The sequence below is a fragment of the Ruegeria atlantica genome, assembly GCF_013032455.1.
GTDB classification, from domain to species: Bacteria; Pseudomonadota; Alphaproteobacteria; order Rhodobacterales; family Rhodobacteraceae; genus Ruegeria; species Ruegeria atlantica_B.
Genome location: NZ_WQCF01000008.1, coordinates 111,838 through 224,700, shown reverse-complemented (window position 1 = coordinate 224,700; position 112,863 = coordinate 111,838). Strand labels below are relative to the sequence as shown.

The window sequence follows — 112,863 nt, the reverse complement described above, 5'->3', positions numbered from 1 at the left end:
AAGGACTATGACCAGCGGCAGGTGATAGCCGATCTGGTGGCCCAGCAATACCGCCGCAACGATCAGGCGTTTCAGCGGGGATCCTTCCGGGTGCGCGGCGATTCGCTGGAAATCTGGCCCGCCCACCTTGAGGATCGCGCGTGGAAGCTGTCATTCTTCGGGGAAGAACTGGAACAGATCACCGAATTCGACCCGCTGACCGGCGAAAAGACCGACACGATGGAGCAGATCCGGGTCTACGCGAATTCTCACTACGTGACGCCGAAACCGACCATGCAGCAGGCGATCATTGGCATCAAAAAGGAACTCCGCATGCGGCTGGACCAACTGGTCGGCGAAGGCAAGCTGCTGGAAGCGCAACGTCTCGAACAGCGCACCAATTTCGATCTGGAAATGCTTGAGGCTACCGGCGTCTGCAATGGGATCGAGAACTATTCGCGCTACCTCACGGGCCGCGCACCGGGCGAACCGCCCCCAACCCTGTTCGAATTCATCCCCGACAATGCCATCGTCTTTGCCGACGAATCCCACGTCAGCGTGCCTCAGATCGGTGGCATGTACCGGGGCGACTATCGGCGCAAGTTCACGCTGGCCGAGCACGGGTTCCGCCTGCCGTCGTGCATGGATAACCGCCCCCTCAAGTTCGAGGAATGGGACGCCATGCGCCCGCAATCGGTCTTCGTCTCGGCCACGCCTGCGAAGTGGGAGATCGAACAGACCGGCGGCGTCTTTACCGAACAGGTCATCCGCCCCACCGGGCTACTGGACCCCGAAGTTGAAATCCGCCCCGTATCCATGCAGGTGGACGACCTGCTGGACGAGGTGCGCAAGGTGGCCGCCAACGGATTCCGCACGCTGGTGACAACGCTGACCAAACGCATGGCCGAGGACCTGACCGAATACCTGCACGAACAGGGCATCAAAGTCCGCTACATGCACTCGGATATCGACACGCTGGAACGCATCGAAATCCTGCGCGACCTGCGGCTGGGGGCCTTCGACGTGCTGGTGGGGATCAACCTGCTGCGCGAAGGGCTCGACATCCCGGAATGCGGGCTGGTCGCCATTCTGGACGCCGACAAAGAGGGGTTCCTGCGCTCGGAAACCTCGCTGATCCAGACCATCGGCCGTGCCGCGCGTAATGCTGATGGGCGGGTGATCATGTATGCCGACAAGATCACCGGTTCCATGGAACGCGCTTTGGAGGAAACCAACCGCCGCCGCGCCAAACAGCTCGCCTATAACGAGGAACATGGCATCACGCCTGAGACGGTGAAAAAGAATGTCGAGGACGTTCTGGCCGGTCTCTACGAAGGCGACGTCGACATGAACCGCGTCACCGCCACCATCGACAAACCGATGCACGGTGCGAATTTGGAAGCCCATCTGGACGGTCTGCGCGAACAAATGCGCAAGGCCGCCGAGAACCTGGAATTCGAAGAGGCCGCCAACATCCGGGATGAGATCAAGCGCCTCGAAGCGGTCGATCTGGCCGTCGCCGACGACCCCATGGCTCGTCAATGGGCGGTCGAGAAAGCCTCGGAAGACGCGGTGAAATCGCGTGGACGGTCAACGGCTGGACGGCCGGGGCAAAGGGGTGGGAATGTGAAGCGGCGGAAGCGGTAAATATGCCAGGATTGTCTTTAGGGTTAGGCTTGGGGCTTACTAATAACTCCGCGCCTGCGGTGACAAGAGAAACATTGGAAGGACTTTCCCATGATCTTGTTCTGCCAATGGAGCTTTTAGACGTTGTGGCAACTGTTGAGGATGGACGCATTGTCAAAGCTCTGATCAACCCTTGGCAGTCTATTTTCGATCAACTTAGAAAAAACCCGGAATTGCTCTACGAGTTCTCACAAAACCATCGCGTTTTCGAAGAGTTCATTGCAGGAGCCTACGAGAAAGCAGGTTTTGACAAAGTCGTGTTAACGCCTCCTAGCGGGGACCTTGGGCGCGATATCATTGCCGAAAAACACGGTCTCTTGACAGTTAGAGTTCTTGATCAGTGCAAAGCGTTTAGTAAGGGGAAACTTGTATCTGCAAACGATGTTAGAGCGATGATGGGAACACTCTTTAGAGAAAAAGATGCTTCCAAGGCTGTGGTTACTACAACGTCAGATTTTGCGCCTCGGGTGCGAAACGAATGGAAAGAATTCCTTGGGAATAAGCTCGAACTTAGAAATGGGTTAGACTTGATTGAATGGATGAAAGAAATCCAGAAGAAATCGTAGCGTGTGTAGGATGGGTGCTCGCACCCATCTTTTTGATGGTGCACAATGATGGGTGAAATCACCCATCCTACACCCTACACCCCAGCCACACTCCACCCTTGCACCTTGCCCAGCACGCATGAGGTCCAAAGCGCCATTCACCGGGTGCGCGGCGCGCGCGTGGTACTGGCCGAGGACTTGGCGCAGCTCTACTGAAAATCCGTCAGCGCTTTCAAACTGGCCGTGAACGACTAAACCCCAAGCTCCGCCCGCAGCTTCTTGGTCAGCTTGGCCACGACCAGATCATAAGACGTAACAATGTGATCCCGCAGTGAGGCGTCGGACATGCCGCGTTCCTCATAGACCTGCAGCCATTTCATTCCCCGCGAGGCCAGATAGGGCGCGGGGCGGATGCCGGGCTCATCGCTCAGGACCTCAAAGGCCAGATCGGTGGCTTTGAAGGTGAAGGCATCGCGCCCGTCGTTCCATCCACAGATTGCAAAGACCTTACCACCCACCTTCCACACATCCGCATTACCCCATTGCACCACGTTACACGTGGCCTTGAGGCTGGCGCAGAACGTGTTGAATTCATCGCGGGTCATGGCCCGATCTTGGCTTTCAATCCTAGCCAGGGCAACCTGTTAAGGTTGCCCAAATCTCAAAACCTTATCCCGTGTGCCAATGCGCCACCACGTCATACCCGACGGGCGATGGCGGGCCTTCCAGATACTCTGCAAATTGTCCCCAAATCTCTGCCACTTTGGGCGCGTTTGCGTTCGAGGTTTCTTCACTTTCCACCACCGAGACTACAAAGCCACTGCCATCCTCGTTCATCACATTGGTAAAGCAATGCATGCCCGGCATGCCCATAATTTCGGCTTTCAGGTCATTCAGCTTTGCCGTGGCCTCGTCGCGCGTGCCAGGCTTCATTTTATATTGGGTAACGCGTGCAAACATGATTTTCCTCGCTATCTGGGCGATGTCCCCCCTATGACGGCCAAAACGGCGCGTCGGGCGCAGTGTATCACAGTCATGTGGATTCTCTTAGAAACGGGTCAGGGGCGCACGAACTTGGCGCCACCCACCGTTCGGGGCCGCGAGGTTTCCGGCTGTTGTTCTGTCGTATTTGATTGAAGCGGCGCAGCGACCGTACCACAGGCTACCCCATCACCATCTGGATCATTGCGCGGGTGATAGCCGGGCTCTCCGACCAAAAATGGGCCTGGGGCGATGGGGGCAATGGCCTCGCACCCTGCCAGCGCAATCAGATGAATCACGGCCTCTTCCCGCTCAAACTCAGAAGTTCGAATGAACACGCCCATGGCAATGACCGCAGTTGTTACCGGCAGCATCATGATCATCAAAAAAATACGCAGCGGTGACAGGGCGCGTTTGCGCGCGACCTCGGCCCGTTTATGGCGGTCTGAAGCGCTAAAGTCTTTGAAAAGAGGATTTAGCGAAGGCTTCCGGGATGACATTCAGCCATATTACCCCAAATTTTTGGCGAACACGAGGCTACGCGACAACACAGCTTGTTCGAAGCGCGGGATAGGGCTTTCTCTATGACAGCCAATTTACCCGGTTCCACACATATCAATGCCATTCCCGGTCGCTTCCGTCCGCGCAATGGCTTGCGAGCTGATCAGCGTACCACATGAACCGCGCAGGCCGCGTGACGGACCACATGGTTCGTAGTCGATCCCAGCAGAAGATCCTGCATACCGGGGCGGTGCGACGCCATGATGATCAGATCAGGTTTGTGGGCTTCAGCCCAATCCAGAATTGTACGCCCGGAATGCCCTTCGATTACCACACCGGTGGCATTTGGCAGCTTGGACGCCAGATCATCCAACTCGGCCTGAAGCGCCTTGCGGGCTTCGGTCAGGTATTCGGGTGGCATATAGGAAATCGCATAGTTCGGAATATGCTCAACCACATGCAACAGGGTCACCTGAGCGTCAGGTGTCGCCAGAATCTCGGCCAGTTTCAGCGGGCCAGAAATATCCCGTTCAGCATCAAAAGAAATTGGAACAAGTATGTTGTGATACATGACACGCACCTCTGTTTAGCCGGTCAATCATCGGCGGATCCGCGCAGCGTGGCCTTGATCCAGGTCAGGAACTGCCGAAAGTTTCTGCAACGTCATACATCACCGGCTCAAAGCTCTTGCACAGTTCGTTGATCTTGCGGTTACGGTCGCGCATCTCAGGGGTGCGCAGCATGGCCAAAAAATCCTCGCGACGCTCCCATTGCGAGTAGTTGGCAATCCGCGTCTGCGCGTCATTCACATGCAGCCCGGCTGAAATGAAGCCAGGTTGTTTTGAGATAAACTCGGCATAGGCATCGGTCAGCGCCTCTAAAAGATCGTGGCAAGTGCCCGGGGTCATTTCGAATGTGGTGATGACAGTCTGGACACTCGCATTCTTGGAAATTTTCGGCATCTGGATTCTCCCTTATTTTCTGCAAGCCTAACACAGGATTTGGAAAGGTCTCGCGTTTCCTTTCCGCATTCGGGATCTTTTATTGGGCTTTAAATAGTGAGCAGAAAACTAACCATTGGTTAACCATGCTGGTTGATGCTGCGCGCATGAGCCGGGTCATCTGTTTTATTTTACTGCTGCTCGCCGCGTCCCCGGTTTGGCCGGGCGCTTGGCTGCGCGAGAAGGATCAGGCATTCACTGCGGCCTCGGTAACCGCGTTTGAAGACCCCAATGGCATGTATGACTACAAAACTGCCGTCTATGCGGAATTTGGGTACAGGCCCGGTCTGACAATCGGACTGGATATCGAGGAGAACCGAGACCTCTATGGCCATGCGCTTTTGTTTGCCCGCCTCCCTGTTGCCGATTTCGGCAACAGGGGGCGTTTTGCCGTTGAGTTTGGGGCCGGTGCTCATCACAGGTATCGAAACGCCTGGGCGTTGTACAAGGTGACCCTGTCTTATGGCAAAGGGTTCCAGACCGGCTGGGGAAATGGCTGGGTGGCAGTAGATACTGCCGTTGAAAACCGCACACATGATGCGGTGTTTCGCAAGCTGGACTTCACGGCGGGTTTGTCTGCAGATCGGCTGCTGAATCCTCTGATTCAAGTCGAAACAGCTTATACTCCTGACAGACCGCTATTTTGGAAAGCACGCCCTTCAATCATGATCCGCCCACAAGACAGTAGGATCACATGGGTTCTGGGCCTTGAACGCAATCAGGCCCGCACTGATACGGGCCTGAAACTTGCGCTGTGGAGTGAATTCTGAACAAAGCGAACCAATTACGTCAAGTACGGCTCGCCAACATTTGGTTAGCGCTCCATTCGGATTATTGCTGAGACTTCGCCGCTTACAGACTCGGGCCAGCGCAGGTTGATGGCATCCTTTTCCGCACCCTTTTCCAACTCTGCGTAAGGGGTGCCAAATGTGGTCGAACCAAAGACCGTTTTCAAAGGTCCTAAAACGGAGACCGCATCGCAACTGCGCGCAAAGCCGTTGAAGGGTAATCCACCAGCAGTCTGAACCGCCCAAACACTGGAGGCCGAGCTTTGCGTGTGCCGAACGCGCAGTGGGTTGGCAACCTTCGTTGTGACCCCGTGGAAGGTGTTGTTCTCAAACGTCACGTCCCGGTGTGCAAGTTGGTTCAGATCGGCAAAGGTGGTGTCCACCCGTTCCGCACGATCAATATTTCCGCTCGTTGAACGGAACTTGTTCCCGGTCACCACGACACCGTTCAGGAAATGCCCAGCCCCGTGCGGACGGATGACGAGACAGCTAAACCAAGGGGCAACTTCGCTCGAGTAGAAGATATTGTCGGTGATAGCCATTGAGCTGAACGAGAATCCAGCAGTGTAAACTGGGTCAGCATCCCGTTCATTGGTCCATTCCACAAAACAGTTATCGACGTAATTCTCAGAGATGGTCGAGCTGTTGTACGTCCCGATCATGATCAGGCCAGCGCTGCGAACACCTTGCGGGATGCTGTCACCTTGGAAAAAGTGATTGCCCAGGATCATATTGTTCGTCCCGCCCAGAACAGCAAAGTGCAGGAACCGGACCGCTCGATTGTGGCGCAGCTTTACGTCATTGGCCGTGGTGTTCAGTGCAATGGACTTACGATCCGAAACGTTGAAACTTTCTTCTGTCGACAGGAATTGGCAATTGTCGATCAACATGCCCTGACAGCCTGTCCCGATCGAGGTGATCCCGCGGTCTTTGGGGCGACTGATGAAGCAGTTCGAAATCGCAAAGGTGCTGCCTGACGGGGCCAACCGGATACCGCTGCTTCGGCCATTGCACTGAAACTCGATCTCTTCCATCCCGAATTTTCGCAGCGTGCTGAAACCGCTGAAATCCAGCAGGTATTTGAAGGACTGAAAAGTGAAGGTCTGCGTACCAGAGGCATCATAGATCGGCGCATTCAGCGTGATCTCGCCCGCGCCTTCGTTTTTGGAGAGGACATAGATCTCGCGTCCAACCCCGCTACCCTGCACCAGCGCACCAACCGGAATGTTGGCTACGTTGGCTACGTTGGTCAAACGGGTTGGATCGGACGGGTTATAGGTTGCGACCGAAGTGAATGTCTCGGTATCCCAGGCTGGGCTACTTTTGACGTCGAACTGTCCATTGCGGATCACGCGCCGAGTGGAAAAGCCGCTTTGTCGGTTTGGGGCGGCCGCGGCCATGTCGATAGGCTCTGAGACCGACACTTTGCGTCCGCCCATGTCCAACGACTCGTGGTCCGAGTTATTCAGCAGCGCCTGAAACGCCTTTTTGAACGCCAGCATTTCATCACCGAAGGCGTTGATATAGGTTGGTAGGTCAAAATTCTTGGTCAGCAGCAACATCTTGTCGTGGGGCATTGTAACGGTGCCCTCGAAATCCATCTCGGATGTCATCGACGTGTTTTCCGCCAGAAAATATGTGCCATACGGCACAAAGACGCGTCGCCCATTCGCGGCCTGATCCGCTGCCTCAAACGCGGTCGAGTCATCTGTGACGCCGTCGCCAACGGCACCAAAATCACGTACGTCGACCAAACTGATCAAGTTGCGCAGGAATACTCCGGTGACGTCTGTGATCTCGATATCGTCGACCCGGATCACCGCCCCGTTCGCGCCGTCGACATCCAGACCAAAATGCCCATACAGCGCCTCGACCCCCCATGGCATGTCCACGCCGGGGCGCAGACCAGTACCCACAATGGCCGTGATCTCATGCACCGTGCCATAACCGGAAAGTTGCGTTGCAGGGCCCTGTTCGACCACACCCACGACCTGCGCGTCTCCGGCGCCGCCAGCCCAACCGGCAATGCGCACTTCGGGCAACGGACCGCTGATGGCTTTCACCCGCGCCTTGATCTGCAAATAGCACCCAGGCAACAGCGGCGTCTGACCCATATAGCGCAGACGTTGGGGGGCTTCGACCTTCAGGATTTCAAGGCAACCACCGAAATCGGCATCGGCCGGAACGAACGCGCCAGTGCCTGACCCATCATAAGTAGGCGAGCCCGGTGTCCCGTCGCCGCTGGACCACACATTCAGGCCATTTGCAAAAGCAGGCGGCATGAACACGATGCCGTCGGTGATTGCCTTGTTCATGTAAAATCCCTTTCCCAATCGCGCCGCATCAGCGCGTATAAACCCAGTGCCCAGAGACGCCGCCCCGAACGCAAAAGCTAAGTACCTAACAGGGATTAACCGCCACTCATGTCACCGTGACGGTGGTGTTGCGTCAGGTGGCCGGATCAGAGTTACCCAGCAGCTGCACTCCGTTGATTTTCCATCCGTTTTCCAGCGCCACCATCTGATAGTCGAGAATATGCACCCTACCCGCGCCGTCGGTGATCATGACCTTTTGCCACAACGCCCCGGCTACTTCACGCAATTCCAGAAACCGTATATCCGCAGGCCGCCAGACCATCGGATAGCCTCGCTTGACCATCACCCCAAAATTCTCGGGCGTCTGAAATAGGCGTTGGATGTTGGGACTTGCAAAGGTGAAAGCGGTGTCAAAGTCATCCGCCTTGAAAGCCTGTATCTGCGCCGAAATATTAGCCTCAATCTCGGCGCTTTGGGCAAACGCGTCCGAGGCCAAACCGACGCTCAGGGATAAAGCAAGCAACAGACGATTCATGGGGCCACCTCCTGATCGGACGGTAGCCTCATGCGCCTTCAGGTCAAATCAGACCAATTCTCCGACCAGTGCCTTGTCGATCAATGCGATGGTTTCCGGCACGCCATAGAGCGCGATGAAACCACCGAACCGCGGGCCTTGCGATGCGCCCAACAGCACCTCGTAAAGCGCCGTGAACCAGCCGCGCATCGGGTCGAACCGCTCGCGTCCGATGGAGTAGACCACCGATTGCAACGCCTCGTCCTCGACCGGACCGTCATAGGTCTCAAGCGCGGCTTTCAGCGCCTCCAGTGCTTCACGCTCTTGGTCGGTCGGAGCGCGGTGCTGACGGGTCGGTTTGACGAAATCATTGAAGTATCGCACGGCAAAACCCGCCGCCTGATCCAGATCTGGATGTGTCTCAGCCGTAGCCTCCGGGGCATAACGGCGGATAAAGCCCCACAGCGCCTCTTTGTCCTCGGCCCCCGAAACCGAGGCCAGGTTCAACAGCATCGCAAACGGCACCATCAGCGTGGACTCGGGTACATTACCGCCATGGATGTGCCAGACCGGATTGTTCAACTGCGCTTTCAGGTCCTGCCCCGGATAGGCCCGTAACTGCTGATGATATTCATCATAGGCTTTGGGGATCACATCGAAATGCATCCGCTTGGCCGTCTTGGGTTTTTGATACATGAAATAGGACAGGCTCTCGGTCGGAGCATAGGTCAGCCATTCGTCGATCGAGACGCCATTGCCCGACGACTTTGAGATCTTTTGCCCGTTCTCATCCAGAAACAATTCGTACGAGAAATGCTCGGGCGCTCGGCCACCCAAGGCCCGGCAGATCGCATCATAGATCTTTTCGTTGGTGGCGTGTTCCTTGCCATACATCTCGAAATCAACGCCCAGCGCCGCCCAGCGCGCGCCGAAATCCGGCTTCCACTGCAGCTTTACGTTGCCGCCGGTCACGGGAACGGTCCACTCCTTGCCCGTCTCATCGTCAAAGGTCACGGTGTAGGTCTCGGCGCAGACCTTTTTCATCGGCACATACATCACCCGCCCGCTTTCGGGGTGTAGTGGCAGGAAGATCGAATAGGTCTGCTGGCGCTCTTCCCGCAGGCTTTTCAGCATGATCGCCATGATCTCGTCATAGCGCTCAACCGCGCGTTTGAGCACCTCGTCAAACTGACCGGATTCATAGAATTCCTTGGCCGAGTAGAACTCATACTCGAACCCGAACGTATCCAGGAACCGCCGCAGCATCGCGTTGTTATGCTCACCAAAGCTGTCATATTCACCAAACGGATCAGGCACCGAGGTCAGCGGGCGCTGCAAATGCTGCTCCAGAATTTCGGGGTTTGGCACGTTGGTCGGTACCTTCCGCATTCCGTCCAGATCGTCCGAGAAACAGATCAGCTTGGTCGGGATATCTGACAGCGCCTCAAACGCGCGCTTGACCATCGTGGTGCGCGCAACCTCGCCAAAGGTGCCGATATGCGGCAGACCCGAGGGGCCATAGCCGGTTTCGAACAGCACATAGCCTTTCTCTGGAGCACCCTTTTGATAGCGTTTGAGCAACCGGCGCGCCTCTTCAAAAGGCCAGGCCTTGGACGACATCGCGGTTTCACGCAGTTCAGACATCAGATTTGCTCCATCGGGAAAAACAGTGCCGATCGCCCCATGCAACCGACCGGCCCCTCCTATTGTGCCGGTGCAGCATGAGTCAATAAACTGCGGGGTTTTTCCTGATGTGAAGGCTGATTTACGCGGTCAACTGGTCCAGTTTGGCGGCCCAGATGAAGTCATTCTCGCTGAGGCCGCCGATTTCATGGGTGGTCAGTTTGACGTCCACATAACCCCAGCCGAACGACACATCCGGGTGATGCCCCTGCTGATCAGCGAGCCAAGCGCAGAGGTTGGCCAGATAGGTCGCCTTGGCGAACCCTTTGAACTTGTAGTGACGGCTGAGTTCTTTTGCTTCCGAGTCCAGCTTCCAATCGGACGAAAGTTCCGCCATATGCGTGTTTGCCTCATCCCTGGTCAAGGCCGGGACACCGCCGGAACAGGGCACACAGGTACGGTCCGAAAGGCTGCAGGTTTCTCCTGATGTGGTCATGATCCGTTCACTCCGCTGCGGTTGCTTTTTCCGGGAACTTGTTTGGCAGCAACCCAAGGGACTGCGCCTGACGCACGTCCGCCAGCAGATCACGATCTGCGGCTGCAAACAGTTCCTCGGGCGAGTTTAGCACGAAATAGCCCATCTGGTGCATGTCGATCCGATAGGGCGTGCGCAGGATCGTCAAGATATCGAACGGATCACGGTCAGGAATGTCGCTTTCCACGGAATAGACCAGCTCGGTTGGCGAGGACGCAAGCCCGGACCCCAGCGCCTTTATCTCTCCGTCCTGCCGACGCAGGCCGAACTCGATCGAGAACCAATAGAGGCGGATCAGCCAAGAATAGTCCTTGTCGCCCGCCTGCACCCCGGCCTTGCCGATGGCATGGCTGAAGGCCGCAAAACGCGGATCGCTCAGCAAGGGCGTGTGGCCGAAGATTTCATGAAAGATGTCCGGCTCTTCAATATAATCGAAATCCTCGCGCGAGCGGATGAAGGATGCGGCGGGAAATACCCGGTCTGCCAACATGCCTAAGAAGGTTTTGAACCCGATCAACGCGGGCACCGGCTGGACCCGCCACCCGGTCATGTCCATCAGCCGCTCCGAGATATCTACGCAGGACGGCACGCGGGTTTTCGGCAGCTCAAGCCGTTCCAGCCCCGCCAGGTAATCGCGGGCCATGTAGCGCTGCACATTCTTCTCTTGCGCGGCATAAAGATCGGCCCAAACCGCGTCTTCCTTGACCGTATAGGCGATATGGCCGCGCGCATCAGCTACCTTGGCGACGTATTTGGTCGATTTTGGCATCACTTTTTCCTCCCTGAAGAAAGTATAGCCGTATGCCTTGATGATTTTGGTTTGTTGCAACGTAGTTTTACCGATACTTTGGCAAATACACATCGCTGGATCACCTTTTATGAAACAAACGCTTCAACCAGCTGACATTGCCATTCTGCAAGAGCTGCAGACCGATGGCCGCCTGTCGATGCAGGACCTTGCCGACCGCACCGGCCTGTCCGCCTCGCAATGCTGGCGGCGTGTGCGCGATCTTGAGGCGTCCGGCGTGGTGTCGGGTTATATCGCGCAGGTAAGGGCCAAATCCGTGGGGTTGGACGCCATCGCCTATGTCCACGTCGCCCTACGGGACCATCAAGAGGACAGCATCACCTCATTCCTGCGCTTGGTTGAGACCGAACCAAAAATCGTCGAATGTGCCTCGATCACCGGGGATCACGATTTCATCCTGAAGGTCTACGCCAAAACGCCCGAAGACCTTGAGCATTTCATTATGCAGCGGTTGCTCAAGTCGGGGCTTGTTCGCGACACGCGCAGCAATTTTGTGCTGCGTCAGACCAAAACGCGCGGGCCGTTGCCTATTCTATGACCATGCATCTGGAAAATCCGTTGAACCTGCCCGCCAGCCCTCCTATCGTGCCGGTGCAGAAAAGCCCAATCAGGACAAAACCATGACCGAACAAGTACCACACCCGATGTCCCCACAGGATTGCCTTGTCGCGATCATGGTTGCGGTTTCTGCGTCGGATGAAACCATCCGCACGGCCGAACTGGTCAAGATCGAAGGCGCGGTCAACATGCTGCCGGTCTTTGCCGAATACGACATCGACCGCACACGCCGAGTATCGCAGACCGTCTTTGACCTGTTCGAGCAAGAGGACGGGCTGGACGCCCTGTTCGGCCTGATCCGTGATAACCTGCCCGAACGGTTGAACGAGACCGCCTACGCATTGGCTTGCGACGTGGCCGCCGCAGACGGTTCCCTAGCAGAAACTGAACTGCGTCTGCTGGAAGAGATCCGCTATGAACTGAACATCGACCGCCTGCACGCCGCAGCTATTGAACGCGGCGCTCGGGCACGTCACACGACCTAATCCTAGCTACCCTGTAACGTTCCCCAGCGTTCGATCAACGCGCGTTGCAGCTTGCGCGACCTACTGTTCCAACTGCGCGCGCCCTCCGGACGTTCGCGCAGTGCGCGGGGGATGGTCGCGCGATGATCCACATCGGCGGTAAAGATGGCAAAGGCCAATTCCGAGCCATCAGGCGCGGTTAGGAAGCCGCCTAGCCCCGACACGAAATTCAGCGTCCCGGTTTTGGCGTCCACCTTTATAGGATGATCTTTGACCGGGCGGCCCTGACTATCAACCAGAGTGAATTTTTTCAGCAGCGGCCGCAATGCCCCATCCTTCCGCGCTGCCACCAGCACCGTCACAAAACCCTCCGGAGCCACACGCGAAGCATCCCCGAGCCCCGAGTGGTCCACCATCGCAATTCCAGTCACCCCATAGATCTCAGTCGTCCAACGGTTCATTTCCGCTGCGGACTCTGAAAGGTTCTGAATGTCTGCGGCGCGCACTTTCGACGCCATCATTCCGACCATTTCGGCCGTCACATTCGTCGAGTATTTCAGCATTCCGCGGAGGATACTCTCAAGTGGGTCGCTTTGGTGCACCACCAGAACAGTCCCCTGCGGCGCTTCCCGCGTGATCTGCACGCGGCCCAGTACGATACCGTTAGACCGGGCCAAAGTCCGGAAAACATCACCCGCATAAAGCGCGGGCTTGCGCACTGGCAACCATCGTGCGCCGCCCTTGCCCAACGCACCCCTTGCCACTGTCCAACGATCCTGCCGCGCGCTCCGCTGATATGTGTAGATCGGCAAACTGCGTTTTTCGACCCGCATAGATGCCATATCGACCGACGGTGTGTATCGCGCAGTACGGGCATCCATAGTCACGTTGTAATCGGTTCCCGCACGTTTCCATTCGAAATGCACGCGATTGAAATTCAATGCGATGCCGCTGAGGGCCGGGCTGTAACCCAGATGATCCGGTTGCCCCGGATCAATGCTGAACACATATGGCAACGCCCCGTCATAAACCTTGAACGACCCGCGCACCTCGGTAATGCCCGCCTCGCGCAAGTTGGCGGCCATCGTCGCCAGATCATCGGTGTCCAGTAGAGGGTCTCCGCCCCCCACAAGGATCAGGTCACCATCCAGAATACCGTTCACAATCGGACCATCCGCCATCAACGCGGTTTCGAACCGATAATCCGCCCCAAGAACATCAAGCGCATAAAGCGCGGTCAGCGCCTTTGCCACACTTGCAGGCGGCAGGCCTTGATCACCGCCAAATGCCTCAAGCTGAGCACCGGACTTCACATCTGCGACCGCAAAGGCAACCTCGCCTCGTAATCCTGCTGCCTGGATTAAGCGCTCGGCCCCGCTTGGAATATCCCCACGCAGCTGCGGGCGCAACGATTGCAACGGGGCATCTGCCAAGGCCGCGCGTGACACAACCGAAGCCCCAAGACCTGCAAGAAACAAACGACGCGAAACAAGATCAACCATGGGTCAATTAAAATCCCAGAGATCACAGGCAAACAACCATCGAATGGGATTATGCGCCCATGGGGGCTATTCAGGCAACACCTCATCGCCCCATCCGCCGCGCGTCCTGATCTCGGTCGAGCTGACATCAACCATCGGTACATTCACAAAACACCAGGCCGGAGCATGCGCCCGCCCCAGAAGATGCCGTGCGTGCCCATCGATGCGGTATTTGCCGTATAACCGCGCCGCAGGCGACATCCGCGCCGAAATCCGGTCCCCCGGCCGCGCCACCACGCCTACCGGCACACTGTCCATGATCAACCGCCAGTCTTTCCACTTGTGAAATTGTGCCAGATTGTCGGCCCCCATCAACCAGACAAACCGCACCTGCGGGTACAACCGCTGTATGATTGCCAATGTATCCGCTGTTGCGCGCGTTCCCGTCTGCCTCTCGATATCCGTGATCTCGACCCGAGGATGACGCATCACTTCACCTGCCGCACGCAGACGTTTCGCCAACGGAGCAGGCCCCGTCAGCTTGAGCGGGTTACCCGGTGACACCAGCCACCAAACCTGATCCAGCCCAAATGCCTTCATCGCTTCCAACGTGACATGCACGTGCCCCTGATGCGGTGGGTCAAATGACCCGCCGAACAAACCAATGACTTGCCCAGGCCTTGCGTAGGGGATCGCGCTTCGAAACATCCTTTGCTGATGTTCAAAGAAATTAACGCTTGTCAATCACATAGGAACGGTAATCACGCCACAGCAGGTAACATGTTTAACTGATCAGACACTTCTCACAGTACATCCCACCTAGTTCAATCGGTTCCGTTTGGAGCCCTCAAGGCCAACCTCAACCCCGAGGTCAACGAATAGGCCAAAAGGCAGCAAAAACCGAACAGTTTCAGCCCATCCTCGATAACTACGCGATACTCACCAAAATGGTGCTCAAAAACTGTATCAATCACGATGGAGCCGACAAAGAACAGAGCCGTTGCCGCCAAGAAACTGTTTTCGAACCATTTCTGCCAATACCAACTAAGACATGCTATCGCGCCCAAACTGGTCGCATAAAAGGCGACAAACTTCCTTTGATGGGTCTCATGCAGTCGGAACAGATCGTCCAACGTTATGACAGTTGCAAAGCAGAATCCAAGCAAACACAAAAGCACGCCGCCATCCAGTTTCCCAACGGTCAAAGCACGTTGAATGGCTGCAAAACCAAAGATTGCAGCGGCGGCCATAGTTATCAAATTACCCAATAACGACACTGCGCCGACTTCAGAACCGCAACAATCGGCGATACTACCAGTCCTGTTTATCCTCCGAGTCACGATATTGAGCGGGTCGCGCAAAAGATCACCCGGCTCCCACCATGGCTGCGCGACGGTTGCAATCATTACGACAAGAGGGAGCCCAAACGCGATTGTGGCGAGGCACGCAATCAACCATCGTGGATGTGCATTTCTGCTAGGCTCTACGATTTCATTTGGAACGAAATCCCGTTCGACCAGACGCCAGAAAAAGACGACGCACACAGCCGAAATCGACACATACAGCCAAGTCCTTGGGGAGAAATTTAGTAAAGGCAAGCCCTGTTTCGACAGGATCGCTGCCAACATTAATAACACAGGAATTCCAATTAACGACGATTGTAGGATACGCTTCACTCATTACTCCTTGAACAAAACCGAATTCCAAAAGCCTCAAAATACCAGGCAGACTTTGGCCAAGTATATCACCAAGAGTTAAAAGCACTACTTTGTTTGTCTGCGGCTTGCCACAACCCTGGCGCCTTCATATTCTCAAGCATCTCAGACACATGCCCTGATGTACCTGATCAGAAGACCAGCGTGACAGCCCGATGGTTTAACCAGGCAAAGCTCATGGGGTGTTGCAACTCTCTGTCCAATTCTGACTTGCGGAACCGAGCTTCATTATCAACCAATAGGACGGACCGCATCGCGCAATCGAACGCGCCCCGGCCTGACGACTTCAGCGCACCACCCCCCATGGCCGCGTACTGCGGAATACCCTCCTTTGCCCAATGCCTCCTCCATCCGGCTGCAGGGCGCGCAGATCACGGTAAATCGCAGGATGGCCTCTCCCACCTGCACCTCGCGTCCTTTGAGCGCTGCCAGATTGATCCCCGAAACCACCAGATTGCGCCGCAGGATTTCGGGGGCAACTGGCCCCTGCCCAAGATAGCTGCCAATCGCGGCCAAATGCTCCTGCTGAATCAAAGTCACCGCCCGCTTGCCTGCGCGACTACGGTCGCCGTCAAGGCCATCGGCAGAGATCATGGTCTCCTCTGTAACCTCCATCCTGGCCCGCCGGTCCGGCCGCAAGCCGATCCACGCTACTCGTCCGGGCTGCGCCCAGCCCGCAATCAACTCTGACAATGTGGGCAAACCGTCCCCCTTATCCGACACATACAATTTACCCCGTGCGGGCCGCCTGTAAAAATCACAAAACCACCAGCTTGCCCCGCCCGCTCGCCTCGGATATCCAGCGTTTCAACCCAATTTCCCGACCCAGAGGACGCGACATGGCCGCCTATCAATATGTCTACCACATGCAGGGTGTCTCAAAGACCTATCCCGGTGGCAAGAAGTGCTTTGAAAACATCCACCTGAGCTTTCTGCCAGGCGTGAAAATCGGTGTTGTCGGCGTCAACGGCGCGGGTAAATCGACGTTGATGAAGATCATGGCTGGCCTCGATACCGATTTCACCGGTGAGGCATGGGCCGCCGAGGGCGCCAAGGTCGGCTATCTGCCGCAGGAACCGCAGTTGGATGAATCGCTCACCGTCCGTGAAAACGTCATGCTGGGCGTGGCCGCGAAAAAGGCCAAGGTCGACCGGTTCAACGAGATCGCTATGGAGATCGCCGAGAACTACTCGGACGAGCTGATGGAGGAAATGACCACCCTGCAGGACGCGATTGACGCCGAAAACCTGTGGGACCTCGACAGCCAGATTGACGTCTCGATGGAAGCGCTGCGTTGCCCGCCGGACGATGCCAACATCGCCAACCTCTCGGGGGGTGAGAAACGCCGCGTGGCGCTCTGCAAACTGCTGCTGGAAGCGCCCGACATGCTGCTGCTCGACGAACCGACCAACCACCTGGACGCCGAGACCATCGCCTGGCTGCAACAGCACCTGATCGACTACAAGGGCACCATCCTGATCGTCACCCACGACCGCTATTTCCTGGATGACATCACCGGCTGGATCCTCGAACTCGACCGCGGCCGTGGCATTCCGTACGAGGGCAACTATTCCGCATGGCTGGAGCAAAAAGCCAAACGGCTTGAGCAGGAAGCGCGCGAGGACAAGTCCAAGCAGAAGACCCTGCAGCGCGAGTTGGAATGGATGCGTCAGGGCCAGAAGGCCCGTCAGGCCAAATCCAAGGCCCGTATCAACGCCTATAACGAGCTGGCTGAACAGTCTGAGCGCGAAAAGTTGACCCGCGCCCAGATCGTCATCCCCAACGGCCAACGCCTTGGCGGCAAGGTGATCGAGGTCGAGGGCCTGTCGAAACACATGGGCGACAAGCAACTGATCGAAGGGCTGGATTTCGCCCTGCCCCCCGGCGGCATTGTCGGTGTCATCGGCCCCAACGGCGCCGGTAAATCGACGCTGTTCAAGATGCTGACAGGGCAGGAACAGCCTGACAGCGGCACCATCACGCTGGGCGACACGGTCGAGCTGTCTTATGTCGACCAGTCCCGCGATGACCTGAAAGACAACGACACCGTCTGGGAGGCGATCACTGGCGGCGCCGAGATCATCCAACTGGGCGATGCGCAGGTCAATTCCCGCGCCTATTGCTCGTCCTTCAACTTCAAGGGCGGCGACCAGCAGAAAAAGGTCTCACTGCTATCGGGTGGTGAGCGCAACCGCGTCCACATGGCACGCCTGTTGAAAGAGGGTGGCAACGTCCTGCTGCTCGACGAACCGACCAACGACCTCGACGTCGAAACCTTGCGCGCGCTGGAAGACGCGCTGGTCGATTTCGCTGGCTGCGCCGTGGTCATTTCTCACGACCGCTTTTTCCTTGACCGGATCTGCACGCATATTCTGGCGTTCGAAGGCGATGCCCATGTGGAATGGTTCGAGGGCAACTTCGAGGATTACGAAGAGGACAAAAAGCGCCGTTTGGGACCAGACGCGCTGGAGCCCAAGCGGTTGAAGCATAAGAAGTTTGCGCGGTAAATTGTTGTGTCAAACCTCTTTTTAGACGCAAACATCCTGCTAGACTTCTATCGGTACGGTGCTGATGACCTTACCGAGATCGAGAAATTAGTGGCGTTGATAGAAGATGACGAAGTCATCTTATACTCTAACTCGCATCTCAAAAATGAAACGCAAAGAATGAGGGAACGTGTTCTATCTGACTCATTCTCAGAACTCAAGGCAACGAAACACCAAGTCAAAGCACCTAACTACACTAAGAAACTGCCTGAATTAGCGGTTCTTCAACAAGCACTCAAAAAAGCTAACGATGCGCACTCCAAACTGGTTGAAGCTGTTGGCAAAAAGATCGCTAAAGGAAACCTTGACGCAGATGTTCTCATCGCCGGCATGTTTGACAAATGCAAAGACCTCGAAATCACTGAAAATATCGTAAAGGCCGCACGCTTGCGCCAAGATCTCGGAAATCCACCGGGAAAACAAGGCGCAATCGGAGATAGCATTCACTGGGAGACACTCCTCCAAGAAGAAAAACTTAAAAGCATAGATATTGTTTCAAGAGACGGCGACTTCGAATCTGAATTGGAAGTTGGAGCCTTGAAGTCGTTTCTTTCTGAGGAGTGGTCAGATCGAAAACCAGCGTATTCACGAGTGACCCTCTTCAAATCCCTCAGCGGTTATTTCAAGAAGAGATACCCGAAGATTGAGCTCTCGAAAGAGACGCAAAAAATTGAACTAATTGAAGAGCTTAGAAGTTCACCCAACTTTGCATCAACACATAGCATTGTCGCTCAGCTAGAACCATTTGAGTACTTCACCAGAAGTCAGATTCATCGAATGATAGAGATACTGTGTGACAATCCTCAAATTGGAAGAATTGGAACAGATGCTGATATCAGGGCCTTCTATAGCCGGTTTGAGACAGATGCATACGACTTACCCGAAGAAGTCCTTGCTGAAGCTGCTAACTTGATTGGGGAGAAAGAAGAGTTCTTCTATTTTCCATTTTAGCACACATACCATGTGTTAGAAGGATGAATTCACTCATCCTACGGTTCCCAAAACGGCCACGCAGTTGATTGGTTATTTTTCGGCGGAATTGCGTCCAAAAAGCTCTTTTGAACTGTGAAAGCATACAATAATCCTAACAATCCACCCTTGCCACACCTCTACCCCAATGCCATATCTACAGCGCTAACGTTTTTCTATTTCGACCTACTGTCTCCTTCTACGGCGCTCAGTCTATCGATCCAGACAACGACGCCGGGCTGCCGCATCTACGTGGGCAGCACTAAACAGGAGACAACGGATATGCCCGCAGGCACCGTAAAATGGTTCAACACCACCAAAGGCTACGGCTTTATCGCACCCGAAGATGGCGGCAAAGACATCTTCGTTCATATCTCGGCTGTCGAGCGTTCGGGCCTGACCGGTCTGGCCGACAACCAGAAAGTCACGTACGAGCTGCGCTCGGGTCGTGACGGCCGCGAAAGCGCCGACAATATCGAGCTGGCCTAAGCTTTTGAAAGGGCCAAGCATTCCTTGGCCCTTTCCTTTCCCGCGCCTCAGAACCGCGCCCATATCCGGCCCGCTAGTGTGGCCCGGCGATGACATCAAACTTTCGTTATTTCTGCCCGGCGATTGACCAAATCGGCTATCATTCCGACATTAGAGTTAAGTTTTTACTGTTTTGTTGAAGAGAGCTGCCATGTTCACGCGCCGTACATTCCTGACAGCAACTGCCGCCGCTGGCCTAGCGCCTGGTGTTGCAATGGCTAAGAAAAAAGCTGTTGAATACGATCCCACGCCGCAATTCGTTCGGATCAAGAAACAGTTCCGACCCGGTCAACTGCTGGTCGCGCCTCGGTCCTTCTACCTGTACTACGTGACCGAGCCACGTAAGGCGATCCGCTATGGTGTCGGGGTCGGCAAAGCTGGGCTGGAGTTCACCGGCACCGCCACCATCGACGTCAAAAAAGAGTGGCCGACCTGGCGCCCGACCGACGAGATGATCGAGCGCGAGCCCATCACTTACGCCCGGTTCAAGGACAATGACTATGTCCAACCCGGCGGCGGCGACAATCCGCTGGGTGCGCGGGCGCTTTACTTGTTTCAGAACGGCGTCGATACCTATTTCCGCATTCACGGCACCACGCAGCCGCAGACCATTGGTCACGCGGTTTCAAACGGGTGCATCCGCATGCTGAACGAGCATGTGATCGACCTGTATGAGCGTGTGCCAATCGGTACCGTCGTCACCGTCGTCTAATCACTTCTGGGTGGCGTTAACCAACTCCAGTACATACGGGCCGAGGCTTTCAACGATCAAAGTTACGCCCTCGGCATTCGGATGAATGCCGTCCGGTTGCATATATCGGCGGGCGGCATCCGGGTCGCCTTCGGCGGTCAGACCGGTGAAGAAACTTGGGGCATATGCCGTGCCATACGCCGCAGCCAAATCAGGGTAGATCGCGTCGAAGGCTACTTTATATTCGGCCCCGTAATTCCCCGGCACCTGCATCCCGACCAACAGCACGTCGACACCCGAGGCCTCTGCCGCCTGAACAATCGCCTCAAGATTGGTGCGCGACACAGCCGGGTCGATCCCCCGCAACAAGTCGTTTCCGCCCAGCGCCACGATCATCGCGTCCACATCCGGCGTCAGCGTCCAATCCACCCGCGCAGCGCCACCTGCCGTGGTATCACCGGACACACCCGCATTGATCAGGCGCACCTCAGCACCTTGTGCCTGCAGCCACCGATCCAGCTGAGGTACGAAACCATCCTGCTCGGGCAGCCCGTAACCTTGGGTCAGAGAATCCCCCAATGCGGCAATCACCACCTGCTCAGCTGTGGCCGCAAAGCCGCAGCAGACAAACACCACCGGCATCAAAACCTTGCGCAACATCCGAACTGCTCCATATCCGAATAGACTGATCCCACTTGGAAAGACCTATGACGACACCTGTCCTTGCGCTCCAAAATGCCGCTTTGTCGCTGGATGGCAATGCCGGACGGGTGAATATCTTGCGTGATATCACTCTGTCCGTCGCGCGGGGGGAAACGTTGGGGCTGATTGGACCTTCCGGATCTGGCAAATCCTCACTGTTGATGCTTATGGGCGGTCTGGAGCAGGCAACGGCTGGCAAGATCACCGCCCTTGGCCACGATCTGACCGACATGGGCGAAGATGCATTGGCCCGCTTCCGGCGCGATACAATGGGGGTAGTGTTCCAAAATTTTCACCTGATCCCGACCATGACCGCACTGGAGAACGTGGCGACACCGCTGGAATTGGCCGGGCACCGCGATGCGTTTGACCGGGCCGAGGCGGAACTGCATGCGGTCGGTCTCTCGCATCGTCGCGATCACTATCCGGCACAGTTGTCGGGCGGCGAGCAACAGCGGGTAGCGCTGGCGCGGGCTTCTGCTCCGCGACCACAGATCTTGTTGGCGGACGAACCTACCGGCAATCTGGACGAAACAAATGGCGCGGCCATTGTCGACCTGCTGTTCGGCCTGCGCGACAGGCACGGTGCAACGCTGGTTCTGGTGACCCATAGCCACAGCTTGGCCCGAAAATGCGATCGGGTGGTGCGCCTGAGGGACGGAACCATCGCCGAAGACGTTCAACAAGAGGCCGCGGAATGAGCTTGCGGCTGGCCGCTCGTCTGGCGCGTCGAGAACTGCGCGGCGGGGTGCGTGGATTTCGCGTGTTCATCGCCTGTCTGGCGTTAGGTGTTGCCGCCATTGCAGCCGTCGGGTCTGTACGATCCGCGATTGAGGCCGGGCTGGCGCGGGAAGGCGCGACGATGTTAGGCGGCGATGCGCAGATGGAATTCACCTATCGCTTTGCCAGTGAGGGCGAAAGACAATGGATGGAACAAGCCGCGACAGACGTATCCGAAGTGGTCGATTTCCGATCTATGGCCGTTGTTCGGCAGGGGGAGGAAACGCAACGCGCGCTAACGCAGGTAAAGTCTGTTGACGCGGCCTACCCGTTGCTGGGCACCCCCGTTTTGGAGCCGGACCAACCCCTGTCGACGGCTCTGGGTGGCAAACAAGGCCTGCCCGGTGCGGTCATGGACCCTGTATTGATTGACCGGCTGGGCCTGTCTGTCGGAGATCGGTTCGCCCTCGGCACCCAGGAATTTATCCTGACCGCAGCCCTCGTCCACGAACCGGACGGGGCCGCTGATGGGTTTGGGCTGGGGCCGCGTACCCTGGTCCGCACCGAAGACCTGCGGGCTTCGGGCCTGCTGGCGGCGGGCACGTTGTTTGCAACCAAGTACCGGCTGAATCTACCGCCCGAAACCGACCTCTCTACCCTGTCGGCCTTAGCCCGGCAGAGTTTCGACGGCACAGGAATGCGCTGGACTGATGCCCGTAACGGTGCGCCGAGTATTGCCGAATTCGTCGCTCGCCTCAGCGCCTTTCTGGTTCTGGTCGGGCTGTCAGGGCTGGCCGTTGGCGGCATTGGCGTATCGGCTGCTGTTCGCGCTTATCTGGCGCAGAAAACCGAAACAATCGCCACTCTGCGCACGTTGGGCGCGGATCGCGCGACGATCTTTCAGACATATATGATCCAGATTGGCGTTCTGTCCGGCATCGGCATCATTCTGGGCCTTGCACTGGGCGGAGTGTTGCCCCTTTTACTCGCCCCAGTGATCGAGGCTCGCATACCCGTTCCGGCGGTTTTCACGCTGTACCTTCGCCCACTGGCCGAGGCCATGCTGTATGGCCTGCTCACAGCCTTTCTGTTCACGCTCTGGCCCCTAGCCCAGACCGAGGAAGTCCGTGCAGCGACCCTTTTCCGCGACGCGCTATCTTCGACACGCGCCCTGCCCCGTCCGGTGTTCATCGTGGCGACAGCTATCGGGCTGGTATTGTTGATTGCATCGGCGGCTTGGTTCAGCGGTTCAAGCCGCCTGACGCTGTGGACCAGCGGCGGGTTGGTGGGCGCACTGTTCCTTTTATCCCTATCCGCGCTGGCAATCCGAAAACTGGCCCGTGTCGGCACCACTATGGCTCGTGGCCGCCCGACCTTGCGATGGGCGTTATCGGCCATCTCTGACCCTCGTGAAGGAGCGGCTTCGGTGGTGCTGTCATTAGGGCTGGGCCTGTCCGTCCTGGCCGCCGTCGGCCAGATCGACGGTACCTTGCGTAATGCGATCTCGGGGAATTTGCCGGACGTGGCCCCATCCTATTTCTTTGTCGATATCCAAAAAGATCAAATGGCCGGGTTCACCGACCGGCTGGACTCCGACCCTGCCGTCACCCGCGTCGAAAGCGCACCGATGCTGCGCGGGATCATCACCCAGATCAACGGCCAGCCCGCGCGCGAAGTGGCCGGTGACCACTGGGTGCTGGACGGCGATCGAGGTGTCACCTATTCCATCATCCCCCCAAAGAACGCTCGTATCACCGCGGGGGAATGGTGGGCCAAAGATTACGCGGGCACACCACAAGTCAGCTTTGCCGCAGAAGAGGCAGAGGAAATGGGACTTACCTTAGGCGACCATCTGACAGTGAATATCCTGGGCCGCGATATCACTGCCGAGATCACGTCACTGCGCGAAGTCGACTTTTCGACCGCTGGTATGGGCTTTGTCATGTCGATGAACCCTTCTGCTCTGGCCGGAGCCCCACATAGCTTTATCGCCACGGTCTATGCCGAGGAACAGGCCGAGGCCGCCATTTTGCGCGATCTTGCAGGCCAGTTTCCCAACATCACCGCAATCCGAGTGCGCGATGCAATCGACCGAGTCTCCGGTCTGCTGGCCGGGCTGGCAGCAGCAACGTCCTATGGCGCAGGCGTGTCCCTGCTGACCGGATTTCTGGTTTTGATAGGGGCAGCCGCAGCAGGGGAAGCCTCACGCCGCTATGAAACCGCGATCCTCAAGACCTTGGGTGCGGACCGCCAACGGATATTGCTCAGCTTCGCGCTGCGCTCGGTCTTTTTGGGCGCGGCAGCAAGTAGCGTTGCCTTGCTGGCTGGCATGTTAGGAGGTTGGGCCGTAGCCACTTACATATTCGATATCGGGTTCACGGTCATCTGGACCTCGGCCCTGGGCATCATTCTGGCCGGAATCCTTGTGACGCTGGGCGCGGGCCTTGTTTTTGCCCTGCGTGCACTGGCCGCCCGTCCGGCCCTCATCCTGCGCGCCGCCGACTAGCGGACGCAGGCCACGGGTTGCAGGATTTGCAAAAGCCGATCATTGTCGCAAACCAGCGCGTCTAGCGTAATCTCGTCCAGCGAGGCATAGAACACCTCAGCCGCGTCCTGAAGGGCCAGCCGCAACCGGCAAGCATCCGTCAGGGGGCAAGTGTTGTCAGCATCAGCAAAACATTCAGCAATTGGCAGGTTGCCCTCGACATGGCGGAATACCGATCCGATACGGATCTGATCCGCCGTGCGTGCCAAAGTCATGCCGCCGTTACGGCCCCGCTGAGTGCTCAGATAGTTCAACTGGCTCAACTGGTTGATCACCTGCGCCAGATGGTTTTCCGAAATATTGCATACATCCGCAATCTCGGCTTTTGTCACCAACCGATCCTGATGGGCGGCGCAGTACATCAACAGGCGCACCGCTATGTTTGTCCGTTTGGTAATCCGCATAGTGACCTCCCTAACTTGAACACGCGACCTTATTGCATGTCCGGCAAAAAAGCGGTTTGACATACATCAATCGCTCTCAAAGGATTTGGACCCCATGGCTGACCCCTATTTCTTTGGCTATGGCAGCCTCGTGAACCTCGCGACCCACGATTTTCCTGATCCTCATCCTGCCCGGCTGAAAGGTTGGCGCCGCGCCTGGCGACATACCGACCTACGCCCGGTGGCTTTTCTGACCGCGGTGCCGGACCCGGATTGCGAGATCGAAGGGATGATCGCCCACGTTCCCAAAAACGACTGGGCGGCGCTGGATGAACGGGAATGGGCCTATGACCGGGTTCCTACCACGCAGTCGGTCACACATCCCCTGACCCATGATGTCGAAATTGCCGTCTATGCTGTGCCGCGCGACCGCCAGAACGACCCGACCAACCGCCATCCCCTGCTACTCAGCTATATCGACGTGGTTGTGCAGGGCTATCTGCGCGCCTTCGGAGAGGGCGGTGCGGATCGCTTTTTTGCCACAACCGACGGATGGGATGCGCCGATCCTGAACGACCGGGCCGAGCCACGTTACCCCCGGCACCAACAGCTGAAACCGACCGAGACCCATTTCGTGGATGACCGCCTGAAGCGCCTGTCCGCTCCAATCGTTCAGACCGCATGAAAAAGGCGGGGCCACCTGACCCCGCCTCAATGAATTGGTATTCCTGCGATCAGCCGCGCGCGCGGATCACCTGAAGCAGCGGCAGCAGGGTCGCCATTTCCGGACCACGCTCCATACCAGTCAGCGCCTTACGCAGTGGCATGAATAGACCCTTGCCCTTACGCCCCGTGGCTTCCTTTACGGCTTTGGTCCAGGTGCCCCAGGTTTCACCATCAAACGGGCCTTCGGGCAGCAGAGCAACCGCCTCTGCGATAAACTCACGATCCTCATCAGCGATTAGTGGCTCTGCCCCATCACGGCACAGCTCCCACCAACCTTTGAGATCACCCAAAGTGGTGATGTTCTCGCGTGCCATCTCCCAGAAGGATTCTGCCAGCTCTGCCGGAACGCCCGCATCAGCCACCGCATCAGCGACATCGGCAAGCGGCAGCGACTGGAGGTGCTTCGCAGTCAGGGGGAACAGATCCTGCACGTCGAACTTGGTCGGCGCCGCGCCAAAACGGTTCACATCGAAGCCTTCGATCAGTTCCGCCATATCCGAACGCAGTTCAACCGGATCGGAGGAGCCCAGACGTGCCATCAGGCTCAGCAGCGCCATCGGCTGAACGCCTTGTTCACGCAAATCGCGTAGGGCCAATGTGCCCAGACGCTTCGACAAAGCCTCACCCTGCGGGCCGGTCAGCAGCGAATGGTGCGCAAAGCGCGGGCAGGCGCCGCCCAGCGCCTCAATGATCTGAATCTGCGTCGCGGTATTGGTCACGTGGTCCGAGCCCCGCACCACGTCGGTCACACCCATCTCGGTATCGTCGACAACTGACGCAATCGTATAGAGAACCTGGCCGTCACCACGGATCAGAACCGGATCGGAAACCGAGGCCGCATCGATTGAGATGTCGCCCAGAATTCCGTCAGTCCATTCGATCCGCTCATGATCCAGCTTAAAGCGCCAGACGCCATTGCCACGCTCGGCCCGCAGCGCCTCTTTCTCGGCATCCGAAAGGTTCAGAGCGGCACGATCATAGACCGGCGGCTTACCCATGTTCAGCTGCTTCTTGCGCTTCAGATCCAGCTCGGTGGGCGTTTCGAACGCCTCATAGAACCGGCCCATTTCACGCAGCTTATCGGCAGCATCGGCATAGCGATCCAGACGCTCCGACTGCCGCTCGATCCGATCCCAATGCAGCCCCAGCCATTCCATGTCCTGCTTGATGGCATCGACATATTCTTCTTTCGACCGCTCAGGATCGGTATCATCAATACGCAGGATGAACGTACCGCCGGCCTTGCGGGCGATCAGATAATTCATCAAGGCGGTGCGCAGGTTGCCCACATGGATATAACCGGTGGGCGACGGAGCAAAACGGGTCGTGGTCATGGAGTTCTCCTGTTGGCGCGGCTCATGTCATATGAGCGCGTTTTTGTCCAGCAGGGGTTTCTGACCGAAACGCAAACCCAAACTGCTCTGCCCTATGCCATAAGATTGTGAACTTAACAAAAACTCACACGCAATGTTCATCCACGCAGACCATATCCCCAGGGTATACACTTGCAGGAGACTCGCACCGGGCTATTTCATCCAATGGTGTTCTGACAGGGAGAACCAAAATGACCATTAAACTCACACGCCGCGCGGCACTGGGATCAGCGGCAGCCTTGCCCTTTGCCGCCGCCACGACCCCGGTTTTGGCTGCAGGGGCTGAGACCAAAACCAACTCGACCATCGCCAAGTCCTTTACGCTGGGCGATTTTACCGTCACCACATTGCTGGACGGCAGCCTGCCCCGTGACGGTGCCAAGGAAATCTTCGGCGGCGGCACCTCGGACGAGGAATTTGCCAAAGTATCTGCCGACAACTTCATCTCGCCCGAGGTGGCGCAGTTCTTCTTCACCCCCACACTAGTCAATACTGGAACCGAGCTGGTTCTGTTCGACACGGGCCTCGGCCAGGGTGGCATTCAGGCCGCGCTCGCGGATGCTGGTGTTACGCCAGACCAGATCGACGTTGTTGTCATCACCCACATGCACCCCGATCATATCGGCGGCATGACTACGAATGACGCGCCGACCTTCTCCAATGCGCGCTATGTCACCGCGTCGCCCGAGTATGATTTCTGGTCAGCACAAGACGCAGGCAATCGCGTTGGCGACCTGGTCGCAGCCAAGGTGACGCCCTTGGCCGAAATGATGTCTTTCCTTGAGGATGGTGGTGAGGTCACGTCGGGCATCACCGCAGTGGCTGCTTACGGTCATACGCCCGGCCACACGGTGTACCATCTGGAAAGCAACGGCCAGCGGCTGGTGCTAACGGCGGACTTGGCCAATCACTATGTCTGGTCCTTTGCCCATCCGGAATGGGAGGTTCGCTTTGACATGGACAAAGCAGCAGCCACAGCATCGCGCCGGAACGTTCTGGGAATGCTGGCGGCAGATAAGGTGCCGATGATCGGCTATCACATGCCGTTCCCCGCAGCAGGATTTGTTGAATCCCGTGGTGACGGGTTCCGCTTTGTGCCCGTCAGCTATCAGATGATGGGATAGTTCAAAATCCTGGGTCCGGTCGAACTGATAAGCCACCTGCGAAACGGGAGAGACGCAAGGCAACCGGATCGACGCAAGGTTGGTGCCTGTGGCCAAGGCCAAAGCGTAAAAGCAGCGCGACCAACTCGCGCTGCTTCGATTGAAAAATCCTGAATGTTAAGCCGCGCCGCGCAGCTCTGCCCATTTCTGAAGCAAAACAGCCGTCAGGCCTGCCTCCTGTGACGAGGCTTGCATATCTATTTGCGACTGATCGGGCAGTTCAGGAAAGGTGGCCTGGACCTCAACTGGCTTCAAAGCTTCACTGTCGTCTTCCTGAAGAAGATCGGCAATCGCAGTATCCAGCGTAGTTTCGTCCAGAACCCGCGCCTCTGACTCCATTGATTTGTATTTCAGCGGAGGGTGGAGAGACTTGTCATATTCCTCGTACATAGCAACACCAAATCATTAACTCAGACATTCAACACCATTTGCGCCACAAGTTGGTATTCGGCACCAAACCACCTGCCAATGACCCAACTGAAATGTGTCGCAGCGCCCCATGTGAGGCACCAATTAAGCAAAAATGTGACGAAAAAATGTCACAATTTCAAGGCGCCAGTCGCCTGGCGCTCTTAATAGTTAATATAGTGTTCATTATTGGGAAACTATCGAACATCTTGCGCAGCAACTGAACCTTAGTCGGAAACAGGGAATGTGAACCAAGGCGCCGTCGACAAGTCAGCTACGGTCCCGCCAGCGATTCACGATCGGATATCTGCGATCTAACCAGAACGCCCGGCTGGTCAGCCGAGTTCCGGGAGCGGACTGAAAGCGTTTGTATTCGCTGATATAGATAAGGTGCTCAACCCGGCGCGCATCAGCTTCTTCGAATCCGGCTGCCACGCAATCGGCGATCGAGCCATCCTGATCGACCAGAATATCCAGCAACGCGTCCAGAACCGGATAGTCCGGCAGGCTGTCGCTGTCCTTCTGATCTTCGCGCAGCTCCGCGCTGGGGGGCTTGTCGATGACAGACGGGCGGATCACCTCGCCTTCGGGGCCCATCATCCATTCGCGGTGATTGGCATTCCGCCAGCGGCAAGTCTCGAACACCCGCGTCTTATAGAGATCCTTGATCGGGTTATAGCCGCCATTCATATCGCCATAGATGGTGGCATAGCCCACCGCGACCTCAGATTTATTACCGGTGGTCAACAACATCTCGCCAAACTTGTTCGAGATCGCCATCAGCAACAGACCGCGCAGGCGGGATTGAATGTTCTCTTCGGTCAAATCGGCTTCGCGTCCGGCAAACAGCGGCGCCAAAGTATCCGTCACCGCTGCCCGACTGTCCGAAATCGGCACAAAGTCGTAGTGAACGCCCAACGCTTTGGCGACCGCCTCGGCATCATCCAGTGATGCCTGACTGGTGTATTCGGACGGCAGCATCACGCAGCGCACATTTTCTGCCCCGATGGCGTCTACGGCAATCGCCGCAACCAGCGCGGAATCAACCCCGCCCGACAGACCCAACAATGCCTTTTTGAAGCCAGTCTTTCCCATGTAATCACGCAGGGATTGCACCATTGCGCGATAATCCTGCTCCCACTCATCGGGTTGAGGCACGATCTCGGCCGGTGTGATACGCCAACCTTCATCGCTACGCTCAAGATCTACATGGGCCACGGTCTCATCAAAAACGGGCATTCGGAACGCCAGTTCACCGCCGGGGTTCAAGCCGAACGTGGCTCCGTCAAACACCTGATCGTCCTGACCGCCCACCATGTTCAGATAGATCAGCGGCAGCCCCGTCTCGACAACACGTGCCACCATGTGGTTCAGGCGCACATCGTATTTGTTGCGGAAGTAAGGCGAGCCGTTGGGGATCAGCAGGAACTCGGCCCCAGTCTCCTCAAGTGTTTCGGCCACATCCGGGTGCCAGCTGTCTTCGCAAATAGGGCTGCCGATACGCGTATTGCCAACCGAGTAAGGCCCGCCCAAAGGTCCGGCATCATAAAGCCGCACCTCGTCAAATACGGTCTCATTGGGCAAGTGGTGTTTCAATGCCTTGCTGCTGATCCGGCCGCCTTTGAGGATCAGATAGGCGTTGAACAGGCTATCGCCTTCGACCCAAGGCCCGCCGATCGCAATCGCTGGACCGTCGGCGCATTGCACAGCCAGTTCTTCGACCTTAGCCATCGCAGCCTGATGAAAGGCGGGCTTCATCACAAGATCCTGCGTGTTGTAGCCGGTCACGAACATCTCGGGGAACGCCACCAGATCAGACCCGGCCGCGCGCCCCTGCTCCCATACGGCCAAAGCCTTGGAAGCATTACCTTCGATATCCCCCACAGTGGGGTTGAGTTGCGCAAGCGTGATACGGAAACGGTCGGCCATTGTGCCCTCATGCCCTCGTCAGTTCTATTGCCATTTAGCAGATCATTGCGCGAGTGAAAGGCAAATGCGGCAAAACCCGTTGCTCTGCCCCTAAGGGTACCTTAGTTTTGCGCGGAAAGATGAATTCCGGGCAGACAGGACCGAACATGAACGCTTTCCGCATTTCCCTAGCCGCTTCAGCGATGGCACTGATCGCCGCAGGCGTCACCGCACAAAGCGGTGATGTGATCGTCGCTGATGACGATGTCGGTGGCGTCTACGAGGGTACGTTCGAAAACGGACTTCGCCACGGAACCGGCACCTACCGCCTGCCCGACGGGTTTGAGTACCAAGGCGAATGGGTAGAGGGCGAAATTCAGGGCAAGGGCACTGCACGTTATGCCAACGGCTCGGTCTACGAAGGCGATTTCGTCAAAGGCCAGCCCGAAGGGCGTGGCAAAATCATCTATCCCGATGGCGGCACCTATGACGGTGAATGGTCCAACGGCACCATAAACGGCGAAGGCATGGTCAGCTATGCCAACGGTGCGCGCTATGAAGGTGGCTTTCGGAACGCACTCCATCACGGCAAAGGTGTACTAACTGATCCCAGCGGGTACAGCTATGACGGAGATTGGGTGGATGGTGTCAAGCAGGGCATAGGCAAGATCACTTATGCCAAGGGCGGTGTTTACGAAGGTGAGATCCAGGATGGCCAACGCCACGGTCAGGGAACCCATACATCACCGGACGGCCAAGTATATACAGGCGCATGGGTCAATGATCAGGCCACCGGGAAAGGCCGGTTGCTGCAGGCAAACGGGGATTTGTACGAAGGCTACCTGGTAAACTGGCGCCGCCAAGGGCAAGGCAAGGCAACCTACGCTAATGGCGCGACATATGAAGGGGATTATTCTGACGACCGCCGCCACGGCAAAGGCCGCTTTCTGGGAACAGACGGGTTTGACTACACCGGCGAATGGGCCGACGGCCAGATCGAGGGATTCGGCGAACTGACATATCCCGACGGGTCCACCTATATCGGCGATTTCAGCGCTGACTTGCCGCATGGCAAGGGTATGCACACTTTTTCGGGTGGTATCATCTACGATGGGGAATGGATTGCCGGAGTATTCGAAGGCACCGGCAAGGCAACATACCCGAATGGAGTCGTCTATACCGGGCAGTTTCAAAACGGCCTGAGTCATGGCACAGGCGTTCTGACATTTGCCAATGGATATCGCTATGAAGGTGAATGGTCGGAAGGCGTCAGGCAGGGCAAGGGCAAAGCCACTTTTCCAGACGGCACCGTCTATGACGGGGACTTTGTGAACGGACAGCGTCACGGGCAGGGAACCATCACCATGCCAAGCGGATACACTTACACCGGCGATTGGGCCGAAGGTAAGATCAGCGGAAACGGCATTGCAACCTTTGCGACCGGTGACGTCTACGAAGGCGGTTTCCTTGACAACAAACGCCACGGTGACGGCACGATGCGCTATGCCAATGGCGAAGAAGAATCCGGCGTCTGGGAAAACGACGCACTCGCGACCCCTAGCGAGGCAGAGACCGACCCAGCGCCCGAAACCGCCCCGGCAGAGAGCGGCATTTCCGACGGCTGAACCCGGTTTGCTACCACGGCACGGGTTTTCCCGCCCAATCATAAAAGCCACCATTATCCTCTGGGGTCAGCCGCTGTATCACGGACATTAGGTTCGCAGCGGCGGTGTCCGGCGAAACTGCTGGGTGACGGCCAAGATATTTCCGGGTGAACTGCGTTTTGACTGTGCCTGGATGCAAAGCGACGCAGATCGCTTGCTTGTGCGTTCGTGCAAGTTCGATTGCACCTGTGTGGACAATCTGGTTCACAGCCGCCTTGGACGCGCGATAACTGACCCAGCCGCCCAGACGATTGTCTCCGATCGATCCGACCCGAGCCGACAGCACCGCAAAAACAGCGCGCCTATCACGGGGCAACAGGCGCGAAGCGTGACTCAGGATCAACGCGGGGCCAACAGCGTTTAACGCAAATTGGTCCATCATCGCCTGTGCCGCGAGGGTTCGGAGGGTCTTTTCAGGCTCCGCCCCGTTGATCTCAAGCGCACCAGAAGCAACGAAGATCAGATTGAAAGGCCCTGAGATCTTATCCAGCGTGCGGTGAACGCCGTCAGGGTCGGTAAGATCAAACCCGTCGGCTGAGCGCGACAAGGTGGTTACATCCGCCCCCTGTCCTTTTAAGTACTTACAAACCGCCTGCCCGATTCCCCCCGACGCGCCAATGATCAATGCTTTTTCCATGGCGTTTCACCTAGCTGTTGGCGCACACGCATCAATGCCTCACCGAAAAGAAAACACCTCTACTGTGGTTACATCGCAAATGGGTCTTTTCATTCCGCGCGAGCGATGTATAAATTCCGCCATGATCAACCGCGCAGATATCCTTGTTGCCGACACCGCCATTCGCGGTGCGACTCTGCGTGGCCTACTGATCCTAATCCGCCTCTGAGCGTGCCATCCGGCGCGCCCGCTCAGAGGAGGACGCCCGCGCGCCAAAGGCTTTAGGACAGAAGAAGAAAGAGAATCCCATGACCAACGTGACCGACCAAGACCGCGTCTTGATCTTCGATACCACTTTGCGCGACGGCGAGCAGAGCCCCGGCGCAACCATGACCCATAACGAAAAGCTCGAGATTGCCGAGCTTCTGGACGAGATGGGTGTAGACATCATCGAAGCTGGCTTTCCGATTGCATCGGAGGGTGACTTCAAGGCAGTCTCAGAGATTGCCCAACGGTCCAAGAACAGCCGCATCTGTGGGCTGGCCCGTGCCAATTTTGCGGATATCGACCGCTGCTGGGAAGCAGTGAAACACGCCGAGCAAAACCGGATTCACACGTTCATCGGCACCTCTCCGTTGCACCGTGCCATTCCGAACCTGACCATGGATGAGATGGCCGACAAAATCCACGAAACGGTCAGCCATGCGCGCAATCTTTGTGAAAACGTGCAGTGGTCACCAATGGACGCAACCCGGACCGAGTGGGACTACCTGTGCCGCGTGATCGAAATCGCGATCAAGGCGGGTGCGACGACCATCAACATCCCAGATACGGTGGGCTATACGGCACCGGTGGAAAGCGCTGACCTGATCAAGCGCCTGATTGAAACCGTGCCTGGCGCCGATGAGGTCGTGTTCGCCACGCACTGCCACAACGACCTGGGCATGGCGACCGCGAACTCTCTGGCCGCTGTCGCAGGGGGCGCGCGTCAGATTGAATGCACCATCAACGGCTTGGGCGAACGCGCAGGCAACACGGCTTTGGAAGAAGTCGTAATGGCCCTGCGCACCCGCAACGATATCATGCCGTGGCACACGGGCATCGACACCACCAAGATCATGCATATCTCGCGCCGCGTTGCGACGGTGTCGGGCTTCAACGTTCAGTTCAACAAGGCCATCGTCGGCAAGAACGCCTTCGCGCATGAAAGCGGCATCCATCAGGACGGCATGCTGAAGAACCGCGAAAACTTTGAGATCATGCGCCCCGAAGACATTGGCCTGTCCGGCACATCGTTGCCGCTGGGCAAGCACTCGGGCCGAGCAGCCTTGCGCGATAAGCTCGAAACGCTGGGTTATGAGGTCGGAGACAATCAGCTCAAGGATATCTTTGTGCGGTTCAAGGATTTGGCCGACCGCAAGAAAGAAGTATTCGACGACGATCTGATAGCGCTGATGACGTTGGACGACAGCGATGATTACTTGCAACTGGTGTCAATGAAGGTGACCTGCGGCACCGGCGGTCAGGCCGAATCCACGGTCGAGCTTGAAATGGATGGCAAGGACATCATAGCGACCGAGCACGGCGACGGCCCGGTGGATGCAACCTTCAAGGCCATCCGGGCAATCTATCCGAACCAGGCGCACCTGCAGCTCTATCAGGTGCATGCGGTGACCGAGGGCACGGATGCACAGGCCACAGTCTCGGTACGCTTGGAAGAGGACGGCATGATCGCAACTGGCCAATCCGCCAATACAGATACAGTCGTGGCGTCGGCGAAGGCATATATTCATGCGCTGAACCGCCTGATCATGCGACGCGAGAAAACCGGCCCTGGTGCCGATGCGCGTGAGATCAGCTACAAAGACCTGACCTGACAAAAGTGGCGGCCTGCGATTGCAGGCCGCCATTTTTACTCAATGGGTCAGGACAAACCGGCCTTTTCCACACCCTGCATGAAATGCTTCAGGTCTTCGTCCCGCGCGTAATGCAGCGTGGCGACCAAGTCATTGATCCCGATATCCGCCTGCTCTGCGCGAATAGCATCCACGTGCGACTGGGCGCGGGCCTCATTCCCCAGCCAAGCGTGGCTTGCGGCGACAAAAGCGTTTTGTACAAGATCCAGCGTTGGCAAGCGGGCGAAGTCGTCAATCGCCTGCTCATAATGTTTGCCACCAAACCGCGCTTTTCCCAGATGGCTCCAGAACCGAGCGGGATGATGCGGATTCAGGCGCATGGCTTTCTGTATCCACTCCGCCCCTTCGTCGGGACGGCCGGACCAAGTCAGCAATTCCCCCATCTGGACAACAACCAGATCGTAGTTCGGATTTAGCGACAGCGCCCGTTCCTGATGGTAACGCGCGCGCGCCAAATTGTTTCGCAATATCTCGACCGCTCCCATCAAACGATGCACATCGGCATCATTGTCATCCAGCGAGGCTGCTTTCAGGATCGCCTCTTCGCAGGAAGCCAGCATGGCTTCTCGGTCGTCGCACCAGCAATAGCCCCATGCTTGCCCACGGATACAGCCACTCCAAGCGTGGGCATGGGCATAGTCAGGATCAAGTTCTATGGCCCGATCAATGAGTTTCGTCGCCTCGGCATTATCTTCGCGCGTACTGCGATGATGCAGAACCTTTGCGGCCAGAACGCACTCATAGGCGGCAAAACTCGAAGGCTTCTTGCGTGTCAGCCCTTCTTGCTGCGACGCTTCGATCCGGCCGGGCAGAGTGGCAACCACTGCTGATATCACCTCGTCCTGAATTGTGAATATATCGTCCAGATCGCGGTCATATTTCTCGGCCCAGATATGTCCGTCGCTTTCGCTGTCGATCAACTGAACGGTCACGCGCACTCGGTTTCCCGCCTTGCGCACGCTGCCTTCCACAATGTACCGCGCGCCCAGTTTTTCACCCACGTCACGAACATTTACAGCCTGCCCCTTGTAGACAAAGCAAGAGTTGCGGGAAATCACGAACAGCTCATGCCTGCGGCTGAGCTCTGTCAGAAGGTCTTCGGTCAGTCCATCGGCAAAGAACTCCTGCTCCGTGTCCCCACTCATGTTTTCAAAAGGCAGAACAGCGATCGAAGGTTTCACAACCCTCGTCGCCTCCTGCCCGGTTGCGTTCTGTTCAAGCTCACCGGCTGGCCGGTCCAACTCGACCCGGTAGGTATGAACGGGTTGCGACAGATTCTTGAGTTTCAAATCCCCCAGATCATGAAACTGCAATTCCAACCGGCTGGAAACCTGTTCGTGGACAGCTCCGGAAATCAGCACGTCGCCTGCCTCGGCCGATTGTTCCAGTCGGGCTGCGATGTTCACACCGCTGCCAAAAATGTCCCCGTCTTCAAATATGATTTCGTCCAGATTTATACCCATGCGGAACTGAATGCGCTGTTCGTGCGGAACGTCCGCATTCCTGCGCAGCATTCGGTTCTGAACTTCGACCGCACACGTCACGGCGTCGCTGGCGCTGGGAAATTCGACCAGCATCCCGTCGCCAGTTGTCTTGATAATCGTGCCACGGTTTTTTTCGATCGAAGGGTCGATCAACTCGATCCGGTGCGTGCGCAACCGCGCCAGCGTGCCTTGCTCGTCAATTTCCATCAAGCGGCTGTAGCCCACCATGTCGGCGGCCAGAACCGTTGCAAGTCGGCGATTCATGGCGCCCCTCCTTGCCACAATTCTAGGGCTGGGCGGTCACTTCTAACAAGAAATTTTGCATCCACACCTGACGCGCGCAATCAGCCTATCTGAATACGCCCCTAACTTGTGCTCACAGGCTCGCTAATCTTAAGAACATCGCATCTAACCTACTGGTTTCTTCGATGAAACCATACGGAGCGTTCACGACAAACATGCCTGACCCGATCATACGATGACCTTCTCGCGCAGCAGGAAATCGCACTTCGTGGCATTCTGACTTGGGAAGATCCTGCTTTTTCAATGCTTCAATCATGGGTTCGTGCCGCCCATCAGAAAGTATGGGATACCACAAAGCCAATACGCCCACGTTCCACTTACGATGCAATTTAGCAATTGCTCCGGGCAGCCGGTCGTATTCCGATTTGACCTCATAGCTGGGATCAATCAAAAGCATTCCGCGTCGGGGAGTCGGCGGCAGCAGGGAATGCGCCAAATCATATCCGTCCTGCTTGTAAACCTTTGCGCCAAAAGGCGACATTGTCATGGACAGGGCCGCGTGTTCCTGCGGATGCAGCTCGGCAAAATGCAGGCTATCCTGATAGCGCAGCAGGTTGGCCGCAATCATTGGCGACCCTGCATAGCTGTGTTCTCCGTACTGTGCCCGCACATTCTCAAGCGCTCTGGACAATGGATGGTCTGCCGGAAACCATTTTTCGCGCAATACGCGTTCAATGCCTGCGGCGGCCTCACCGGTGCGCACCGCCTCTGCCGCGTCCAACTGGTACAGGCCGCGCCCTGAATGCGTTTCGAGATAGGTCAGCGGTTTATCTTTGCGGGTCAGATAATCCAGCACCCAAGCCAACAATGCGTGCTTTTGCACATCCGCCAGATTACCTGCGTGGTAAATATGTTGATAAGAGAGCATTTTGCCTTCTAAAGTCCCTGTCATAAAGGCGGAAAGGTGCTGATTGTCGCGGAATCAGCCCTTTTACCGGACGTGCTGGCACCCTATAAGTCATCCGTCCCGGAACCGTCGAGTCGCGGGCAGTAGAAAAACCGACATACAGGATCAGGGGAAACATGGGGATCTTTGGCAATCTGGGCGGCCTGTTCACAGCGGACATGGCCATCGACCTTGGGACAGCGAACACGCTGGTTTATGTCAAAGGGCGCGGTGTGATCCTGTCTGAGCCGTCTGTGGTGGCCTACCACGTCAAGGACGGCGTGAAAAAAGTGCTGGCCGTAGGCGAAGATGCCAAGCTTATGCTAGGCCGGACGCCTGGTTCGATCGAAGCTATACGCCCTATGCGTGAAGGCGTCATTGCCGACTTCGACACCGCCGAAGAGATGATCAAGCATTTCATCCGTAAGGTGCATAAACGCTCGACCTTCTCGAAACCCAAGATAATCGTCTGCGTCCCGCACGGCGCGACCCCGGTTGAAAAACGCGCGATCCGTCAATCGGTTCTGTCCGCAGGCGCCCGTCGCGCTGGCCTGATTGCCGAACCCATTGCTGCAGCCATTGGCGCGGGCATGCCGATTACCGACCCGACCGGTAACATGGTTGTCGACATTGGCGGCGGCACAACCGAAGTGGCCGTCTTGTCGCTGGGCGATATCGTCTACGCCCGCTCGGTTCGCGTAGGTGGCGACCGTATGGATGAAGCCATCATCTCGTACCTGCGTCGTCAGCAAAACCTGCTGGTGGGGGAATCCACCGCAGAACGCATCAAGACCACCATCGGCACCGCTCGGATGCCTGACGACGGCCGCGGCCAGTCGATGCATATTCGTGGGCGCGACCTGCTGAATGGTGTGCCCAAGGAAATCGAAATCAGCCAAGCGCAAGTGGCCGAAGCCTTGTCAGAGCCGGTTCAGGCCATCTGCGAGGCAGTCATGACAGCGCTTGAGACCACTCCACCCGATCTGGCCGCCGACATCGTCGACCGTGGTGTGATGCTGACCGGCGGCGGTGCGCTGCTGGGTGATCTGGATCTGGCGCTGCGCGAACAGACCGGGCTGGCCGTATCAATTGCCGATGAAAGCCTGAACTGTGTGGCTTTGGGCACCGGCAAGGCACTGGAATACGAAAAACAGCTGCGCCACGCGATTGACTACGAAAGCTAAGGCGCGCACCCTCTAAGGGTCAACACTCGGGCACGAGCAGCACGGGAAGGTAACCTGTGGCAAAGGACCGATCACAGCGGGACGAATACACCACCCCATTACGCCGCCTGCTATTGGGGATCGTTGTGTTATTCCTGGTTGGCATTTTTCTGGTCTGGCGTATCGACAGCCCGCGCGTGGAACGGTTCCGCGCGCAAGTGGTGGATACGGTCGTCCCGTCGATGGAATGGGCGATGGTGCCAGTCACCGGGGTGGTCAATCTGGTGCGCGATTTCCAAAGCTATCAGCGCCTGAGCGAACAGAATCAGGAATTGCGTAGCGAGCTGCGCCTGATGCGCGCCTGGAAAGAGGCCGCATTGCAGTTGGAGCAGGAAAACGCCCGACTGCTGGACCTCAACAATGTACGCCTAGATCCACGCCTGACCTATATCACCGGAGTTGTGATGGCTGACAGCGGCTCGCCATTCCGGCAGTCGGTTCTGCTGAATGTGGGTGAACGGGACGGTATCACCGATGGCTGGGCCACGATGGACGGGATCGGTGTCGTCGGACGGATCTCGGGCGTGGGCCCGGATACGGCACGGGTGATCCTGATGACCGATGCCTCAAGCGCGATCCCTGCGACCATCCAGCCCTCGGGCCAGACCGCTCTGATCACCGGTGATAACACACCGGCACCGGCGGTCGAGTTTCTGGAGAACCGAGAGCTGGTTCGCCCCGGCGACCGCGTCGTAACCTCGGGTGATGGTGGTGTGTTTCCCGGCGGCTTGTTGATCGGCCAGATCACTGCCGACCCCGGTGGCCGTTTGCGGGTGCGTCTGTCCGCGGATTTCGAGCGGCTCGAATTTCTGCGCGTTCTGCGATACCAGTCGGCCCCCCGCATTCAGGACCCCGGCGATATAGTCGGGCCCAGACAGCCTGCCGCCGCCCTTCCGCAGGTGGAGGTCGGTGATGGGTAGTCAGACCTCACAGTTGTGGTCCAAGCGTGGCCTTTACCTGTTTCTGGCTATTCTGATCCTGTTCCTGCACCTTCTGCCGCTCGATACAAAACCGGATCGTTGGCCGTTTCCCGAACTGTTGATCGCCCTGACCTTTGCCTGGGTGCTTAGGCGACCCGAATTTGTGCCGACCCTTCTGGTGGCCATTGTGATGCTGATGGCCGACCTCTTGCTGCAGCGCCCACCCGGCCTATTGGCCGCGCTGGTGGTTCTTGCGACGGCCTATCTGCGTTCTTCGGCGTTCGGGCTGCGGGATTCGGGCTTCATCGGAGAATGGTCGACTGTTGCCGTGGTGATCACAGCAGTTTTCATGTTGAACCGCGTCATTCTTGCTATTCTGTCGGTGCAACAGGCGGCACTGGGGCCGGTAATGATACAAGTGTTTCTGACAATTGCGATTTATCCTTTGATCGTTCTGCTCAGTCAGAATGGATTCGGTGTTCGCCGTTTATCCCCCGCAAATACCGGTGCATTGGGGGCGCAGTGATGAAACAGCGCAAAACCAAAGCCCAAGGCCTCGCCTATAAGCGCTTGCCTCGTAGGGCGTTGATCCTGGGCGGCCTGCAAGCCGCCTTTATCGGCGGACTGGCCGCCCGGATGCGATTCATGCAGGTGGATCAGGCCGACGAATACCGCCTGCTGGCCGAAGAAAACCGGATCAACATTCGGCTGATCCCCCCGACCCGAGGCCGAATCTATGACCGGAACGGGCAGATCATCGGCCAGAACTCACCCTCGTATCGCATCGTCATGGTGCGTGAGGATGCGGGTGACGTGGATGAGGTCATCACCAAACTCTCAGAGCTGATCCCCCTGACCGAGGATGAGATCGAACGCGCCAAGACGGAAATGCGCCGCTCGGCCCCGTTCTTGCCGGTCACACTGGCCGATCAGGTCACGTGGGAGGATATCTCAAAAGTTGCCGTTAACGCGCCTGCCCTGCCCGGCGTGATCCCCGAAGTGGGGCAGACCCGGCAATATCCAAGGTATGAGGATTTCGCCCATGTGGTCGGCTATGTCGGCCCGGTCAGCGATTATGACCTTAGCCAGATCGAAGACCCCGAACCGGTGTTGCGTATCCCGCGGTTCCAAATCGGCAAGGTCGGGCTTGAGGCAAAGCAGGAAATCAGTCTGCGCGGCAAAGCTGGCGCCAAACGGGTCGAGGTCAACGCCACCGGCAGGGTGATGCGCGAACTGGACCGGCAAGAAGGCGAGGCCGGGGCTGATCTGCAATTATCAGTCGACGCCGATCTGCAGCAATACGCTCAGGCTCGACTGGCCGGGGAAAGCGCAGCCGCGGTTGTGATCGACTGCGAAACCGGCGATATTCGCGCCATCAGCTCAGCCCCCAGTTTCGATCCAAACCTGTTTGTGCGCGGCATCTCGGTCGCTGATTATCGGGCGCTGACTCAGGACAATTACCGCCCGCTGGCCAACAAGACGGTGCAGGGCACCTACCCCCCAGGCTCGACCTTCAAGATGATCACCGCCATGGCTGCGCTTGAGGCCGGGGTGATCGGGTCGTCCAACACGGTGTATTGCCCCGGCCACCTAAAGGTGGGCAGCCGTCGCTTTCACTGCTGGAAACGTGGTGGGCATGGCACCGTTGATCTTAATCTGTCACTCAAACGCAGCTGCGACGTTTACTATTACGACGTGGCGCTGCGCACGGGAATCGATAAGATCTCTGAAATGGCAAACACCTTTGGGCTGGGCGTCAAACACGACATCCCGATGTCTGCTGTTGCGGCGGGATTGGCCCCGAACCAGGAATGGAAAGAACGCGTCCACGGCGAAGGTTGGCTGGTCGGCGACACAGCAAATGCGTCGATTGGTCAAGGTTTCATGCTGGCCTCGCCCCTGCAACTTGCTGTCATGACAGCACGAATCGCCACGGGGCGCGCTGTTAAACCACGGTTGGTGCGGTCAGTGAACGGGGTTGAGCAACCTTCGGGCGCTGGTGAGCCACTGGCCGTCGACCCGAACAACCTGGAACACATTCGCAACGCGATGTTCTCGGTTTCAAACGACAGGGGCGGCACAGCTTATCGCAGCCGCATCATCGCGGATGACCTGCGCATGGCGGGCAAGACCGGCACCAGCCAGGTGCGCAACATCACCAAGGCCGAACGCGCCGCCGGTGTGATCCGCAATGAAGACCTGCCATGGGAACGTCGCGACCACGCGCTGTTTGTCAGCTTTGCCCCCTATGACAACCCAAAATACGCCGTGGCGGTGGTGGTGGAACATGGCGGCGGCGGATCGAAGGCCGCAGCCCCGGTCGCGCGGGATATCATGCTGCAGGCTCTGTATAACGGCACCCCGCCGCTTGAAGCCTACCCTGTCGCCGACCGAGAGCGCATCAAAGAACAACAAAAACGGCTTGAGGGTGACCGTCGCCCCAAAGCGCGTCCGACCGAGAAGGACCGCGCATGAGCTATCTTGAATACGCCGTCAAATCCACGCCATCGGGGTTCCGCAAGTTTCTGTTTATGAACTGGCCGTTGACCCTGTTGCTGATCAGCGTCGCCAGCGCTGGGTTCCTGATGCTGTATTCGGTGGCGGGCGGATCATGGACCCCTTGGGCCGAGCCCCAACTGGAACGTTTTGGTTTGGGCCTGACGGTCATGTTCATCATCGCGCTGGTGCCGATCTGGTTCTGGCGCAACATGTCTGTGGTTGCCTATCTCGGATCAATCGTTCTGCTGATTTTTGTGGAGTTATTCGGCACCATCGGCATGGGTGCCCAACGCTGGATCGACCTTGGATTCATGCGTCTGCAACCGTCCGAAGTGATGAAGGTTGCGCTGGTGATGGTGCTGGCCGCGTATTACGACTGGTTGCCGTCGCACAAGACGTCCCGCCCGCTATGGGTGTTGATCCCGGTGGCCCTGATCCTGATCCCCACGGCCATGGTTTTGAAACAACCTGATCTGGGCACCTCGATCCTGCTGCTGGCAGCGGGTGGCGGGCTGATGTTCCTGGCCGGTGTCCACTGGGCCTATTTCGCCGCTGTGATCGCCGCCGTGATTGGCCTGATCGCTACTGTTTTCAACAGCCGCGGGACCGAGTGGCAGTTGCTTAAGGATTACCAGTTCCGACGGATCGACACGTTTCTGGACCCTTCAACGGACCCTCTTGGTGCGGGCTACCACATCACACAGTCCAAGATCGCGCTGGGATCAGGCGGCTGGAACGGGCGCGGGTTCATGCAAGGCACACAATCGCGGCTGAACTTCCTGCCCGAGAAACATACCGATTTCATTTTTACGACGCTGGCCGAAGAGTTCGGCTTTGTCGGCGGTATTACCCTGCTGACCCTCTATGGCCTGATCCTGATCTTTTGTCTGGTCACTGCACTTTCGACCAAAGACCGATTCTCGTCGCTGGTGACGCTGGGCATTGCACTGAACTTTTTCCTGTTCTTCGCGGTCAACATGTCAATGGTCATGGGCCTGGCCCCGGTTGTGGGTGTACCTCTGCCGATGGTCAGCTATGGCGGCTCAGCCATGCTGGTTCTGATGGCAGCCTTCGGCATCGTCCAAAGCGCCCATATCCATCGCCCCCGCTAATTTGAAAGGTCCGCCATGACCGTAAACATCCTGTTTTCCGCGCGCCCTGCCCTGTGGCCAGTATACGAACCACTGCTGACCAAATACTTGACCGAGGCGGGGCTGGAATTTCAACTCGGCACCGAGCTCGCCCCCGAGCAGGTCGACTATATCGTCTATGCGCCAAACGGAGGGCTGCTGGATTTCGCGCCTTTTACCCAGTTGAAGGCCGTACTGAGCCTTTGGGCAGGGGTCGAGAAAATCGCGGGCAACGAGACCCTGACCGTACCACTTGCGCGGATGGTGGACCACGGCCTGACGCAGGGCATGACCGAATGGGTTGTCGGCCACGTGTTGCGCTATCACCTTGGGATGGATCGGCACATCACAGTTCAAGATGGTGTCTGGACCCCCGAAATTCCGCCGCTGGCGACCGAGCGCAAGGTTTGCATTCTGGGTCTCGGAGCGCTGGGCGAGGCTACCGCCCGCACGTTGGCCGCCCTGAACTTTGACGTCATGGGTTGGAGCCGCTCGGCCAAAGATATTCCCGGCGTCACATGCATGCATGGTGCAGACGGGCTGCGTGCCGCCCTGTCACAGGCCGAGATCGTGGTACTGCTATTGCCGGGCACACCCGCCACTGAAAACACACTGAATGCCGAAACGCTGGCACTGATGCCCAAGGGCGCGCGTATCATCAACCCCGGGCGCGGCCCTCTGATTGACGATGATGCCCTGTTGGCGGCACTGAACTCTGGCCAGATCGGTCATGCCACGTTGGACGTGTTCCGGATTGAACCTCTGCCCGCAGATCACCCCTATTGGACGCATCCGAACGTAACGGTCACTCCGCATATCGCCTCTGAAACCCGACCAGAAACAGCGGCGCAGGTGATCTGCGAGAACATCCGACGGGGTGAGGAAGGCGAACCGTTCCTGCACCTCGTCGATCGCAATTTGGGATACTAGGCCGCGATCAGGCCGCGCCCTTTCAGCAGCGCCTCTACCCCCGGCAACCGGCCGCGGAAAGCAAGGTACAACTCCTCGGCTTCGCGCGAGCCACCGGTGGACAGGATGTTTTCTTCCAGCGCCTTGGCGCATTCGGGGTCGAATGCGCCGCCCGCCTCTTCAAAGGCGGCAAAGGCGTCGGCATCCATGACCTCGGACCACATATAGCTGTAATAGCCCGAGCTATAGCCGTCGCCCGCGAACACATGCGCGAAATGCGGCGTGGCGTGGCGCATACCGATCGCCTTTGGCATCCCGATGCTGGTAAGAACCTCGGCCTGTTTCGCCATCGGATCGACCGGGGCGTCGCCATCATGGAAGGCCAGATCCACCAGCGCCGAGGCGACATATTCCACCGTCTGGAACCCCTGATCGAAATTGGCCGCCTTCAGCACCTTCTCCAGCATCTCTTGCGGCATCGGCTCGCCAGTATCGGCATGAGTGGCGAATTCGGCCAGAACCTCGGGGACCTCCAGCCAATGTTCATAGAGCTGACTGGGCAGTTCGACGAAATCACGCGCAACGCTGGTACCTGAAATGCTTTCATAGGTCACATTGGACAACATCTGATGCAAGGCGTGGCCGAACTCGTGGAACAGGGTCCGGGCATCGTCATAAGACAGCAGCGCCGGATCACCTTTGGCGAAATTGCAGACGTTGATCACGACCGGCGCCTGCACCTTGGGAAACTTGGCCTGCGACCGCATCGCGCTGCACCACGCACCAGACCGTTTTGAGCTTCGCGCGAAATAGTCACCGATGAACACCGCGATATGCTGCCCATTACGCGTCACCTCCCACGCGCGGCAATCGGCGTGATAGAGTGGGACATCCAGCGGTGCAAACTCTAGCCCGAACAGACGGTTCGCGCAGGCAAAGGCAGCGTCAATCATCCGGTCCAGCTGCAGGTAGGGCTTCAGCACTGCGTCATCCAGATCGTGCTCGGCCTTTCGCCGTTTCTCGGCGTAGTAGCGCCAATCCCACGCTTCCAATGGGCCGTTGACGCCATCCGCCTGCATCAACTGCGTCAGAATTTCAGCATCCTCATCGGCCCGTGATTTGGCAGGCTCCCACACCTGCATCAGCAGATCGCGCACCTTTTCCGGCGTACGCGCCATTTCGGTTTCCAGTTTGAAATCCGCAAAGCTGGCATAGCCCAGCAACTTGGCCCGCTCTTCGCGCAGTTGCAGGATTTCGGTTGCAATGTCGCGGTTATCGGTTTCACCGCCATTGGCCCCACGTGCGGTCCAGGCACGATAGGCCTTTTCCCTCAGGTCTCGGCGTGGCGAGAATTGCAGGAACGGCACAATCAGTGAACGCGACAAGGTCACAACCGGGCCATCCGCACCCTTGTCCTTTCCTGCGGCGCGGGCGGCATCCACTATAAAACCCGGCAGATCTTCCAGATCATCCTCGGACAGGTCCATGGACCAGTCGCGTTCATCCGCCAGAAGGTTCTGGGTAAAAGACGTCCCCAGCGAAGCCAAACGCGCCTTGATCTCCTGCATCCTAGCGTCTTCGTCGCCTTCAAGCGCCGCACCTGCGCGGACAAAACCGCGATGGGTCAGCATCAATACACGGGCCTGTTCATCGGTCAGGTTCAGCTTATCCTTGCGGCTCCACAGGTCTGCCACGCGCTGAAACAGCGCCTTGTTCGACGAGATGCCAGAGAAATGCGCTGACAATTTGGGCGAGAAGTCGCGCTGCAACGCTTCGCGGGCCGGGTTGCTATCGGCCCCGGCGACGGTGAAGAACACCGAAAGAACCTTGTCCATCTGCTCGCCTGCGGCCTCAAGTGCCTCGATCGTATTTGCGAAAGTGGGGGCGTCCGGGTTCGACGCGATCGCGTTGATCTGAGCGTTATGAGCCAGCATCGCCTGATCCAGAGCGGGGGCGAAATCGTCGTCGGCTATGTCGGCAAAAGGTGCAATTTCAAACGGTGTGGTCCAGTCGGACAAGATCGGATAGGTCATAGAAGCCTCCTTTGACCACAGAATTAGGAACGGTAGACCGGATGATCCAGAGCGGGGTTACGACCCAGCGCCACAAACCGGACAATCGGCACGACGGGACAAAGTAATCTTGCGGCTTTCACCATAAAGCGCGTCATAGATCAGCATTTCCCCACGCAGAGCCTGACCGGCTCCGGTGATCATCTTGATTGCCTCGACCGCCATCATCGAACCCACAACTCCGGGCAAAGGGCCGATCACCCCGGCCTCGGCACAGGACGGCGCCAGACCCGGAGCCGGAGCTTCGGGGAAGATACACTGATAGCAGGGTGCGCCATTGGCCGGATCGAAAACGCTCAGCTGGCCTTCCCATTGTGACAGTGCACCCGAGATCAGCGGCTTACCCAGCGCAACCGCCGTACGGTTGGCCAGATAGCGGGTGTCGAAATTGTCTGTGCCGTCGAGAATCAGATCGAAATCAGCGAACAGGTCGGAGGCGATCTCATCGGTCAGACGGCGGTGATAGGGCAGGACGGTGACATTGGGGTTCTGCGCCTGCATGGCTTGCTGGGCCGAGAACACCTTGGGCATGCCGATATCCGCATCGCGGTGGATCACCTGCCGTTGAAGGTTCGCGTTCTCGACCTCGTCATCGTCGATCACGCCTATTGTGCCCACGCCTGCAGCGGCCAGGTATTGCAGCGCGGGCGCGCCGAGCCCTCCGGCACCAATCACCAGCACCCGCGCCTTTTTCAACTTTTTCTGACCCGGACCGCCCAATTCACGCAGAACGATGTGGCGAGCGTAGCGCTCCAGCTCGGTCTCGGAGAATTTCTCGGATGGCATTGCGAGCTCCTGAGCTGAGGCTGGAGCGGCGCGACTGCGCAACGCTTTCAGCATGTGTCCATAGAGCAGTACCAGTAGCGCAGTACCGCCCAGTATCAGCCACATCGCCGCAGAGCCGCCGGTCGCCTCGCGCAAAGGATGCCCATCGGGAAGGAGCAATTGGGCCGTTATCACCCCCAGCAACAGAACAGCGACCGATGTTACGCGTGCCGACCGGGATACGCCCGCCAAATAGCCGACGCCCCACAGGGCCGCGGCGAGGATCAGAACCAGCAGCATCAGCCGCGCCCGGTCGAGCCGAAACCACCCACACCGCGCGTGGTGTCACTGAGCGCTTCAACCGCTTGGAACGTGGCCTGCACGACAGGGGCCACGACCAGTTGAGCGATGCGTTCGCCATGGGTGATCTCGAACACCTCTTGACCCGCATTCAGGACAATCACCCCCAGCGGACCACGATAGTCACTGTCGATGGTGCCGGGTGTATTGGGCAGTGTGATTCCGTGTTTCAGCGCAAGGCCAGAGCGGGGACGAACCTGCACTTCGAACCCCTGAGGAATTTCGATCCGCAAACCAGTAGGCACCAAGACACGCTGACCAGGTTCCAGTGTGATCGACACCCCATCCGGCAGATTCGCCCGCACATCCGCGCCGGCTGCCCCGGTTGTTTCATAAGACGGCAAAGGCACCGACGGATCAGCGCCCTCCTCGCGGATCACACGAATTGCAACCATCATTGTTCCTCTTGTCTAGCTGGTCAGCACATCGGCGATCTTTTGCGCCAAACGTTGGGCGACTTGATCTTTACCCATGCGCGGCCATTCCTCGGCACCCTCGTCCGAGATCAGGATCACCGCGTTTTCGGGGCCGCCCATTATCCCGGTTGCCGGGCTGACATCATTGGCCACGATCCAATCGCACCCTTTGCGCCCCCGTTTCGCGGTGGCATGTTCAACTACGTTGTCCGTTTCTGCGGCAAAGCCGACAACCAATTGGGGACGTCCGGTTTCGAGATGCGAGATGCGTTTCAGAATGTCGGGGTTCTCGGCAAATTCCAGTGTCGGCATCCCGTCACGGCTTTTCTTCAATTTCTTGTCCGAGGCGCTGGCTACCCGCCAATCCGCCACGGCTGCGGCAAACACACCCGCATCAACCGGCAGTGCAGTATCCACCGCATCGGACATTTGTTGTGCGGTTTCAACCGGCACAACCCGGACACCCTCGGGCGGCGGAACGTCTGCTGGGCCAGTTACAAAGGTTACGTCAGCGCCCAATGCAGCCAACGCCCGCGCCACGGCTGTCCCCTGCGCCCCGGACGAGCGGTTAGCGATATAGCGCACCGGGTCGATAGGTTCATGCGTCGGCCCCGAGGTCACAAGCACGCGCTTGCCGCTGAGCGGACCACCACCCAGCTCTGTTTCAATCGCCGCAACGATCTCAAGCGGTTCAGACATGCGGCCGGGGCCGTATTCACCGCACGCCATGTCGCCTTCATTGGGGCCAACAAAACGAACGCCATCCGCTTGCAGCTGTTTCAGGTTTCGCTGCGTTGCGGGGTGGTCCCACATCCGCACGTTCATAGCGGGCGCGCAAAGAACCGGCGTATCCGTCGCCATTAACAAGGTCGAAGCCAGATCGTTGGCCAGCCCCCCCGCCATCTTTCCCATCAGATCGGCCGTCGCAGGGGTAACGACAATCAGATCGGCCGAGCGCGACAGCTGGATATGGCCCATTTCGGCCTCATCCGTCAGATCAAACAGATCGCGATAGACCTTTTCTCCAGCCAACGCCGATACAGACAGGGGTGTCACGAATTCCTCGGCGGCGCGGGTCAGAACAGGCGTCACAGACGCGCCACGTTCCCTTAGCCGCCGGATCATATCCAGCGACTTATAGGCTGCGATCCCACCGCCAATGATCAGCAGAATGCGTTTCGATGCCAGCATGTTGAACCCTTCCTGTCCCGGTCGGCCCCGACATTAGGCAAGGGGGGCGGACAGTTCCAGCGGTTAATTGGATGTCTGAAACGCCAAGCAAGGATCTTCGCGTTCGATAGTCGGACTGTCGATCACGGCATCGAATTCTCCCTCGATGAGACCGTCCTCGGACTGGCCCAGCACAAACACTTTCAGCCCCGGACGCAGCCGGGACAGAAATGTTGGAATGCCCCGATCTTTTCGCGCGTGACCATTGCCGGTTATCACCGCAACCGGTCCGCCTGTCTCATCAGTCGCGCGAAGGATCGCTCGGGTCAACACAGCATCGCGCAGACGCTGAATAGCAACCAGCTGCGGCAACGCACTTTCTGGCATCGCATTGCAATGCGATGCCAGTTGATCGGCCTCGCGCGCGGCTTGCTCCTCGGCTGGTAGCGGAACGGTCAGACCATAACGCGCCGCATCCGCACCCAAGGCGGTGGCTGCGCCCCGCTCCATCGCGGCACGGGCGGCCGCGCGCGGAACCATGGCGCCATATACCGGCGCGTCCGAAGCCTGAAAGACCGGGTAATACATGCTGAGCGGCGGCCAGCCGGATTCGATCCATTCCAGAATCCGCGCAAGCTCCTCGGGGTCGGATACAGCCTTATCCGCAAGACGTTGCGCACTTTCCTCGGTCACCATCTCCCACACGACGGCAGAGGGTTTCACAGCCTTCAACGCCTCGGCCTGAATAACATGATGCTGAGGATTGTCGTGCACCTCACCCAGAATCACCACGTCCGCCGAAGTCATCGCGGACAGAATATCATCGGGGATCAGATCATCGGCATGCCCGGGGCTGGCCATAACCGCAAATGCGCAAAGCAGAATCGCAAGATGTTTCATGCGATGAAGTGTTGCACCTCACGCGATTGAGCTTCAAGGCTCTTGCGCATTTTAACAAATGCCGCTGCCTCTATCTGGCGCACGCGCTCCTTGGACAGGCCAAGCTCCTGCCCCAGACTTTCAAGGGTCCGTATGGGTTCACGCAGCTTGCGTTCGCGAACGATAAACCTTTCGCGGTCGCTGAGCGCCTGCATCGCCGTCACCAACCATTCGCGCAACTGTTCTGTGTCATGGCTATTTTCGACTGTCTCGGCGGCCTGCTCCCGCTCATCTTCCAGCGCATCAATCCATTCGCGCCCATCTTCGTCGGCCGATTGTACGGCGTTCAGTGAAAAGTCGGAACCAGATAGGCGTCCTTCCATCATTTCCACGTCGCGCAGCGGCACGCCAATTTCGGCGGCAATCATCTGGTGCAACTGATAGCGATCCAGATCCATCCCATCGCTTGCGGCTTCGCGCTCCAACCGGGCCTGAACCCGGCGCATGTTGAAAAACAGCGATTTCTGGGACGATGTCGACCCGGTTCGCACCATCGACCAATTGCGCATCACATAATCCTGAATGCTCGCCTTGATCCACCAGACCGCATAGGTCGAAAAGCGCACGCCCCTATCAGGATCAAACTTGTCCGCCGCCTTCATCAAGCCCAGACCAGCCTCTTGGATCAGGTCATTCATCGGCGCGCCATAGCGTTTGAACTTGGCCGCCATGGAAATCGCCAAACGCATGTAAGCTGTAATGAGTCGATGCAATGCCTTTTCGTCACGCTCATCACGCCACGCATAAGCCAGTTTCAATTCCGTCTCCGCGTCCAGCAATTCGGCCTTCATCGCTTGCCGCGACATCGAGAAATCGTTTGCATTGTCGAGTGCCATTGAAATCTCCCCTTTTCACTGGCGCGGGCTGGGCTTGCCTTGCCGATCTATGGTCGATACGCAGAACAAAACCGGGTGGATCATAAGAAAGGTAATTATAGTGTATCCGGATTTAACCTTTGTGTTGGGGGGTGCGGCCTCGGGAAAGTCGGCATTTGCCGAACAACTGATTGTTTCATCAGGTAAAAATCAAATTTACCTTGCCACATCACAAGTGTTTGATGACGAGATGCGCGAAAAGGTTCAACGCCACATTGCCCAGCGCGGGCAGGGCTGGGAAACCATCGAGGCACCATTGGGCCTTGGCCCGGCTTTGGGCAATTTGACTCCTGACGACATCTGCCTGATCGACTGCGCCACCATGTGGCTGACCAATCACTTGCTGGCCGAAAACGATCTGGAACAGGCGCAATCCAACCTGTTGCAGGCATTGAAATCATGCCGCGCGCCGATTGTGATAGTCTCGAACGAGGTCGGCCATGGTATTGTCCCAGACAACGCCTTGTCCCGCAGGTTCCGCGACGCGCAGGGGAGGTTGAACATCGCACTGGCAGCGCAGGCCGATCTGGCTGTGCAAGTCATCGCTGGGCTACCATTGGTGCTGAAAGGGCAACTGCCATGACCCGCCTGCATCTTGTCCGGCACGGGCCGACACATGCTAAGACCATGGTCGGATGGTCCGACATTCCGGCCGACCTCAGCGATCACGCCGCCATTGCACGCCTGCACGACCACCTGCCTGCCAAGGCATTGGTCATCTCATCCGACCTTTCGCGCGCCGCCGACACTGCTACGGCCATTCAGGGCAAACGCCAACGCCTGCCGCATCATCGCGATCTGCGCGAAATCCATTTCGGTACTTGGGAGTTGCGCGGTTTCAAAGAGATCGAGGCCGAAGACCCCGAGCTGACCTTTGCTTATTGGGACAACCCCGGCGACGTGCGCCCCCCGAGCGGCGAAAGCTGGAATGAGGTACGCTGCCGCGTCGATGCCGTGATCGACCAATTAATCGCAGGTCATTCCGGGCGCGATCTGATTGTTGTTGCCCATTTCGGCGTGATCCTGACCCAAGTTCAGCGTGCCCTTGGACTTACTGCCTTTGAGGCATTCAGTCATCGCATCGACAACCTCTCGGTCACGGACATAACGCACCGTGGTGATCGCTGGTCGGTGGGGCGGATCAATCACTGCCCGTGATCACATCCCGCACAAATCACTGATTTACTGATCGGTCACACCACGCCATCCTCGTGAAATGACTTATGATTTGTTTATCGGAGACCGCCTGTTTTCCAGTTGGTCCTTGCGCGGCTGGCTGATGCTGGAAAAATTCGGCCTGCCCTATCGAAGCCAGATGATCGGCCTCTATTCCGGCACTATGGCCGAGGATATGAAGCCGCTCGCCCCGGCGCGCCTTGTCCCCGCCCTGCGCCTGCCCGATGGCACCGTCGTGGGCGAAAGCCTCGCCATGGCAGAGACGCTGGCCGAAAACCACCCCGAGGCCGGGTTGTGGCCGCAAGACCCCTCCGCCCGCGCGACCGCCCGGTGGCTCTGCGCCGAGGTGGTGGCCGGGTTCAACACCCTACGTGCAGAATGCCCGATGCAACTCCTGCACTGCTGGCAGGGGTTTACCCCGTCACCTGAGACCCGGGCTGATCTGGAACGGATCGAAACGCTCTGGGCCCATGCTCGCGCTGTATCCGTTTCAGAAACCGGCCCGCTCTTTGGCGAATATTCTCTGGCGGACGTGTTTTTCACGCCGGTCGCCGCACGGATTATTGGCTATGGCTTGCCGGTGTCCGAGGCCAATAAAGATTATTGTCTGGAATTGTTATCCGACCCAAGAGTGCGCCAATGGCGCGCGATGGGGATGACGGTGACCTATGACCCATTCCCATATGCGTTGGACCTGCCATCCATGGCCTGGCCGATCGGTTCCCAATCCGGCGCACGCCCGATCGAAGGCGGATCTTCGGTTAACGACGCATGCCCCTATTCCGGCAAACCCGTCTCGCATTTTCTGGAACTGAACGGGCAGCGTTGGGGCTTTTGCAATCAATTCTGCCGTGACAAAACTGTCGCGGACCCCGATGCCTGGCCAAAATTCACCGAAATGGCCAGCGCTGTTAACCATTCTTAAACCGCGTCCATGGCAGCAACGACCTGTTAACCAAAAAGGTCGTACATGGTCGCCCGTTCTCACACCGTTGCCTTCCAAGGCGTCGATGCCCGCCCGGTCGAGGTGCAATGCGCCGTCTCGCCGGGCCTACCCGCATTTTCCATTGTCGGTCTGCCTGACAAGGCAGTGTCCGAGGCCCGCGACCGTATCCGCAGCGCGCTAAATTCCATGGCCATTGCGCTGCCTTCGAAACGGATCACCATCAACCTCTCGCCCGCCGACCTGCCCAAAGAAGGCAGCCATTTCGACCTGCCCATCGCCGTCGCGCTGTTATCCGCGCTGGAAATCATCCCATCCGACGCTGCCGAAGGCGCAGTTTCGCTGGGTGAGCTGTCATTGGACGGCTCGCTGGTTCCGGTTGTCGGTGCCCTGCCCGCCGCGATGACTGCCGCTGCCGAGGATCGATCACTGCTCTGCCCCCGCGCCTCTAGCGCCGAGGCCGCCTGGGTCGATGCCACACAGGTAATTGGCGCAGGCTCATTAGGCGATGTGGTACGGCATTTCTCGGGCCAGTCACCTTTACCTGCTGCCCAGCCTGGCGAGGTAAACCTAGCGCCCAGCGCCCGCGATTTGCGCGATGTGAAAGGACAGGAAAGGGCCAAACGCGCACTGGAGATTGCCGCCGCAGGCCGCCATCACCTGATCATGATCGGAACCCCTGGTTCCGGCAAATCCATGTTGGCCGCGCGCCTACCCGGTATTCTGCCACCGCTGACGCCGACTGAGGCACTGGAAACTTCAATGATCCAATCGTTGTGCGGATTGCTGGACGAAGGTGGCATCAGTCGCACCCGCCCGTTTCGCGAACCCCACCACACGGCATCGATGGCGGCAATCGTGGGCGGGGGGAAAGGGGCAAAACCGGGTGAAATCTCGTTGGCCCATAATGGCGTATTGTTCATGGACGAGTTCCCGGAATTCCCCCGTACGGTGCTGGAAACCCTGCGACAGCCAATTGAGACCGGAGAGGTCATGGTCGCCCGCGCTAACGCCCATGTGAAATACCCCTGCCGCTTTATGTTGGTGGCTGCCGCCAACCCTTGCAAATGCGGATATCTGACTGATCCTGCCCGCGCCTGTTCGCGGGCACCCGTTTGTGGTGAGGACTATCTGTCCCGCATATCAGGCCCGTTGATGGACCGGTTTGACCTGCGGATCGAGGTGCCGCCCGTTGGGTTCACAGACCTTGATCTGCCGCCATCCGGGGATAGTTCTGCCACCGTCGCGGCCCGCGTCGAACAGGCCCGTGCTATTCAGGCCGAACGGTTCACCCACACGCCGGGAACACGCCAGAATGCTGATGTTGAAGGTACGGTTTTGGAAGAAATCGCCGCGCCAGATGCTGAAGGCAAAGACCTTTTGCTAAAAGCTGCAGAACGGTTTGGTCTGTCAGCCCGCGCCTTTCATCGCATCCTGCGGGTGGCGCGGACCATTGCCGATCTGGATGGCGAACCGGACGTCCGTCGCCCGCATGTGGCCGAGGCGCTGAGTTTTCGCATCAGCGCCAAAGTCACGTCCTAAAGCTTGGCCTCGATTGCCTGCCAGATCTTTTCGGCAATATTTACGCCGTCAAACCGCTCCAACTCCTGAATACCGGTTGGCGAGGTGACATTGATTTCAGTCAGATAATCGCCGATCACATCGATCCCGACAAACACCTGACCCTTTTCCTTCAATAGAGGGCCAATCGCGTCGCAAATCTCGAGATCCCGCTGGGACAGGTCGATCTTCTCGGGACGACCACCCACATGCATGTTTGAGCGCGTCTCACCAGCAGCAGGAACCCGGTTGATCGCGCCCACGGCCTCGCCATCCACCAGAATCACCCGCTTGTCGCCATTGCTGACATCGGGCAGGAATTTCTGGACGATTAGCGGCTCTCGCGAAAATCCGGTGAACAGCTCATGCAACGAAGTCAGGTTGCGGTCATTGGCATCCAGCCGGAAAACCCCAGCGCCGCCATTGCCGTAAAGCGGTTTCAGTATGACGTCGCCATGCTTTTCCTTGAATGCCTTGATCGTCTGCAGATCACGCGCAATCGTCGTCGGTGGGGTCAGGTCGGGAAAATCCAGAACCAGCAGCTTTTCGGGGTAATTGCGCACCCAGAACGGATCATTAACCACCAATGTCTGCCCTTTCAGGCGATCCAACAAGTGTGTCGACGTGATGTAATGCATGTCAAACGGAGGGTCTTGACGCAGCCAGACCACGTCGAACTCGGTCAGATCGACCTCGCGTTCCGGGCCCAGTTCAGCGGGGTTGCCGGCGACGCGTTGCACTTTCATGTCATGTCCGCGCGCGGTGATCCGCCCTTGTTGATAGGCCAGCTGATCCGGGCTGTAGAAGAACAACGTATGCCCACGCGCCTGCGCCTCTTCGGCCAGACGGAACGAGCTGTCTGCATTGATGTCCACGGCCCCGATCGGGTCCATCTGAAAGGCGATTTTCATGGCGTGTCCCTCAGTTTCACGCCAGATACATGGCCCAGCGGGGCCGGGGGTTCAATGGGGATCAAGCCTGACCGAACGCGTTTTCGATGATTTGAACGGCACCGGTCGCATCCACCAAAGCCGCATCAAACCGGACATTTGTCAGCTGTCCGCCGGGTTCGTGTTCCAGAAATTGCGCCGCCGAAGCGCAAATCCGGGCGATCTGACGCTGGCTGATCCGAGCGGCCGCCATGTCGAAACTGCTGCTTTTCTTGACCTCAATGAAAACGATTCCATCCGCGTTTCGGGCAATCAGGTCGATCTCTCCGCCCGATCCGCGCCAGCGACGGTGCGCAATAAAGAAACCACGCCTTTCGTAATCCGCCGCAACCTGCTGTTCCGCTGCCTGTCCGGCGTAAAAGGAAACCGAACTGCGAACGGATCTTGCGGTCATGTCATCCCTTTCCCAGTTTCAGAGCCTTCTGATAGATTGGTCGGCGCGGCAGCCTATACATCTGCGACACCAGATCCGCCGCGTCCCGTACCGAATGGGTTTCCAAGGCCCGTTTCAAAGCCTCTTCTATGTCAGATTCGTTAACAGTTTCCGAATGGCCGCGATCCACCAGCAGGACGATCTCACCTTTGATCGTCTGACCCTGCAATTCAGCGGCAAGGTCACCCAAAGATCCGCGCCGAACTTCTTCGAATTTCTTGGTCAGTTCGCGGCACAGCGCGGCGGAACGGTCTTCGCCCAGCACCTCGGCCAGATCAGAAAGGCACGCGGCCACGCGTTTGGGCGATTCGTAAAACACCAGCGTGCCGGGAATGTCGCGCAGGGCCTCGATCCGCGACCGACGTGCACCGGATGCGTTGGGTAAAAACCCTGCAAAAAAGAACGCATCCGTGGGCAGGCCCGCCAGCGTCAATGCCATCAACGCCGCCGAAGGGCCCGGCGCGCAGGTTACGACATACCCGGCCTCAGCCGCCTGCCGACCCAGATCATAGCCCGGATCGGCAATCAGCGGCATTCCCGCCTCAGACGCATATGCAACAGATTTCCCTTCGGCCAGCGCATCCAGAATTTTCCCGCGTGCCCCGGCACCACTGTGATCGTGATAGGCCAGGATACGCCGCCTATCCAAAGGAACACCGTGAATTTCCATCAACCTGCGCAGGCTGCGTGTATCTTCGGCAGCAATCACATCTGCCGAGGCAAGCACGTCCAGCGCCCTAAGCGTAATGTCGCGCGCCGTACCGATCGGAGTGGCAACAAAATACAGGCCAGCGCCCAATCTGACTTTTTGGAAATTCAAAGCTGGACCCTCACAGCGTGACGTTTATTATCGCGACCCAATACATTGGCGGCTTCTCAAACCGCCGGGACAGGGAGTTTTCATTCAGATGTTTACCGTTTGCAAGCCCGTTCGCAAACTGGCGCGCACCGCCGCCGTTTTGGCCACCGCCGCATTTCTGGCCGCATGTGATGTCGGCACCATCGGCGGAGGACCGTCGATCAATGCATCCGACCCCGTTCCAGTTGCCCTGCTGGTCCCTGCAGGATCAGGACAGGCTGGAGATGAAGCGTTGGCGCGCAGTCTGGAAAACGCAGCACGGCTGGCCATGTCAGATTTGCAGAATGTTCAGATAGACCTGCGCGTTTACGACACGCGGGGTAGCTCGAATACAGCGGCGGCGGTTGCGCAGCAGGCGGTGGCAGATGGCGCGAAGATCATACTTGGTCCGGTCTATGCGCAGGCTGCAAATTCTGCAGGCATTGCGGCACTGAGCAACAACGTCAACGTATTGTCCTTCTCGAACAACACCAGCATTGCAGGCGGCAATGTGTTTGTGCTTGGACCGACTTTCGACAATACAGCCAACCGTCTTGTCAGCTATGCGGGATCGCGCGGCAAATCAAACATGGTTATCGTTCACAGTAACGATGCTGCGGGTCAGTTGGGTCAATCAGCCATTGCCAACGCGCTTGCCAACAGCCGCGTGAACAATGCCGGATCGGTGGGCTATGACCGTTCACAACAAGGCGTCATCAACTCGGTTCCCTCAGTCAAAGCAACCGTAGACGCGTCGGGTGCGGATTCTCTGTTCCTGACATCGACCACGGCTGGCGCACTGCCTCTGTTCACACAACTGCTGCCCGAAGCAGGCGTCTCGCCGACGAATACTCAGTTTATTGGCCTGACGCGCTGGGATATTCCTGCGCAGACACTGGAACTGCCGGGCGTACAGGGTGGCTGGTTCGCACTGCCGGACCCGTCCAAGGCCCAAGCCTATCGCCAGCGATATAACAACACCTATGGTGAGGCACCGCATCCGATTAGCGGGCTGGCCTATGACGGTATTGCAGCAATCGCCGCGCTGGTGAGCCAGGGCAAATCCAATGCGCTGACCGCGGCGGCGCTGACACAGAACGCCGGTTTCCAGGGCGTTGGCGGTATCTTCCGTCTGCGTCCGAACGGCACCAACGAACGCGGTCTGGCTGTCGCCACGATCCAGAATAAACAGGTAGTAGTTATTGACCCTGCCCCACAAAGCTTCTCAGGCGCCGGTTTCTGATCAACCGGGCTTGACGCTCCCCCCCAGGGGTGAGTTGATCTGCCCAGCCGATGAAATTTTCGACAGTGCCGCTGTTCTGGCGCAGCTGTCGGACGCTTTTGACACCACAGCAGACAATGCCGCGCGGCGAAATGAGACCGTGCGGATTTTGCGTGCCACCCAAAAGACCGGGCGTCAGGCTATTGCCGATGCCTTTGCCAAGCGTCCATTCGAGGCGCGCGCCCTGACCCGATCTTACACCTATCTGACCGACGGTCTGGTCTGCACCGCCATGAAGGTTGCAGGTGAATATTTGCACCCGCTGGCCACGCCGACGCAGGGCGAAAAAATAGCGGTGCTTGCCGTGGGCGGATACGGGCGCGGAGAAATGGCACCTGCGTCAGACGTCGACCTGTTGTTCCTGACCCCCTACAAAATCACCGCTTGGGCCGAGAGCGTGATTGAATCCATGCTCTATATCCTCTGGGATTTGCGGCTGAAAGTTGGTCACTCATCCCGTACGATCAAGGATTGCCTGCGGTTAGGCACCGAAGACTTTACCATCCGCACCGCCATGCTGGAACAGCGCTATCTGGCTGGGGATATGGCGCTTGCAGCCGATCTGGAAAGCCGCCTGAAATCCGATCTGTTCAATGGGAGCGAGCGGCAATTCATCGAAGCCAAGTTGCAGGAACGCGACGAACGTCACAAAAAGCAGGGCCAGCGCTATATGGTCGAGCCCAACGTAAAAGAGGGCAAAGGCGGGCTACGCGATCTGCAATCGCTCTACTGGATTGCGAAATACGTCTATGGCGTTCAGGACGTGGCCGAGCTTGTTCCGCTGGGCCTGTTCACGCGCGACGAATTCAAGACTTTCGTCAAAGCCGAAGACTTTCTGTGGGCGGTGCGGTCGCATCTGCATCTGCTCACCGGACGCGCGACCGAGCAGTTGACTTTTGACCTGCAGGTCGAGGTGGCCAACCGGATGGGCTATGAAGATCGGGCTGGCCGTCGCGCGGTCGAGGTGTTCATGCAGCGCTATTTCCGCGAGGCAACTTATGTGGGTGAGCTGACCCGCATCTTCCTGACCAAGCTGGAAGCCCAACATGTGAAGGGCGAGGCCCTGCTTGAAAGGATTTTTCGCCGACGTCCGCGGATCAAAGCAGGCTACAAGGTTGTACATGGTCGGCTAAACGTGGCCGACCCGGACACGTTCCTGTCAGACAAACTGAACTTGCTGCGCCTGTTCGAGGAAGGTTTGCGCACCGGCATGCTGATTCATCCAGACGCCATGCGGCTGGTGACCGCCAACCTGAACCTGATCGACGAAGATATGCGTGAAAACCGCGAGGCGCAGCGTATCTTTCTTGATCTGATGCTGAAACACGGCAATCCCGAACGCGCCCTGCGGCGGATGAATGAACTTGGCGTGCTGTCGGCCTTCCTGCCGGAGTTCGAGCACATCGTGGCGATGATGCAATTCAACATGTATCACAGCTATACCGTGGACGAGCATACCATTCAGTGCATCGTCAATCTTGCACAGATCGAACGGGGTGAACTTGTCGAGTCGCTGCCGCTGGCCTCGTCGATCCTGAAAGGAGAAGTCAATCGCAAGGTTCTATATGTAGCGTTACTGCTGCACGACATTGCCAAGGGCCGCCCCGAAGACCATTCGATCCTGGGTGCGAAGATCGCCCGTAAGGTTGCGCCCCGTCTGGGGTTGAGCAAGGCGGATTCGGAAACGGTGGAATGGCTGGTGCGCTATCATCTATTGATGTCGGATATGGCGCAGAAACGAGACATCTCTGACCCGCGCACCGTGCGCGATTTCGCCAAGGCCGTAAAGACGGTCAAACGTCTGGACCTGCTGACAGTGCTGACAGTCTGCGACATACGCGGGGTAGGTCCAAACACCTGGAACAACTGGAAAGCCACCTTGCTGCGCGCCCTGCATGCCGAAACCAAGCGCGCGCTTGAAACCGGGATGGAAGACCTCAACCGTAGCAATCGCGGTGCCGAAGCCAAAAAAGCATTGCGGGCTGAACTGTCAGGCTGGTCCAAATCAGATCTCAAGGTGGAAACCAGTCGGCACTATCCGCCCTATTGGCAGGGACTGAACCTGTCGACACATGTGGAATTTGCCGAAATGCTGCGGGCGCTGGAAAACAGCGGTGATCCGGGTGAGGTGGAGATTCGCATGCATCCGGACGAAGATCGCGACGCCACCCGCGCCTGTTTCGCGATGGGCGACCACCCTGGCATCTTTGCGCGAATTGCGGGTGCCTTGGCACTGATCGGGGCAAACGTGGTGGACGCGCGCAGCTATACCACCAAGGATGGCTATGTAACCGATGCGTTCTGGATTCAGGATGCCGAGGGGCACCCGTTCGAATCCAGCCGCCTGCCGCGCCTGACTCAGATGATCCACAAAACGCTGAAGGGCGAGGTGGTGGCCCGCGATGCGCTAAAATCACGAGACAAGATCAAGAAACGCGAGCGCGCCTTCAATGTCCCGACCCATATCACCTTCGACAATGACGGATCAGAGATTTACACGATCATCGAGGTCGATACCCGCGATCGTCCCGGCCTGCTGTATGATCTGACCCGAACACTTGCTGCAGCCAATGTCTATATCGCCAACGCGGTGATCGCGACCTATGGCGAGCAAGTCGTGGACACGTTCTACGTCAAAGACATGTTCGGGTTAAAATACTATGCAGACAGCAAGCAGCGCACGCTCGAGGACAAGCTACGCAAGGCCATAACCGAAGGCGCCGAGCGCGCGGCCTCATGAAGCAGATCCGTCTATTTTCGGGCCTTTTCACGGTTGGGTTCTGGACATTGGCCAGCCGAATTCTTGGTTTTCTGCGGGAAATCCTGTTGACCGCCTATATCGGTCCCGGGCCGGTGATGGACGCGTTCGTCGCCGCCTTCCGCCTGCCCAATATGTTTCGCCGGTTCTTTGCCGAAGGCGCGTTCAACGCCGCCTTTGTGCCGATGTTTTCCAAGCGTCTGGAAGGCGGCGAGAACGCGCAAGGTTTTGCGCAGGACGCCTTCAACCTGCTGGCCGCGGCCGTATTAGCCTTGGTGGGTCTGGCGATGATATTCATGCCCGGCCTCGTGTGGCTAACGGCCGAAGGGTTCTACGGCGACGAGCGTTTCGATCTAGCCGTGGACTATGGTTATGTCGTCTTTCCCTACATCCTGTTCATGTCGCTGGCCGCCCTCTTTTCCGGGGTTCTGAACGCGACAGGCCGCTTTGCGGCGGCAGCGGCAGCACCAGTTCTGTTGAACATCTTCGCCTGCACAGCCCTGATCGCAGGCGCGATGTCTGGGGGTGAGGTCATTCGCTGGCTCATTACTGTTATTCCCATTGCCGGTGTCGCTCAATTGGCGCTGGTCTGGGTGGCCACCGAACGTGCCGGTATCCGCATCCGCGTGGGTCGGCCGCGCCTGACGCCTGAAATGCGAAATATGGTTCGTATCGCCGTGCCCGCCGCCCTGGCAATGGGGGTGACGCAAGTCAATCTAGTGGTGGGGCAACTTGTTGCCTCGAAAACGGAAAAGGCGGTCAGCTGGTTGTTTGCGGCGGATCGCCTGTATCAGCTGCCCCTGGGCGTTGTCGGGATCGCCATAGGTATTGTCCTGCTGCCCGATTTGTCACGCCGCCTGCGCGCCGATGACAAAGAAGGAGCCCGAAACGCCTTTTCCCGCGCGGGAGAGTTCATGCTGTTGCTGACCTTGCCCTCGACTGTGGCGTTCCTGATCATTCCGAACCCACTAGTCTCGGTCCTGTTCGAACGAGGGCAGTTCAGCGCTGAGGATACCGCAGCCACCGCACTGGCTGTCGCAGTCTATGGCCTTGGCCTGCCCGCTTTCATGCTGCAAAAACTGCTGCAACCGCTTTATTTCGCACGCGAGGATACGCGGTCTCCGTTCCACTATGCGGTGGTGGCCATGATCATCAACGCAGGCCTAGCTTTTGGGCTCTATCCGCTGTTGGGCTGGATCGCCCCTGCCATCGCCGCTTCAGCCGCAGGCTGGGCCATGGTGGCACTGCTGGTCGTCGGCGCGCGCGGGATGGGCGATGAGGCCCGGTTCGATACCCGGTTCCGCCAACGCGCCGGACGTATCGTGGCAGCCTCGCTAGGGATGGGGGTCGTTCTGTTTGCCGCCATCCATCTGTTCGGTTGGGCGCTGGAAATGCCGGGATGGCGATATCTGGCTCTTCTGGCGCTGATCACTGTCGCCGCCCTAAGCTACTTCGCATTGGGCCATCTTTTGGGGGCGTTCAAGCTGTCCGAATTCAAACGCGCCCTGCGCCGCTCGTGATCAGTCACGACGAATACGGCCGACAATCCGAGCCCATCCCCCCGGAGCTAAAAAGAAGGACAGGCCAAACCCAGTAGCAAAACCGCCCAGATCGGCCACCCAATCGGAGGTCCCACCAAACAGCAGGCCGAACACCAGTTGGATACCCATAAGTATCGCGATAAGGCTGAATGCCCGAGACTGGTTTTCCCCCACCACCGACAACTTGCGCCATAGCAACCAGGTGAAAGCGCCGATCAGGCCATAAACAGGGGGGAAACCTCCGACCAGCGGGTAATTGGGGTCCAGCAGCAGCGCGTAAGCCAGCGCTCCGCCCACACCGGACAGCACAAAGATCAGCAGCATCTGGAACCCGCCAAAGACTTCGGCCACCATCTTGCCCATCGCCAGCAGGAAAACACAGACAAACACGGCCTGTGTGAAGGTGCCCGACACGAATGGATAGGTCACGAACCGGATTACATGTTCGATTGGCCAGCGCCCGTTCTGGATCATCCAGTCAAAGATATCGGGCGAGAAGGAATAGCTTTGCAACGCGTCCAGCCGCCAACCCACAGCCGACGGGCCTCCGATCAACCCGCGAGTGCCCAAAGTAAAGGCCAGCTCCACTCCCATGATGAACAGGGTCAAAGCCACCACAACAGGCGGCAGAGGGTTCACGGCGGGTGTATAATGCTCACTGCTCATTGGGCTGGCCTTTCGCGGCTGTTGACGTCCCTTGGCCTCATGGGTAAGCGACGGGGGCTTATTTTTCCAGACGGGAGTTCCCTTCGATGACCGAAACTCAGTTCACGCCGCGTGTGTTTTCCGGCATCCAGCCGTCGGGAAACCTGCACCTTGGCAACTATCTGGGTGCGCTCAAGCGGTTCGTGGATATGCAGCAGCCGGATATGGAGACCATCTATTGCATGGTTGATCTGCACGCGATCACCGTCTGGCAAGACCCCAAGGAACTGGCTCATTCGACACGTGAACTGTGCGCGGGCTTTATTGCGGCAGGTCTCGATCCGGAAAAGTCGATCTTGTTCAACCAAAGTCAGGTGCCCGAGCATGCGCAACTGGCGTGGATATTCAACTGCGTCGCCCGCATGGGCTGGATGCAGCGGATGACCCAGTGGAAGGACAAGGCGGGCAAGAACCAGCAGAACGCCTCGCTGGGCCTGTTCGCGTACCCTTCGCTGATGGCCGCTGACATTCTTACCTATCACGCGACTCACGTACCGGTGGGCGACGACCAGAAACAGCACCTTGAGCTGACCCGCGACATCGCGATCAAGTTCAACCATGACTACGGCGTCGATTTCTTCCCGATCACCGAACCGGTGATCGAAGGCGCCGCGACCCGCGTCATGAGCCTGCGTGACGGGTCAAAAAAGATGTCCAAGTCCGACCCCTCGGACATGAGCCGCATCAACATGACCGATGACGCCGACACGATCGCCAAGAAGATTCGCAAGGCCAAAACCGACCCCGAGGCACTGCCCTCGGAACTGGATGGTCTGGACGAACGCCCCGAAGCACGCAATCTGGTGAACATCTATGCCGCGCTCAGCGACCAGACCGCTGAACAAGTTTTGGCCGAAGTCGGCGGCAAGCAATTCGGTGAGTTTAAGCCGATGCTGGCGGAACTTGCGGTCTCGAAACTGGCGCCTATTTCGTCCGAGATGGCCCGCCTGATGGGTGAAGAGGCCGAGATTGACCAGATTCTGGCCAAGGGTGCGGAAAAGGCTCGCTCCATCGCGGCGCCGATCCTGCAGCAGACCTACGAAATCGTCGGCATGGTCGGCGCAAAACAAGGCTGATTGCTCTGGACCTTACCCTGACGTCTTCCTAGGTTTGCGCAAAAGCTTGGGAGGGCGTCATGGCAGTCGGCAAGAATATCCGCACATACTTTGAGGGACAGTGGCATGACGGAGACGCGCCTATCATGCGCGCGGCCGACCACGGGTCTTGGTTGGGTTCTTCGGTCTTTGACGGTGCCCGGTATTTCGACGGCATGGCCCCAGATTTGGAGGCGCATTGCGCCCGCGTGAACCGATCTGCCGAGGCGTTGATGCTGACGCCATTCGTCACAGCCGAACAGATGGTCGAGATCGTCCGCGAAGGACTAACCGCCTACGGCACGGATTCAGCGGTCTATATCCGTCCGATGTATTGGGGCATCGATGGCGATGCGACAGCTATCATTCCGCAAGAGAACAGCACCGGCTTTGCGATTTGTCTGGAAGAGATCCCGATGGCACCCGAAACTGCCTCGGTGACGCTGGGATATACGCGCTTCCGCCGTCCGGTCCTGGAATCGTCAGTAGTAAATGCAAAGGCCGGGTGCCTCTATCCCAACAATGCGCGAATGCTGCAGGAGGTACGCTCCAAAGGCTTTTCAAACGCGCTTGTCGCCGACGCGCTTGGTCATGTGGCCGAGACCGCAACGGCCAATATCTTCATGGTCCGAGACGGCGAGGTCTTTACCCCGACACCCAACGGAACATTCCTGGCTGGTATCACGCGCGCGCGCCACATCGAAAACCTGCGCGCAGACGGCGTGACTGTAAACGAAGCCATCCTCAGCTTTGACGATTTCCACAAAGCAGACGAAGTATTCATGACTGGCAACATGAACAAGATCACACCGGTCACGGCACTGGAAGACACACGATACCAAGTCGGCCCCGTTGCCCGCCGCGCGCGCGAACTTTACTGGGACTGGGCACTGAGCACACGCTAGGCTTTGGTTGCCAGCACGCATTTGGTGGGGCATGATCGCCCGAAATGAATGAGGACACTTCATGCGCAAATTTCTGGTCATTCTGGATGACAGTCGCGAATGCCTGAACGCGATGCGCTTTGCCGCCATGCGGGCAGCCAATACTGGTGGCGGCGTAACGATTCTGTCGGTTATCCCGCCGGATGAATTCAATCACTGGATCGGCGTGGCAGAAGTGATGCGCGAAGAGGCCCGTGAACGGATTCACGCCCATTACGAGGTTTTCGCCAAATGGATGCGCGACAAACAGGGCATTGATCCGGAACTGGCGATCCGTGAAGGCGACCCGGTTCCACAAATCATCGAACATGTTCAATCAGACCCTGAAATTGGCGTGCTTGTACTGGGCGCGGGGGTTGAAAAGAAGGGTCCCGGGCCGCTGGTAACGCAGCTGACCAAGAACTCTGGCAACCTGCCGATCCCAATCACCATCGTTCCCGGTGATCTGAGCAAGGAAAAGCTGGAAGAGATCACCTGAGGGGGCCTCATGACGCGAAGCATCCAGTTTTGGTTCGAATTCGCGTCGACATACTCGTATCTCAGCGCGATGCGAATCGAGGACCTCGCGACGCAGCATGGCGTCGCTGTTGAATGGCATCCATTTTTGCTGGGCCCCATTTTTGCAGCACAAGGCTGGAACAATTCTCCGTTCAATATCTACCCTGCCAAGGGGCGCTATATGTGGCGCGATATGGAGAGGTTGTCTGCCCAGCGCGGTCTTCAATTTGCACGGCCTGAGCCATTCCCTCAAAATGGCCTGAAAGCTGCACGGCTTGTGCTGACAATGGATTCCCATCCCCAAAGGGCCGCATTCGTTCGCGCCGTCTATGCTGCCGAATTTGTCGATGGACTGAACATTTCGGATGACGCTGTTTTGGTCGATTGCCTGTCACAAGCCAGCTTGCCCGCCGAAACGCTTGCCCGGTGCGACGACCCCAAGGTCAAGACCGCCTTGAAGGAACAAACAAAGGTCGCCGAGGCCAAAGGGATATTCGGCGCGCCCAGCTTCGTGGTCGGGGATGAACTATTCTGGGGTGACGACCGACTGGATGATGCAATGCAACTGGCGGCTGAAATTTAGAATCGTTCCAAATCTTGACTTCCTCAGCCCGCACCCGCATATCAGGAACAACTGATACGGAGCCGCGCCATGTTCATTCAAACTGAATCTACGCCGAACCCCGCAACGCTGAAATTCCTGCCCGGTCAAACCGTGCTGGAAGCAGGCACTGCGGACTTCCCAACAGCGGAAGCTGGTGAGAAATCGCCTCTGGCCAAACGGATTTTCGGAGTAAGCGGCGTTACCGGCGTTTTCCTTGGCAATGACTTTGTTACCGTGACCAAGTCTGACGACGTTCAGTGGGACCACATCAAACCTGCTGTTCTGGGCGCTGTTATGGAACATTACCAGTCCGGTCAGCCTGTATTGGGTGACGATGTTCCGGCAGCCTCCGGCCACGCCGAGCATACTGGTGAAGACGCAGAAGTCGTCAATCAGATAAAAGACCTGCTGGACACACGTGTTCGTCCGGCGGTGGCTCAGGATGGTGGCGACATCACGTTTCACGGCTTCGACCGCGGTGTTGTGTACCTGCACATGCAGGGGGCCTGCGCAGGCTGCCCCTCTTCGACTCTGACTTTGAAAATGGGCATTGAGAACCTGCTGCGTCACTACATCCCCGAAGTAACCGAGGTTCGCCCCGTTGCCGTCTGACCCTATCATTCTGGCTTTTGACACATCGGCCGCGCATTGCGCGGCCGCTTTGTTGCAGGGGGAGAGCATCCTCCTGTCGCGCGCGGAACCCATGTCACGTGGTCAGGCCGAGCGGTTAATGCCCTTGCTGGAAGAGGTTCTGGCCGAGGCCGATTGCACATGGCGCGATCTCACAGCCATTGGCGTCGGAATTGGGCCGGGGAATTTCACTGGCATCCGTATCTCGGTTTCTGCTGCACGCGGGCTGGCACTGGGGCTGGGCATTCCCGCCGTGGGCGTATCGGGCTTTGACGCGCTGGCCGAAATCGGAGATGGATTGCCCGCCATCCGCGCGCCACGCGAACAGGTCTATGTCGCATTGCCCGGCCAGGAACCGGCGCTGATGGCGCAGGATCAGGCAGAATCACTTGGCCCCTTGATCCTGAACGACGATGCCAAGGCACAGGTGCAAGCCATCGCCCGACTGGCGGCACAAAACTGGCAGAGCACGACCACGCCTCCGGCCCCGCTCTATGTGCGCCCAGCAGATGCGGCTCCTTCCAAAGACGCGCCGCCTGTTTTGCTGGAAGAATGACACCGCTAGACCTTGCCCAAACCCACGCGGCAGCCTTTACCCAGTCCCGCCCTTGGACAGCCCAGGAGTTTGCCGACCTGCTGGCCAACCGCTTCACGCATGTTGCTGGAACCGCTGAATCTTTTGCCCTGTTTCAGGTAATCTTGGATGAGGCCGAACTGCTGACAATCGCCACCCACCCTGACCGCCAGCGGCAGGGGCTGGCGCGGATTTGCATGCAGGATTGGCAGGCCAAAGCTAAACGACTTGGCGCCACCCGCGCCTTATTGGACGTTGCGGCAGACAACCTCCCGGCTATCGCGTTGTACGAACGCTGCGGATACGCGCCCTGTGCCCGGCGCAAGGGCTACTATCAGCGTGGAAACACTGCGAAAATCGACGCAATTGTCATGGCTCGAGACTTGGCCTGAGCGACTGCCTTGCATTTATTCGACCGCTTGGTCAAAAATCAGTTGACCACACCTGTTGCAAACGGCCTTAATACCCGCCATCACAACAGTTATGCTCGCTAACAGTGGGTAATCGGGACTATCCTGTCCCCGACCAACAATAACAAACGGGAGTATGAAATGACCCTGATGAAATCCTTGATGGGCGCTGCCGCTGCCGTCGCTCTGACCGCAGGTGCGGCCTTGGCAGAACCGGCCCTGATCTTCGACTTGGGCGGAAAGTTCGACAAGTCGTTCAACGAAGCCGCGCATAACGGGGCATCGCGTTGGGCCGAGGAAACCGGCGGCACTTATCGCGAGATCGAACTGCAATCCGAAGCCCAGCGCGAACAGGCTCTGCGCCGCTTTGCCGAAGCTGGCCTGAGCCCGATCATCACCATGGGTTTTGCAATGGCCGATCCGCTCAGCACGGTTGTTGGTGACTACCCCGACACGAAATTTGTTGTGGTCGACGTGAACTGGCTGGACGCACCGAACTTGCGTCAGGTTGGCTTTGCCGAGCATGAAGGCTCGTATCTGGTTGGCATGATGGCAGCCATGGCGTCGGAATCCGGCACCATCGGTTTCATCGGCGGTATGGATGTTCCGCTGATCCGCCATTTCGGCTGCGGTTACGCGCAAGGCGCCAAGGCTGTGAACCCGGATATCAACGTGGTTGCAAACATGACCGGCACAACTCCGGCGGCATGGAATGACCCGGTTAAGGGCTCCGAGCTGACCAAAGCGCAGATCAGCCAAGGCGCTGACGTGGTCTATGCCGCCGCTGGCGGCACCGGCGTTGGTGTTCTGCAAACCGCTGCCGACGAAGGTATCCTGTCGATCGGCGTGGACAGCAACCAGAACCACCTGCACCCTGGCAAGGTCCTGACCTCGATGCTGAAACGCGTGGACGTTGCCGTTTATGACGCGATGAACGCAGGCGATGACATCGAGACCGGCGTATTCGCCATGGGTCTGGCCGAGGAAGGTGTTGGCGTCGCGATGGACGAACACAACGCCGCTCTGGTTTCGGATGAGATGAAAGCCGCCGTTGAAAAAGCCCGTCAGGACATCATCGACGGCAATGTCTCCGTTGTCAGCTATTACGAGAACGACAGCTGCCCGGCACTGCAGTTCTGATATCGCGCGGGACGGGGGTGATCCTCCGCCCTGCACCCATTTTGCCGCGCCGTCTGCGCGGCCCTTTCGGCAATTGAGGACAAGACATGACAGTCCCCGCTATTGAGCTCAAAGGGATTTCCAAAGCCTTTGGGCCGGTACAGGCCAACAAAGACATTTCCATCAGCGTCGCCCCCGGCACAATCCACGGGATCATCGGTGAGAACGGTGCGGGCAAATCTACGCTGATGAGCATTCTCTACGGCTTCTACAAGGCCGACAAAGGTGAGATCTGGATCAACGGCACCAAGACAGACATCCCTGACAGTCAGGCGGCCATCGCCTCAGGCATCGGGATGGTGTTCCAGCATTTCAAACTGGTCGAGAACTTCACCGTTCTGGAAAACATAGTGCTGGGCGCAGAGGATGGCGGCATGCTGGCCCCCTCGCTGGCGAAGGCGCGCAAGGAACTGAAGGCGCTGGAAGAAGAATACGAGCTGTTCGTCGACCCTGACAAACGCATCGACGAGATCGGCGTGGGGATGCAACAGCGGGTCGAAATCCTGAAAGCACTCTACCGCAAAGCCGAGATTCTGATTCTGGACGAACCGACCGGCGTTCTGACTCCCTCGGAGGCTGATCAGCTGTTCCGCATCCTCGACCGACTGCGGGCCGAAGGGAAAACGATCATCGTGATCACGCATAAACTGCGCGAGATCATGGAAAACACTGACACCGTCTCGGTCATGCGGCGCGGACAGATGACGGCGACGGTCAAAACCGCCGAAACCAGCCCCGAAGAACTGGCCGAGCTGATGGTGGGCCGCAAGGTCCTGCTGCAGGTGGACAAGGTGCCAGCGAAGCCCGGCAAACCCATTCTTGAGGTCGAAAACCTGCGCGTCTTCGATTCCGCAGGTGTCGAACGGGTCAAAGGTATTGATCTGACCGTACGGGCCGGGGAAATCGTTGGCATTGCCGGTGTCGCGGGCAACGGCCAATCGGAACTGCTTGAGGTTCTGGGCGGGATGCGCCCCGGTCAGGGCTCCATCAAACTGAACGGAGAGCCGCTGGCGCTCAGCGGGCATGGGTCTGACGGACAGGCCCGGCGTGCGCAGCACATCGCCCACGTCCCCGAGGACCGCCAGCGCGAAGGCCTGATAATGGACTTCCACGCGTGGGAGAACGTGGCTTTCGGCTATCATCGTGACCCGGCCTATAAGCGCGGTATCTTCATGGACAACGCCGCCCTGCGCACCGACACCGAAGCCAAGATCGAGAAATTCGACGTGCGCCCGCCCAACGGCTGGCTGACCGCCAAAAGCTTCTCGGGCGGTAACCAGCAGAAAATCGTCGTCGCGCGAGAGATTGAGCGGAACCCGGACCTGCTGCTGGTCGGCCAGCCGACCCGAGGCGTGGACATCGGCGCGATCGAATTCATTCACAAACAGATCGTCGCCCTGCGCGATCAGGGCAAAGCGATCCTGCTGGTCTCGGTCGAGCTGGAAGAGATATTCTCGCTGTCCGACCGGATTGCGGTGATGTTTGACGGACATATCATGGGCGAGCGTCTTCCCCATGAGACGGATGAAAAAGAACTAGGCCTGCTGATGGCCGGTGTTGCGGGAGAGGCCGCGTAACATGGATAAAATGCCCAAATGGGCCGACGTGGTGCTGATCCCCCTCATCAGCCTGTTGTTGGCCACGATCCTGTCGGCGCTGGTGATCCTCGCCATCGGTGAAAACCCGATTGAGGCCGTAAACCTAATGGTCACCGGCGCGCTGGGATCGACCTATGGCTGGGGATATACGCTCTACTACGCGACCAACTTTATGTTCACTGGGCTGGCGGTGGCCGTGGCCTTCCATGCAAGGCTGTTCAACATTGGCGGCGAAGGTCAGGCGATGCTGGGCGGGCTTGGTGTTGCCATGGTCTGCTTGTACATCCCATGGCCGCATTGGAGCATCGCCTTGCTGGGCGCCGGGCTTGCAGCGGCCCTGTTCGGTGCTGCATGGGCCGCAATCCCGGCCTATCTGCAAGCCAAACGCGGCAGCCATATCGTGATCACCACGATCATGTTCAACTTCATCGCAGCCGCCTTTCTGAACTATATGCTGGTCAACGTGATGCGCCCGCAAGGCTCCCAGGACCCGGCAACCACGCGCTTCCCCGAAGCGGTGCATCTGCCAACGTTCCAGTCAATGTTCTCGACCGCTGAAAACGTGGTGTTTCGCGGCGCGCCTGCGAATATCTCGTTCTTCGTAGCGGTTCTGGCCTGTGTCGTTGTCTGGGCACTAATCTGGCGGACGCGGCTGGGCTATGAAATCCGCGCATACGGCCATTCCGAAACTGGTGCGGTTTATGCCGGTATTTCGCCCGTGCGCATTACCATCGTTGCCATGCTGATCTCGGGCGCGCTGGCTGGTCTGATGGCCACCAATAACGTGATGGGTGAAGCTGAACGGCTGGTCCTTAATTCGACCGAGGGCGCGGGTTTCATCGGTATCGCCGTCGCACTGATGGGCCGATCACACCCGTTCGGCGTATTCCTCGCAGCTATCCTTTTCGGGTTTCTGTACCAAGGCGGCGCCGAATTGGCGCTGTGGACCTCGATCCCGCGCGAACTGATCGTGGTTATTCAGGCACTGGTGATCCTGTTCACCGGAGCACTGGACAATATGGTGCGTATGCCGCTTGAGAAGCTGTTTCTAAGTCTGCGGAAGGGGGCCGAGTGATGGAGTTTTTCGTAACACTCATTCAGGTTCTCGATTCGACGATCCGCCTGGCCACGCCGCTGCTGCTGGCCTGCCTGGCAGGGTTGTATTCCGAACGCGCGGGCATTTTCGACATCGGGCTGGAAGGCAAGATGCTGATGGCGGCCTTTTTCTCAGCGGCGGTTGCGGCAGTGACAGGATCTGTTTGGCTGGGCTTGTTGGCGGGGATCGGATCCTCGCTGATCTTGTCGGCGTTGCACGGCGTGGCTTCGATTACATTCCGGGGAAATCAGTTGATCTCGGGCGTTGCCATCAACTTTCTGGCCTCGGGACTAACCGTGCTGATCGCGCAAAGCTGGTTCAAGCAGGGTGGGCGAACCCCGTCTCTGTTTGGTGGAGGCCGGTTTGAACCGATTGAATTCCCCTTTGCAGAGGCGCTGAGTGGGGTCCCAATCATCGGGCCGATCTACTCCGAGCTACTGTCCGGGCATTCCATCCTAGTCTACGTGGCTTTCCTGATGGTTCCGCTGACATGGTGGGTCCTATTCCGTACCCGGTTCGGCTTGCGCCTGCGGGCAGTGGGTGAAAACCCGGCTGCCGTGGATACCGCTGGTGTGTCCGTCGTTGGCCTGCGTTTTGCCGCCGTCGCCATCTGCGGTGTGCTCTGCGGCATCGCCGGTGCCTATCTGGCCACTGCCCTACAAGCCGGGTTCGTCAAAGAGATGACTGCTGGGCGCGGGTTCATCGCTCTGGCCGCGTTGATCTTTGCGAAATGGCGGCCCTGGCATGCGATGTGGGCCTGCCTTCTGTTTGGCCTTTTGCAGGCAATCGCATTGCGGTTCCAGAACATCGATCTGGGCGGTGTCGTCATCCCGGTGCAGGTCATGGACGCCCTGCCCTATATCCTGACCGTGGTCATTCTGGCCGGGTTCGTTGGCAAAGCCATCCCGCCACGCGCCGGTGGCGAGCCTTATGTGAAAGAGCGCTGATAAGTCCAGTTTGGGGCTTAATGCAGTACCACTCGCAGAAGGGCGGCATGCAGAGTTGATTTTGCATGCCGCACCCGCTCTAAAGAGGTATGCAAGTGTTTCCCACGATAACCCAGATCGGGTCGAGCCCAAGCCGGGCACAGGAAACACAGAAAAGCGTTACCTCTGCCACTCTATTTTCTGTTCCACCAGATCGGCTTACTGGACAGGCCCCAGACGGGCTGTTATTCGCAGTACAGCCGCACCGCGCGTGCAGCATTCCAGTCTCACCCCAACTTCATGAGACAGGCCGGATCACCATGGGTGATGCGCCTGACCTCATCCGGTAATTCAACATGCAGATTTACCTTCCTATCGCCGAAGTCTCCGTCAACGCCTTTTTGCTGCTGGGGCTGGGCGGGATGGTCGGTATCCTGTCAGGTATGTTCGGCGTCGGCGGAGGGTTTCTTATGACGCCGCTGCTGTTTTTTATCGGCATCCCTCCGGCAGTCGCCGTTGCAACCGAAGCCAACCAAATCGTTGCTTCGTCCTTTTCCGGAGTTCTGGCGCACTTCCGACGAAAGACTGTCGACTTCCGAATGGGCACGGTCTTGTTGGTTGGGGGGTTGATGGGCGCCGCACTTGGGGTGGTGGTCTTTAACTATCTCAAAAGTTTGGGTCAGGTCGATCTGCTGGTTACGCTGTGCTACGTCGTCTTTCTTGGCGTCGTCGGCAGCCTGATGTTTGTCGAAAGCCTACGGGCGCTGCGCAAAGCGAAAAAAGGCGGCGGCGCACCTGCAAAACGGCGTCAACGTGGCTGGGTTCATGCCATGCCGTTCAAGATGCGTTTCCGCACCTCAGGGCTGTATATCTCAGTCATTCCGCCGGTTCTGGTCGGGCTGTGCGTCGGGGTCCTGTCGGCCATTATGGGCGTCGGTGGCGGGTTCATTATGGTGCCTGCGATGATCTACCTGCTGGGAATGCCTACCAAGGTCGTGGTTGGCACGTCTCTGTTCCAGATCATTTTTGTCACCGCCTTCACAACCATGCTGCACGCAACCACAAACTATACGGTAGATATCGTTCTGGCCGTTCTGCTGCTGGTCGGCGGTGTTGTGGGGGCGCAGATTGGCACGGTGATCGGCTCGCGGATGCCGGCCGAGCAATTGCGCGTGCTGTTGGCGGCCTTGGTTCTGGTTGTCTGCGGAAAACTGGCGCTCGATTTGCTGATTGAACCGTCCGAACTTTTCTCCCTCGGTTCCGAAGGGGGTCACTGATCATGCTGAAACGCCTGATTGCCCTATTGGTTTTGTGTTGCACACCAGCCTTTGCAGAGGATGAGCAGGTTGTTCTGGGCCTCAGCCAGGATCGCGTGGCCATCACTGCTACGTTCGACGGCTCGGAAATCCTGATCTTTGGAGCCGTCAAGCGGGAAACACCAATTCCATCCGGCCCGCCACTTGAGGTCATCGTGGCCGTGGCTGGACCTTCCAGCCCAGTGATAGTGCGACGCAAGGAACGGAAGGTTGGGATTTGGGTCAATACTGACAGCGTTCTGGTCGATTCAGCTCCGAGCTTTTACGCCGTTGCCACGAGTGGACCGCTGGATGACATTCTGACTGACACCGAAGACCTGAGATACCGGATTTCCATTGAACGGGCCATCCGATCAGTCGGGGCGGCGATGCACATAAGGGGGGCGCAGGATTTCGCAGATGCGGTGGTACGCATTCGCGAGGACGAAAATCTGTACTCTATCCGCGAAAATACCGTTGCCGTAGACGAACAAACACTTTTCCGCACTTCGATCGCGATGCCCGCCGACCTGACCGAAGGTGACTACGCTGCACGCATCTTCCTGACGCGCGACGGTGAGGTCATCTCGCAATACGAAACGATCATTGATGTTCGCAAAGTCGGGCTGGAGCGGTTCCTTTATAACATGTCGCGCCAGCAGCCAGTCTGGTACGGATTGATGTCGCTGGTCATTGCGATTGCGGCGGGATGGGGGGCCTCGACAGCGTTCCGGTTGCTGCGCGAAACCTGACGCTTATCCGCGCCCGATATAGGGCATAGTTGTCGCCATCACTGTCATGAATTGCACATTGGCTTCGGGCGGTAAGTTCGCCATGTGCAGAACCGACCGGGCCGCATCCTCGACGGCCATGGTCGGATCAGGCGTCTGCCCGGCGGCAATCGCGTTGTCCACAAGCCCCTGCACCATCTGCGTTCGTGCATTACCAATGTCGATCTGACCGCAGGCAATGCCAAAATCCCGCCCGTCCAGAGACAGGCTTCGGGTCAGGCCGGTGATGGCATGCTTCGTTGCCGAGTAATGCACCGAGTTCGGGCGAGGAACATGGGCGGCAATTGAGCCGTTGTTGATGATACGCCCACCTTGCGGAGACTGGTGGCGCATGATCCGAAAGGCCTCTCGGGCGCAATGGAACATGCCGTTCAGGTTCACGTTGACGCTTTGGTACCAGTCTTCCAGCGCAATCTCGTCAATCGTCCCGCCCGGTGCGAAAATCCCGGCATTGTTGAACAACACATCCAGGCGTCCGACCTGGTCACGAAAGTCATTGAATGCCGTTTTGACGGCCTCGGCGTCCGTCACATCGGCAACCAGAGGGATGGCAGTCGCGGCGTCCGAAGCTATCTCGTGTAGCACATCCGCGCTACGGGCCAGCAGCCCTACGGTCCAGCCCTCAGCCATAAACAATTCGGCTGTTGCACGCCCAATGCCCGAGCTTGCGCCGGTCACGATGATAGTTCTCATGTTTCTTCGGCCTCCAAAGTCAGCGATGCCGCCGGGACGGCGCGCAGGTCGTCCACGCGCAGCGGATAGGTGGGTTTGGCCAACCGGTTGCGCACCACCCAGATCAACCTTTCCTGCGCGCGTGTTATGGCGACATAGGCCAGCCGTTTCCACAGTGGTTGCCCAGCCTCAGTCCGCCCCATTCGGGCAGCAGCATAAATATCCGGAGCAAAGACCTGAACCGTATTCCATTGCGATCCCTGTGCTTTGTGAATCGTCACTGCCGCGCCGTGCAGAAAGGTTGCCCCCATCCGTGCGGCATAGGGAATAAAGGGCTCTTCCTCATCCGGCTTTTCGATTTTCACAATAGAGGCTGCGCTGACCTGCGGGTCTTCGGCCCCCATCACATGCAGGCGCGAGAACCCCGGCTTGCGCCCCGGTCCCAGATAAATAACCTGAGCCCCCTTGATCAGCCCGCGCGCCTCAAGGTCCAGACGTTTCTTGCGGTGCTTCAGGGGCAGTTCGATCCCATCGCAGATCAAGGGCTCACCTTCAAGCAATTCGGTATCCGGCGCGCCGTGCACATTTCGGAACGCCTGTATCAACCGAATACGAGTGGCGTTACGCCAAACCAGCACCGGGCTTCGGGCCATCAGATCAACTTCGACCCGCTGCCCCCAGATTACCCGGTCATCCGTTCGTGCAGTTTGTTCAACCAGCCTTTCAAAATCCTCGAAACCCATCTGAGGGTCCGCCAACGCGTGGGCCAGATCGAGAATTGGGTTATCCGCGTCCTGTCGATGGACCCGGTGCAGGATCTGTTTGCGTGGTTCAGGCAACGCGTCAAACACCATGCTGCCTGATTGATTGACCGGTGCAAGCTGCGCCGGATCGCCGAACAACAGAAGGGTCGGAAAGATCTCCTGCAAGTCTTCGAACTGCCGGTCATCCAGCATTGAGGCTTCGTCCACGAACCCGATGTCCAGCGGTTCATCCCGGCGTTTCCAACCTGTGATAAAATCCGACCCGCGCAGGCCAGCCGCGGCCAGCGCGCCGGGGATGGATTTGTTGTTCTGATAAAACGCCGCTGCACGATCCAGTGCCTCAACGGTCAGGCCCTCAATCTCAGGGCGTTCGTCATTGCCTGCCAGCCATTCCGCGATCCGCTCGTATTCCGGGTCATAGACCGGGGTGTAGAGGATCCGATGAATGGTCGTCGCTGGCACCCCGCGCAGGCGCAAAACGCTGGCCGCTTTGTTGGTGGGCGCAAGGATGGCGAGGCTGCGCTTTTCCCTCGCCTTGCGGCTTTCGAAATCGCCCGAGACAATCTGCACGCCTGTTTCAGCCAACGCCTTATACAGCTCGGCCAGCAGCAAGGTTTTACCCGAGCCCGCCTTGCCGATCACCGCCATCACCCCGGACTTTCCTGCCCCCGGCAATTTCAGCAGGGCATCGTCATCCAGGTCAACACCGGCCGATCGCAGCATCTCGGCGATGCTGTCGTAGGCGGTTGCTTGGTCGTCGGAAAAGGTCACGGGGGGCATAGACATGGCGCGACCCTACAGGGCCGCGCCAGCTATCACCAGAGACGGAATGGCGTTTTCGACCGGTCAGGCGGACAGAGCGAAACGGGGCTGCCGCCCTATGCTGAATGCTGTTTTGAACCACAGCCGTGACAGCTCTCGCGGGATGCCGGCTCGTTCGGCCACGCGGTTGCAGTCCTCTGCCGAATAGGGCCACAGCCCGACTGAAATCTGTTCACGTCCCTTTCCTTCTGATCCCAGAACCACCGGAGACGAACCGATCAGGCGATATATCCGAATCATGCGCGCATCAAAGACACCGGCTATATGGGTCAGGCCGAACCCTTCCATCATCTCTCCGCCGCTTAACATGATTGCCCCAGCCGTGTGCGGGCTGGCGGTGCGGGACAGGCAAAACCGGGTGACTTCCCAAATCAGAGGGCTACAGATCGGATCACCGCCCGTCAGATGCCCGAAGATGTCGTTCACCATAACCGGGCCAGTGGTCGGCAGCACCCGCATCGAACCACCGTGGCTGCCATCCGCTTCTTCCCAGATGACATAAAGCGGGTTCAGATCGTCATATTGATCCCGCTCTTCTCCTTTCTCATTGACGTGGACGTCCCAACCCAACCGGGTTTTGAACTGATCCGCACGATCCCGGAACATCCCGTCGACCAGATCCGGAAACTTGTGCAGCTCATCGGCATACAGATAGCGCAACATGACTTTTTTCCCCTTGTCGTCCTGTGCAGGAACGAAGGGGGTACAAAGTCATAGTTAATTTACCGTTGGAGGCGCGCGCGCGTCTTAAACCACTATTAATCCTCTGCTCAGCGCCGTGACGATGGCATGGGTGGTGTTCTGCGCCCCAAGCTTGGCCCGCGCGCCTTCGATGTAGACGCGCAACGTATGCTCAGAGATCGACAGCGAATGGGCCACTTGCGCCCGGCTGTAGCCCAACGCCAGCAATGTCATCGCGTCCACTTCACGGGGTGACAGACCTCTCGAGGCCTCGGGTTGCCGATCCCTTTCGAACTCCAAGGCTTTACGATTGATGTAGTGGGCAATCAGGATCAATTCACGAGAATGCCGTTCGATGAATGCTTTCCAAGTTTCATCATCACAGGTGTGGTTGACCGTAAATAAGGCGAATTGCCCGTTCGGGCCACGGATTGGGATCGAATACCCCTGATTTCCAACCCCATGGCTTTGCGCGTCTTGAAGGAAAGCCTTGGCTACCTTGCTGGACCAGTCCAGCGTTTTCCAATCGACCGGGTGGAACCGCTGGAAACAGCCCAGAATGACGGGATCAATACGGTGATAGTTCTTTTCAAGATACCGCTCAGCCCAGGCATCGGGATAGGTCGTATAGCCGTATTGATCCCCAGCGCCATCAACCCAGTGATATATGAGATGTTCGACTTTCAGCCTGTCGCGTAACCGGACGGCGACGTCGCTTAGCTCGTCAAGCGTGCTGGTGTTTTCCAAGTCCTCCAGGACCTGGCTCATATCGAGATTTGTTCCCATCCGCAGGCGTCCGCACCTCAGCCTTCATAGACGCGATCTCGGCTGCGGCAATCAGCTTGGTGTCATCCAACTGCTCGGCCAGCGCGATCAAACCGTTCTCAACAGCGAAGGCGTTGAGGTCCGACAACACGTCCAGTATCCACTTATTCTGCGCCATCAGGGTCTCTCCGAAATAGTTAACGAAGGGTTAACACAACCATAGCATGTGCAGTATTTTTTAGTCTATTCACTGCTTTCTACTCCCCAAAAACAGTGGGGATATTCCATACAAACCTCTGAAAAAGCAGAACCTTCCAAAAAAAGGACGCCCGCGATCCGTCATACGATTCGCGGGCGCCTGTGTTTCATTTTGGTGCGGCTTAACCGCGAGCGTCCAAAACCTCTTCCAGAGTGCGCATTCCGGTCTGCGGGGCCTGAACCAGAACCGACATGTTGCCCGGCTTATGCTCATTCCGCAGCATCTTCATATGGGCGTCCGGAAGTTCATTCCACGAGAAAACCTCGGACATGCACGGATCCAGGCGACGTTCGACCATGAGCTGGTTCGCTGCAGACGCTTGTTTCAGATGCGCAAAGTGCGAGCCCTGCAGACGCTTCTGGTGCATCCACATGTAGCGAACGTCGAAGGTCAGGTTGTAGCCGGTGGTACCGGCACAGATCACGACCATGCCGCCTTTTTTCACCACGAAGGTCGACACTGGGAAGGTGCTTTCGCCCGGATGTTCGAACACCATGTCGACATTGTTGCCCTTGCCGGTGATGTCCCAGATGGCCTTACCGAACTTGCGGGCCTCTTTGAACCACTCGGCATATTCCGGGGTGTTCACTGTGGGCAGCTGACCCCAGCAGTTAAAGTCCTTACGGTTCAGAACGCCTTTGGCGCCCAGGCTCATGACGAAGTCACGCTTGCTTTCGTCCGAGATCACACCGATCGCGTTTGCACCCGCAGTGTTGATCAGCTGGATCGCATAGGACCCCAGACCGCCCGACGCGCCCCAAACCAGAACGTTCTGGCCAGGCTTCAGGTCATGCGGCTCGTGGCCGAACAGCATGCGATAGGCGGTTGCCAGTGTCAGCGTGTAGCAGGCGCTTTCTTCCCAAGTCAGGTGCTTGGGGCGTGGCATCAGCTGCTGAGCCTGAACATTGGTGAACTGAGCGAACGAACCATCGGGTGTCTCATAGCCCCAGATGCGCTGGCTGGCCGAATACATCGGGTCGCCGCCGTTGCAGTGCTCGTCATCGCCATCATCCTGGTTGCAGTGGATCACAACCTCGTCGCCCACTTTCCAGCGCTTGACCTTGTCACCCACGGCCCAAACGATGCCCGACGCATCAGAACCTGCGATGTGGAACGGCTGACCGTGGCCGTCGAACGGGCTGATCGGCTTACCCAACGACGCCCAGACGCCGTTGTAGTTCACGCCTGCTGCCATCACCAGAACCAGCACTTCGTGGCTGTCCAGCTTGGGCACGTCCACCACTTCCAACTGCATGGCGGTATCCGGCTCGCCATGGCGCTCTTTGCGGATCGCCCACGCATACATTTGTTTCGGGACATATCCCATCGGAGGGATTTCACCCATCTCATACAGGTCTTTTTCCGGTGCCTCGTACGACGCGATGCCGCTGTCGGTGTCCAGAGCCATGATAGCCTCCTATGTTCAAAACTCTCGCCGCGATGCAGAATCGTCGGCTTTACCCGATGAGTATTGGCCGCTGAGCAACATTGCAACCCATTTTGAGTTATTTTTGTAATTTTATGACCCTGCGGCTGCAGAATTTTCTTTCGCAAGCGCAGCATCAAACTGTTTTCCACCCAAAGGCGCCGAGGCTGCATAGTAGTCCAGAAGATCAACCCGTTGACCTGACGACGATAATTTCCCGTCCTCACGTTTGAGAATGCGACGATCTACCAATTGCTGAATACCGCTCTCGATCGTCTGACGATCCATCGGCACTGAATATCCGTTGTGTTGCTGAAGGTGATCAATCAACGCCACCGCATCGGTTTGCGAGATTTCACCCTTTTCGCGCACGATCCAACAGGCTGCGGCACCGGGAACCAATGGAATCGCCTCCGCAATGCCTTCCATAAGATCACGCGCCAGATCCGTCATCAGGTTTTCCTCGTGATCCGCGCGAAACGCCTGCAGCGAGATCGGCTGTCCATACCGCACCGAAGCGACCCCGAACCGTTCATAACGCCCGACCAGCCGTCGGCCAACCTGCTTCAAAATCCACCAGGCTATCACTCCGATCTTGGCACGAAAGCGGCGCTCATTCCCCAGCGCGGCCTTGGTCAGAATCGTATCCTCAAGCACCCGGTCGTAATTCAGGGCGACGGGCACAAACACCACGTCCCGTCCGGCAGGGACGGTGGCATCGATAATGTATTTTAACAGACCCAGCTTGGGTCTTCCCAATGCACCGGTCAGGCTCAACCCGCCTTCGGGGAACATGGCCTGCGTCACACCGGCCTCTGTTGCGTGGCGTACATAACAGGCCAGCACCTGCCGATACAGCTCACTGCCCGATTTTCGGCGAATAAAGTAGGCCCCCATTGCCCGAATCAGGCGGCTAAGCGGCCAGACCCGCGCCCACTCTCCCACTGCGTAGGACAGGGCCGATTGCCGCGCGGCCAGATACGTGACCAGCACATAGTCCATATTGCTGCGGTGATTCATGACGAAGACGACCGTGGCGTCCGGGTCGATGTCCTTCAGTGCTTTTTCGTCCATATAGCTCAGCCGCACATTATAGAATGCGTTGCTCAGCATACGCGCCATGCGGATAGCTATGCTGAAATAGGCAACGGCTGAAAAGGACGGAACGATCTCGCGTGCAAAGCGGCGGGCCTGCTCAAAGGCGACGGCCTCGGGCACGCCAGTTTCTCGGGCATGGGCCTGAACGGCCTGCCCAACCTGGGGATCATAGATAAGGCGCTGAATCATGTCGTGTCGGCGCGCCAATTTGAACGGCTGGATTGGCCGCTGAAGCCGCGTGTTCAATCGCTTGACCGCACGCTCCAGACGACGGCGAAAAAACCAGCGCACCGATGGGAACAGAAAATGCGATGCCAGCGTGACCGCGGCAAACACCAGGATCAGCAAAAACAGCCAAAGCGGAAGTTCCACGGTCTGAGTCATGAGCGCACACTGCCACCAAACGTCACGTCCTACAATCTGAACACATATATGCCGCGACGCAGCGAATTGACATATCCCGAAAATTGCGCTTTAGAACGCTTGAGCGTAATTTTCTTACTCACCCGATACACGAGGCCCCGCTATGACGCAGACGCAGAAAGATCGCCCCTGGCTCATCCGCACCTATGCCGGTCACTCCACCGCCAAGGCATCAAACGCGCTGTACCGCGGAAACCTGGCCAAAGGGCAAACAGGGCTTTCGGTGGCTTTCGACCTGCCGACTCAGACCGGGTATGACAGTGATCACACGCTGGCACGCGGCGAGGTCGGCAAAGTTGGCGTACCGATTAGCCATCTGGGTGACATGCGGGTTCTGTTCGATCAAATACCGCTGGAACAGATGAACACGTCAATGACGATTAACGCGACGGCCCCATGGCTGTTGGCGCTTTATATCGCGGTTGCCGAGGAACAGGGCGCAGATGTGTCCAAGCTGCAGGGCACCGTGCAAAACGATCTGATCAAAGAATACCTGAGCCGCGGCACCTATGTCTGCCCTCCGAAGCCATCGCTGAAGATGATCGCTGACGTCGCCGAGTATTGCTATTCGAACGTACCGAAATGGAACCCGATGAACGTGTGTTCCTATCACCTGCAAGAGGCAGGCGCGACACCGGAACAGGAATTGGCCTATGCGTTGGCCACTGCCATCGCGGTACTGGATGAACTGCGCCCACGCGTTCCAGCCGAAGATTTCCCGGCGCTGTGTGGCCGTATTTCATTCTTTGTGAATGCAGGTATCCGCTTTGTCACAGAGATGTGCAAAATGCGAGCCTTCGTTGATCTTTGGGATGAAATTCTGAAAGACCGTTACGGCGTCGAGAATCCGAAATTCCGCCGCTTCCGTTATGGTGTTCAGGTGAACTCGCTGGGCCTGACCGAGCAGCAGCCTGAAAACAATGTGTATCGCATCCTGATTGAAATGCTGGCTGTGACGCTTTCCAAAAAAGCGCGCGCCCGTGCCGTGCAGCTGCCAGCATGGAATGAGGCCCTTGGCCTGCCCCGTCCGTGGGATCAGCAATGGTCGATGCGGATGCAGCAGATTCTGGCCTATGAGACCGACCTGCTGGAGTACGGTGACCTGTTCGACGGCAACCCCGCTGTCGACGCAAAAGTCGAGGAACTGAAAGAAGGCGCGCGGGCCGAGCTGGCCAATCTGGACTCGATGGGCGGCGCTGTGGCGTCGATCGAATACATGAAATCTCGCCTCGTCGATTCAAATGCCGAACGCCTAAACCGGATCGAACGGAATGAAACCGTTGTGGTTGGCGTGAACAAATGGATCGAAGGTGAGCCGTCTCCCCTGCAAACCGAAGATGGCGGCATCATGGTCGTCGACCCGGCGGTTGAGCAGGAGCAAATCGACCGTCTGAACGCATGGCGTGCAGAGCGAGATGACGCAGCAGTGTCTGCCGCTCTGGCCGCGCTGCGTGAAGCCGCCCAATCCGGAACCAATGTGATGGAACCCTCGATTGCTGCCGCAAAGGCGGGTGTCACCACGGGTGAATGGGCAGAAGAGATGCGCAAGGTCTATGGCACCTATCGCGGGCCAACCGGCGTTTCAGGTTCGGTGTCGAACAAGACCGAAGGACTGGACGATTTGCGCGCTGCGGTCGACGCCGTCAGCGACAAGCTGGGCCGTCGCCTCAAATTCCTGGTCGGCAAGCCAGGACTGGACGGCCATTCCAACGGCGCCGAACAAATAGCATTCCGTGCCCGCGATTGCGGCATGGATATCAGCTATGAAGGTATCCGCCTGACCCCCGAAGAGATTGTCACCGCTGCAATTGACGACGACGCCCATGTGATCGGTTTGTCTATTCTCTCTGGCAGCCATATCCCGTTGGTGCAGGACGTGATGAACCGCCTGCGCGAGGCCGGATTGAACAATATCCCGGTTGTTGTCGGCGGAATTATTCCTGACGACGATGCAGCAAAACTCAAAGCCATGGGCGTTTCCAAAATCTATACGCCCAAGAATTTTGAGCTGAATGCAATTATGGGCGATATTGTCACCTTGGTCGATCCGCAAAACCTGGCGGCAGAATAACGCTTCGTTCTATTCGGATCTTTTAATATCTGTTGCTTTGGCCAGCGAGATAGTTAAATTCCGTTTCCTGTAATACGGCGGGCTATAAAGCCCGTCCGTAACAGAATGCGGAATGGAGAACTGAAATGGCGATCAACCTTGAAAAGATGTCGCGCAAAGACCTGATTGAATTGCGCGATCAGGTGGATATCGCGTTAAAAAGCGCAGAAAAGCGCGAACGCAAAGAGGCATTGCAAGCCGCCGAAAAAGCTGCGGCTGAATTTGGGTTCTCTCTTTCTGAATTGTCCGGTGACGCATCAAAATCCGCGAAAGCACCAAAAAACAAAGCAAAATACAAAAACCCCGCCGACCCGGACCAGACCTGGTCGGGGCGTGGACGCAAACCACAGTGGGTTCATGACGCATTGAAGGCCGGGGCAGATATCTCGGACCTGGAAATCTAACCGGAATTGGCCCTAAAATGACAATTCATATCGGTGCCCAAAAAGGCGAAATTGCTGAAACCGTTTTAATGCCCGGCGACCCGTACCGTGCAAAATGGGCGGCGGAAACGTTTTTGCAGGATGCAAAGCTGGTTAATGACGTCCGCGGCATGTTGGGATTTACTGGAACCTGGAAGGGAAACCCCGTCACGATACAAGGCAGTGGAATGGGCATGCCTTCGCTGTCGATCTATGCCAACGAATTGATCCGTGATTACGGCACCAAGACATTGATCCGTATCGGCTCGTGCGGCGGGATGCAGGAGAACGTCAAAATTCGCGATGTAATTCTGGCGATGACAGCGACCACTCTCAGCACGCCGTCGCGCGGCATTCTGAAAGAGCTGAACTTTGCGCCTTGCGCCGATTGGGGCCTACTGCAAGCCGCAGCGCAAGCGGCGGCGGCCAAGGGTACGCCTACCCATGTAGGCGGGATTTATTCGTCAGATGTATTTTATGATGAACGTCCTGATTTGAATGAACAGATGATGCGGCACGGCATTCTGGGGGTCGAGATGGAAGCGGCTGAACTTTATATCCTGGCCGCACGTCACAACTGCCGGGCCTTGGCTGTTCTGACTGTCTCCGATCACCTACTGACCGGTGAGGCACTGCCCTCATCCGAGCGCGAAAGCAGCTTTGGCGAAATGGTCGAGATTGCCCTGCAGGCGGCATTTCCAAACGTTGAGTAAGCAAAGACAGGGCGTCAACAACGCCCTGTTCTTCTATTTTCCCTTTAAGCAATTGGTCGGAGAAGCCGTCCCATCTTGCTGTGCTCCGCAATAGGCGCACACCCAAAAACCTTCCTTGCGATGTTGCCGCCACCGGCAATCACGCGTCAAAGAAGACGTTCGCGCCCGCCAAAAGAAATAGGCGAACACACCAGCGGCCAGTAAAAGCAAGAAAATAGGCATGCTAAGGCATCGCCCAATCAAGGGGCAATTTCAAGCGTCATGCCGCGTTGGCATATTCAAACAGCTCGGGCTCATGAGTTTCAGGCACCACCGCAGGTTCCGGTGTGTAATAGGCCCATGCCTGCTCCAGCGCTTCCAGCGCCTCGGCTGATTTGGTTTCAGAGATTTGTTCTTGCATCGGAGCGATCCCGTTTCGGTTCCATCACTCCTCCCTGTGCGCAGACTAGTGCGGATCAGGACCAGCTGCATTGCATAGTTTTGCAATCTTGCCATGCACTTGCCGAAAGACGGCAAGTGCAGCAATCTAAGGCTTGTTTAGACTGAACGGTCGACCATCATCTTTTTAATTTCGGCAATCGCCTTGGCCGGGTTCAGACCTTTCGGGCAGGTCTTGGCACAGTTCATGATCGTATGGCAGCGATACAGCTTGAACGGGTCTTCCAGCTCATCCAGACGCTCGCCTGTGGCTTCGTCTCGGCTGTCGATGATCCAGCGATAGGCATGCAGCAGCGCGGCGGGCCCAAGATAGCGGTCACCGTTCCACCAATAGCTCGGGCACGAGGTCGAGCAGCTGGCGCACATCACGCATTCATACAGGCCATCCAGTTTCTTGCGGTCTTCGATCGACTGCTTCCATTCTTTAGCCGGGCGGTTGGTCTTGGTTTCCAGCCACGGCATGATCGAAGCGTGCTGCGCATAGAAATGGGTCAGATCTGGGATCAGGTCCTTGACCACAGGCATATGCGGCAGCGGATAGATTTTCACGTCGCCCTTGATCTCATCCATTCCATAGATACAGGCCAGCGTGTTGATCCCGTCGATGTTCATCGCGCACGATCCACAGATCCCTTCCCGGCAGGACCGGCGGAAAGTCAGGGTCGGGTCGATCTCGTTCTTGATCTTGATCAGCGCATCCAGAACCATCGGACCACAACTGTCCATGTCGACGAAATAGGTGTCGAGCTGCGGATTTTTCCCATCATCCGGATTCCAGCGATAGATCTGGAACTTGCGCACATTGGTAGCGCCCTCTGGCTTGGGCCAGGTTTTGCCCGTCGTGATGCGCGAATTCTTGGGGAGGGTCAGTTGTACCATAAGTTCCTCTCCTTAGAACGTCCGCGCCTTGGGCGCGATTTTCTTGAGGCTGATGCCGCCTTCGTCTTCGGTGGTCAGCGGGTCAACAATGACAGGGCGATAGCTGAGTTCAACTTTGTTGCCCTCAACCCGAGATACGGTGTGAACGCGCCAGTTCTCATCATCGCGTTCGGTGAAATCCTCATGCGCGTGCGCGCCGCGGGACTCTTTCCGCGCCTCAGCGCCGACGATGGTGGCCAGAGCGCTCGGCATCAGGTTGGTCAGCTCCAGCGTCTCCATCAGGTCACTGTTCCAGACCAAGGAGCGATCGGTGACTTTGAGGTCGTCCATTTTGGCGGCAATGGCAGTCATCTTCTCGACACCCTCGGCCATGGTCTTGGCGGTCCGGAATACGGCCGCGTCTTCCTGCATGGTCCGCTGCATCTCAAGCCGCAGATCGGCGGTCGGGATCGCGCCGCTGGCGTTGCGGACCGCGTCGAAGCGGTCAAACGCCTTGTCCACCGAAGCCCGGTTCAGAACCGGATTCGCGGCTTTGGCGTCCACGACCTCACCCGCACGAATTGCAGCCGCACGGCCAAACACCACGAGGTCGATCAGCGAGTTCGAGCCCAGACGGTTCGCACCGTGGACCGAGGCACAACCAGCCTCACCCACAGCCATCAGGCCCGGCACGACACCGGTCGGGTTGTCGGCAGTGGGGTTCAGGACCTCACCCCAATAGTTGGTCGGGATACCGCCCATGTTATAATGCACGGTCGGCAGAACCGGGATCGGTTCCTTGGTGACATCGACGCCGGCAAAAACGCGCGCCGATTCCGAGATTCCCGGCAGACGCTCTGCCAAAGCTTCGGCGGGCAAGTGGCTTAGGTTCAGGTGGATATGGTCGCCATTCTCACCCAGACCACGGCCTTCGCGGATTTCCATGGTCATCGAGCGCGAAACATAGTCGCGCGGTGCCAAATCCTTGTACTGGGGCGCATAACGCTCCATGAACCGTTCGCCTTCCGAGTTGGTCAGGTAACCGCCCTCACCACGCGCACCTTCGGTGATCAGGCAGCCCGAGCCGTAGATGCCGGTGGGGTGGAACTGAACGAATTCCATATCCTGCAGTGCCAGACCCGCACGGGCCACCATACCGCCACCGTCGCCGGTGCAGGTATGGGCCGAAGTTGCGCTGAAATAGGCGCGGCCGTAACCGCCGGTCGCCAGAACAACCATCTTGGCGTTGAAGACGTGCATCGTGCCATCGTCCAGCTTCCAGCAGACGACGCCCTGGCACTGCCCGTCTTCGGACATGATCAGGTCGATGGCGAAGTATTCGATGTAGAATTCGGCGTTATTCTTCAGTGACTGGCCGTACAGCGTATGCAGGATCGCGTGACCGGTCCGGTCGGCAGCGGCACAGGTGCGCTGCACGGCGGGGCCTTCGCCAAATTCTGTGGTGTGACCGCCGAAGGGGCGCTGATAGATCTTGCCTTCCTCGGTCCGGCTGAAGGGCACGCCATAGTGCTCAAGCTCGTACACGGCCTTAGGCGCCTCACGCGCGAGGTATTCCATCGCGTCGGTGTCACCCAGCCAGTCCGAGCCTTTTACGGTGTCATACATGTGCCACTGCCAGTGGTCAGGACCCATGTTTGACAAGGAAGCCGCGATACCGCCCTGAGCCGCAACTGTGTGCGAGCGGGTCGGAAACACCTTGGTCACACACGCTGTGCGCAGACCCTGTTCCGCCATGCCCAGCGTCGCCCGCAGACCCGCACCACCTGCGCCTACGACAACAACGTCGTATTCGTGGGTTTCATATTCATATGCTGCTGTCATTGTTCTTATTCCTTACCGCGCATCATCACAGGGCGAGTTTGACCAGGGCGAAAACCCCGGCCGCCATCAGCGTGTAGCCCAGAGCCCACATTGCAGCGAGAGAGACTTTCTCAAGCACCCCATGCACATAATCCTCAATCGCCTCCTGAGCTTCGTACATCAACTGCAACAGGCCAACGATCAACGTCAGGGCAGTTACAATCGCCGGGAAGGGGCGGCTGAAATAGGCCAGAACCTCTTCGTAGGTTCCACCAATGCCTGCACCTAAGGTGAAGATGAAAATCGGAACCAGCACGGTCAGGATCATCGCCCGAACCATCGTCTGCCAATGGGTGTGTGTGCCGGATTTGCCTGCGCCCAGACCCTGCGCGCGCTTACGGTCAGTCAGATATCGCATGTGCCGTCTCCTTAAACCGCAATCACAGTGATGATGGTCAGGATGGTCGTGCCAACGAACATGCCCAGCCCCAGCTTCTCGGCAACTTCGATATCCAGGCAATAGCCAAAATCCCAGAGAACATGACGCAGACGGCCCAGCGTGTGATACCAAAGCCCCCAGGTCGCAGCGGTCAGAACAATGTCGCCGAACCAGCTGCGCAGGAATCCGTCGATCCCGGCAAACGCAGCTTCCGAGGTTGAAGCGGCCAGCAGCCACCAGACAACCAGAATTGCAACGGCGAATACCCCAATCCCGGTCAGACGGACCATGATCGACGACATAGACGTCATCTGAGGGCGGTAAATCATAATATGTGGCGAGAGCGGGCGGTTGCCCCGATTGACATCGGCCATGTCGGCTCCTCTTACGTTGGCTATTCGTCGTTTTACCTTTTTTTGCCTCGCTGTCACGTGCTGCATGCGCAAAAATGGGTAAAATAGGGCCAAAGTTGCAGATTTTGACAAATCGTGATCACACCAAATAGACCTGTGATCACAAAATTAATTCAATTATCTCAATGTTAGCGTTTACGGGTGTCGCTTATTGTGATCACGAATCTTCGCCATCACTCAAGAGCAGCCGATTGTTTCACAACTTCGCGCAACAGCTTTTTTCGGATCCGTTCGGGATAGTCGGCAAACCCGGATGCAGACACCACAAACGCCCCCTCCCCGACAATGACGTTTTCAAAGAAATAGGCCGTCAGGTCCGGCTCACTTTCTTCGATCGCTATGGCATTCACGGTCACACCTCGACTGCGCAATGCTTCGTGCAGTTCCGACGGTTCGATCCCTTCGTTCGAAACACCATCGCCCGAGATATCGATAAGGTGGCGTTTACATTCGGAAACCGGCTCAAAGCTGGACATGGTCATCTCAAGCGCCTCGCCGATCGCAGTGGAAAAATTACGCCAGACCCTTGGATCGTTGGCGACCTTATCCGCAAACTGTTCAAGCGTTTCAAAACTGTCGATCTTGGTCCAGGGGATGGTGGTCTTCTGCCGCGAGGATCCGGTCCACTGCACAAGCATCACCTGCGCCTGCCCGCGCACCAGCGCCTCAGACACAAGGGGATCCCGCAGGCCGGTAGCCAGACCATCCATCTGGATCCGATATTCCGATGAATCGACCGACCCGGATACATCCACTGCCAAAGCCAGCGCCAGATCACACGCCAACGCAGGCGGCGTCAGAAACAAGCAAGCAGCGAGTGAGCGAAGAAGGATCATGACCGCAGCCTAGCATGAACAGCGCAGACTGCGATCACATGAATGTGCTTCTATCAGGTCGGCATCAACGCCCAATAGTCGAGGTCCAGCAGAACATTCGGATGATACCGACCCTCTTCGTTTTTCAGCTCAAATGGCTCTCCGCCCTTTGTAGCCACTAGTCGCAGACGGATGGCACCTACTCCGGGTACGCCAGTTTCGGCCTTATCCAGAACCTCGGACCAGGCTTTGATTGTGTCGCCTGCAAAGCAGGGGTTGGCATGGGCGCCACCATTCAGACCAACAATCATTTGCGCGTTGGCCAACCCATTGAAAGACAATGTCCGCGCCATCGAGATCACGTGGCCACCATAGATCAACCGTCCATCGGGGCGGAAAGTCAGGTCGAAATGCACCTTTGCCGTGTTCTGCCACAGACGCGTGGCCAACATATGCTCGGCTTCTTCCACGGTAACGCCGTCCACGTGGTCGATGGTTTCGCCAATTTCGTAGTCGCCCCAGCGATGTGGCTCGCCTGCCAGCGCGAAATCGTAGTTTGAAAAGTCCAACCCTTCGGGGACAACCAGATCACCTGGCTCCAAAACCTTTTTCAGCTCTGGCACCACCGTTTCTGGTGCAGGTGCATTCGGGTTCGCCTTGCGCACCATCACCCAGCGGACATATTCGATGACCACTTCGTCCAACTGGTTCAGGCCCCGTGTCCGCACCCAGACCACGCCGGTCTTGCCGTTCGAGTTCTGCTTGACACCGATCACCTCAGAGACCGAGCGCAGCGTGTCACCGGCGTAGACCGGCAGCAACCAACGCCCCTCGGCATAGCCAAGGTTGGCCACCGCATTCAGCGAGACATCCGGCACTGTTTTACCGAACACCACGTGAAACGCCGCCAGATCATCAATGGGGCTTTCCTGCAACCCGCAGGCGCGTGCGAACTCATCAGACGAGTAAAGCGCATGGCGCGCCGGATAGAGCGCATGGTAAAGGCCCCGCTCACCTTCTGTCACCGTGCGTGGCACGGCATGGTGCAGAACCTGCCCGACTGCGTAGTCTTCGAAGAATCGGCCCGGATTTGTTTTTGCCATTATTGCTGTCCCAGTTTCATTTCGGGGGAATAGTCGGCCTCAACCTCTTTGGTCACGGCCTGCGCGCAGCGCATCATGCGGCTGTTTTCGTCATAGGCATAGGAAGGTGAGCCATAAAGCTCCCACCCTTTGGCCAGCGCGCCAGACACTTTGTGGCAGAAGGCCGAGGTGTCTTCCTCGGTAAGCAGACGATATAGTTTTGCCATGATCTTTGCTCCTTATCCGCCAAACGGGGATGGACCGACCAGCCCGTGGATGTAACCAATCACACCCAGCAGAACGATCGACGCGACAAAGAACATCGCATCCTTGCCATAGGTGCCGGGCTCACCCGGCGTCCATTCGGGTTCGGACTTGTTGATTACGATCACTTCGACCACGGCCCAGGCCAGAAGCCCGCCAAACAGGATGATCGAGGTCAGATCGCCATTGACCAGCAAATGCGCAAAGGCCCACAGCTTGAAACCTCCCAGCATAGGATGGCGGAGCTTATTCAGCAGGCGGCCTTTGGTGCCTGCGGGACTCATCATGTAAATCGCGATCAGCACCAGCAGGTTGTTTATGTGCACCATGAACGTTGGTGGCGCCCAGACAAAGATCGCATCGGTCATGCGATAGCCGAAAATCATCAACAGAATCGCCGCCACCAGAGCCAGCGCAACAGCGCCTTTTCCGCCATTACCCAAAGCCGCGCGCTGTTCAGGCATCACGCGTTTGAACAGATGCGCGGCCCACCAAAGCGCCACACCAAGGATCAGAAGAACAAAGCCCATACTGGCTTACCCCGCTTGCAAAGCTGATATCGCCTCTGCTTTTGCCAGAGTTTCACGGGCTGTTACAACATGCAGGTTTTCAACAATCTTACCGTCTACAACGGCAACGCCCTGACCCTGCGCTTCGGTCTCTTCAAAGGCCGCGATCTGACGGCGGGCAAGATCAATTTCAGCCTCGGAAGGTGCAAAAGCCGCATTGGCGACTTCCACCTGAGCCGGGTGGATCAGGGTTTTGCCGTCGAAACCCATATCGCGGCCCTGCTCACATTCAGCAGCAAGACCGTCAGTGTCCTTGAATGCGTTATAGACGCCATCCACGATGATCAGCCCTTCGGTCTTGGCGGCCAGCAGGCAAAGACCCAGCGAGGTCATCAGCGGCAGGCGGTCAGGGCGGAACCGGGTCTGGAGGTCTTTTGCCAGATCATTGGTGCCCATAACGAACCCGGCCATCAGAGGATGGGCCGCAATCTCGGCGGCGTTCAGCATTCCGCGCGGTGTCTCCATCATCGCCCAAATCGGCATATCTCCGGTAATCGCCGCCAATGCGTCCACGTCAGCGGCTGAGTTCACTTTGGGCAGCAGCACCACATCGGCGTCCATGTTTCGTACGGCTTCGGCATCGGCCCGACCCCATTCGGTATCCAGGCCGTTGATCCGCACGATTTTGACCCGATCACCGTACCCTCCGGCTGCCAGTGCAGCGCGAAGCGTTTCGCGTGCATTGGCTTTTTCATCCGCTGCAACTGCATCCTCGAGGTCAAAGATGATCGCATCAACTGGCAAAGTCCGAGCCTTGTCCAGCGCCCGGTCACGGGAGCCGGGGATATAGAGAACTGAGCGATAGGGGCGCTGACGAGGGTCCATTGGCCTCTCCCTTTGAAAGAATGTTGCGCGGAATGGGGCATTTTTTGTCGGAAAGTTCAAGGACAAAATCGCCGCGCTGCAGCATTTGCGGTACAACGTACGGTAGTTTAACCGAATTTCGCCCTGTCCGCCCCACCCTGAATCCAGATGGAATCCAGAGGGTACGCAGATGAAAAAGACGCTGTTTACGATGACAATGGGCCTTGGAATCATGGTTCTTGCTGCGCAACAGGTGCGGGCCGGTACCTGTGCACCGCGCGAAGATGTGATGAAGCGGCTGACCGAAACCTATGGGGAAACACGCCGCGGCATCGGCATTGCGCGTCAGGGTGCGGTGATGGAAGTGTATGCCTCCGACCAAACCGGCAGTTGGACGATCACGGTGACGCTGCCGGACGGGATCACCTGCCTTGTCGTCTCGGGCCAAGCATATGAGGCGACGGTCGAGGCCCTGCCGCCAAACATCTAAGTCAGAGCGTCCCAGATCAGTTTGCTACCCGTCAGCGTCAACAACACATAGGCGATGGAAAAAAACATGCGCTCGGACAGCAAGAAATGTGCCCGGACGCCCAGCCAGGCCCCGAGAATTGCAAAGGGTGTCAGCAGCAGATCGGCCCAAGCGGTGTGCCAGGTGAACAGGCCCAAATAGGCATAAGGCACAAATTTCGCGATATTGATAACCCAGAAAACCAACACGGTCGAAGCCTGAAACTCGGTCTTTGTCAGGCGCTGTGACAGCAGATAGACGGCGGCAGGCGGCCCACCGGCGTGGCTGACAAAGCTGGTGAAACCCGCGACCAACCCGGCAAACAGCCCCGCAATTGGCGGCAGGCGGTTGGCAAAGCCACGGATCAGGCCTTTGCTTTGGCCAATATGCCAGATCACGAAGCCAACCGAGATCCCCCCGATGAGAAGGCGCAGCAGGTCGTCATCCGTGGCGCGATACAGGAATGCACCCAGCGCTACACCCGGCACAGCGCCCAAAATCAGCAGTCGAGCATCCGGCCAATTCCAACGTTTCCAATAGGGTCCAAGAGTGGCCACATCTATAACCATAAGGATCGGCAACATCAGTGCCAGCGCCTGACCGGGTTCAAGTATCAAGGCCAGAATCGACGAAGATGCAAAGGCCACGCCCGATCCGAACCCACCCTTCGAGATTCCCGCAAAGATCACCGCAGGGATCGCCACAGCAAAAAACATCAGGTTCAATTCGAACATGCGGCATCCCGGTTATAGGCTTGTCTTAAAGGCCGTTTAGCGCAATCACAGACCACAGTGCAAACTGTATGCGGTTGCATGCCGCGCCCCATGATACTTGCAAGAACAAATATAAACGACTAGCACAGCCGCAATTTCAAAACCGACCGGAGATCATCCAAATGGCCAGACCCAAGATCGCGCTTATCGGCGCGGGGAACATCGGCGGCACACTTGCCCATCTCGCAGCTGTTAAGGAACTGGGCGACGTTGTCATGTTCGACATCGCCGACGGCCTGCCGCAAGGCAAGGCGCTAGACATCGCTGAATCCGGACCATCCGAAGGTTTCGACGCAGCCATGTCGGGCACCAGCGACTATGCTGATATCGCTGGCGCAGACGTCTGCATCGTCACCGCCGGGGTTGCACGCAAACCGGGCATGAGCCGTGATGACCTGCTGGGCATCAACCTGAAAGTCATGAAATCGGTTGGCGAAGGCATTGCCGCCCACGCGCCCGACGCATTCGTGATCTGCATCACCAACCCGCTGGACGCGATGGTCTGGGCTCTGCGCGAATTCTCGGGCCTGCCGCATCACAAGGTCTGCGGCATGGCAGGCGTTCTGGACTCGGCCCGTTTTGCACACTTCCTGTCGGAAGAGTTCAACGTTTCGATGCGCGATGTCACCGCCTTCGTTCTGGGCGGCCACGGCGATACCATGGTCCCGTCGGTCCGTTATTCGACCGTCGCCGGCATCCCGCTGCCCGACCTGGTTGAGATGGGCTGGACCTCGCAAGAGAAACTGGACGCCATTGTGCAGCGCACCCGTGACGGCGGTGCCGAGATCGTTGGCCTGCTGAAAACCGGCTCTGCGTTCTACGCTCCGGCAACTTCGGCAATCGAAATGGCCGAAGCCTACCTGAAGGACCAAAAACGCGTTCTGCCTTGCGCCGCCTATTGCAACGGTGAACTGGGTGTGGATGGCCTGTATGTCGGCGTCCCCACAGTGATTGGCGCCGGCGGCATTGAACGCATCGTCGACATCAAGCTGAACGAAGACGAACAGGCAGGTTTCGACAACTCGGTCAACGCCGTTAAGGGTCTGATCGACGCTTGCAAAGGTATCGATAGCTCGCTCGCCTGAGCCTTCTAGAAAATCTTCGGAAAACCGGCCCCAATATCGGGCCGGTTTTTCTTTTATACACCCAAGGTCGATCTGATTTACACGACCGTAGATGTTGGCGCAAACGGCCCAAATCCCTTTATTGAATGTGTTTTTGAGCGTTTCGCCCAGTCAATCGAATCAAAAATCACCAAGACCCGAAAATGTGATCACACCCCAGAAAGCTGTGATCACAAATAGGGAAAATCTTCGTGAAAAAACGCCATGCTGTCAAAAAACCCTTTAAATTTCTGCTCTACAGCACTCTATAACGGGTTAATCGTAGTCAGACGGGACAGTGTTGATGAACATTCACGAATATCAAGCCAAAGCTCTTCTTCGCAGCTATGGCGCTCCGGTCTCCGAAGGTCGCGCGGTTCTGCGCGCCGAGGAAGCCAAAACCGCAGCAGGCGAACTGGATGGCCCCTTGTGGGTTGTTAAGGCGCAGATTCATGCAGGTGGCCGAGGCAAAGGGTCTTTTAAAGAGGCCGATGCCGGTGAAAAGGGCGGTGTCCGTCTGACCAAATCGGTTGAAGAGGCCGCCGAGGAAGCCAAAAAGATGCTGGGCCGCACTCTAGTCACACATCAGACCGGCCCCGCAGGAAAGCAGGTCAACCGCATCTATATCGAGGCCGGTTCAGGCATCGAACGCGAACTGTACCTGGCCCTGCTGGTGGACCGCCAGACCAGCCGCATCTCGTTCGTGTGCTCGACCGAAGGCGGCATGGATATCGAAGAAGTGGCCGCTGCAACGCCCGAGAAAATTCTGTCCTTCTCAGTTGACCCCGCAACCGGTTATCAGCCTTATCACGGCCGCCGCATCGCCTTCTCGTTGGGCCTTGAGGGCGCACAGGTCAAGCAGTGCGTCAAACTGATGGGTCAGCTCTACACCGCCTTCGTCGAGAAGGACATGGAGATGCTGGAGATCAACCCGCTGATCGTCTCGGACAGCGGCGACCTCAAGGTGCTGGACGCCAAAGTCGGCTTTGACGGCAACGCGGTCTACCGCCACCCCGATATCGCCGAGCTGCGCGACACGACCGAGGAAGACCCCAAGGAATTGGAAGCCTCGAAATACGACCTGAACTACATCGCGCTGGATGGTGAGATCGGCTGCATGGTGAACGGTGCCGGTCTGGCGATGGCAACCATGGACATCATCAAGCTGTACGGTGCTGAACCTGCCAACTTCCTCGACGTGGGCGGCGGTGCGACCAAAGAAAAAGTGACCGAGGCGTTCAAGATCATCACCTCGGACCCGCAGGTCAAAGGTATTCTGGTCAACATCTTCGGCGGCATCATGCGCTGTGATGTGATTGCCGAGGGCGTTGTCGCTGCGGTGAAAGAGGTCGGCCTGCAGGTTCCGCTGGTCGTGCGTCTGGAAGGCACCAATGTCGAGAAAGGCAAAGAGATCATCAACACCTCTGGCCTGGACGTGATCGCTGCGGACAACCTGAAAGACGGTGCCGAGAAGATCGTGAAGGCGGTTAAGGGTTAAGTTCGTGCGCCTGATTTCGTCCATCGCGTTTTCTGTAGTTCTTGCCGTCTCTGGATGCATGACCGCAGAAGGCACAAGCCAGTCAGCGTCAGTGAAAGCAAGCGACGAACAATTCGCTTTTGCCAGTCAAGCGGCAAAGGTCTGTTCAGATAGCTTTCCCAATGAAAAGGCTGCCGAGACCAAGCTCAAGTCCCTTGGCTACAAGGAAGTCGGTGGACAAGCCGGGTTTCGCTACTATCGCTCGGAAAACACTGGTGTCATTCTGGTTATTGGACGAATGTCGCAGGAAAGCATCTGCATCGTTGGCTTGGAGAACATGACCCCTGATCAAAGCTACAAACTCGCCCTTCCCTGGGTGAATAAGTACGACGCAGTTACCAACGCTGAACGCGGTCAGGGCCTTTCCAAAAAAGCCGTTCAGGCTTGGGCGTCATTCGACGACAATCGAAACGTCTACATTGCTGCGAACAAGTCTTGGCAAGAACAGCGGGAGCCTTTTCCAAAGACCCCCGGCGCTTCGATCAGGCTGATCTACCTGCCGAATTAGAGAACGTAGGATGGGTGATTTCACCCATCTTTAATTGAGATGATGGGTTCAAAGCCCATCCTACGAAAATCAAAGGAGAACGCCAGATGGCAGTCCTCATCGACGAAAATACCAAAGTGATCTGTCAGGGCTTTACCGGCTCGCAGGGCACATTCCACTCTGAACAGGCCATCGCCTATGGCACCAAGATGGTCGGCGGCGTGACCCCCGGCAAAGGCGGGATGGAGCATCTGGGCCTGCCCGTGTTCAACTCGGTCCACGAAGCCAAGCACGTGACCGAAGCCAATGCCAGCGTGATCTATGTTCCGCCGCCGTTTGCGGCAGACTCGATCCTCGAAGCGATTGATGCCGAGATGGAAGTAATCGTCTGCATCACCGAAGGCATCCCGGTTCTGGACATGATGAGAGTACAGCGCGCGCTGGAAGGCAGCAAATCGCGCCTGATCGGCCCGAACTGCCCCGGTGTCATCACGCCTGATGCCTGCAAGATCGGCATTATGCCCGGTCACATTCACAAACGCGGGAGCGTGGGTGTCGTTTCCCGCTCGGGTACGCTTACTTATGAAGCTGTGAAACAGACAACTGACGTAGGACTGGGCCAGTCCACCTGTGTGGGCATCGGCGGCGACCCGATCAAGGGCACCGAGCATATCGATGTGCTGGAATGGTTCCTGGCCGATGACGAAACCGAGTCGATCATCATGATCGGTGAGATCGGTGGTTCAGCCGAGGAAGAAGCCGCGCAGTTCCTGGCGGATGAGGCCAAGAAGGGCCGCAAGAAACCGACCGCTGGCTTCATCGCAGGCCGCACGGCCCCTCCGGGCCGCCGTATGGGCCACGCGGGCGCAATCGTCGCCGGTGGCAAAGGCGGTGCCGAGGACAAGATCGAAGCCATGCGCTCGGCCGGTATAGTCGTGGCGGAAAGCCCGGCGCAGCTGGGTGAGGCTGTGTTGGAAGCGATACAGAACGGCTGATGCAAAACCTACCCGCCTCCTTGCCGGATTCGGTAACCACGGAACACGCCAAAGCCAGTCTTTGCGCGTGTTTCGAAGAATTTCCAAAACAAGGGGGCGAGTTTCTTGCCGAGACATTGTCGGAAGCGGGTTGGTACCGCGTTGGAACAACTAATTTGGTTCGTTTGAGGCGGAGAGTAACGCTCAATCAACTTGGCATGAGTTTTGGAATTTTGGACCCGAGGGGGTTCCGAAGCATTTTCAACTTTTATCGTCATATGCGCATCCCAATGGGGACTCGTAGCCCGAGTTTCCTGCGCCACATAGATGGCACTCTTGCGGTTCGAACGGATGTGCTACGCAACGACAACTGGCCGGATGCAAAGGTTGTTTTGGCTCGAACCCGCAGCGAAGAAAAGGCTTCGTCTGGGTTTTCGATTGGCGTGTGGGCATTTGTTCCGAGAGACGTCACGCTGATTGAAACAGAAAGTCTTCGGGAGAAATTCAATGGCAACTCTTCAACTTTTTTCACCCCTGTTGGAAATTGGCGCGGGCTTCAGCATAAATGGGAGGACCGAGGCGAAGGGGGATCGCAATATGGTCGGATCGCCAGAAGTGGTAGAGATCCGTACATAATTGAATTCGCGCGAGAACGCTTTCCTGGCAAACTATTACCTCAACTAGAGCTCGCTGAAATTGGTGCTTTGTACCGGTATGAAAAAAGCGAACGTCTTCATTAGTTTGTCGGCTTGGAGTTAGAATTGAAGCTATGACTAGTTCGTACTTTTTTAGTCTACCTAAGGTTTCGCGATCTTTTATGGAGTTCGCGTCATGACCTTCTACGACGCCATCCGCACCTGTTTCTCCAAATTCTTCACCTTCTCGGGTCGGGCCTCGCGGCCCGAATACTGGTTCTTTTTCCTGTTCATCGTGATCTGGAACATCATCGCCGGGATCATCGACTGGCAGTTCTTCACTCAGGTCTCGGTCAGCGAAAGCGATGAGGTGAAATCCGTCACCGCCACATCCTCGCAGCCGGTCCAAGGCATCGTCAGCCTGATCGTGTTCTTCCCGCATCTGGCCGTCGCGTGGCGGCGGATGCATGATACAGGGCGCAGCGGACTTTATGCTCTGCTGCCGATACTGCTGATCCTTGGTGCCGGGGCCGTTCTGGTCTTTGGCATCGGCCTTGCATCCAGCTTCCAGCATGGCGGCAGTCTGGACATTCTGTTCACCCGCGCCACGCTGCTGATCGTTATTCCGACACTGCTTGTTCTGTTTGTGTCGCCCCTCCTGGTTCTGTGGTGGCTGACCCGCCCCAGCCAGCCAGGCACCAACCAATACGGTCCCAACCCATATGAGGTAGCCCAATGACCGAACATACGCCCAATTCCGCGTTTCACGCCTCAAGCTTCATGCAGGGGCACAATGCCGAGTATCTGGAGCAGCTTTATGCCCAGTACACCAAGAACCCCGGTGCGGTCGATGCCGCCTGGGCCGAGTTCTTCAAGGCTATGGGTGACGCCTCACCTGACGTACAGAAAGAGGCCGAGGGGCCGTCCTGGGCGCGGACCGACTGGCCGCCGATGCCAGCGGATGATCTGACCGGCGCACTGACCGGCGAATGGGCTGAGATTGATGCCAAGGCCGCAGGCAAGAAGATCAAAGAAAAGGCGGCGGACAAAGGCGTTCAGGTCAGCGAAGATCAGATCAAGCGCGCTGTGCTGGACAGCCTACGGGCGTTGATGCTGATCCGGGCCTATCGTATCCGGGGCCATCTGGCCGCCGATCTGGATCCGTTGGGTATGCGCGCGGCCAGCACGCATCCCGAGCTGGACCCGAAGACTTATGGCTTCACCGATGCCGACATGGATCGCCCGATCTTTATCGACAATGTTCTGGGCCTGCAGATGGCCAGCATGCGTCAAATCGTTGAGATCGTGAAGCGGACCTACTGCGGTACGTTTGCGCTTCAGTACATGCATATCTCGAACCCAGAAGAGGCCGCGTGGCTGAAGGAACGGATCGAGGGCTATGGCAAGGAAATCGCCTTTACCAAAGAAGGCCGCAAGGCGATCCTAAACAAGATGGTCGAGGCCGAGGGCTTCGAGAAATTCCTGCACGTGAAATACATGGGCACCAAACGCTTCGGTCTGGACGGTGGTGAAGCGCTCATCCCGGCGATGGAGCAGATCATCAAGCGTGGCGGTGCGCTGGGCCTGAGTGACATCGTCATCGGCATGCCGCACCGGGGCCGCCTGAACATTCTGGCCAATGTTATGGGCAAGCCCTATCGCGCCATTTTCAACGAATTTCAGGGCGGCAGCTTCAAGCCAGAGGATGTGGATGGCTCGGGCGATGTGAAATATCACCTCGGTGCGTCCAGTGACCGTGAGTTCAATGGCAACAGCGTGCACTTGTCGCTGACCGCAAACCCGTCCCACCTTGAGGCGGTGAACCCGGTCGTGCTGGGCAAGGTCCGCGCCAAGCAGGATCAGCTGCATGATGAAGATCGCACCAAGGTCATGGGCGTTCTGCTACACGGTGATGCGGCATTTGCAGGTCAGGGTGTGGTGGCCGAAGGCTTTGGCCTGTCGGGCCTGAAAGGGCACAAGACCGGCGGCACCATGCATATCGTCGTGAACAACCAGATCGGTTTCACCACCGCGCCGCACTTCTCACGCTCCAGCCCGTATCCTACAGATATCGCGCTGATGGTCGAGGCACCGATCTTCCACGTGAACGGCGACGATCCCGAAGCCGTGGTGCACGCCGCCAAGGTGGCGACCGAGTTCCGTCAGAAGTTCCACAAGGATGTTGTTATCGACATCTTCTGCTACCGCCGGTTTGGTCACAACGAGGGCGACGAGCCCATGTTCACCAACCCGATCATGTACAAGAAGATCAAGACGCATAAGACCACTTTGTCGCTGTATACCGAGCGCCTGGTCAAAGATGGCCTGATCCCCGAGGGCGAAATCGAGGACATGAAGGCCGCCTTCCAGGCCCATCTGAACGATGAGTTCGAGGCCGGTAAAGACTTTAAACCCAACAAGGCCGACTGGCTGGATGGGCGCTGGTCGCATCTGGACAAGAACAAAGAAGAATACGTCCGTGGTGAAACTGCAATCACGCCGGAAACCCTGGCCGAGGTCGGCACAGCGCTGACCAAAGTCCCGGACGGATTCGCACTGCACAAAACCGTTGGCCGCCTGCTTGATCACAAAAAGCGGATGTTTGAAACCGGCAAAGGTTTTGACTGGGCCACGGGTGAGGCTCTGGCTTTTGGCTCTCTGCTGACCGAAGGCTTCCCGGTGCGTTTGTCTGGTCAGGATGCAACACGCGGTACATTCAGCCAGCGCCACTCGGGCTTTATCCATCAGGAAACCGAGCAGCGTTATTATCCGCTGAACAATATACGCAAGGGTCAGTCACATTATGACGTGATTGACTCGATGCTGTCCGAATATGCGGTTCTGGGTTTCGAATACGGCTACTCGCTGGCAGAACCAAACGCCCTGACCCTGTGGGAGGCGCAATTTGGCGACTTCGCCAATGGTGCGCAAATCATGTTCGACCAGTTCATCAGCTCGGGCGAAAGTAAGTGGCTGCGCATGTCCGGTCTGGTCACCTTGCTGCCGCACGGGTTCGAAGGGCAAGGTCCCGAGCACAGCTCGGCTCGTCTGGAACGATTCCTTCAGATGTGCGGCCAGGACAACTGGATCGTGGCGAACTGTACGACGCCTGCGAACTATTTCCACATCCTGCGCCGACAATTGCACCGCACCTTCCGTAAGCCGCTGATCCTGGTGACCCCGAAATCGTTGCTGCGCCACAAGCTGGCGATCAGCACGGCCGAAGATTTCACCACCGGGTCGAGCTTCCACCGGGTGCTGTGGGATGACGCGCAAAAGGGCAACTCGGACACTAAGCTGGTCAAGGACGACAAGATCAAGCGCGTGGTGATGTGTTCCGGCAAGGTCTATTATGACCTGCTGGAGGAGCGCGACGCACGCGGCATCGACGATGTCTATCTGATGCGGATCGAGCAATACTACCCGTTCCCGGCACATTCGCTGATCAATGAACTTGAGCGCTTTAAAGGGGCCGAGATGGTCTGGTGTCAGGAAGAGCCCAAGAACCAAGGTGCCTGGACATTTATCGAACCCAACATCGAATGGGTCCTGACCCGCATCAAGGCCAAACACACACGGCCACGCTATGTCGGCCGCGCAACCTCGGCTTCACCCGCGACGGGACTGGCCAGCCAACACAAAGCCCAACAAGAAGCGCTCGTGAACGAAGCGCTGAGCATCGAAGGAAAGTAAACGATGACCATTGAAGTTCGTGTTCCCACGCTTGGCGAATCTGTCACCGAAGCCACGGTTGCGACCTGGTTCAAGAAACCAGGTGACGCGGTGGCAATGGATGAGATGCTCTGTGAGCTTGAAACCGACAAGGTAACAGTTGAAGTTCCGGCGCCTGCCGCCGGCGTCATGGGCGAGATCGTCGCCGCCGAAGGTGAAACCGTTGGCGTTGACGCGTTGCTGGCCACCATAACAGCAGGCGGAGGCGCTGCCCCGGCCCCAGCCGCAGCCCCTGCCCCTGCAGCCGAGGCCGCACCGACCGCAGACGCTGGCAGCGTTGATGTGATGGTCCCTACTCTGGGTGAATCCGTCACCGAAGCTACTGTTTCCACATGGTTCAAACAGGTTGGCGATGCGGTCGCACAAGACGAAATGCTGTGCGAACTAGAAACCGACAAGGTATCGGTCGAGGTTCCGGCCCCCGCCGCTGGCGTTCTGGCCGAAATCGTCGCCCCCGAAGGCACCACTGTGGATGCTTCGGCCAAGCTGGCCGTGATCTCTGGTTCGGGTGCTGTGGCTGCCCCTGCCGCAGCCCCAGCCGCTGCAGCGGCCCCTGCTGCAGCTACCACCGCAGGCAAAGATATCGCCAACGCGCCGTCGGCTGAGAAAGCCATGGCGCAGGCCGGGTTGTCCGCCGATCAGGTCAGCGGTACCGGTCGCGATGGTCGTATCATGAAAGAGGACGTGGCCCGCGCCGTGGCAACTGCCGCCGCTCCGGCGCCAGCTCCAGCCCCTGCTGCCGCGCCGCGTGCACCGGTCGCGGCCCATGACGCTGCACGCGAGGAACGGGTCAAGATGACCCGCCTGCGCCAGACCATTGCCAAGCGTCTGAAGGACAGTCAGAACACCGCCGCCATGCTGACCACCTATAACGAGGTGGACATGACCGAGGTGATGGCTTTGCGCAACCAGTACAAAGACCAGTTCGAGAAAAAGCACGGCGTGCGTCTGGGCTTTATGTCCTTCTTCACCAAGGCCTGCTGCCATGCTCTGAAGGAAGTGCCCGAGGTGAACGCCGAGATCGACGGCACTGACATCGTCTACAAGAACTTCGTCCACATGGGTGTGGCCGCCGGCACACCCACCGGTCTGGTGGTTCCGGTTATCCGCGACGCGGACTCGATGTCCTTTGCCGCTATCGAAAAAGCCATTGCCGAGAAAGGCAAGCGGGCGCGTGACGGCAAGCTTTCGATGGAGGAAATGCAGGGCGGCACTTTCACCATCTCGAATGGTGGTGTCTATGGCTCGCTGATGTCGTCCCCAATCCTGAACCCCCCGCAATCGGGCATCCTGGGCATGCACAAAATCCAGGACCGTCCGATGGCGATCAACGGTCAGGTTGTGATCCGTCCGATGATGTATCTTGCCCTGTCCTATGACCACCGGATCGTTGACGGCAAAGGCGCCGTGACCTTCCTTGTTCGTGTAAAAGAGGCGCTGGAAGATCCGCGCCGCCTGTTGATGGATCTGTAATTATGGCAACTCATGTATTGTGGCAGGCCGATGTGGCCGATTTCGATGCCTGGCTGAATGTATTCCGCGAGGACGAACCTATGCGCAAAGCGGCGGGTATCCGCGACTTGCACGTCTGGCGTGACCCGGATCAGCGCGACCACGCCATCGCCATGTTCGAGGTTACAAATCTGGACAAGGCTCGGGCCTTTTTCGGCTCGGAAGAGCTGGCGATGCACCACGAACGGGGCGGTATCGCCCATATCACGATCAAGCTTTTGGAACCGGTTTAAATTAAGCACGGCATGACCCTTTCACATTGGGTCATGCAGCCACCGGTCAATCCGGTCGACTTAGGAGAGTATAATGGCAAATTATGATGTCATCGTAATCGGCGCTGGCCCTGGCGGCTATGTCTGTGCCATCCGCTGCGCCCAGCTGGGCCTGAAAACAGCCGTGGTCGAAGGGCGTGAAACGCTGGGCGGCACCTGCCTGAACGTGGGCTGCATCCCGTCCAAGGCACTGCTGCATGCCAGCCATCAACTGCACGAGGCCGAGCATAACTTTGCCAAAATGGGCCTGAAAGGCAAAAGCCCTTCGGTCGACTGGAAACAGATGCAGGCCTATAAGGACGAAGTGATCGAAGGCAACACCAAGGGCATCGAGTTCCTGTTCAAGAAGAACAAGATCGACTGGCTGAAGGGCTGGGGTTCGATCCCTGCTGCTGGCAAGGTCAAGGTGGGTGACGAAGTACACGAGACCAAGAACATCATCATTGCGTCCGGCTCTGAGCCATCTTCTTTGCCGGGTGTCGAAGTCGATGAAAAGGTCGTCGTGACCTCGACCGGCGCGTTGTCGCTTGGCAAGATCCCGAAAAAGATGGTCGTCATCGGCGCAGGCGTTATCGGTCTGGAACTGGGCTCGGTCTATAGCCGTCTGGGGGCCGACGTGACGGTTATTGAGTTCCTCAAGGAAATCACGCCAGGCATGGACCCAGAGGTCCAGAAGACCTTCCAGCGTATCCTCAAGAAACAGGGCCTGAAATTTGTGATGGGCGCAGCGGTTCAGAAAACCGAGGCGACCAAGACCAAGGCCAAGGTCACCTACAAGCTGCTCAAGGATGACAGCGAGCATGTGATCGATGCCGACACCGTGCTGGTCGCCACTGGGCGCAAGCCATACTCGGATGGCCTGGGGCTGGAAGCACTGGGCGTGGAAATAACCCAACGCGGCCAGATAAAGGTGGGTGCCGACTGGCAGACCAACGTACCGGGTATCTACGCCATTGGCGACGTCACCGAAGGCCCGATGCTGGCGCACAAGGCCGAAGACGAAGGCATGGCCGCCGCCGAACAGGTTGCGGGCAAGCATGGCCACGTCAATTATGGCGTCATTCCGGGTGTCATTTACACATGGCCCGAAGTCGCCAATGTAGGCGAGACCGAAGCAACGCTAAAAGAGCAAGGGCGCGCCTACAAGGTCGGCAAGTTTATGTTCATGGGCAATGGCCGCGCCAAGGCGAATTTTGCCTCGGACGGGTTCGTGAAAATCCTGGCCGACAAAGATACCGATCGTATTCTGGGCGCCCACATCATTGGCCCCGCAGCCGGCGATCTTATACACGAGGTCTGCGTTGCAATGGAATTCGGCGCCTCAGCCGAGGATCTCGCCCTGACCTGCCACGCGCACCCGACATATTCGGAAGCCGTGCGGGAAGCTGCGTTGGCCTGTGGCGACGGTCCGATCCATTCGTAAGTCAGCACTGAAACAAACTGGAGTTTGCGAGGCTCTGCCTCGCGCTCCGGGATATTTTTAGCCAGATGAAGAATCAGATCCCTTGTTCATCTGGCCCCAAATTTCCCGGCCGAGCCGTGGAACGTCGCGGCGGGGGCAGCTCCCCTTTTACCACATCGTTTTTTCAGCGCGTGCGCCCCATTCGGCATCATAGCGCTCGCCACCTTCTTCTCCGTGGCTTACTTCAGCCAGAATTTGTCCCATGCTGGGAAGATCGGCGCTTTCGTCTCTGGCTGTCCATGTCCGGGCTCGCATCATGGCCCGGGCACATTGCGTGTAGATTTCAGCAATTTCGATGATAGCGACGGTGGCTGGCTGTTTGCCGTTTTTCTCGAACCGCGCGCGCAGGGTGGCATCCGAAGTCAGACGCGCCGTGCCGTTCACACGCACCACGTTATTTGATCCGGGTACCAGAAACATCAGTGCAACACGGGAATCTTGCACGATATTGCGCAAGGAATCCAAGCGGTTGTTGCCACGCCAGTCCGGAAGGGCCAGCTTGTTGGGAGTAAGCTCAAGAACCACTGGGCCATCATCGCCTCGTGGACTGCCGTCAACGCCCTCGGGGCCAACTGTACTGAGAATGCACAGCCGCGAGGCCATGATCCATTTACGGTAAAGCGGCGTCAGGCTTTTGGCCACTTTCCTCAGCGCGGGCGCGCCGGGGGTGCCGTAAAGCCTTTCGAGCGTTTCGATATCCTCAATGAACTCCATCCCGAACAAACCCCACTTCTTTCATCAAAGCGTCAGACCGTGTTTCGATCACACTTTCCAATCGACCAAGGAACTCATTGCGGGCAACGCCCGGTTCAATCGGGTCGAGGAAATCGACAATCGCCAATCCCGGCTTACGCATGACGCCCGTACGCGGCCAAAATACCCCAGCGTTCGTAGCGACCGGAACACAGGGAAAGCCCAGACCTTCGTACAATACAGCTGTTCCAACCTTATAGGGTTTCTGCACCCCTGGTGCGACACGTGTACCCTGGGGGTAGATGACCAATTGGCCGGGTTCCGTGAATTCTTTGGCCACATCCTTGACCATCTTGGCCACGGCAGCACCCTTTTTGCCGCGATCGACCGGGATACAGCCTAGGCGGCGCGCATACATGCCGATGATCGGGGTCCACAAAAGCTCTTTCTTCATGATGAACTTGCCGTGGGGAATGGCATCAAAAATGATGATGATGTCGAGGAAGGACTGATGCTTGGCGCCGATTACCACTTCGTCCACCGGTACTGTTCCACGCACCTCGGTGCGGATACCGACCATCCAGCGGGCCAACCACATGGTAGACCGGGCATAAGTCTTGCAAGCCTGCAACGCCCCGCGCTTGGTGAACAATGCATAGGGGGCAAAGACGATGCCGAGGATCAGCATCCAAGCGTAAATCGTGATCATGAAGATCAAAGAGCGAACCCATTGAAACGCTGTTGCCATCATGAAAGTTCCTTCAATTTACGGCTCGCGGCGGTCCACGTCGCCAGAAAGGCGACTGCTGCGCCCAGTAAGGGGATCAGAGCTGGTAACAGCCAGCCCACACCCCGCAACCCAAGACCAGTCAAAAACCCGCCCTCATCCGAGGCTTCGGGCAGCAGGAGAACCCCGGTCATACCCAGCAACACCCCGACAACAGCCCCAAAGAAAGCCCGATAGGTGAAGCGGCGGACAAATGCCCGGGCGATAAAGCTGTCTCGGGCACCGACCAGACGCAGCACTTCGATGATCTGGGCATTGGCGGCCAGCGAGGCATTGGCGGCCAGCGTGACCATCGCTGCAGTGGCTCCTCCGATCAACAGGATCGAGACCCACCCCAGCCGCCGCAGCGACATTGCAGCATCCACCAGCGGTTCGCGCCAACGGGTGTGGTCGTCCAGCACGGCGCCAGGCACCTCGGCCCCAAGCCGCAGACGCAAACCAGCGGTATCCAAGCCCGGATCGCCCTCGATGATCTCGATAAGTTGCGGAATCGGCAACGTGTCCAGCGGCAGGTCGGGTCCGAACCAAGGCAACAGCAACGCGGCCTGCTCCTCGGTCGTCAACGCCCGTGCCGAGGCGACACCGGGCGTCTGGCTGAGAACGGTCAACGCGGCCTCGGTCTGGGCCGCCAATTGGTCGGCGGGGGCGTTGATGCGCAGCGTGGCCGCCCCGGCCAATTCGGTCGCCCAGCGATCTGCTAACCGGCCCGAGGCCAGAGACAAGGCCAACACAAACACCGCCAGAAACGCCATTGCACCTGACACGAACAGTGTCAGATGCGCGGTGTAGCCAGTGGGAGGCACGACGCGATCCGCACGCGCGTCCCGCTGCAACAGGTTCTGGATGATCTCTTTGTTCATAAATCCGCCCCTGCCAGTTGAACCTGACGTTGCGAAATGCGCAATACGCGCGCCTGCACGTGGCTTTTGGCGGCACGTATGAGGCTCAAGTCGTGGGTGGCGATCAGAACGGTTTTACCCATCCTATTCAGTTCGACCAGAAGCCGCAGAAGACGTTGCGACATTTCCCAATCGACATTGCCGGTGGGTTCATCCGCCAGCACCACATCGGGCGACAGGATCACCGCGCGGGCCACTGCGGCGCGCTGACGCTCGCCCCCTGACAGTTCCGGCGGAAGTGCGTCCAATCGAGAGCCCAGGCCCACCCAGGATAGCAACTCGCTCAGGTCCTCCCGCTTTGCAGCCTCGGCCTGTCCGGAAACCATCAGCGGAAGGGATACATTCTCGGCCACAGTCATATGATCCAAAAAGCGGCAATCCTGATGCACGACCCCGATCCGGCGGCGCAGCAAGGCCATCTGATCCCGGTCCAGACCTGCAACATTCTCGCCGAATGCGCTGAGCCGCCCTGATGTAGGCAGCAGCGCACCATAACACAGTTTGAGCAATGTGGTCTTTCCAGCGCCCGACGGTCCGGTCAGAAAATGAAACGATCCCGACTGCAACTGCAGGGAAACATCGCTCAATAACTCTCCACCGCCATAGGTGTAGCTGACATTTTCCAGCTCGATCACAAGGGCCCCCGTTTTAGTTGCCGCCCTTCTTGCCCGAGCGCGGTTGTTGTTTCAATGCCTGCACCGGGTCGAATTGGTGACATTTGTGCTACGAAACCGAAAACACCCTTTGCGGTCAGGTCTTAACGGAATATCATCCCTGAAAAAACTAATATCGGGCAAAAGCCCCGACCAGGAGGCAGCATGCGTCTTACATGTCCGAATTGCAGCGCCCAGTATGAGGTGCCTGATGAGGTCATCCCAGAAGAGGGCCGTGACGTTCAGTGTTCGAATTGCGAGAAAACCTGGTTTCAGGTCAAGCATGCGGATCAGCCGGTTGAAAAAGAACCTGCCCCAGTTGCTGAAGAACCCGCGGCCCCTGAACCTTCCCTTGAGCCTGAGCCTGAACCGGTAAAAGAAGAACCAACCCCGGAAATGACGGCCGAGCCCGCCCCGGAACCCGAACCACAACCGACCAGCAGAAGTATCGATCCGGCGGTTGCCAACATTCTCAAGGAAGAAGCCGCCCGCGAGGCGGACCTGCGCGCGAAAGAAGGCGGCAGCCTTGAAATCCAACCCGATCTGGCACTGGACGCCCCGCTCGCCCCCGAGCCCGAACCCGAACGCTCGGTCGAATACGTGCCGCCCTCGCAGCGCCCAGCGAAAATACGACAAAGGGGCGCCTTGCCTGATGTTGAGGCGATCAATTCAAGCCTACGCAGCGATAAAGCTGCCACGAAACCCAAAGTCGAGGAGCGCGCGCCGCGCAAATCCGGTGGCGGGTTCATGCGTGGTTTTGCGTTGATCCTGATTGTGGGCGTCATATTGCTACTGGTTTACGGAAACGCGCAAAGAATCAGCGACGCGGTCCCACAAGCCGAACCTATCCTGTCTACTTATGTCTCGTTGGTTGATCAGGCGCGAATCTGGCTTGAAACGCAGACCTCGGGCGCGGCACAAAATTAATCCGGCCTCGGATGCGACTAGAACCGCTCCAGCAGACGTTTAAGGTATTCCAGTTCAATCTGGGGGCGGTCCGTCTCGCCGGTGCGGCGGCGGATTTCGTCCAGCAATTCGCGTGCACGCCGATAGACATCCTCACCCTGAAGCAGGTTGTCATCGGTCGAGATTGATCCGTTCGCGCCTGGGCTACGACCCAGCGGATCGCGGTTTGTTGCCTGCATATCGCCTTGTTGCGAACCCTGGCCCGGCTGGTTTTGCTGGTTCTGGGCCAAAGCCTCACCCAGTGACCGCATACCTTCGCGCAGGGCTTCCATCGCTTCAGACTGGCGGTCGATGGCTTCGGCCAGATCATCGCTGCGCAACGCATCTTCGGCCTCATCCATCGCACGGCCTGCTCGGCCCAACGCATCCCGCGCCGCGTCACCCTCGGGCGTGCCAGCACCCGGCAGGTTCTGTTGCTGGCGCCCCAGCTCATCCCGTAACGCCTGTTGACGATCGGCCAGCGAGTCCTGGCCCGGGTGGCCACCGCCATCTGTCTGATCCGAGCCCTGCCCCTGTCCGCCTTGACCTTCGTGGCTCTGGCCTCGACCCAATCCGCCATTGCGGCCTTCATTGCCTTGGCTTTCACCGGCCTGCGCGCCGGGATTGAACTGTTCTTGCAGATCGCGGAACGCCTGGTCGCTCAGACCCTGCTGTTCGCGTAGGGTTTCAGCCAATCCTTCCATTGCCTGCTGACCCTCGGATTGCTGACCTTGACCCTGTCCTTGGGTGATGCGCATGTTTTCCATCATCTGCTGGAACTCTTCCAGCGCCTGCTGCGCCTCGGCCATACGGCCCTGTTCCATCAGTTCTTGAATGCGGTCCATCATCCGCTGCAAATCATCCTGCGTCATCTGCAGGGTTTCGCCGTTTTGCCCCTGCTGATTTTCGTCGAACTCACCATTTTCCTGCGCCAAACGCTGAAGTTGGCGCATGTAATCCTGCGTCGCTTCACGCAGCTCTTGCATCAACTCGGCGATTTCCTCATCGGTGGCACCGTTCTTCATCGCCTCGGTCAGACGTTCCTGCGCCCGACGCATGCGTTCCAAAGCGTCTGCCAAGGTGCCTTCTTCGATCAAAACCGCCAAATCCCACAGCGCCTGCGCGATTTCTTCCTGCTGCTCTGATGTCAGCCCATAATCGTTGAACGTCTCCAGCCGCCGCAGGGTCACACGCAAGCGCAGATACGCGGTGTCTGAGCGGAAAACATCTTCGGGCAAGTGCGAGACCGCCCTCAAAATCTGCGCCACCCGCGACGCGTTATCTCTCGCCCAAAGCAAGTCGCGTCGCTGTTCGATCACTGCAGCCGCCAACGGATCAAAGAACCGGCGGGCAGGTAGCTGAGTCATGTAGGGATCGGATTGGCTTTCCTGATCAGCGGCATCTCGCACCATCAAAGTAATTTTCACAGGCAGGTGCGCCCAGGGGTGCTCCGAGAAATCCTCGATCAGGTCTTCGGTGAAATCGGCCCGATCACCAATGATCGGCATCGGCAACTCGACCTCGATCACATCGCGCGGTTCGGGGTCGGTTATTAGACCATAGCGACGGTCAACCGCGGGCAAATCCAGTTCGACCAGGGCAGACCCGGACACAACACCATAATCGTCAGTGGCCGCGAAAGGCAGCTTCATTTGCCCACCTGCCTCGGACTCGGCGTCTTCAGTCACGGCAACCTGCGGAGCGGTGTCCGCAATGACCTGCAGCGCCCAGTCGCGCCCAGACGGTCCGTCAATCGTCAACGTCCCCGAACGTTCGGCGACAAATTCCTGTTCCGGCTCAGTCCTGTCCTCAGCGCCCAGAGGCGATGTCGTCTCGGTCAGGCTATGGGCACCAACCTCGCCATAGAACCGCAAGGTCACGCGACTGCCTTGCGGCACCGACAGCATCGGATCAGACTGATCCGCCAGATACAGCGTGGGCAACCCGGTATAGCGCGGCGGTTCTACCCAGCCCTCCCAACTTGGCCCCTGCCCGGCAACAGCAGCGCCCGGAGCCATCTCGGTCACCGAGCCAATGCGCCAGACGGAACCGAACAGCACGGCAATCACCAGCGCCAACAATGCTGAATAGCGCAGGGCATACGGATCGCGATCCGCCAACCTCAGATCAGGTTTGACCGGTTCCGCTTGCGCCGCTCGCTGCGCCATTCGGGTCTGGTGCGCATGCCACAGCGCCACCGAATCCGCGTCCATAGCGCCAATAACCTGTTCGTCCAACAACGCCTGAATCGGGCGTCCCGGCAAAGATTCGTCCAGCCGCACCAGCGCCTCGGCCCGGCTGGGAAAATGGAACCGCCGGATGCCCCAAATCAATGCGACCAGCAGGCCAAGACCCGCCACAGCACCCACAGCCCAGACCACTTCAACCCGGACGTGATCCTGCAATCCCAACATCAAAGCAGCCAGAATCGCCATGGAAATCGAAAAGAACGGCCAGAATGCGCGCAATTCTCGCTCGGCCAGCATCCCTGCATATGTCAGCCACAGGGACAGTCTCGGGATCGGCAGATTCGGTCTTGCGGTCAAGGCGGGCCTCCTAAACAGGCCCGGACGGTCATCGCGTCAGAGCCACTCGGGTATGGTATCGCGGTTTATGATTTCGTCAAAGCTTGGACGTTCACGAATGACTGCAAATTGATCCCCATGCACCAGAACCTCGGGAATCAGCGGTCGGGTGTTATATTCACTGGCCATCACAGCGCCATAAGCCCCCGCACTGCGGAAAGCGACCAGATCGCCCGCCCGCAAAGGCGGCATATTGCGCTGCTTGGCAAACGTATCGCCGGTCTCACAGACCGGGCCGACGATGTCATAGGGTTGTTGTTCCACACCCGCCTCAGGTTCCTGAACCGAGACAATGTCATGATGCGCCTCATACATGGCCGGGCGGATCAGGTCATTCATAGCGCCATCAATAATCAGGAAATCACGGCCTTCACCGGATTTCACATAAATCACTTTGCTGATCATCAGCCCAGCATTACCAGCGATCAACCGGCCGGGTTCGATCTCAATCTCACAATTCAAATGGCCCAGTGTCTTCTTGATCAGCGCGCCATATTCCATCGGCAGCGGCGGCGCATCATTGGCGCGGGTATAGGGAATGCCCAAACCGCCCCCCAGATCAAGGCGTCGGATATTGTGACCCTCGGCGCGCAATTGCTCGGTCAGTTCGGCGACCTTGGTATAGGCCAGTTCGAACGGCTCAAGTTCAGTCAGTTGCGAACCGATATGGACGTCGATGCCGATCACCTCCAGCCCCGGCAGGGTGGCGGCGTGGGCATAGACCTCTGAGGCGCGGGCGATCGGGATGCCGAACTTGTTTTCCGACTTGCCAGTGGCAATCTTGGCGTGGGTCTTGGCGTCCACATCCGGGTTCACCCGCACGGTGATTGGCGCGACCACGCCAAGTTCCAGTGCGACGGCGTTGATCACTTCCATCTCGGGCTCGGATTCCACGTTGAACTGGCGGATGCCGCCGGTCAGTGCGGTGCGGATTTCATCGGCCGTTTTGCCGACGCCCGAGAATACGATCTTGTCGCCCGGAACGCCTGCGGCCTTGGCGCGCAGATACTCGCCGCCCGAGACCACGTCCATCCCGGCACCCGCCTGCGCCAACGTCTTCAGGATCGCCTGATTGCTGGCCGCCTTCATTGCGTAACAGACAAGATGGTCGGTGCCCTCCAACGCGTCATCGAACAGCTGGAAATGCCGTAGCAAAGTTGCCGTCGAATAGACATAAAAAGGTGTCCCAACCGCTGCAGCGATTTCAGAGATAGGGACATCCTCGGCGTGAAGCGCGCCGTCGCGATAGAGAAAGTGATCCATAACTGCGCGCTTAGACCAAAATGCCCCCGCGGATCAATGGATTCTACGCCTGACGGGGCATTCCTTTAATTGACCGTCGACACACCAACCCGGCCATAGCCTGAGATCGAGATGCCGGACCCGCTGGATTCAGGCGCAGGTTCGGGGCGAGAGCTGGAGGAAGGTTCGCAGGCTGCCAGTATAGCGAGGCACAGAATCAGGCCGATGGTTTTCATTTTAACTTCTTTTCCGGTGATTTCGGCTCAGGGCCGGTCATG

113 protein-coding genes and 1 pseudogene (1 of these 114 only partly in view) are annotated in these 112,863 nt (G+C 57.9%); 57 read left to right on the top strand and 57 right to left on the bottom strand.

What is annotated here, in order from left to right:
• The 3 genes in view from uvrB to GOW93_RS15285 are tightly spaced (at most 45 nt apart) and all read left to right on the top strand, a layout consistent with a single transcriptional unit that may run on beyond the window.
• Positions 1–1,626: the 3' portion of an excinuclease ABC subunit UvrB gene (gene uvrB, locus GOW93_RS15295; protein WP_170386073.1), read on the top strand. Its footprint begins 561 nt before the window's first position; the window shows 1,626 of its 2,187 coding nt (coding positions 562–2,187); the start codon falls outside the window, past its left edge; the stop codon is at positions 1,624–1,626.
• A gap of 2 nt (positions 1,627–1,628) precedes the next feature.
• Positions 1,629–2,231: a restriction endonuclease gene (locus tag GOW93_RS15290; RefSeq protein ID WP_174819119.1), complete on the top strand. Its 603-nt coding sequence runs from the start codon at positions 1,629–1,631 to the stop codon at positions 2,229–2,231.
• A 45-nt stretch (positions 2,232–2,276) separates the two neighbouring features.
• Positions 2,277–2,426 (top strand): hypothetical protein, encoded by a 150-nt coding sequence (locus GOW93_RS15285; protein ID WP_170385451.1) that lies wholly within the window; start codon positions 2,277–2,279, stop codon positions 2,424–2,426.
• A 35-nt stretch (positions 2,427–2,461) separates the two neighbouring features.
• Here GOW93_RS15285 and GOW93_RS15280 read toward each other — a convergent pair whose 3' ends face one another.
• The 5 genes from GOW93_RS15280 to GOW93_RS15260 all read right to left on the bottom strand — a co-directional run bounded on the left by GOW93_RS15280 (position 2,462) and on the right by GOW93_RS15260 (position 4,654).
• The gene (locus GOW93_RS15280) at positions 2,462–2,815 is read right to left on the bottom strand and encodes an MmcQ/YjbR family DNA-binding protein (RefSeq protein WP_170386067.1); all 354 of its coding nucleotides are present in this window, start codon (positions 2,813–2,815) and stop codon (positions 2,462–2,464) included.
• A 64-nt stretch (positions 2,816–2,879) separates the two neighbouring features.
• Positions 2,880–3,170, bottom strand: a complete 291-nt coding sequence (locus tag GOW93_RS15275) for a hypothetical protein (RefSeq protein ID WP_170386063.1) — start codon at positions 3,168–3,170, stop codon at positions 2,880–2,882.
• 98 nt (positions 3,171–3,268) lie between these two features.
• Positions 3,269–3,691 (bottom strand): excalibur calcium-binding domain-containing protein, encoded by a 423-nt coding sequence (locus GOW93_RS15270; protein WP_170386060.1) that lies wholly within the window; start codon positions 3,689–3,691, stop codon positions 3,269–3,271.
• A gap of 164 nt (positions 3,692–3,855) precedes the next feature.
• On the bottom strand, positions 3,856–4,263 hold the full coding sequence (locus GOW93_RS15265; protein WP_170386057.1) for a universal stress protein: 408 nt from the start codon (positions 4,261–4,263) through the stop codon (positions 3,856–3,858).
• Between the two features lie 64 nt (positions 4,264–4,327).
• Positions 4,328–4,654: an antibiotic biosynthesis monooxygenase family protein gene (locus GOW93_RS15260; RefSeq protein ID WP_170386054.1), complete on the bottom strand. Its 327-nt coding sequence runs from the start codon at positions 4,652–4,654 to the stop codon at positions 4,328–4,330.
• Positions 4,655–4,800: 146 nt separating this feature from the next.
• Here GOW93_RS15260 and GOW93_RS15255 point away from each other — a divergent pair, with 146 nt between their 5' ends.
• Entirely contained in the window at positions 4,801–5,463 is a 663-nt protein-coding gene (locus tag GOW93_RS15255; protein WP_170386050.1) for a hypothetical protein, read from the top strand.
• A 44-nt stretch (positions 5,464–5,507) separates the two neighbouring features.
• Here GOW93_RS15255 and GOW93_RS15250 read toward each other — a convergent pair whose 3' ends face one another.
• The 5 genes from GOW93_RS15250 to phhA form a co-directional block, all read right to left on the bottom strand.
• Entirely contained in the window at positions 5,508–7,796 is a 2,289-nt protein-coding gene (locus GOW93_RS15250) for a glycosyl hydrolase family 28-related protein (protein ID WP_170386047.1), read from the bottom strand.
• A gap of 133 nt (positions 7,797–7,929) precedes the next feature.
• Positions 7,930–8,331, bottom strand: coding sequence for a DUF4864 domain-containing protein (locus GOW93_RS15245; RefSeq protein WP_170386045.1), 402 nt, complete (start codon positions 8,329–8,331; stop codon positions 7,930–7,932).
• A 48-nt stretch (positions 8,332–8,379) separates the two neighbouring features.
• On the bottom strand, positions 8,380–9,954 hold the full coding sequence (locus GOW93_RS15240; protein ID WP_170386043.1) for a lysine--tRNA ligase: 1,575 nt from the start codon (positions 9,952–9,954) through the stop codon (positions 8,380–8,382).
• A gap of 121 nt (positions 9,955–10,075) precedes the next feature.
• A complete protein-coding gene (locus GOW93_RS15235; RefSeq protein ID WP_170386040.1) occupies positions 10,076–10,429 on the bottom strand; it encodes a 4a-hydroxytetrahydrobiopterin dehydratase in 354 nt (117 codons plus the stop codon).
• Positions 10,430–10,436: 7 nt separating this feature from the next.
• The gene (gene phhA, locus GOW93_RS15230; RefSeq protein ID WP_217354793.1) at positions 10,437–11,237 is read right to left on the bottom strand and encodes a phenylalanine 4-monooxygenase; all 801 of its coding nucleotides are present in this window, start codon (positions 11,235–11,237) and stop codon (positions 10,437–10,439) included.
• 109 nt (positions 11,238–11,346) lie between these two features.
• Here phhA and GOW93_RS15225 point away from each other — a divergent pair, with 109 nt between their 5' ends.
• A complete protein-coding gene (locus GOW93_RS15225) occupies positions 11,347–11,814 on the top strand; it encodes an Lrp/AsnC family transcriptional regulator (protein WP_170386035.1) in 468 nt (155 codons plus the stop codon).
• Between the two features lie 82 nt (positions 11,815–11,896).
• The gene (locus GOW93_RS15220) at positions 11,897–12,319 is read left to right on the top strand and encodes a tellurite resistance TerB family protein (RefSeq protein ID WP_170386033.1); all 423 of its coding nucleotides are present in this window, start codon (positions 11,897–11,899) and stop codon (positions 12,317–12,319) included.
• A 2-nt stretch (positions 12,320–12,321) separates the two neighbouring features.
• Here GOW93_RS15220 and dacB read toward each other — a convergent pair whose 3' ends face one another.
• The 4 genes from dacB to GOW93_RS15200 form a co-directional block, all read right to left on the bottom strand.
• Positions 12,322–13,800, bottom strand: coding sequence for a D-alanyl-D-alanine carboxypeptidase/D-alanyl-D-alanine endopeptidase (gene dacB, locus GOW93_RS15215; protein ID WP_170386028.1), 1,479 nt, complete (start codon positions 13,798–13,800; stop codon positions 12,322–12,324).
• A gap of 66 nt (positions 13,801–13,866) precedes the next feature.
• Entirely contained in the window at positions 13,867–14,487 is a 621-nt protein-coding gene (locus GOW93_RS15210) for a nicotinate-nucleotide adenylyltransferase (RefSeq protein WP_170386026.1), read from the bottom strand.
• Positions 14,488–14,603: 116 nt separating this feature from the next.
• Entirely contained in the window at positions 14,604–15,029 is a 426-nt protein-coding gene (locus GOW93_RS15205; protein WP_170386023.1) for a hypothetical protein, read from the bottom strand.
• 696 nt (positions 15,030–15,725) lie between these two features.
• Entirely contained in the window at positions 15,726–16,196 is a 471-nt protein-coding gene (locus tag GOW93_RS15200; RefSeq protein ID WP_170386020.1) for an MOSC domain-containing protein, read from the bottom strand.
• Between the two features lie 137 nt (positions 16,197–16,333).
• On the opposite strand from GOW93_RS15200, the gene ettA reads away from it, so the two are divergent.
• The 4 genes from ettA (at position 16,334) to GOW93_RS15180 (ending at position 20,249) form a co-directional block, all read left to right on the top strand.
• A complete protein-coding gene (gene ettA / locus GOW93_RS15195; RefSeq protein WP_010442471.1) occupies positions 16,334–18,001 on the top strand; it encodes an energy-dependent translational throttle protein EttA in 1,668 nt (555 codons plus the stop codon).
• A gap of 6 nt (positions 18,002–18,007) precedes the next feature.
• A complete protein-coding gene (locus GOW93_RS15190; protein ID WP_170386017.1) occupies positions 18,008–18,991 on the top strand; it encodes a PIN domain-containing protein in 984 nt (327 codons plus the stop codon).
• 300 nt (positions 18,992–19,291) lie between these two features.
• Positions 19,292–19,498: a cold-shock protein gene (locus GOW93_RS15185; RefSeq protein WP_170378838.1), complete on the top strand. Its 207-nt coding sequence runs from the start codon at positions 19,292–19,294 to the stop codon at positions 19,496–19,498.
• A gap of 190 nt (positions 19,499–19,688) precedes the next feature.
• A complete protein-coding gene (locus GOW93_RS15180) occupies positions 19,689–20,249 on the top strand; it encodes a L,D-transpeptidase (protein ID WP_170386014.1) in 561 nt (186 codons plus the stop codon).
• Here the strand turns inward: GOW93_RS15180 and GOW93_RS15175 are convergent, their stop codons facing one another.
• A complete protein-coding gene (locus GOW93_RS15175; protein WP_170386011.1) occupies positions 20,250–20,888 on the bottom strand; it encodes an arylesterase in 639 nt (212 codons plus the stop codon).
• A 47-nt stretch (positions 20,889–20,935) separates the two neighbouring features.
• Between GOW93_RS15175 and GOW93_RS15170 the strand changes: the two genes are divergently transcribed.
• Both GOW93_RS15170 and GOW93_RS15165 read left to right on the top strand, forming a co-directional pair.
• Entirely contained in the window at positions 20,936–21,631 is a 696-nt protein-coding gene (locus GOW93_RS15170) for an ABC transporter ATP-binding protein (RefSeq protein WP_170386008.1), read from the top strand.
• The gene (locus tag GOW93_RS15165) at positions 21,628–24,156 is read left to right on the top strand and encodes an ABC transporter permease (RefSeq protein WP_170386005.1); all 2,529 of its coding nucleotides are present in this window, start codon (positions 21,628–21,630) and stop codon (positions 24,154–24,156) included. The genes GOW93_RS15170 and GOW93_RS15165 overlap by 4 nt, the downstream gene beginning before the upstream one ends.
• Here GOW93_RS15165 and GOW93_RS15160 read toward each other — a convergent pair.
• Positions 24,153–24,599 (bottom strand): RrF2 family transcriptional regulator, encoded by a 447-nt coding sequence (locus GOW93_RS15160; protein ID WP_170386002.1) that lies wholly within the window; start codon positions 24,597–24,599, stop codon positions 24,153–24,155. The two genes, GOW93_RS15165 and GOW93_RS15160, sit on opposite strands and share 4 nt — an antisense overlap.
• A 94-nt stretch (positions 24,600–24,693) precedes the next feature.
• Between GOW93_RS15160 and GOW93_RS15155 the strand changes: the two genes are divergently transcribed.
• On the top strand, positions 24,694–25,263 hold the full coding sequence (locus tag GOW93_RS15155; protein WP_170386000.1) for a gamma-glutamylcyclotransferase family protein: 570 nt from the start codon (positions 24,694–24,696) through the stop codon (positions 25,261–25,263).
• 49 nt (positions 25,264–25,312) lie between these two features.
• Here the strand turns inward: GOW93_RS15155 and gltX are convergent, their stop codons facing one another.
• A complete protein-coding gene (gene gltX / locus GOW93_RS15150; protein WP_170385997.1) occupies positions 25,313–26,638 on the bottom strand; it encodes a glutamate--tRNA ligase in 1,326 nt (441 codons plus the stop codon).
• A gap of 230 nt (positions 26,639–26,868) precedes the next feature.
• Here gltX and GOW93_RS15145 point away from each other — a divergent pair, with 230 nt between their 5' ends.
• A complete protein-coding gene (locus tag GOW93_RS15145; RefSeq protein ID WP_170385993.1) occupies positions 26,869–27,801 on the top strand; it encodes an MBL fold metallo-hydrolase in 933 nt (310 codons plus the stop codon).
• A 156-nt stretch (positions 27,802–27,957) separates the two neighbouring features.
• On the opposite strand, the gene GOW93_RS15140 is transcribed toward GOW93_RS15145, so the two are convergent.
• The gene (locus tag GOW93_RS15140; protein WP_170385990.1) at positions 27,958–28,230 is read right to left on the bottom strand and encodes a hypothetical protein; all 273 of its coding nucleotides are present in this window, start codon (positions 28,228–28,230) and stop codon (positions 27,958–27,960) included.
• Positions 28,231–28,518: 288 nt separating this feature from the next.
• A complete protein-coding gene (locus tag GOW93_RS15135; protein WP_170385987.1) occupies positions 28,519–30,177 on the bottom strand; it encodes an NAD+ synthase in 1,659 nt (552 codons plus the stop codon).
• A gap of 146 nt (positions 30,178–30,323) precedes the next feature.
• Between GOW93_RS15135 and GOW93_RS15130 the strand changes: the two genes are divergently transcribed.
• Complete coding sequence (locus GOW93_RS15130) at positions 30,324–31,781, top strand: MORN repeat-containing protein (RefSeq protein WP_170385984.1); 1,458 nt, start codon at positions 30,324–30,326, stop codon at positions 31,779–31,781.
• Between the two features lie 10 nt (positions 31,782–31,791).
• On the opposite strand, the gene GOW93_RS15125 is transcribed toward GOW93_RS15130, so the two are convergent.
• Positions 31,792–32,457, bottom strand: coding sequence for an SDR family NAD(P)-dependent oxidoreductase (locus GOW93_RS15125; protein ID WP_170385981.1), 666 nt, complete (start codon positions 32,455–32,457; stop codon positions 31,792–31,794).
• 287 nt (positions 32,458–32,744) lie between these two features.
• On the opposite strand from GOW93_RS15125, the gene GOW93_RS15120 reads away from it, so the two are divergent.
• Positions 32,745–34,313: a 2-isopropylmalate synthase gene (locus GOW93_RS15120; protein WP_170385978.1), complete on the top strand. Its 1,569-nt coding sequence runs from the start codon at positions 32,745–32,747 to the stop codon at positions 34,311–34,313.
• A 47-nt stretch (positions 34,314–34,360) separates the two neighbouring features.
• Here the strand turns inward: GOW93_RS15120 and GOW93_RS15115 are convergent, their stop codons facing one another.
• Both GOW93_RS15115 and GOW93_RS15110 read right to left on the bottom strand, forming a co-directional pair.
• Positions 34,361–36,100 carry an adenylate/guanylate cyclase domain-containing protein gene (locus GOW93_RS15115; protein ID WP_170385975.1) on the bottom strand — a complete coding sequence of 580 codons (1,740 nt, stop codon included), beginning with the start codon at positions 36,098–36,100 and terminating at the stop codon, positions 34,361–34,363.
• Between the two features lie 112 nt (positions 36,101–36,212).
• On the bottom strand, positions 36,213–37,007 hold the full coding sequence (locus GOW93_RS15110; protein WP_170385972.1) for a 23S rRNA (adenine(2030)-N(6))-methyltransferase RlmJ: 795 nt from the start codon (positions 37,005–37,007) through the stop codon (positions 36,213–36,215).
• A 155-nt stretch (positions 37,008–37,162) separates the two neighbouring features.
• Between GOW93_RS15110 and GOW93_RS15105 the strand changes: the two genes are divergently transcribed.
• From GOW93_RS15105 to GOW93_RS15080, 6 genes are read left to right on the top strand one after another with little or no spacing between them, the layout of a single operon-like run.
• On the top strand, positions 37,163–38,209 hold the full coding sequence (locus GOW93_RS15105) for a rod shape-determining protein (RefSeq protein WP_008756832.1): 1,047 nt from the start codon (positions 37,163–37,165) through the stop codon (positions 38,207–38,209).
• A gap of 56 nt (positions 38,210–38,265) precedes the next feature.
• Positions 38,266–39,168: a rod shape-determining protein MreC gene (gene mreC / locus GOW93_RS15100; RefSeq protein WP_170385969.1), complete on the top strand. Its 903-nt coding sequence runs from the start codon at positions 38,266–38,268 to the stop codon at positions 39,166–39,168.
• On the top strand, positions 39,161–39,694 hold the full coding sequence (locus tag GOW93_RS15095) for a rod shape-determining protein MreD (RefSeq protein ID WP_170385966.1): 534 nt from the start codon (positions 39,161–39,163) through the stop codon (positions 39,692–39,694). Before mreC ends, GOW93_RS15095 begins: the two co-directional genes overlap by 8 nt.
• On the top strand, positions 39,694–41,643 hold the full coding sequence (mrdA, locus tag GOW93_RS15090; RefSeq protein WP_170385963.1) for a penicillin-binding protein 2: 1,950 nt from the start codon (positions 39,694–39,696) through the stop codon (positions 41,641–41,643). Before GOW93_RS15095 ends, mrdA begins: the two co-directional genes overlap by 1 nt.
• Complete coding sequence (gene rodA / locus GOW93_RS15085; protein WP_170385959.1) at positions 41,640–42,779, top strand: rod shape-determining protein RodA; 1,140 nt, start codon at positions 41,640–41,642, stop codon at positions 42,777–42,779. The genes mrdA and rodA overlap by 4 nt, the downstream gene beginning before the upstream one ends.
• Positions 42,780–42,794: 15 nt before the next feature.
• On the top strand, positions 42,795–43,727 hold the full coding sequence (locus tag GOW93_RS15080; protein ID WP_170385956.1) for a 2-hydroxyacid dehydrogenase: 933 nt from the start codon (positions 42,795–42,797) through the stop codon (positions 43,725–43,727).
• Here GOW93_RS15080 and GOW93_RS15075 read toward each other — a convergent pair.
• The 6 genes from GOW93_RS15075 to GOW93_RS15050 form a co-directional block, all read right to left on the bottom strand.
• Positions 43,724–45,739, bottom strand: coding sequence for a M3 family metallopeptidase (locus GOW93_RS15075; RefSeq protein ID WP_170385953.1), 2,016 nt, complete (start codon positions 45,737–45,739; stop codon positions 43,724–43,726). The genes GOW93_RS15080 and GOW93_RS15075 overlap by 4 nt on opposite strands.
• 57 nt (positions 45,740–45,796) lie before the next feature.
• Positions 45,797–46,843 carry a HesA/MoeB/ThiF family protein gene (locus GOW93_RS15070; protein ID WP_170385950.1) on the bottom strand — a complete coding sequence of 349 codons (1,047 nt, stop codon included), beginning with the start codon at positions 46,841–46,843 and terminating at the stop codon, positions 45,797–45,799.
• Positions 46,843–47,298 (bottom strand): dUTP diphosphatase, encoded by a 456-nt coding sequence (dut, locus tag GOW93_RS15065; RefSeq protein WP_170386163.1) that lies wholly within the window; start codon positions 47,296–47,298, stop codon positions 46,843–46,845. The genes GOW93_RS15070 and dut overlap by 1 nt, the downstream gene beginning before the upstream one ends.
• A gap of 15 nt (positions 47,299–47,313) precedes the next feature.
• A complete protein-coding gene (gene coaBC / locus GOW93_RS15060; RefSeq protein WP_170385947.1) occupies positions 47,314–48,510 on the bottom strand; it encodes a bifunctional phosphopantothenoylcysteine decarboxylase/phosphopantothenate--cysteine ligase CoaBC in 1,197 nt (398 codons plus the stop codon).
• A gap of 63 nt (positions 48,511–48,573) precedes the next feature.
• Positions 48,574–49,389 carry a ChaN family lipoprotein gene (locus GOW93_RS15055; RefSeq protein ID WP_170385944.1) on the bottom strand — a complete coding sequence of 272 codons (816 nt, stop codon included), beginning with the start codon at positions 49,387–49,389 and terminating at the stop codon, positions 48,574–48,576.
• Positions 49,386–50,264, bottom strand: coding sequence for an RNA polymerase factor sigma-32 (locus GOW93_RS15050; RefSeq protein ID WP_170385941.1), 879 nt, complete (start codon positions 50,262–50,264; stop codon positions 49,386–49,388). Before GOW93_RS15050 ends, GOW93_RS15055 begins: the two co-directional genes overlap by 4 nt.
• A gap of 100 nt (positions 50,265–50,364) precedes the next feature.
• On the opposite strand from GOW93_RS15050, the gene cobU reads away from it, so the two are divergent.
• From cobU to GOW93_RS15030, 4 genes are read left to right on the top strand one after another with little or no spacing between them, the layout of a single operon-like run.
• Positions 50,365–50,886 carry a bifunctional adenosylcobinamide kinase/adenosylcobinamide-phosphate guanylyltransferase gene (cobU, locus tag GOW93_RS15045; RefSeq protein WP_170385939.1) on the top strand — a complete coding sequence of 174 codons (522 nt, stop codon included), beginning with the start codon at positions 50,365–50,367 and terminating at the stop codon, positions 50,884–50,886.
• On the top strand, positions 50,883–51,461 hold the full coding sequence (locus GOW93_RS15040) for a histidine phosphatase family protein (RefSeq protein ID WP_170385936.1): 579 nt from the start codon (positions 50,883–50,885) through the stop codon (positions 51,459–51,461). Before cobU ends, GOW93_RS15040 begins: the two co-directional genes overlap by 4 nt.
• A 58-nt stretch (positions 51,462–51,519) precedes the next feature.
• On the top strand, positions 51,520–52,404 hold the full coding sequence (locus tag GOW93_RS15035) for a glutathione S-transferase (protein ID WP_170385933.1): 885 nt from the start codon (positions 51,520–51,522) through the stop codon (positions 52,402–52,404).
• A gap of 45 nt (positions 52,405–52,449) precedes the next feature.
• Positions 52,450–53,964 (top strand): YifB family Mg chelatase-like AAA ATPase, encoded by a 1,515-nt coding sequence (locus tag GOW93_RS15030; RefSeq protein WP_170385930.1) that lies wholly within the window; start codon positions 52,450–52,452, stop codon positions 53,962–53,964.
• Here GOW93_RS15030 and gshB read toward each other — a convergent pair.
• The 3 genes from gshB to rsmI all read right to left on the bottom strand — a co-directional run bounded on the left by gshB (position 53,961) and on the right by rsmI (position 56,185).
• Positions 53,961–54,893 (bottom strand): glutathione synthase, encoded by a 933-nt coding sequence (gene gshB, locus GOW93_RS15025; protein WP_170385927.1) that lies wholly within the window; start codon positions 54,891–54,893, stop codon positions 53,961–53,963. The genes GOW93_RS15030 and gshB overlap by 4 nt on opposite strands.
• A 61-nt stretch (positions 54,894–54,954) precedes the next feature.
• Complete coding sequence (locus tag GOW93_RS15020) at positions 54,955–55,326, bottom strand: YraN family protein (RefSeq protein ID WP_170385924.1); 372 nt, start codon at positions 55,324–55,326, stop codon at positions 54,955–54,957.
• A 1-nt stretch (position 55,327) separates the two neighbouring features.
• Complete coding sequence (gene rsmI / locus GOW93_RS15015; protein ID WP_170385922.1) at positions 55,328–56,185, bottom strand: 16S rRNA (cytidine(1402)-2'-O)-methyltransferase; 858 nt, start codon at positions 56,183–56,185, stop codon at positions 55,328–55,330.
• A gap of 88 nt (positions 56,186–56,273) precedes the next feature.
• On the opposite strand from rsmI, the gene GOW93_RS15010 reads away from it, so the two are divergent.
• Genes GOW93_RS15010 through murJ form a run of 3 tightly spaced genes read left to right on the top strand, consistent with a single transcriptional unit; the run spans position 56,274 to position 61,763 of the window.
• Positions 56,274–57,446 carry a penicillin-binding protein activator gene (locus tag GOW93_RS15010; RefSeq protein WP_170385919.1) on the top strand — a complete coding sequence of 391 codons (1,173 nt, stop codon included), beginning with the start codon at positions 56,274–56,276 and terminating at the stop codon, positions 57,444–57,446.
• Positions 57,406–60,225 carry a [protein-PII] uridylyltransferase gene (locus GOW93_RS15005; RefSeq protein WP_170385916.1) on the top strand — a complete coding sequence of 940 codons (2,820 nt, stop codon included), beginning with the start codon at positions 57,406–57,408 and terminating at the stop codon, positions 60,223–60,225. Before GOW93_RS15010 ends, GOW93_RS15005 begins: the two co-directional genes overlap by 41 nt.
• The gene (murJ, locus tag GOW93_RS15000; protein WP_170385913.1) at positions 60,222–61,763 is read left to right on the top strand and encodes a murein biosynthesis integral membrane protein MurJ; all 1,542 of its coding nucleotides are present in this window, start codon (positions 60,222–60,224) and stop codon (positions 61,761–61,763) included. Before GOW93_RS15005 ends, murJ begins: the two co-directional genes overlap by 4 nt.
• On the opposite strand, the gene GOW93_RS14995 is transcribed toward murJ, so the two are convergent.
• Complete coding sequence (locus GOW93_RS14995; RefSeq protein ID WP_170385910.1) at positions 61,764–62,450, bottom strand: rhomboid family intramembrane serine protease; 687 nt, start codon at positions 62,448–62,450, stop codon at positions 61,764–61,766.
• 86 nt (positions 62,451–62,536) lie between these two features.
• On the opposite strand from GOW93_RS14995, the gene trpS reads away from it, so the two are divergent.
• The 13 genes from trpS (at position 62,537) to GOW93_RS14930 (ending at position 74,089) form a co-directional block, all read left to right on the top strand.
• Positions 62,537–63,565, top strand: a complete 1,029-nt coding sequence (gene trpS, locus GOW93_RS14990) for a tryptophan--tRNA ligase (protein WP_170385907.1) — start codon at positions 62,537–62,539, stop codon at positions 63,563–63,565.
• 59 nt (positions 63,566–63,624) lie between these two features.
• Positions 63,625–64,488 (top strand): branched-chain amino acid aminotransferase, encoded by an 864-nt coding sequence (locus tag GOW93_RS14985; protein WP_170385904.1) that lies wholly within the window; start codon positions 63,625–63,627, stop codon positions 64,486–64,488.
• Positions 64,489–64,549: 61 nt separating this feature from the next.
• Positions 64,550–65,005, top strand: a complete 456-nt coding sequence (locus GOW93_RS14980; RefSeq protein WP_170385901.1) for a universal stress protein — start codon at positions 64,550–64,552, stop codon at positions 65,003–65,005.
• 9 nt (positions 65,006–65,014) lie between these two features.
• Positions 65,015–65,608, top strand: a complete 594-nt coding sequence (locus GOW93_RS14975) for a 2-hydroxychromene-2-carboxylate isomerase (RefSeq protein ID WP_170385898.1) — start codon at positions 65,015–65,017, stop codon at positions 65,606–65,608.
• A gap of 69 nt (positions 65,609–65,677) precedes the next feature.
• Positions 65,678–66,241: a NifU family protein gene (locus GOW93_RS14970; RefSeq protein ID WP_170385895.1), complete on the top strand. Its 564-nt coding sequence runs from the start codon at positions 65,678–65,680 to the stop codon at positions 66,239–66,241.
• A complete protein-coding gene (gene tsaB, locus GOW93_RS14965) occupies positions 66,231–66,815 on the top strand; it encodes a tRNA (adenosine(37)-N6)-threonylcarbamoyltransferase complex dimerization subunit type 1 TsaB (protein WP_170385892.1) in 585 nt (194 codons plus the stop codon). The genes GOW93_RS14970 and tsaB overlap by 11 nt, the downstream gene beginning before the upstream one ends.
• Complete coding sequence (locus tag GOW93_RS14960; RefSeq protein ID WP_170385889.1) at positions 66,812–67,225, top strand: GNAT family N-acetyltransferase; 414 nt, start codon at positions 66,812–66,814, stop codon at positions 67,223–67,225. Before tsaB ends, GOW93_RS14960 begins: the two co-directional genes overlap by 4 nt.
• Positions 67,226–67,384: 159 nt before the next feature.
• Positions 67,385–68,383 carry a BMP family lipoprotein gene (locus tag GOW93_RS14955; RefSeq protein WP_170385887.1) on the top strand — a complete coding sequence of 333 codons (999 nt, stop codon included), beginning with the start codon at positions 67,385–67,387 and terminating at the stop codon, positions 68,381–68,383.
• 86 nt (positions 68,384–68,469) lie between these two features.
• Positions 68,470–69,999, top strand: a complete 1,530-nt coding sequence (locus tag GOW93_RS14950) for an ABC transporter ATP-binding protein (RefSeq protein ID WP_170385884.1) — start codon at positions 68,470–68,472, stop codon at positions 69,997–69,999.
• 1 nt (position 70,000) lies between these two features.
• Complete coding sequence (locus tag GOW93_RS14945) at positions 70,001–71,095, top strand: ABC transporter permease (RefSeq protein ID WP_170385881.1); 1,095 nt, start codon at positions 70,001–70,003, stop codon at positions 71,093–71,095.
• Complete coding sequence (locus tag GOW93_RS14940; RefSeq protein ID WP_170385876.1) at positions 71,095–72,063, top strand: ABC transporter permease; 969 nt, start codon at positions 71,095–71,097, stop codon at positions 72,061–72,063. The genes GOW93_RS14945 and GOW93_RS14940 overlap by 1 nt, the downstream gene beginning before the upstream one ends.
• Positions 72,064–72,398: 335 nt before the next feature.
• Positions 72,399–73,319 (top strand): sulfite exporter TauE/SafE family protein, encoded by a 921-nt coding sequence (locus GOW93_RS14935; protein ID WP_170385873.1) that lies wholly within the window; start codon positions 72,399–72,401, stop codon positions 73,317–73,319.
• A 2-nt stretch (positions 73,320–73,321) separates the two neighbouring features.
• Positions 73,322–74,089, top strand: coding sequence for a TIGR02186 family protein (locus tag GOW93_RS14930; RefSeq protein ID WP_170385870.1), 768 nt, complete (start codon positions 73,322–73,324; stop codon positions 74,087–74,089).
• Between the two features lie 3 nt (positions 74,090–74,092).
• On the opposite strand, the gene GOW93_RS14925 is transcribed toward GOW93_RS14930, so the two are convergent.
• From GOW93_RS14925 to GOW93_RS14895, 7 genes are all read right to left on the bottom strand, one after another.
• Positions 74,093–74,821 (bottom strand): SDR family oxidoreductase, encoded by a 729-nt coding sequence (locus tag GOW93_RS14925; RefSeq protein ID WP_170385867.1) that lies wholly within the window; start codon positions 74,819–74,821, stop codon positions 74,093–74,095.
• Positions 74,818–76,350: an ATP-dependent DNA helicase gene (locus tag GOW93_RS14920; RefSeq protein WP_170385864.1), complete on the bottom strand. Its 1,533-nt coding sequence runs from the start codon at positions 76,348–76,350 to the stop codon at positions 74,818–74,820. The genes GOW93_RS14925 and GOW93_RS14920 overlap by 4 nt, the downstream gene beginning before the upstream one ends.
• Positions 76,351–76,410: 60 nt before the next feature.
• Positions 76,411–77,049 (bottom strand): acyl-homoserine-lactone synthase, encoded by a 639-nt coding sequence (locus GOW93_RS14915; protein WP_170385861.1) that lies wholly within the window; start codon positions 77,047–77,049, stop codon positions 76,411–76,413.
• 84 nt (positions 77,050–77,133) lie between these two features.
• On the bottom strand, positions 77,134–77,853 hold the full coding sequence (locus tag GOW93_RS14910; protein WP_170385858.1) for a helix-turn-helix transcriptional regulator: 720 nt from the start codon (positions 77,851–77,853) through the stop codon (positions 77,134–77,136).
• Positions 77,792–78,010 carry a hypothetical protein gene (locus tag GOW93_RS14905; protein ID WP_170385449.1) on the bottom strand — a complete coding sequence of 73 codons (219 nt, stop codon included), beginning with the start codon at positions 78,008–78,010 and terminating at the stop codon, positions 77,792–77,794. The genes GOW93_RS14910 and GOW93_RS14905 overlap by 62 nt, the downstream gene beginning before the upstream one ends.
• A 202-nt stretch (positions 78,011–78,212) precedes the next feature.
• Complete coding sequence (gene ccrA, locus GOW93_RS14900) at positions 78,213–79,499, bottom strand: crotonyl-CoA carboxylase/reductase (RefSeq protein WP_170385855.1); 1,287 nt, start codon at positions 79,497–79,499, stop codon at positions 78,213–78,215.
• A 111-nt stretch (positions 79,500–79,610) separates the two neighbouring features.
• A complete protein-coding gene (locus tag GOW93_RS14895; RefSeq protein ID WP_170385852.1) occupies positions 79,611–80,999 on the bottom strand; it encodes a 1-acyl-sn-glycerol-3-phosphate acyltransferase in 1,389 nt (462 codons plus the stop codon).
• A gap of 130 nt (positions 81,000–81,129) precedes the next feature.
• Between GOW93_RS14895 and GOW93_RS14890 the strand changes: the two are divergent.
• From GOW93_RS14890 to deoD, 3 genes and pseudogenes are all read left to right on the top strand, one after another.
• A pseudogene (locus GOW93_RS14890) lies at positions 81,130–83,109 on the top strand (protein meaA); the annotation flags it as partial.
• A 125-nt stretch (positions 83,110–83,234) separates the two neighbouring features.
• Positions 83,235–83,552 (top strand): H-NS histone family protein, encoded by a 318-nt coding sequence (locus GOW93_RS14885; protein WP_170385846.1) that lies wholly within the window; start codon positions 83,235–83,237, stop codon positions 83,550–83,552.
• 17 nt (positions 83,553–83,569) lie between these two features.
• The gene (gene deoD / locus GOW93_RS14880) at positions 83,570–84,283 is read left to right on the top strand and encodes a purine-nucleoside phosphorylase (RefSeq protein WP_170385843.1); all 714 of its coding nucleotides are present in this window, start codon (positions 83,570–83,572) and stop codon (positions 84,281–84,283) included.
• A 259-nt stretch (positions 84,284–84,542) separates the two neighbouring features.
• Here the strand turns inward: deoD and GOW93_RS14875 are convergent, their stop codons facing one another.
• The 10 genes from GOW93_RS14875 to GOW93_RS14830 form a co-directional block, all read right to left on the bottom strand.
• Positions 84,543–84,683, bottom strand: coding sequence for a hypothetical protein (locus GOW93_RS14875; protein ID WP_170385840.1), 141 nt, complete (start codon positions 84,681–84,683; stop codon positions 84,543–84,545).
• A 137-nt stretch (positions 84,684–84,820) separates the two neighbouring features.
• Entirely contained in the window at positions 84,821–85,600 is a 780-nt protein-coding gene (locus tag GOW93_RS14870) for a succinate dehydrogenase iron-sulfur subunit (protein WP_170385837.1), read from the bottom strand.
• A 12-nt stretch (positions 85,601–85,612) separates the two neighbouring features.
• Positions 85,613–87,421 (bottom strand): succinate dehydrogenase flavoprotein subunit, encoded by a 1,809-nt coding sequence (gene sdhA / locus GOW93_RS14865; protein WP_170385834.1) that lies wholly within the window; start codon positions 87,419–87,421, stop codon positions 85,613–85,615.
• 25 nt (positions 87,422–87,446) lie between these two features.
• Positions 87,447–87,818, bottom strand: coding sequence for a succinate dehydrogenase, hydrophobic membrane anchor protein (locus GOW93_RS14860; RefSeq protein WP_170385831.1), 372 nt, complete (start codon positions 87,816–87,818; stop codon positions 87,447–87,449).
• Positions 87,819–87,829: 11 nt separating this feature from the next.
• The gene (sdhC, locus tag GOW93_RS14855) at positions 87,830–88,213 is read right to left on the bottom strand and encodes a succinate dehydrogenase, cytochrome b556 subunit (RefSeq protein ID WP_170385828.1); all 384 of its coding nucleotides are present in this window, start codon (positions 88,211–88,213) and stop codon (positions 87,830–87,832) included.
• A 212-nt stretch (positions 88,214–88,425) separates the two neighbouring features.
• A complete protein-coding gene (locus GOW93_RS14850) occupies positions 88,426–89,088 on the bottom strand; it encodes a DUF1194 domain-containing protein (protein WP_170385825.1) in 663 nt (220 codons plus the stop codon).
• A 53-nt stretch (positions 89,089–89,141) separates the two neighbouring features.
• Positions 89,142–90,170 (bottom strand): MaoC family dehydratase, encoded by a 1,029-nt coding sequence (locus GOW93_RS14845; RefSeq protein WP_170385819.1) that lies wholly within the window; start codon positions 90,168–90,170, stop codon positions 89,142–89,144.
• Positions 90,170–90,376, bottom strand: a complete 207-nt coding sequence (locus GOW93_RS14840) for a DUF1737 domain-containing protein (protein ID WP_170385816.1) — start codon at positions 90,374–90,376, stop codon at positions 90,170–90,172. The genes GOW93_RS14845 and GOW93_RS14840 overlap by 1 nt, the downstream gene beginning before the upstream one ends.
• A 12-nt stretch (positions 90,377–90,388) precedes the next feature.
• The gene (locus tag GOW93_RS14835; protein ID WP_170385813.1) at positions 90,389–90,943 is read right to left on the bottom strand and encodes an NnrU family protein; all 555 of its coding nucleotides are present in this window, start codon (positions 90,941–90,943) and stop codon (positions 90,389–90,391) included.
• Between the two features lie 6 nt (positions 90,944–90,949).
• Positions 90,950–91,807, bottom strand: a complete 858-nt coding sequence (locus GOW93_RS14830; RefSeq protein WP_170385810.1) for an HpcH/HpaI aldolase/citrate lyase family protein — start codon at positions 91,805–91,807, stop codon at positions 90,950–90,952.
• Positions 91,808–91,976: 169 nt separating this feature from the next.
• Between GOW93_RS14830 and GOW93_RS14825 the strand changes: the two genes are divergently transcribed.
• Positions 91,977–92,276, top strand: a complete 300-nt coding sequence (locus GOW93_RS14825) for a hypothetical protein (RefSeq protein ID WP_170385807.1) — start codon at positions 91,977–91,979, stop codon at positions 92,274–92,276.
• Here the strand turns inward: GOW93_RS14825 and GOW93_RS14820 are convergent.
• Positions 92,273–93,028, bottom strand: a complete 756-nt coding sequence (locus GOW93_RS14820; protein WP_170385804.1) for a sulfite exporter TauE/SafE family protein — start codon at positions 93,026–93,028, stop codon at positions 92,273–92,275. The two genes, GOW93_RS14825 and GOW93_RS14820, sit on opposite strands and share 4 nt — an antisense overlap.
• A gap of 161 nt (positions 93,029–93,189) precedes the next feature.
• Here GOW93_RS14820 and mdh point away from each other — a divergent pair, with 161 nt between their 5' ends.
• The 10 genes from mdh (at position 93,190) to lpdA (ending at position 104,742) form a co-directional block, all read left to right on the top strand.
• Positions 93,190–94,152 carry a malate dehydrogenase gene (mdh, locus tag GOW93_RS14815; protein WP_170385801.1) on the top strand — a complete coding sequence of 321 codons (963 nt, stop codon included), beginning with the start codon at positions 93,190–93,192 and terminating at the stop codon, positions 94,150–94,152.
• 322 nt (positions 94,153–94,474) lie between these two features.
• Complete coding sequence (gene sucC / locus GOW93_RS14810; protein WP_170385798.1) at positions 94,475–95,668, top strand: ADP-forming succinate--CoA ligase subunit beta; 1,194 nt, start codon at positions 94,475–94,477, stop codon at positions 95,666–95,668.
• Between the two features lie 4 nt (positions 95,669–95,672).
• A complete protein-coding gene (locus GOW93_RS14805) occupies positions 95,673–96,215 on the top strand; it encodes a hypothetical protein (protein WP_170385795.1) in 543 nt (180 codons plus the stop codon).
• A gap of 86 nt (positions 96,216–96,301) precedes the next feature.
• Positions 96,302–97,189 carry a succinate--CoA ligase subunit alpha gene (gene sucD, locus GOW93_RS14800; protein WP_170385792.1) on the top strand — a complete coding sequence of 296 codons (888 nt, stop codon included), beginning with the start codon at positions 96,302–96,304 and terminating at the stop codon, positions 97,187–97,189.
• Positions 97,189–97,908, top strand: coding sequence for a hypothetical protein (locus GOW93_RS14795; RefSeq protein ID WP_170385789.1), 720 nt, complete (start codon positions 97,189–97,191; stop codon positions 97,906–97,908). Before sucD ends, GOW93_RS14795 begins: the two co-directional genes overlap by 1 nt.
• A gap of 91 nt (positions 97,909–97,999) precedes the next feature.
• Positions 98,000–98,542 (top strand): DUF805 domain-containing protein, encoded by a 543-nt coding sequence (locus GOW93_RS14790; RefSeq protein WP_170385786.1) that lies wholly within the window; start codon positions 98,000–98,002, stop codon positions 98,540–98,542.
• Positions 98,539–101,496, top strand: coding sequence for a 2-oxoglutarate dehydrogenase E1 component (locus GOW93_RS14785; RefSeq protein WP_170385783.1), 2,958 nt, complete (start codon positions 98,539–98,541; stop codon positions 101,494–101,496). Before GOW93_RS14790 ends, GOW93_RS14785 begins: the two co-directional genes overlap by 4 nt.
• A gap of 3 nt (positions 101,497–101,499) precedes the next feature.
• Positions 101,500–103,008, top strand: a complete 1,509-nt coding sequence (gene odhB, locus GOW93_RS14780; RefSeq protein ID WP_170385780.1) for a 2-oxoglutarate dehydrogenase complex dihydrolipoyllysine-residue succinyltransferase — start codon at positions 101,500–101,502, stop codon at positions 103,006–103,008.
• Positions 103,009–103,010: 2 nt separating this feature from the next.
• Positions 103,011–103,280 carry a hypothetical protein gene (locus GOW93_RS14775; protein ID WP_170385777.1) on the top strand — a complete coding sequence of 90 codons (270 nt, stop codon included), beginning with the start codon at positions 103,011–103,013 and terminating at the stop codon, positions 103,278–103,280.
• 73 nt (positions 103,281–103,353) lie between these two features.
• A complete protein-coding gene (gene lpdA / locus GOW93_RS14770; RefSeq protein WP_170385774.1) occupies positions 103,354–104,742 on the top strand; it encodes a dihydrolipoyl dehydrogenase in 1,389 nt (462 codons plus the stop codon).
• 147 nt (positions 104,743–104,889) lie between these two features.
• Here lpdA and GOW93_RS14765 read toward each other — a convergent pair whose 3' ends face one another.
• From GOW93_RS14765 to GOW93_RS14750, 4 genes are read right to left on the bottom strand one after another with little or no spacing between them, the layout of a single operon-like run.
• Positions 104,890–105,495: a pyridoxamine 5'-phosphate oxidase family protein gene (locus GOW93_RS14765; protein WP_170385771.1), complete on the bottom strand. Its 606-nt coding sequence runs from the start codon at positions 105,493–105,495 to the stop codon at positions 104,890–104,892.
• Positions 105,482–106,222 carry a lysophospholipid acyltransferase family protein gene (locus GOW93_RS14760; protein ID WP_170386160.1) on the bottom strand — a complete coding sequence of 247 codons (741 nt, stop codon included), beginning with the start codon at positions 106,220–106,222 and terminating at the stop codon, positions 105,482–105,484. The genes GOW93_RS14765 and GOW93_RS14760 overlap by 14 nt, the downstream gene beginning before the upstream one ends.
• Positions 106,222–107,121, bottom strand: coding sequence for a cell division protein FtsX (locus GOW93_RS14755; protein WP_170385768.1), 900 nt, complete (start codon positions 107,119–107,121; stop codon positions 106,222–106,224). Before GOW93_RS14755 ends, GOW93_RS14760 begins: the two co-directional genes overlap by 1 nt.
• On the bottom strand, positions 107,118–107,795 hold the full coding sequence (locus GOW93_RS14750; protein WP_170385766.1) for a cell division ATP-binding protein FtsE: 678 nt from the start codon (positions 107,793–107,795) through the stop codon (positions 107,118–107,120). Before GOW93_RS14750 ends, GOW93_RS14755 begins: the two co-directional genes overlap by 4 nt.
• 183 nt (positions 107,796–107,978) lie before the next feature.
• On the opposite strand from GOW93_RS14750, the gene GOW93_RS14745 reads away from it, so the two are divergent.
• Complete coding sequence (locus GOW93_RS14745) at positions 107,979–108,740, top strand: zinc-ribbon domain-containing protein (RefSeq protein WP_170385763.1); 762 nt, start codon at positions 107,979–107,981, stop codon at positions 108,738–108,740.
• 17 nt (positions 108,741–108,757) lie between these two features.
• Here the strand turns inward: GOW93_RS14745 and GOW93_RS14740 are convergent, their stop codons facing one another.
• The 3 genes from GOW93_RS14740 to GOW93_RS14730 form a co-directional block, all read right to left on the bottom strand.
• A complete protein-coding gene (locus tag GOW93_RS14740; protein ID WP_368039680.1) occupies positions 108,758–111,304 on the bottom strand; it encodes a TIGR02302 family protein in 2,547 nt (848 codons plus the stop codon).
• Positions 111,305–111,340: 36 nt separating this feature from the next.
• The gene (gene lysA, locus GOW93_RS14735) at positions 111,341–112,606 is read right to left on the bottom strand and encodes a diaminopimelate decarboxylase (RefSeq protein ID WP_170385760.1); all 1,266 of its coding nucleotides are present in this window, start codon (positions 112,604–112,606) and stop codon (positions 111,341–111,343) included.
• Positions 112,607–112,671: 65 nt separating this feature from the next.
• The gene (locus tag GOW93_RS14730) at positions 112,672–112,821 is read right to left on the bottom strand and encodes a hypothetical protein (protein WP_170385757.1); all 150 of its coding nucleotides are present in this window, start codon (positions 112,819–112,821) and stop codon (positions 112,672–112,674) included.
• Positions 112,822–112,863: the final 42 nt, after the last annotated feature.

What these genes read in the sequence shown, in the direction of transcription:
- GOW93_RS14950 (WP_170385884.1), top strand. Translation starts at nt 68,470, where the DNA reads ATGACAGTCCCCGCTATTGAGCTCAAAGGGATTTCCAAAGCCTTTGGG.
- GOW93_RS15050 (WP_170385941.1), bottom strand. Translation starts at nt 50,264, where the DNA reads ATGGCACTCGACAATGCAAACGATTTCTCGATGTCGCGGCAAGCGATG.
- GOW93_RS14845 (WP_170385819.1), bottom strand. Translation starts at nt 90,170, where the DNA reads ATGGCAAAAACAAATCCGGGCCGATTCTTCGAAGACTACGCAGTCGGG.
- GOW93_RS15030 (WP_170385930.1), top strand. Translation starts at nt 52,450, where the DNA reads ATGGTCGCCCGTTCTCACACCGTTGCCTTCCAAGGCGTCGATGCCCGC.
- GOW93_RS14915 (WP_170385861.1), bottom strand. Translation starts at nt 77,049, where the DNA reads ATGTTGCGCTATCTGTATGCCGATGAGCTGCACAAGTTTCCGGATCTG.
- phhA (WP_217354793.1), bottom strand. Translation starts at nt 11,237, where the DNA reads ATGCCAAAATCGACCAAATACGTCGCCAAGGTAGCTGATGCGCGCGGC.
- GOW93_RS14870 (WP_170385837.1), bottom strand. Translation starts at nt 85,600, where the DNA reads ATGGTACAACTGACCCTCCCCAAGAATTCGCGCATCACGACGGGCAAA.
- GOW93_RS15095 (WP_170385966.1), top strand. Translation starts at nt 39,161, where the DNA reads ATGGGTAGTCAGACCTCACAGTTGTGGTCCAAGCGTGGCCTTTACCTG.
- GOW93_RS15160 (WP_170386002.1), bottom strand. Translation starts at nt 24,599, where the DNA reads ATGCGGATTACCAAACGGACAAACATAGCGGTGCGCCTGTTGATGTAC.
- GOW93_RS14945 (WP_170385881.1), top strand. Translation starts at nt 70,001, where the DNA reads ATGGATAAAATGCCCAAATGGGCCGACGTGGTGCTGATCCCCCTCATC.
- GOW93_RS15075 (WP_170385953.1), bottom strand. Translation starts at nt 45,739, where the DNA reads ATGACCTATCCGATCTTGTCCGACTGGACCACACCGTTTGAAATTGCA.
- GOW93_RS14885 (WP_170385846.1), top strand. Translation starts at nt 83,235, where the DNA reads ATGGCGATCAACCTTGAAAAGATGTCGCGCAAAGACCTGATTGAATTG.
- GOW93_RS14920 (WP_170385864.1), bottom strand. Translation starts at nt 76,350, where the DNA reads ATGTCTATGCCCCCCGTGACCTTTTCCGACGACCAAGCAACCGCCTAC.
- trpS (WP_170385907.1), top strand. Translation starts at nt 62,537, where the DNA reads ATGACCGAAACTCAGTTCACGCCGCGTGTGTTTTCCGGCATCCAGCCG.
- GOW93_RS14760 (WP_170386160.1), bottom strand. Translation starts at nt 106,222, where the DNA reads ATGGCAACAGCGTTTCAATGGGTTCGCTCTTTGATCTTCATGATCACG.
- GOW93_RS14995 (WP_170385910.1), bottom strand. Translation starts at nt 62,450, where the DNA reads ATGAGCAGTGAGCATTATACACCCGCCGTGAACCCTCTGCCGCCTGTT.
- GOW93_RS15260 (WP_170386054.1), bottom strand. Translation starts at nt 4,654, where the DNA reads ATGCCGAAAATTTCCAAGAATGCGAGTGTCCAGACTGTCATCACCACA.
- GOW93_RS15270 (WP_170386060.1), bottom strand. Translation starts at nt 3,691, where the DNA reads ATGTCATCCCGGAAGCCTTCGCTAAATCCTCTTTTCAAAGACTTTAGC.
- GOW93_RS14775 (WP_170385777.1), top strand. Translation starts at nt 103,011, where the DNA reads ATGGCAACTCATGTATTGTGGCAGGCCGATGTGGCCGATTTCGATGCC.
- GOW93_RS14985 (WP_170385904.1), top strand. Translation starts at nt 63,625, where the DNA reads ATGGCAGTCGGCAAGAATATCCGCACATACTTTGAGGGACAGTGGCAT.
- GOW93_RS15010 (WP_170385919.1), top strand. Translation starts at nt 56,274, where the DNA reads ATGTTTACCGTTTGCAAGCCCGTTCGCAAACTGGCGCGCACCGCCGCC.
- GOW93_RS15110 (WP_170385972.1), bottom strand. Translation starts at nt 37,007, where the DNA reads ATGCTCTCTTATCAACATATTTACCACGCAGGTAATCTGGCGGATGTG.
- GOW93_RS15020 (WP_170385924.1), bottom strand. Translation starts at nt 55,326, where the DNA reads ATGACCGCAAGATCCGTTCGCAGTTCGGTTTCCTTTTACGCCGGACAG.
- GOW93_RS15220 (WP_170386033.1), top strand. Translation starts at nt 11,897, where the DNA reads ATGACCGAACAAGTACCACACCCGATGTCCCCACAGGATTGCCTTGTC.
- GOW93_RS15130 (WP_170385984.1), top strand. Translation starts at nt 30,324, where the DNA reads ATGAACGCTTTCCGCATTTCCCTAGCCGCTTCAGCGATGGCACTGATC.
- GOW93_RS14790 (WP_170385786.1), top strand. Translation starts at nt 98,000, where the DNA reads ATGACCTTCTACGACGCCATCCGCACCTGTTTCTCCAAATTCTTCACC.
- GOW93_RS15165 (WP_170386005.1), top strand. Translation starts at nt 21,628, where the DNA reads ATGAGCTTGCGGCTGGCCGCTCGTCTGGCGCGTCGAGAACTGCGCGGC.
- GOW93_RS15265 (WP_170386057.1), bottom strand. Translation starts at nt 4,263, where the DNA reads ATGTATCACAACATACTTGTTCCAATTTCTTTTGATGCTGAACGGGAT.
- GOW93_RS15080 (WP_170385956.1), top strand. Translation starts at nt 42,795, where the DNA reads ATGACCGTAAACATCCTGTTTTCCGCGCGCCCTGCCCTGTGGCCAGTA.
- gshB (WP_170385927.1), bottom strand. Translation starts at nt 54,893, where the DNA reads ATGAAAATCGCCTTTCAGATGGACCCGATCGGGGCCGTGGACATCAAT.
- GOW93_RS15070 (WP_170385950.1), bottom strand. Translation starts at nt 46,843, where the DNA reads ATGCTGCTGGTTCTGATCCTCGCCGCGGCCCTGTGGGGCGTCGGCTAT.
- GOW93_RS14745 (WP_170385763.1), top strand. Translation starts at nt 107,979, where the DNA reads ATGCGTCTTACATGTCCGAATTGCAGCGCCCAGTATGAGGTGCCTGAT.
- GOW93_RS15125 (WP_170385981.1), bottom strand. Translation starts at nt 32,457, where the DNA reads ATGGAAAAAGCATTGATCATTGGCGCGTCGGGGGGAATCGGGCAGGCG.
- GOW93_RS14940 (WP_170385876.1), top strand. Translation starts at nt 71,095, where the DNA reads ATGGAGTTTTTCGTAACACTCATTCAGGTTCTCGATTCGACGATCCGC.
- mrdA (WP_170385963.1), top strand. Translation starts at nt 39,694, where the DNA reads ATGAAACAGCGCAAAACCAAAGCCCAAGGCCTCGCCTATAAGCGCTTG.
- GOW93_RS14730 (WP_170385757.1), bottom strand. Translation starts at nt 112,821, where the DNA reads ATGAAAACCATCGGCCTGATTCTGTGCCTCGCTATACTGGCAGCCTGC.
- dacB (WP_170386028.1), bottom strand. Translation starts at nt 13,800, where the DNA reads ATGGTTGATCTTGTTTCGCGTCGTTTGTTTCTTGCAGGTCTTGGGGCT.
- GOW93_RS15115 (WP_170385975.1), bottom strand. Translation starts at nt 36,100, where the DNA reads ATGAATCGCCGACTTGCAACGGTTCTGGCCGCCGACATGGTGGGCTAC.
- deoD (WP_170385843.1), top strand. Translation starts at nt 83,570, where the DNA reads ATGACAATTCATATCGGTGCCCAAAAAGGCGAAATTGCTGAAACCGTT.
- GOW93_RS14820 (WP_170385804.1), bottom strand. Translation starts at nt 93,028, where the DNA reads ATGTTCGAATTGAACCTGATGTTTTTTGCTGTGGCGATCCCTGCGGTG.
- GOW93_RS14975 (WP_170385898.1), top strand. Translation starts at nt 65,015, where the DNA reads ATGACGCGAAGCATCCAGTTTTGGTTCGAATTCGCGTCGACATACTCG.
- GOW93_RS14955 (WP_170385887.1), top strand. Translation starts at nt 67,385, where the DNA reads ATGACCCTGATGAAATCCTTGATGGGCGCTGCCGCTGCCGTCGCTCTG.
- GOW93_RS14910 (WP_170385858.1), bottom strand. Translation starts at nt 77,853, where the DNA reads ATGGGAACAAATCTCGATATGAGCCAGGTCCTGGAGGACTTGGAAAAC.
- GOW93_RS15175 (WP_170386011.1), bottom strand. Translation starts at nt 20,888, where the DNA reads ATGTTGCGCAAGGTTTTGATGCCGGTGGTGTTTGTCTGCTGCGGCTTT.
- GOW93_RS15040 (WP_170385936.1), top strand. Translation starts at nt 50,883, where the DNA reads ATGACCCGCCTGCATCTTGTCCGGCACGGGCCGACACATGCTAAGACC.
- lpdA (WP_170385774.1), top strand. Translation starts at nt 103,354, where the DNA reads ATGGCAAATTATGATGTCATCGTAATCGGCGCTGGCCCTGGCGGCTAT.
- GOW93_RS15155 (WP_170386000.1), top strand. Translation starts at nt 24,694, where the DNA reads ATGGCTGACCCCTATTTCTTTGGCTATGGCAGCCTCGTGAACCTCGCG.
- GOW93_RS14875 (WP_170385840.1), bottom strand. Translation starts at nt 84,683, where the DNA reads ATGCAAGAACAAATCTCTGAAACCAAATCAGCCGAGGCGCTGGAAGCG.
- GOW93_RS15145 (WP_170385993.1), top strand. Translation starts at nt 26,869, where the DNA reads ATGACCATTAAACTCACACGCCGCGCGGCACTGGGATCAGCGGCAGCC.
- GOW93_RS15205 (WP_170386023.1), bottom strand. Translation starts at nt 15,029, where the DNA reads ATGGCCGCCGCTGCAATCTTTGGTTTTGCAGCCATTCAACGTGCTTTG.
- GOW93_RS14925 (WP_170385867.1), bottom strand. Translation starts at nt 74,821, where the DNA reads ATGAGAACTATCATCGTGACCGGCGCAAGCTCGGGCATTGGGCGTGCA.
- rodA (WP_170385959.1), top strand. Translation starts at nt 41,640, where the DNA reads ATGAGCTATCTTGAATACGCCGTCAAATCCACGCCATCGGGGTTCCGC.
- GOW93_RS15105 (WP_008756832.1), top strand. Translation starts at nt 37,163, where the DNA reads ATGGGGATCTTTGGCAATCTGGGCGGCCTGTTCACAGCGGACATGGCC.
- lysA (WP_170385760.1), bottom strand. Translation starts at nt 112,606, where the DNA reads ATGGATCACTTTCTCTATCGCGACGGCGCGCTTCACGCCGAGGATGTC.
- GOW93_RS14860 (WP_170385831.1), bottom strand. Translation starts at nt 87,818, where the DNA reads ATGCGATATCTGACTGACCGTAAGCGCGCGCAGGGTCTGGGCGCAGGC.
- dut (WP_170386163.1), bottom strand. Translation starts at nt 47,298, where the DNA reads ATGGTTGCAATTCGTGTGATCCGCGAGGAGGGCGCTGATCCGTCGGTG.
- GOW93_RS14905 (WP_170385449.1), bottom strand. Translation starts at nt 78,010, where the DNA reads ATGGCGCAGAATAAGTGGATACTGGACGTGTTGTCGGACCTCAACGCC.
- sucC (WP_170385798.1), top strand. Translation starts at nt 94,475, where the DNA reads ATGAACATTCACGAATATCAAGCCAAAGCTCTTCTTCGCAGCTATGGC.
- GOW93_RS15185 (WP_170378838.1), top strand. Translation starts at nt 19,292, where the DNA reads ATGCCCGCAGGCACCGTAAAATGGTTCAACACCACCAAAGGCTACGGC.
- GOW93_RS15240 (WP_170386043.1), bottom strand. Translation starts at nt 9,954, where the DNA reads ATGTCTGAACTGCGTGAAACCGCGATGTCGTCCAAGGCCTGGCCTTTT.
- GOW93_RS14825 (WP_170385807.1), top strand. Translation starts at nt 91,977, where the DNA reads ATGAAAAAGACGCTGTTTACGATGACAATGGGCCTTGGAATCATGGTT.
- GOW93_RS14830 (WP_170385810.1), bottom strand. Translation starts at nt 91,807, where the DNA reads ATGGACCCTCGTCAGCGCCCCTATCGCTCAGTTCTCTATATCCCCGGC.
- GOW93_RS15120 (WP_170385978.1), top strand. Translation starts at nt 32,745, where the DNA reads ATGACCAACGTGACCGACCAAGACCGCGTCTTGATCTTCGATACCACT.
- GOW93_RS14960 (WP_170385889.1), top strand. Translation starts at nt 66,812, where the DNA reads ATGACACCGCTAGACCTTGCCCAAACCCACGCGGCAGCCTTTACCCAG.
- sdhC (WP_170385828.1), bottom strand. Translation starts at nt 88,213, where the DNA reads ATGGCCGATGTCAATCGGGGCAACCGCCCGCTCTCGCCACATATTATG.
- mdh (WP_170385801.1), top strand. Translation starts at nt 93,190, where the DNA reads ATGGCCAGACCCAAGATCGCGCTTATCGGCGCGGGGAACATCGGCGGC.
- GOW93_RS15140 (WP_170385990.1), bottom strand. Translation starts at nt 28,230, where the DNA reads ATGTACGAGGAATATGACAAGTCTCTCCACCCTCCGCTGAAATACAAA.
- GOW93_RS15290 (WP_174819119.1), top strand. Translation starts at nt 1,629, where the DNA reads ATGCCAGGATTGTCTTTAGGGTTAGGCTTGGGGCTTACTAATAACTCC.
- sucD (WP_170385792.1), top strand. Translation starts at nt 96,302, where the DNA reads ATGGCAGTCCTCATCGACGAAAATACCAAAGTGATCTGTCAGGGCTTT.
- GOW93_RS15280 (WP_170386067.1), bottom strand. Translation starts at nt 2,815, where the DNA reads ATGACCCGCGATGAATTCAACACGTTCTGCGCCAGCCTCAAGGCCACG.
- gltX (WP_170385997.1), bottom strand. Translation starts at nt 26,638, where the DNA reads ATGACCACGACCCGTTTTGCTCCGTCGCCCACCGGTTATATCCATGTG.
- GOW93_RS15275 (WP_170386063.1), bottom strand. Translation starts at nt 3,170, where the DNA reads ATGTTTGCACGCGTTACCCAATATAAAATGAAGCCTGGCACGCGCGAC.
- GOW93_RS15225 (WP_170386035.1), top strand. Translation starts at nt 11,347, where the DNA reads ATGAAACAAACGCTTCAACCAGCTGACATTGCCATTCTGCAAGAGCTG.
- GOW93_RS14970 (WP_170385895.1), top strand. Translation starts at nt 65,678, where the DNA reads ATGTTCATTCAAACTGAATCTACGCCGAACCCCGCAACGCTGAAATTC.
- GOW93_RS15285 (WP_170385451.1), top strand. Translation starts at nt 2,277, where the DNA reads ATGATGGGTGAAATCACCCATCCTACACCCTACACCCCAGCCACACTC.
- ettA (WP_010442471.1), top strand. Translation starts at nt 16,334, where the DNA reads ATGGCCGCCTATCAATATGTCTACCACATGCAGGGTGTCTCAAAGACC.
- GOW93_RS14840 (WP_170385816.1), bottom strand. Translation starts at nt 90,376, where the DNA reads ATGGCAAAACTATATCGTCTGCTTACCGAGGAAGACACCTCGGCCTTC.
- GOW93_RS15210 (WP_170386026.1), bottom strand. Translation starts at nt 14,487, where the DNA reads ATGTTTCGAAGCGCGATCCCCTACGCAAGGCCTGGGCAAGTCATTGGT.
- GOW93_RS15180 (WP_170386014.1), top strand. Translation starts at nt 19,689, where the DNA reads ATGTTCACGCGCCGTACATTCCTGACAGCAACTGCCGCCGCTGGCCTA.
- GOW93_RS14755 (WP_170385768.1), bottom strand. Translation starts at nt 107,121, where the DNA reads ATGAACAAAGAGATCATCCAGAACCTGTTGCAGCGGGACGCGCGTGCG.
- GOW93_RS14850 (WP_170385825.1), bottom strand. Translation starts at nt 89,088, where the DNA reads ATGATCCTTCTTCGCTCACTCGCTGCTTGCTTGTTTCTGACGCCGCCT.
- GOW93_RS15255 (WP_170386050.1), top strand. Translation starts at nt 4,801, where the DNA reads ATGAGCCGGGTCATCTGTTTTATTTTACTGCTGCTCGCCGCGTCCCCG.
- sdhA (WP_170385834.1), bottom strand. Translation starts at nt 87,421, where the DNA reads ATGACAGCAGCATATGAATATGAAACCCACGAATACGACGTTGTTGTC.
- GOW93_RS14930 (WP_170385870.1), top strand. Translation starts at nt 73,322, where the DNA reads ATGCTGAAACGCCTGATTGCCCTATTGGTTTTGTGTTGCACACCAGCC.
- GOW93_RS14835 (WP_170385813.1), bottom strand. Translation starts at nt 90,943, where the DNA reads ATGGGCTTTGTTCTTCTGATCCTTGGTGTGGCGCTTTGGTGGGCCGCG.
- GOW93_RS15035 (WP_170385933.1), top strand. Translation starts at nt 51,520, where the DNA reads ATGACTTATGATTTGTTTATCGGAGACCGCCTGTTTTCCAGTTGGTCC.
- GOW93_RS15245 (WP_170386045.1), bottom strand. Translation starts at nt 8,331, where the DNA reads ATGAATCGTCTGTTGCTTGCTTTATCCCTGAGCGTCGGTTTGGCCTCG.
- GOW93_RS14980 (WP_170385901.1), top strand. Translation starts at nt 64,550, where the DNA reads ATGCGCAAATTTCTGGTCATTCTGGATGACAGTCGCGAATGCCTGAAC.
- odhB (WP_170385780.1), top strand. Translation starts at nt 101,500, where the DNA reads ATGACCATTGAAGTTCGTGTTCCCACGCTTGGCGAATCTGTCACCGAA.
- ccrA (WP_170385855.1), bottom strand. Translation starts at nt 79,499, where the DNA reads ATGGCTCTGGACACCGACAGCGGCATCGCGTCGTACGAGGCACCGGAA.
- GOW93_RS14795 (WP_170385789.1), top strand. Translation starts at nt 97,189, where the DNA reads ATGCAAAACCTACCCGCCTCCTTGCCGGATTCGGTAACCACGGAACAC.
- GOW93_RS14895 (WP_170385852.1), bottom strand. Translation starts at nt 80,999, where the DNA reads ATGACTCAGACCGTGGAACTTCCGCTTTGGCTGTTTTTGCTGATCCTG.
- GOW93_RS15235 (WP_170386040.1), bottom strand. Translation starts at nt 10,429, where the DNA reads ATGACCACATCAGGAGAAACCTGCAGCCTTTCGGACCGTACCTGTGTG.
- GOW93_RS14765 (WP_170385771.1), bottom strand. Translation starts at nt 105,495, where the DNA reads ATGGAGTTCATTGAGGATATCGAAACGCTCGAAAGGCTTTACGGCACC.
- GOW93_RS15170 (WP_170386008.1), top strand. Translation starts at nt 20,936, where the DNA reads ATGACGACACCTGTCCTTGCGCTCCAAAATGCCGCTTTGTCGCTGGAT.
- GOW93_RS15250 (WP_170386047.1), bottom strand. Translation starts at nt 7,796, where the DNA reads ATGAACAAGGCAATCACCGACGGCATCGTGTTCATGCCGCCTGCTTTT.
- GOW93_RS15135 (WP_170385987.1), bottom strand. Translation starts at nt 30,177, where the DNA reads ATGGCCGACCGTTTCCGTATCACGCTTGCGCAACTCAACCCCACTGTG.
- GOW93_RS14785 (WP_170385783.1), top strand. Translation starts at nt 98,539, where the DNA reads ATGACCGAACATACGCCCAATTCCGCGTTTCACGCCTCAAGCTTCATG.
- GOW93_RS14935 (WP_170385873.1), top strand. Translation starts at nt 72,399, where the DNA reads ATGCAGATTTACCTTCCTATCGCCGAAGTCTCCGTCAACGCCTTTTTG.
- coaBC (WP_170385947.1), bottom strand. Translation starts at nt 48,510, where the DNA reads ATGCTGGCATCGAAACGCATTCTGCTGATCATTGGCGGTGGGATCGCA.
- GOW93_RS15055 (WP_170385944.1), bottom strand. Translation starts at nt 49,389, where the DNA reads ATGAAACATCTTGCGATTCTGCTTTGCGCATTTGCGGTTATGGCCAGC.
- murJ (WP_170385913.1), top strand. Translation starts at nt 60,222, where the DNA reads ATGAAGCAGATCCGTCTATTTTCGGGCCTTTTCACGGTTGGGTTCTGG.